The following is a 112,880-nucleotide window of genomic DNA, read 5'->3' as shown; positions in this document are numbered from 1 at the left end:
GGTCGGCCCAGCCCGAGCGCTCGGGAACGCAAGTCCAAGAGTCGCGCCTGAAGTCTGCGTCGAAGCAGTCCGTCCAAAGCCGCGCGTAGACCTCAGTCAACGCGTTCAGGCGAAGCGCACGCAGGACGACCTCACCGCTTAGCGCCGCGTCCACGTATGGAAGCCGTCCCACGGTGGTTGCAGAGATCGTGGACTTTGGCGCCACACGCACAGCGAAGTCATGCACAAGTGAGGCCGCGAAGCCAGCGATTACTGCCGTCTTTCCCTGTTGACTCGGTAGTGCGAGCGAGCTTACGCCATGAATATGCGCTGCTCCGGGAGGGATCAAGGCAGGTGTGAAGGTTCGCTCTCCCGAGTTTGCCGCCATATTGCGCCAGGCGATACGGTAGAAGTCACGTGCCGAAACTGTCTCTGCCTCTTGACGCAGACCTTCGGCGTCGGCTGGATCGTCCGTGTCGACGGACTGCTTCCAGTGCGTATATGCCGCGTCGTAGCGCGAACGGGCACCTCCTGGCTTGTACTGGGTAATCGGTATTGCTGTCGGCGCGAGTGCCTCAAAGTCTGTGACCGACCAGTCCAGGTTGTGCAACATGGTCTTGTTAGGCTGCTTGTAGAAGGGCGTTGCAACGTGAATGTGTGGGCCTTGAACAATCGCGTCCATCCACGAGTTTGGTGCGCCCCACTCGGTGGCGATGTACCCCGCCCGCCGGTCGCGGCTCTCGTGCCACCCCTCTGAGAAGAAGAAGTCACCGACTCGGCCAGCACGGGCTAGCTTCTCGACCACCATTGACGTCGACCGGTTGACTGCATACACCATCCGCGATTGCGATACGGGGATCGGTGCGGTCTCGAGAACGCTATGCCACACCGAGAGGACACCGATATCCACGTTCATGATACGTCTAGAGTGTGGGCGAACATCCCAGTTTCCAGCGGGATCCTTTAAGCCTGGTTCTTCGCCAGTGCCGTCGTGAACCAGCGACCGAACGGCTGTCTCCGGATGGTATAGCGATGTTGCCTGCAAGAAGGAGGGCTGCCGGGGCGACGCGTATATGTGGACGCCGTAGTTGTTGTGATGATCAACCTCGAAGAGCACCAGCTCATTCACGAAGTGCCAGTGACGACGCAACCGCTCGTACGCTGACGCCCGCAGGAGGCGCGCTCTCTCGTCGGTGAAATGCGACTCGGGGTGGATAAGACCGATGGCGCCGTGGCGCGAACGGTGGCGCCAAGTCGCTTCCATGAAGCAGCGGTACAGATCGGGCTGCAGGCCATCAAGGCGTGGGTAGTTTGGTCGAGCCCCGAGAAACGAGATCGTCGCAGACATCGAGGCTATTCCCTCAATTACGATTGCTGCGCCAGCCGGGCGGGCGAGTGCGCTTTCGAGTTTCGCGCGGACCTCTGACTGCGGCGGCCTGATTGTGAGTTGCCACCATGGGTCGTTCTCAGCGAGCAGTGCGTTGAGGTCAGTACGTGGACGCACCCAGGGCGGGTTACCCAATTGGAGATCGAATCCGCCGCGGCGCGCGAAGACAGGGGCGAAGTCGAGCTCCCAGTGGAAGAACCCTTGCTGCTCTGCGACCGTTGCGCACACATCGAGCCACGGATGCGTCTTGCGTACAGCCTCCGGGTTCAACGCTCCGGCGAACCCGAGGTCGGTCTCCTCGGCAACTCCGAGCTCGGCCCAGTCGGCACCAGATGCAAGAGTCTCGTCGCCGCCACGCCACTTCCTGCCGGACCCAGTCGAGGCGCCATCGCCCTGCCAGCCGAGCAATCCGCGGACGGCATCGATCCACTGCTCGAGGGTCGGCGGATCGATGCGCTCGACCTGCGACTCGCCGTCCTCGCAGACGGTCGTCTGCGTGGTCAGCTCACCGTTGAGCGGCCAGAACCACAGCGCATTCCACGCGTCCATCACGGTGCGAAGCCGCCGATATGCCCCACGCGCGTCGGCTAGAGACTCCTCGATCTCCTCACGGGTGACCGTGCCACCCACTGGCAGGTCTTCGGCGCCCCAGACTTCGATGGGTCGGCGGATCTGCTGCTCGGCAATCGTCAGGCGCCGGAGCGCGAAGTCCCAGAGGCGCTCGGCGCGGTTCGCAAGGCTGGCGAGCTGCTCGACTTGCTTCTTTGACGGCCTCTGCTGCACGTTCCTGCGCCACGTCTTGAGGGCAGCTCGGCTCTCAGGGTTGAGATCTGCGATCACTCTCGCCTCGTTGAGTTCTTCAGAGGACCCCCAGCCCCGGGCTGGCAGCAGGAAGTGGTGGATGCCGGAGAAGGACTCGCCGTCGAGCGGCTGGTCGGTCGGGATGGCCTTGAGCCAGGACTTGTCGGCGACCTGATCGCGCCGGAACGTCGTGCGGCGGCATCCGATGAGGGAGTTGCCGCGTTTGAGGTGCAGGCCGAACCAGGGTGCCTTCAGTCCTTCGCCCATGGTGTCGAGCCAAAGCGAGATCTCTGCCAGTTCCACCGCAGTCGCGTTGAGGTCGACGCCGTACACGTTGTGCAGGGCGAGGTAGGCCTTGACCTTCTGCAGTTCGCGTGGGTAGTCGTCGGGGTCGATCCGTTGACCTAGCTCCTCCTGCCGCCGCCGTAGGTATTGCTCCGCAAGCTGACGCACCGCTTCGATCGCGAACGCTCCGGACCCGAGTGCCGGCTCGCAGACGGTGAGGTCGAGGATGTCGCGGGCGGGGGTCGTGGTGTCGTCCTGGTCCAGCAGCTCCTCGAGCGCCTGTCCCACCGTGAACCGGGTCAGCACCTCCGGCGTGTAGTACGACGCCGACTGCTGCCGCTCCCGACCGGAGAGCCGGAACACGAACGTGCCGCGCCTGTGCAGCACACGCTTCGGCTCACCCGTCACGGGGTCCTCGGTGCGGACGAAGTCCTTCTCGTCGATCGAGTCCGCCCGGTGGGTGGGGACCACCCACGAACCTTTCTCCGAGTCGCCACCCTTGGCGACCTCGTACAGGTCGTCCTCCGCGAAGAAGCCGGTGTAGCTCATGAGGCCCTCGTACACCGCACCCAGCTGGTTGATGCCGAGCTCGGCGTAGGAGATGAAGCCCCGGTCCTTGCCGCGCGACGCCTTGCTCAGCAGCAGGTGCTGCAGCACCTGCTGGAGCGCTGCGTTGCCGAGGCCGACCTCGTCGATGTGAGCCGTAGCCCTGTGCTCGAACAGGTCGGCGCGCAGCGCGCGGAAGGTGAGCCCGTCCCCGATGGTGCCGTCATCGCCCTCGTGAGCGCCGCCGTCGTGCCCTTCATCGACCAGACGGAACAACGCGGCGAGCGAGGCGTACAGGTGAGTGCCGCTCTGCTTGCGCGGTGAGGCGAGCTCGACCTGGACCAGGTCACGCAGCCGGTCCAGGCTGTAGCCGGCCTCGTACGCCGGGACACCCGAGGGCAGCACCCCCAGCTCCGGGGACGCCTCCGCATACAGCAGGAACAGGATCCGGTACAGGAACCGCAGCGACTGCTTCGCCAGCGGCTGCGCCTCACTCTGCGGCAGCGGCGCCAGCCCCTGCGCCCTGCGACGCAGCACCACCTCGTTCGCGATGATCTCGATCGACAGCCGCACGCCCTCGCGCAGGTCCTTCGAGACCCCGACGGTGTGCTTGATCGACTCCTCGAGTGTGCCGGTCCACCAGATGGCGCCCTCGGCGTCGGGTGCGAGCGAGGCAGCATCCAGGCAGGTGAGCGCGGTGTCGGTCTCACCACCCCTGGTGTCGTCCGCGCGCTCGGCGACCAGCTGCATGTCGACGGCCAGGTAGCGGCCCTCGGGCCAGCGGGTTCGCTCCGCAACGAGCGCGACGCCGCCGGCGAGGACGAGCGCGAAGGCGGGTGCGTCGTCGTCGACGAACAGGTGCGAGAGCAGCCGTGCGACCGAGACGATCCGGGTCTTCTCATCGACGTCGTAGGGGGTCAGCAGCGTGGCTGCGTCCTTAGCCAGCAGGTCGTCCACCTCGGAGACCGCGACGGCCTCGACGATGACCAGCGGTGCGGCGCCGGTGAGCCCGGCGGTCGACAGAGCGACGACCGGGCCGTGGCGCTCTTGGCTCAATCCGATACGCGTGTAGCCGAGGACCTCTCGCAGTCTCTCGTAGAGGGCCGGGAGCTCGGCCTGTTCGCCGTCTTCGGTGAGGGTGCTCAGTGCGGACAGCAGATCGCGGCGGGCGTCGAGGTAGCGCTGGCGGGTGCTGTCGTGCCCCTCGGCGCGAGCCTCGTCCCACACCTTGCGACGCTCGAGCACCTTGGCGCGGAACGACTCCTTGCGGGAGTCGGTGGTCATGAAGTGCTCGCTGATCCAGCTCTCGCCGACGACGATCGCGTCGCTCGCCGCCATCAGGCTGCCCCTCCCGTGGTCCACCCGGGTTCGTCCGGCACCACCACGAGCAGCGGGCGCAGCAAGGTGCGCTCAGGCCGCATCGCCTGCGCGATCTCGGTCTCCTCGGAGACATCCCGCGTCCGCTGCTTGATCGCCTCCCGCTGGATCAGGGCTTCGGCCGCGCGCGTCCACTGCTCGGATCGGGCGATCCAGGCATCGACACGCCTTTTCGTCTCGTGTCCGATGGCTTCGATCTGGTCTCCCACCTGAACCGCGGCAGCGTCGACGGCGGGAGAAATGAACTCGTTCAGGTGGTCGAGGCGCGGGACCGACCCGGTGTTGGTGTCGAGGAGGTCTAGCGCCCCGACGGCGTCGCTCGCCGAGGCGAACGGGGTCACCAGAGGTCGGGCGGTCGGGTTACCCGAGAGGAAGGTGGCGTGCAGATAGGAGGCCGCAACCACCTGGCCGCGGGCGTTGGTGAGTGTGGCTTGCAGCAGCACTGTCGGGGCGTCGACGTCCCCGCGGACGGCGAACACGTGGCCGCGGCCTAACTCGGCCAGGGCACGGTCAGCGGCCCAGTCGAGGACCGGGTGGAGGGGTGCGAGGTAGTGGGCCTCTGGCCACGCGGAGGTGGACTCGGCGGCGACTGCTTGGGCGAGCACGGTCTTGCCCCGTTCGACCGTGGTGGCCAGACGCAGCCGGTCGGTCACTTGTCGGTCCCGCAGGTACGACTGCGGGAGCACCTGCAGCCGCTGCCGCAGATCGGGAGGCGGGGTGAGGGTCGCGATGGCGTGGGTGGGCTCGGTCTTCCACTCCACGCCGTTCTCCGGGGGGAGACCTGGTGTCTTGAAGGCCTGGTGCAGGGCCGAGTCCAGGAAGGCGACCTCGCCGTCGAACAGGCCCGACCCGGCCACGCTCTGCGGCGAGGGACTCGGGTGGGGAACTGCGTCGTCGTCGTCCATCCCGAGGCTGAGAAGGCGGGCGAGGAAGCCGTCGACGCCGTCGGCGTCGACGACCTCGTCGACGGTGCGGACGGTCTCCTCGAAGGAGCGGGCGCCGCGGATGACGTCGCGGATCGCATCCTCCTCGGCCTTGACGTCGTAGGTGCCCATGAGCGAGGCGGTGTCGCCGAGCGCGGTGTGCGCCTCGTGCTCGCGCTCGACGAGGCGGGTCAGCACGCGGATGTCGCCGCCAAAGCGTTCGGTGCTGGGCGAGAGCAGCAGCGTGGTGAGGCGGGGTTGCTTTCGTTGCCCGTACCGGTCGATACGACCGTTGCGCTGCTCGATGCGGATGAGGCTCCACGGGATGTCGAAGTGGATGAGGTGATGGCACTGGGTATGGAGGTTGACACCCTCGGATGCGACGTCGCCGGTCACGAGGACGCGCGCGCGAGAGGAGGCGAGCTTGAAGTCCTCGACGGTGTCCTGCTGCTCGACGTCGGAGAGGCCGCCGTGCATCAGCTTGACCTGACCGTCGGCGAGGCCGAGGTCGCGCTGGAGGTTTCCCTGGAGCCAGGTGAGGGTGGCGATGCGCTCGGCGAACACGACGGCGCGGGTGTCGCCGTTGTTGCCGACGCCGATCTCGCGGAGGTGCTTGAGGAGCTCCTGGTACTTGGCGGAGGGCTGCTCGAGGGCTTGCTGTGCGAGGTCCTTGAGGGTGTCGAGGGCGGCGCGCTCGCGAGCGGCGGCCTGGGTGTCGTTGGCGGATATGCGTGACTGTCGGTCGGTGACCGTGGCGAGGAGAGCCGCGGGTGAGGAGAGGAACGCCTTGGCGAGGGTCCAGGCGAAGAGGGTGCTGCCCGAGCCGGAGTACGGGCCGCTGCCGGTCGGCCACAGCCAGGTGTGCTCGAGCTCCTCGGCGATGGCGTCCTCGCCGGGGGACGGGTCGACGATGCGGAGGTCCGGGGGAAGGCGTTCGGCCCAGTCCGAACCAACGACGCTGGCGACATCCGGGGAGTGCCGGTGCCGGCGGATGACGAGCCGCTTGACCTCGCTCTCGATGAGGTCGCCCTGGGGCGTCACAGCGCTCGGCTCGAGCATGCGGATGAGCTCGGCGAAGGACTCGGCGCGGCCGTTGTGCGGGGTGGCGGAGGCGAGGATGAGGGCGTCGGTCTGCCGGGAGAGCAGGGTGGCGAGCCGGTTGTTGAGGGTGGCGCTGTTGGTGACGTTGTGGGACTCGTCGATGACGACGGCGTCCCAGCGGTGACGGCGCAGGTGGTTGATGTAGGTGTCCGACTTCAGGGTGTCGATGGAGATGATGACGCGCTTGAAGTAGGTGAACGGGTTGCGGGTCGCCGGGAGCAGCTGACGGATGCGCTGGATGCCGTTCGAGTCCAGGCGGACGAACGGGAGGGCGAACCGGGTCCAGAGCTCGAACTGCATCTGCTCCAAGACGTGCCGGGGCGTGACGACGAGGATGCGGTCACCGCGGCCACGACGAACCAGCTCCGCGAGGATCATGCCGATCTCGAGGGTCTTGCCGAGCCCGACGGCGTCCGCTAGGAGGATCCGCGGGCGCAGGTTGGCGGGGTCCAGGGCCTGGCGGACGGCCTTGAGCTGGTATTCGAGTGGGTCGGCGAGGGCGCGGTGGGCGACCGTGAGCTCTCGCTGGTCGATCGGGACCGGCGTCTTGCGGAGCATCGCCTCGAGCCAGATACGGCTTCGACGGAAACCGGGAGAGTCATCGGCTTGGACCTTGGTGAGGCGCGGGTCTGACTCGACGACCGTGTCGATCGCGGTGGAGAAAGTGGCGGTGGTGTCCTTCGTGATGCCGGTCAGGCCGTAGACGTGGACGAACCAGCCGTCGGTGGTTCGGTCGGCGCCTGTGACGAGCCACTCCTCGTCTCGGATCACGACCGTGGATCCGGGGGCGGCGTTGAAGGTGGTGCTCCTGCGTGCGGGCTCGGCCCTATCGCGGAGGTTGCCGTCGACTGTCAACTCTCACCCCTTGGTCCGTTGCCTCGATTGGAGCGTAGCGGCGGCCGCGGATTCTCTCGCAGCTGACGGACCTGCAAGCTCATACACGGAGATCCTCCGGCCAGCGCGCCGCGGAAAACGATCGAGACTTCGGATGAGGAACCGGCGAGTCTCGGAGGTCAAGGTTGCCGGGTGTCGGCGCAAGATTCGATGAGATCTCTGCCGCGCCGGACGCAGGCGTAGGAGCTTACGCCCCTCGCAAGCGACTAGGGTTGAGAGGTCCTGGAGTAGGTGCCAGGCCGAACTTCGGAGGGACGCATCATGGCACTGGACCAGATCACCAAGGCGCTTGTTGATGAGTATTTGAACGAAGCCAACATGCCTTCGCAGGGCGAACCTACCGATTACGAGCGATTCGCCGCCTTCGTTCTTCTCAGCCCCCACATCGACGCAGCGGTCGACTACACAAACGTGATGTGCGGATCGGGCGGTGACACAGGACTCGATGCGGTCGGAATAGTTGTGAACGGAGAGCTAGTCTCCGACATCGATGATGTAGAAGCTCTGTCGGCTTCCGGATCTACCCTTGATGTGACATACATATTCATTCAGACGGAGACAGCAACCTCGTTCTCCACAGCTAAGATCGGACAGATCGCTTTTGGCGTCAAGGACTTCTTCGCCGAAGTTCCAAGCCTCGCACAAAATGACATTGTTAAGAATGCTTCGGAAGTCTCTCGTCAGATCCTCTCGAATGCCCGCCTCTTCAGAAATGGGAACCCGACCTGTTCTGTCTACTATGTAACTTCGGGCAGATGGACCGACGATAATGATCTGTCGGTTCGCGTTGCGGCCGCGCGGAGTGATATCGATGAGCTCAACCTGTTTTCAGCCGTCCAGTTCACTCCTCTCGGAGCTAGGGAGATGCAGCGCCGGTACCAAAGTTTGCGAACCGGGGTTGAGAAGGAGTTCACATTCCAGAATAGAATTGCCTTACCTGACATACAGGGAGTAGCAGAAGCCCACCTCGGGTATATCCCCGCAGCCGACCTCTTGACCGTTCTTGGAGACGAGGACGGCAACCTGATGTCTACAGCGTTCTACGAAAACGTTCGCGATTTCCAGGGCGAGTCCAACGCAGTCAACGCCGAGATTGCTAAGACCCTTGGAAGCGATAGTCGCGGTCAGTTCCCATTATTGAACAATGGTGTCACGATCATTGCAAAATCGGTACGCCAAGTAGGCACTAGATTTGTAATTCAAGACTTTCAGGTGGTCAACGGCTGCCAGACGTGCAATGTGCTCTGGACGAACCGGGACGCCCTCGATCCGACGGTGCTCGTTCCGCTACGCCTTATCAGTACAGACGACGAGGATGTAATCGTTGCTATCATCCGCGCTACCAACCGGCAGACCGAAGTCAAGGAAGAGCAGTTCTTCGCGACCAGTGACTACCTGAAGCAGCTCGAGCTCTTCTTTGATAGCACACCCACGGACCGGCGACTGTTTCTCGAGCGGAGGTCAAAGCAACACGCAAACGCGCCGGTAGAGCGGACGCGTGTCGTTCCCTTCAACAACTTGGTGCGAGCGTTTGCTTCCGTCATCCTAGACGACCCGCATCGGGCAACGAGGAATTACCGTCAATTGCTCGAGCGCATTCCCCAAGACATCCTGAATCCGAACCATCGGCCCGCTGTGTACATGGCCGCTGCCTCAGCGCTCTACAGGTTGGAATTCTTGTTCCGCAACGGAGCGCTGGACCGCCGCTTCACTCCGGCCAAGTACCATCTACTGCTGGCTAGTCGCCTGATAGCTGAGCCTAAGGTCCCAAAAATGCTGAATGGGTCGGAAGCTGATCGGTGGGCCTCTCGGCTCATTGACCTGTACTGGAACGCGCCCAAGGCAGAAGGTGTCTTCCGGGCAGCAGCCCAGACTATCGACGTGCTCGCACAGGGAGACCTGTCGCGAGACCGCATCCGGACGCTCCCCTTTACGGAGCAAGTCCTGCGCCACTACGCAACGACATCGCCGTAGGGGTCGCGCCAGTGTAGTGATGTGGCAGCAGTAGCGAATCGGACGAGAAATGAACTCTTTGCTCTTGCTTCTCCTTTTACTTCGGAGCTCGTGATTCGGTTGTTCCGGCTCCTTGTCGGACGTCCCAAGCGACGCGGACCAGTCTGGCGGCGCGCCCGCCCTGCGGCAGGCTCTCTATCGCCGACTAAGCGTCCAAGAGACATAACGCTCCAGCTGAGCCATTAATTGGACACCCGACTTGTCCCTTTCCGTGATCGCCTAAATATCAGTTCGTGGTCCCGGAAGAGTGGGGACGCATCTGCGAAGTCGTGAGGTTGAAGTGCTACCGCGGCGTAGTTGCGATCACTTCGGCTCGGATGATCGCGCTGGTCACTTGAGCGCCAACCGTTGAGTTGAACTTCTGTCGATGAAGCTCGCGTTCAACTAGAGATGGAGCGTGATATGGATCGAACCGACGATGAACGCATCCTGAAAATGCACGCGAATACGGACGAGATCCGAGCGCTGTGGTGCCGCGCCAAGATCCTGCTTCTGCTGTCTTTCGCTCGGCCAGGGTGACGGTCGTGTTGAGTCGCCTAGGCGGCGGGCCTGCCCGCTGCCCGGCTACTGAGCAGTGAAAGGCGGCGGGCTCCGTTGATGGTCTGGGTCTGCGAAAGTCCGCCGGGCCGATTTAGAGTGAACCTTGCCCATTGGTTGCCTCGTGTGGGTAGCGTCCGACCATGTACGTGGCGTCGGCGGGTCGGCAGTTGCGAGCGGTCGCGATCGCCGTGTCAAAGGTGCGGCCGGTGTTCGACCCGGTGGCGGGTGATGTGCGGGTCTCTGGTCAGTGTCGCGTGGACCTCTTCGAGGGCGGGCTCACGTTCGGGAAGCTTGACCTCTCGGTGCTCCTGGCGATCCAGTTGTACGCGCAGGTGGGAATGCTGTCGGATGCCCTGCGAGGTGCGGCGCGGCTGCTCGAGGACGAGCAGGTGCGTTTGGCGTGGCTGGGGCCTGCTGAAGATCGTAGGGGCGGTGATGGAAGGGGTGGTTACGGCCGTCGAGTCGTTCGCCTCGTACGTCGGTTCGGATGCCGGACCGGCCCGCGCTGCGGCCGCTGTGCTGGTGCGGCAGCCGGCGACTTGAGGCGCATTGGGAAGCTCAGCCATCTGCCGTCGCCCGCGAGCGTCACAACAGTCGGCTGCCAGATCCTTGCCTTCGCCTGGACAAGTGACCAGGTCGGCAAAGCGCCGCCGGACGTTGTTGCTCAAATGGGAACTTGGGGGCGTGGGTAGCACGGCCCTTACCCCCCATCATTGTCCACCTCCTGCTCGGAGGGCCGAGGCCCCCTCTAACGCGAGGTGCTGAGTCCCCGACCGGCAGCGTCGATGACCCGGTCGACCAGTTCAACCGCTGCGCAGACGTGTCGCAACTGCCTTGACGTCGTCCTGATCGATCAGCGGTGACCATCCACCCGGGTGGTGGAAGCCGAGAGCTACCGTGACCTCATGCGTACGCGGCGCCGGGAAGTGCTGACGCGCTGGCTGCTGCCGCTGGCCGCCGCCGCGCTCCTGGCCGCCGTGGTCGCACTCGCCGGCGGGTTCCGAGAGGCCCGCGGTGACGCCGGGCCAGCCGCAGAGCCGGGCGAGCAGATCAGCCTCGCCCGGTGGCACGTCACCGTGCGCGAGGTCGAGCTGGTCAACACCACGGCTGCTGGCTCGCCCACCGACACCGCACTGCGCGTGCACCTGACCGTCACCCTCACCGGCGAGGAGTCCCAGTTCGCGCTCCCCACCGGGCTCGTGAGCGTCGTGGTCCCGGGCGGCCCGGCCCCCAGCGCGGGGTTCGAGGCTGGCGACGTGTGGGCCAACCAGCTCGACCCCGATGTCGCCCGCACCTACGTGCTCGACCACCCCTGGCCCGCGCCCGGCGAGGACGGCGAGCAGGAGGCCGTCGCCGCGGTTCCGGACACCGTTGCCGTGGTGGTCCGGGACGAGACCTACGACGAGGGTCCGCTGTTCGGGTGGGAGTGGGGACTGGGCGACGTCGCCGCCGTCGTCAGCGTCCCCGTCACCGACAACCGGGTCGAGCCGTGAGCCGCTGGCGCGGATGGTCGGCGCTCGTGTGCTGCCTCGCCGGGGTCGCGGCGCTCACGATCATCACCGCGGACCGCGAGGTGTCGGTGCCCGTCAGCTACGCCGACGTCGCGGTCGGTGAGGCCGGAAGCTCCACCGACTTCGACGCACATGTCCTCGACGTGCGGGTCACTCAGGCGGTGCTGCGCGACGAGTACTCCGAACCGCTCACCACGGCAGCCCGGTTCGTCGTCGTCGACCTCACTGCCGACGCCCGCACCGACGACGTCTCGTTCAGCGGTGACGTCTGGCTCCTCACCACGACCGGGCACCGCTACGGTCCGCGACCGGAGTTCAGCCGCGGCCATCCGCCGTCCATCGAACCCGGCTTCACCGCGACCGGCACCTACGTCTTCCAGGTGCCGGCCGACCGCCTCGACGGCGCACGGCTGCTGGTGGAGCCACCCACCCCGCTCTTCCTCACCTATGACGTCACGGTGCGGGTCGACCTGGGCCTCACCGACGACACCCCGTTGCTGCTCGAGCCAGTGATGCTGCCATCTCCCAGCACGGAGGCGACGCGATGACGGCGGTCCGGCGGTTCCGGCTCGCGCTCGCCGCCGCGGTGCTGTTCGCGCTCGCGGTGGCCGGATGGCAGGCCGCGCTGCACTGGTCCGCCCGCAACCCGGTACCCGACGCAACCATAGGCCTCGGCGAGACCGCCGAGGTGGACGGCTCCACGTTCCGGCTCGACAGCATCGACGCCGTCCCGCAGCTACCGGCGATGGAAGACGACCAAGCTCCGGTCGAGGCGCCCCCGGGTGCGCTGCTCGTCCAGGTCGTCATCACCACCGAGATCGTCGGCAGCGACGTCGATCCCGCCAGCCACTACTGCGACGCGACCGCGTACGACGAGGCCGGCCGATCCTGGCGCCCGGACAGCCTCGGCTACACCGTGGCCGGACCGGCGGCCCACTCCTGCCACGGCACCAGCGAGGAGCCGATCCGCCCGGGCGAGCCGCTCGCCGTCGGGTTCGTCTTCGTGATGCCGGCCGACGCCGTGGAGGACCTGTACGTGGACCTGCAGCTCGGCTACGAGGGCGGGATGGTGCGGTTGACGGGCTGAGGCGGCTCCGCCGTCGGGCCGTCGTCGAGCGCCCGGCCGGACCCTTGCCGCACGCCCGCGACCTTGACGACCGCGCGGTCGAAGGCCGCCGCGTACAGCGCCACCGACGCGGTGAGGAACACCGCGCCGAGCACGAGGGCGAAGAACGGCTCGAGCGCGAACGTGACGTCGTCGGGCTGCGGACCGGCCAGCCGCACCAGCCCCTCGGACGCCCACACCTCACCCGCCCACAGCACGGTGGCGAGCACCAGGTAGACGCCCACGAACCGCGGGCCGGCGCGCCAGACGAGGCGCAGTGCGTTGGCGACCGGCAGGTACTTGTGGCGGAGGTCGTCGGTCGCGAGCGCGATCAGCGTGGGCACGGCGCCCGCCTGCACGCCGGTGCGCCCCGTCACGGAGTCGAGACGACCGGCGGCAGCCTCCAGGCGGGTCCCGGCCAGAACGTCGCGGCCGCGGAGCTCTCGCCAGCCGAACACAGTGGCGGCCAGCGCGAGCCACATCAGCGGCAGCAGCACGCGCTCGGACGTCGCGGGCAGCAGCGTGGTCCAGAACCAGGTGACGGCGCCGCGCAGGGCATCGGGCAGGCTCTCGCCGAACCAGAGCTGCCAGTCGGGGAGCCGGTCGAGCACGCCACGCCACGCCTGCCCGATCCACACCGAGACCATCCGCCCCTGCCACCAGTCACGGACCTGGCCGGCGCCGATGCCGAGCGCGACGAACAGACCGAACACGGCGGTGCCGTCGGCGACGATCGAGACGATGCGCAGCCCGAGCTGGACGCCGTCGCGAGCGCGCACCCGGGCGCGGAGCAGGGTGATCAGCTTGCCGGTGAGCCAGGCGCCCACGGTGAGGGCGGCGTAGAAGCCGAGGCGTTCGGGGGCGAAGCTGATCGACCAGCTGTCGGGCTCGGTGAGACCCTCGCGGCTGATGTTGGCGAAGAAGAGGTCGGACACCTCGTCCTCCACCAGCCCCCACACGGAGTAGACGGCGAGGAACGGACCGAGCGCCAGGGCGAGGACGTCCATGCCGCGCTCGCGGGTGACGAGCGGGTGCGGCACGTGGTCGAGGGCCGCGCCGGGTTCGAGATGCTGCGGGGTCCACGGGGCCTGCTTGACCGAGTGGAGCATCATCACCAGGCAGGCCAGCCAGCCGAGGACGCCGAGCACGAACAGCATCGTGGCGAGGAGCTGGTGGGCACTGCCGACGACAGCGGACGCCTGCTGCCCGAGGTGATGCACGCCGAACCCGACGCAGAACCACAGCAGCAGGCGCGGATAGGTGCACCACCAGAGGGCGGCGGTGTCGCGGGCGAGGGTCCAGAGCTCGGTCAGGGTGCGCATGCCCGGCACCTGTTCGAGGTCCGACGGCGGAGCGGGGTCCGCACGATGCTCGCCCTGGGCATGTCGCTCAGTATGGCCGTGCAACCCCAGCCGATGCGCCCAGCGGGTGAGGCTGCGGATCACGGGAGGCGCCGACCGCCGGCTGACCTGGCTATCGGCAGCCGGTCGACCAGTAGCCAGCGGAATCGAGTGCGCTCCGGTCACGATCGACGGGGCGCTGAGACCACGCGCTCCTACCCACGCCTACGCTGACCCCGATGGGGAGGCGACGATGACGACGGCGGGGTCGGCGAGGCCGACGATGCACGATGTCGCGCGCCTCGCGGGGGTGTCGCAGAAGACCGTGTCGAACGTGCTCAACGACTACGCCTACGTCCGGAGCTCGACACGGGAGCGGGTGATGGCCGCCGTCGAGGAGCTCGGCTACCGGATGAACACGAGCGCCCGGACCCTGCGCACCGGTCGGCACGGCGTGATCGGGTGTGCTTTGCCCTATCTGCAGGCGGAGTACTTCGCTGAGCTCGCCGACGCCGTGATCGACGCGGCCAAGAAGCACGGATGGCGGGTGCTCATCGAGCAGACCGGCGGTCTGCGCGAGCGCGAGCTCGAGGTGCTCACCGGCTTCCGTAGCGGCCTGGACGGACTGATCATGGCGCCCACCACGCTCGCGGAGCCCGACGCCGCACTGCTCGCCGACGAGTTCCCCGTGGTGCTGCTGAACGAGAACAGCCTCGGCGACGCCGTCGACAGCGTCGCGATGGCTCACTACGAGGGCTCCTACGCAGCCACCCAGCACCTCATCGCCGGCGGGCGCACCGCGATCGCCGCCATCGGTGCGCACCCTCAGGAGCTGGAGGGGAGCGCCGTCGCCCGGCTGCAGGGCTACAGCGCGGCGCTGCTCGACGCCGGCCTCGAGCTCGACCGACGCCGGATCGCCCCGACCACCCTCTGGCACCGCCGAGAGGGGGCGGACGCAGCCGCACAGCTGCTCACGCTCGCCGACGGCGTCGACGCGATCTTCTGCTTCAACGACGCGCTCGCCCTCGGCGCCATGCGCACGGTGCTGGCCTCGGGCAGGCGCATCCCCGACGACGTCGCCCTCATCGGCTTCGACGACATCGAAGCGGCCTCCTACGCCACCCCGTCACTCAGCTCGGTCGCCCCGGGAAGCAAGGGCATGGCGGACGCCGCCGTCACGATGCTCGCCGACCGGCTCGCCGGACGCGTGCCTGCGCGAGCGACATCGGCCGGGTATCGGCTTGTGGTCCGCGAGTCCACCGGCTGGTAGCAGCAGGCCCTTGACAGCGGTGCGCAGGTCCGATCTACTACGTCGCACTACTACGTAGTAAATCGGAAGCGCGACTCGAAGGAGAGACCCATGCGCACCAGGAACAGCATCGTCGTCGGGGGACTCGCAGCGGCGCTGGCGCTGGCCGCCTGCGGATCGGACACCGACGCCGGCGGCGGCGACGGGCCGCTGACCATCACCTTCTGGAACTCCTACACCGCGTCCGACCGCCCGGCGGTCGAAGCGCTGGTCGAGCAGTTCAACGACTCGCAGGAGGACGTCGTCGTCGAGATGACGATCCAGCCGAACGACGTGCTCAGCGACACCCTGCTCCCCGCCTACCAGGCTGGGCAGGGCCCCACGATCGTCGCGCTCGACGCCTCTCTCGTGCCGTCCTACGTCGACATGGGTGTGTTCCAGCCGGTCGACGACTTCTACGAGGGTGACGTCGACGCCGCCCTGCTGCCGGAGGCCAGCCTGACAGCCACCACGTACGAGGACCAGCAGTGGGGCATCCCGTTCGGGGCCACGCCCACGATGCTCTACTGGAACAAGGAGCTGTTCGCGGCGGCCGGAGTCGAAGGCCCCCCGACCACGATGGACGAGATGGCCGACGCCGCCGTCGCGATCACCGACCCCGCGGCCGGCGTCTACGGCATCGCGATCCCCGACCGCGAGGCTCCCAGCGTCTGGGCCCAGCTCCTGTGGGCCGACGGCGGTGGTGTCGTCAGCGAGGACCGCACCCAGTCGGTCTTCGGCAGCGAGGAGTCGATCGCCGCCGTCACCCGATGGAGCGATCTCATGATCGACGGCGGGATCTCACCGGTGGGGTTGAACGGCGTCGACGCCGACACCCTGTTCGGTGCCGGCGACGCCGCGATGCTGATCAACGGCCCGTGGGTCTCGGCCGGCTTCACGGAGGCCGGGCTGGACTACGGCATCGCACCGGTGCCCGCCGGCTCCGCCACCCAGAGCGCTGTGGCGATCAGCACGAACGTGCACCTCAACGCGGACGCCGACGACGACGAGCGGGCGGGCGCCTACGCGTTCATGGCGTTCTGGAACTCGCCCGAGTCCCAGACCTACTGGGCGCTCAACACCGGCTACCCGCCGAACCGGTCCGACGTCGACCCGGCGACCCTCGCCGAGAACCCGACCGCCCAGGCGTTCGCGGCCGAGACCGGCTCGCGCTTCTACCTCGGCGGTCTGATGGCCGCGGCGCAGATCGACTCGGACGTGGTGGTCCCGACCATCCAGCGCATCACCGCGGGCGAGGGGACCGCCGCCGAGCTGATGCCGCCCGCGTCCGACCAGATCGACGAGCTGCTCGCGCCTTGACCGCGGCGACCAGCACCCGGGTGCGGCCCGGCGCCGTCGAACGGCGTCGGGCACGGACCGCCTGGATGTTCCTCGCACCGGCCGGCGTGGTGCTGCTGCTGTTCGTCATCTGGCCGATGCTGAACGCGGCTGCGACCTCGTTGACCGACGCCCGGCTGATCGGCGGCGGCGACTGGGTGGGGCTGCAGAACTACCGGGACCTGCTCGACGACGACCGCTTCCTCGGCGCCCTGCAGAACACGATCGTCTACGCGCTCGTCACCACCCCGGTCTCGGTGGCGCTCGCGCTGGCCCTCGCGGTGGCGCTGAACCGTGCCGTCCCGCTGCGCGGGGTGGTGCGCTCGGCCATGTTCCTGCCGTTCGTCGCGTCGCTGTCGATCACCGCGATCGCCTGGTCGTTCCTGCTGGACGCCCAGGTGGGCGCCGTCATCTCGTGGCTCGAGGCGCTCGGACTCGACACCGGGAACGGGCTCCGGGACCCGAGGTTCGCGTTGCCGGCCGTCATGTTCGTGGGGGTCTGGCGCAACGTCGGCTTCTTCATGGTGATGTTCATCGCGGGGCTCCAGTCGATCCCGAAGGAGATCCGCGAAGCAGCGGTCGTCGACGGCGCGGGGGCCTGGCGCCGCTTCCACACGATCACGCTGCCGCTGCTGTCGAACACCACGATGTTCGTCACCGTCATCGCCGCCATCTTCAGCTTCCAGGCCTTCGACCAGATGTACGTCATGACCGGCGGCGGGCCGTTCTTCCGGTCCGAGACCCTCGTCATGCTCATCTACAGCCGCGGCTTCGAGGACTACGACATGGGGTCGGCCACCGCGATCTCCTGGGTGCTCGTCGCGATCGTCATGCTGATCAGCCTCCTTCAGCTCGCCTACTTCCGACGCCGCGAGGTGAGGTACTGATGCACCGGTTGCGTGCGCTTTCGGGGCGCCGGCTCGTCGCCGCCGTGCTGCTGGCCGCTCTCCTCGCGGTTGCGGTGGCGGTCGCGCTGCTGCCGTTCGTCTGGATGCTCAGTGCCTCGCTGCGGCCGCGCGGCGACCTGATCGCGAACCCCACGTCGCTGGTCCCCGGCATCTGGACGTGGGACAACTACCGGGCGATCTGGGAGCAGATCCCGTTCGGCCGGCAGCTCGGCAACACGGCACTGTTCGCCGGCTCGGTCGCGGTGATCTCGGTGACGCTGGACTCGATGGCCGGCTACGCGCTGGCACGGTTCGCCTTCCGCGGCCGCACCGTGGTGCTGGTGGCCGTGATCGCGATGCTGATGCTGCCGCCACAGGTGACGCTCGTGCCGCTCTACGGGGTGCTGGTGGACCTGGGTTGGGTCAACACCTACCAAGGCCTGATCGTCCCGCGCGCCGCAGACGCGTTCGGCATCTTCTTCATGCGGCAGTTCTTCCTTGCGCTGCCGCGCGACCTGGAGGACGCCGGTCGTGTCGACGGCGCGTCAGAGCTGCGGATCTACGGCCGGGTGATGCTGCCGCTGGCATGGCCTGCGCTGCTCACGGTCGGGCTGTTCAACCTGCTCAACAACTGGAACGACCTGCTGTGGCCGCTCGTGGTCACCACCCAGACGGACATGCGGACGCTGCCGGCCGGGCTCGCCCTCTTCAAGGGTGAGCACGTCAGCGACTACGGGCTGCTGATGGCGGGGTCGGTGCTGGCCCTGCTGCCGATGCTCGCCCTGTTCTTCGTCGTGCAACGCAGGTTCATCGAAGGCATCGCCACGACCGGGCTCAAGTAGCCACACATCGAGAGGACCACCATGCCCTGGTACGACGACGACACGAGGCTGCGCTTCGCCGTCGGCATCGAGGACACGTTCATCCCCCAGACGCCGTTCGGCGAGCGGGGCCTGGACGAGTACGAGATGACCCAGCACTACCACTTCTGGCACTCCGACCTCGCCCTGGCGGTCGAGGCCGGGGCGAGCATGGTCCGGTGGGGCGTGCCCTGGTACCGGGTGAACCCGGCGCCTGGTCAGTGGGACTGGAGCTGGCTCGACCGGGTGGCCGCACGGTTCCAGGAGCTGGGCCTGACCTGCATCGTCGACCTCATGCACTACGGGACGCCCACCTGGCTGGAGAACGAGTTCGTCCACCAGGACTACCCGAACCGCGTGGCCGAGTACGCGGCTCAGGTCGCCGCGCGGTACCGCGGTGTGTTCGACGTCTTCACCCCCCTGAACGAGCCGATGCTCAACGCGATCTACTGCGGCGAGTCCGGGTACTGGCCGCCGTACCTGCGCGGGAATGACGGGCTCGTCCAGCTCGTGCGAGCTCTCGGCCAGGGCATCGTCAGGTCGCAGCACGCGATCGCGGCGGAGTCCAGCGAGGCGAGCTTCGTGCACGTCGAGGCGTCGTTCCGGTTCGCGCCGTCACCCGACGGCACCGACGAGGAGCGCCTGGGCTTCCTGCGTGAGCGGGCGTACCTGATCCAGGACCTGGTCACCGGCCGGGTCGGTGAGGGTCACCCGCTGCTCGGCTACCTGCAGCAGCACGGGTTCACCGACGCCGACGTCGAGTCCTTCCTCGCCCGGCCTGCCCATCCGGACGTGATGGGCGTGAACTACTACCCGGCGCTGTCGACCGAGCTCGTGGCGGCCGAGGACCCCCACGACGGCGGCCCTCGCGATCCGCGGCCCCGCACCAGCGCCTGGACGGAGGGCCTGGAGGATGTCCTCACGTCCTTCGCCCAGCGCTACGAGCGCCCCGTGTTCCTCACCGAGACGTGCTGGACCGGCACCCACGCCGAGCGCATCGCGTGGCTCGACGCCTCGGTGGCGTGCGTCGAGGAGCTTCGGGACCGCGGCGTCCCCGTGCTCGGGTACACGTGGTGGTCGCTGTTCGACATGTACGAGTGGCCCTACCGCGACGGCCGCGGCAGCCTCGACGACTACCAGCTGCCGATGGGCCTGTGGGACCTGCGCCGTGACGGTGCAGGGATCCTGCAGCGGATCAAGAATCCCGTCGCCGAGCGGTTCGCCGAGCACGCCCGTCGATGGTCGGACGGCGGGTCGCCGGGAGCGTGAAGGTCAGCGCTTGCTGAGATCGATCGAGTTCGCGTTGTTCTTCGCGTCGGACTTGGACTTCTTGTCCGCGCGCTTCTCCTTGAGGGACTTCGCGGCGACGGTCTTCTGACCAGTCTTGCGCGGGGACTTATCCGTCATGATGACCTCCCGGTGATGGGAGGCAGACGCCTCTCATCTCCGCAGCGTACGCGAGCCACCCTGCCCCCGCATGCGAGAGCGGCGCAGATTCCTCGCCCTGACCTGTCCGATCCGGGTACACCTGTTCGTGGAGGAGATGAGCAGCCCACCAGGGGCGGCCACGACCCCAGGAGATGAGCAGCGATGCAGTACCTCGTGTCTGTGATCCATGACAGCGACGCCCTCGCCGACTCCGACGAGATGGCGGCGATCGACGCCTTCAACGACAAGCTGCAGGCCCAGGGCAGCTGGGTCTTCGCCGGCGGGCTCGCCGCGCCGGAGGCCTCCACCGTGATCGACAACCGCGGCGAGTCGCCGGTGCTCACCGACGGCCCGTTCCTGGAGACCAAGGAGTTCGTGATCGGCTTCTGGATCATGGAAGCCCCCGACCTCGACGCGGTCCTTCAGCTCGCCGCCGAAGGCTCACGCGCGTGCAACCGCAAGCTCGAGGTGCGGCCCATCCGGTGACCAGCGCCGCCGAGGCGCTCACCCGGGCCCACCAGCAGGAGTGGGCCCGGGTGGTCGGATCGCTCACGCGCCGGTTCGGCGACCTCGACCTGGCCGAGGACGCCGCGGCCGAGGCGTTCGCGACCGCCGTCGAGACATGGCCCACCGACGGCGTCCCACCCAACCCGGGCGGCTGGCTCACCACCACCGCCTCCCGGAAGGCCATCGACCGGCTCCGGCGCGAGCGCAAGCGCGACGGCAAGCACCAGGAGGCGCTCGTGGTGCATGACGACTCCCCACCCGAACCCCTCGGGCCGGTCGACGACGACCGGTTGCGTCTGATCTTCGTCTGCGCCCACCCGGCGCTCGCGATGGAGGCGCGCGTCGCGCTCACCCTGCGCATGGTCGGCGGCCTCACGGTCGCCGAGATCGCCCGCGCCTTCCTCGTCCAGGAGGTCGCGATGGCGCGCCGCATCACGCGCGCCAAAGCCAAGATCGCGGCCGCTCACATCCCCTATCGGGTGCCGACGGCGCAGGACCTGCCTCAGCGGGTCGACGGCGTCCTGGCCGTTCTCTACCTCGTGCTCAACGAGGGTTACCTCGCCTCGGGCCCGGACGCCGACCCGCTCCGCCCGGACCTGACCGCCGAGGCGATCCGCCTCACCCGGCTGCTGCGCGAGCTGCTGCCCGACGACGGCGAGGTCGCCGGGTTGCTCGCGCTGATGCTGCTCACCGAGGCCAGGCGGCCGGCGCGTGTGTCGGCCGACGGCGAGCTGGTCAGCCTCGCCGAGCAGGACCGCGGCGCGTGGCACGCCGACCTGATCGCCGAAGGCCATCGGCTGGTCCGGGAGCGGCTCGCCTCCGGGCGGCCGCCGGGGCGGTACCAGCTCCTCGCCGCGATCAACGCCGTGCACACCGACGCCCGCGACGTGCGCGACGCCGACTGGTCGCAGGTCGTCGCGCTCTACGACCAGCTGGTGCGGCTGGACCCCTCACCGGTGGTGGCGCTCAACCGGGCGGTCGCGGTGGCGGAGGTCGACGGACCTGACGTGGCGCTCGCCGCCGTCGACCGCCTCGCCGACGCCCTGACCGGCTACCGCGCCTTCCACGCCACCCGCGCCGACCTGCTGCGCAGGCTCGGTCGCAGCGCCGAGTCCCGTGCCGCCTACGACGCCGCGATCGCCCTCGGCGGCAACGCCGCCGAGACCGCCTACCTCAGCCGCCGCCGGGACCGGTTGGCGCCACCCCGGTGAGCCGGACAGCTCGGAAACGCGGGCGCATGCCGATGACTCGCCCGCTCCCGATCACGGCGCAGCCGCAGGGCCTGCACGCGAATCTGGCCTGGCTCCGTCGAGCCGTCGACTGGCTCAACCGCGAGCCCGTCACCCTGCGCGTGGCGAGCAATCGAGTGCCTCCAGGACGTCGTCGGCCCGCCTGAGCGTCTCGCCCACGCCGATCTTGCGCCGTGGCTGCACGATGGCTCCTTCCTCCATCTGGCGCAACGGCAGGTAGACGTTGGGTTGACACTGACGCCGAGCTTCTCGGCCGCTGTCGCTGCCGTGACGACGGTCCGAAATACCACGCCGTCGAGCAAGCGCCACGCGTTGCTGGGCGGTCAATCGAGCGAACCAGCAGCTGGATCTCGTCGAGCTCCGATGCAAGCTCCCGTGCGCTGGTGACTGCCGAGAGGCCGCGTGCGCGAACGACGAGACGATCGGTTCGATGTCGCACGACCGGTACGTCATCAACGTCTGGTGGTAGTCGTCGACGTCGGCGAGGGGCCCGGCATAGGCGCGCGCAGCAACGGATCGGGTGATCCCGATGTGCCGGAGCATCGACTGCGCGAGCGCACGGCCGACTCGCCCGTCGCCGTCGGAGAACGTCTGGATCGTCTCGAACTGAGCGTGCGCAATCGCGACCTGGACGAACGGTGCGAGGGCAGATCGGGCGGCGAAGGTGATGAGATCGTCGATCAGATCTGGGATCGCGTCAACGGGAGGCGGCACGTACCCAGCCCCGATGAGCGAATCCGATCGCAGGGCGATCCAGATCGGCTCGCACGCACTCGCCCAGCGTGTGCTGACTGCCCCATTGGGACAGCGTGGATGCCCAGCACGTGCTCGATCGAGATCGCTCGGGCGAGGCCGATCGCTGCCGTTCGCTCAGGACCGACCGAGGGTTCAGATGATCGATCTGGAACGACGAGGAGGCCTCCAATCTCAGCTGCAGGGGCCCGAACGCCTGCACGTGATGACCGAGCTCGGCGTCGAAGCGCGTGAGCTAGGTCGTCACGTCCCGTGCGGGTGCTGAGATCTCCGGAGCGAGCGTGGATCGAGGTGCCGATCCGCGCCGATATCGACGCCTCATCTGGTTTGGCTCGCCTACCTCGCCGCAGGGCCGTTGCGCGCCAGATCTGCGCCACTGGCTGCACAGCTGGCCAGGTGGCGCGCGCCAGAGTTCCGGATCCGCTGCTGGTACAGAGGCCTTCCTTCGAGCGTTGGCACTCCAGTGCTCGAGTACTCAGAGCGATTGGGCGTCCCGTTCTGAGTTTCGAGACGCCACTACAGCTGACGCCGGGACCAGCCCCGCGCACGTGCGCCGCCAGCGGTGACGGGTCGTACACGGACCGCCATCCGAGGCCTACGTCGCGGTGATTGGCAGCCAGGCCGCCAACCTCGAGAGCGGCCGAGCGGCACGGGCACCGCGCGTGAAGTACTCGGACCGCTACCGCGTCACCGGTACCGCGGTAGGTGTCCGACTGCCCGGACCCTCGGTCAGAGTCGAACACCCGAGACGACATGGGGAAAGGGCGGAACGTTGTAGGTCCCGACCCCGCCACCTGGATAACACCGGCTTCAATGAGGCGAGTGCCGCTCGTTCCTGCAGGCGGCCGCGAGCGAGAAGCAAGCCGTGTCACCGCGAACCAATCCAGTACGCCTTGGCGCGCCCCGGCGTCCACGTCAGGCCAGGATGGTGCCTAGTTCAGAGGCGGAGGGTACAACTACTAGCCTAGATCAATCAGCGTAGTGTAGCCTTGGTAATCACCCGTTAAGCGTATGCTCACCATTTCCGCCCAGTGTCGAGTGTGAATTCTGAATACCGAGCTCATGCTGCTTCGCTGCCAGATCACGAGGATGGGAAGATGTACGACGTTGACTTTCTGGCGGTAGAGAACGAGACGCGCGACGGAACGAAAAGTGGCGACGCCATCATCGTGAATATACCTGATCGTGTCACGAGCGTGCAGCGCCGGGTCATCGTTGACGCAGGATTCGCGGCTACAGGGCAAACCGTTGTGAACAAGTTCCGCAACTGGTACGGCTCTGACGCTGTCGACCTAGTCATATCGACGCACCCGGACAGTGACCACCTCAACGGGCTCCAGACTGTCATTGAGACTCTCAACGTAGGTGAATTGATGCTACACCTGCCTTGGGAACATGATATAAGAGCGCACAAGATGGGAAACTACGAGCGTATCGTAGATCTTCAAAAAGCCGCTGCTCGGCGCGGAACAAGAATCACAGAACCGTTTGCAGGTATTGAGAGATTCTCAGGTGCGCTCACAGTTCTGGGCCCAACGAGGACCTTCTACGAGGCGCAACTGCGAGCGGCCATCGACGAAGTTGAAACTGGTGCTGCCTCCACCCGGGTGACGCAGTCCATGCTCAGCGCCCTACTTGCAGCCGGGAAACAACTCCTCGAAAAAAGTCTCAGCTACTTCCCGGTCGAGACTCTCGACGATGTCGATGACACGGGGCCCCGCAATCAAACGAGCGTTGTGACGCTCGTGACGACGCCTGACCGCCGGATGATGCTGACCGGGGACGCCGGTATCGCCGCGCTCGCTGCTGCCGCTGACGTTTACGAAGGGACTGTCGGGCCATTCGGCGCGTTTCCCCTCGCTTTCTTTCAGGCCCCGCACCACGGCAGCAAGCACAACCTTGGCCCGGCCATCCTGGATAGGATTCTGGGCCAGCGCGGCGCGGCCTACGCGGAAGTGTCAGCCTTTATCTCGAGCGCGAAAGCTTCAGACAAGCACCCGTCTCCAAAAGTGACCAACGCTTTAGGCCGGCGCGGCGCCACTGTGATCGCGACGGAAGGGAAAAATATTCATCACGGCGAAAGTAGCCGTCCCGGATATACCCCCTGCACGCCCGTTGGACCGCTTATGGAAGACGATGACGTGTGACTAAGGCGGCCCCTGTTTTCGACGAGTACAACCTAAAGGCGCGCGTTTTTCCGGCAATGCTGGTAGGAGCACCACTACTGACCCTAGCGCCTTTCGTCGCAGCAGAGCCAATTGTGGGGTCCGTGTCTAGTCTAATGTTTCTTGGCGTGTCAGCACTTTGTGCACAACTGCTGCTTTACAGCGGTCGCGCTACCGAGCTCCGCCTGTTGAAAGAGTGGGGTGGCTTCCCTACTACCCTCCTCCTTTTACACGACGGCACCGATTCTCCTGCCTTGCGGTCTCGGAGGCGCGCCAACGTTGAACGAGTCGCGGGCGTCTCATTGCCGAGCGCGCGACGGGAGCGTGCACACCCAGCCGACGCGCGCGAAGAATATGCGCACGCGGTAAGCCTGTGTATCGACCGCGTTCGTACTGGGGAGCAAGGATCGCGCCTTCTTCAGATAGAGAATATTGCATACGGGTTCCGGCGGAATTTGCGCGCTGGGCGGAAGTTGGGGATCCTAATCTCGCTTCTGTCGCTAATAGGTACAGTAGTACTAGCATCTTTGTTCGAGATGCCGGCCGTCGGAGCTGGGCTGGCCGTTGTCAACCTGGCAGCATTGTTGACATGGCTGTTCGCAATCAGCGATTCCTGGGTGAGCGATCAGGCCGAGAAGTATGCTCAACGCTTCTTCCGTACACTTGACGGCGTTGCTGATTGACCAGCATCGAGTGAACATGTCCAGTCGGACCGGACGTGGCGCTCGCCGCCGTCGATCGCCTCGCCGACGCCCTGACCGGCTACCGCGCCTTCCACGCCACCCACGCCGACCTGCTGCGCCGGCTCGGTCGCAGCGCCGAGTCCCGCGCCGCCTACGACGCCGCGATCGCGCTCGGTGGCAACGCCGCCGAGACCGCCTACCTCACCCGCCGCCGGGACCAGCTCACGCGGTCCCGGTGAGCTGAGCGGCACCGACCTGGCGGTGGCCCATCGCCTCTCATCGGCATGTCGGCCGACTCAGCCGCGAGCACGCCGCCCTGCTCGCGCGGCGAAGCGATCGAGTGCCTCGAGGACGTCGTCGGCTCGCCAGAGGAAGTCACCCAAGCCGTGCTCGCGCCGGGACTGGACGATGCCTGCTTCCTCCAGCTGTCGCAGCGAAGGATAGATGTTGGGTCGACTGACGCCGAGCTCCTCCGCCGCCGTCGCTGCCGTGACCACGGGGCGAGAGATGAGGAGATCGAGCAGTCGCCATGCATTGCTCGACCTGCGGGCCGTGAGCCGAGCGGACCAGTCCCGGTGGATGTCGTCGAGCTCGGTCACCAGCTGTCGAGAGTTTGCTACGGCGCGTGAGGCCGCGTGCGCGAACGAGGAGACGATCGGCTCGATGTCGCCCGACCGGTAGGCCGTCAAACCTCCGTGGTAGCCGTCGAGGTCGGCGAGCAACCCGGCAGAGACCGGCACGGCGACGGACCGGGTGATGCCGGCGTGCCGCAGCATCGATTGCGCGAGTGCACGGCCAACCCTGCCGTTGCCGTCGGGGAACGGGTGGATCGTCTCGAACTGAGCGTGCGCGATCGCGACCTGGACGAACGGGTCCAGGTCCGACCGGGCGGTGAACGCGACGAGGTCGTCGATCAGATCCGGGATCGCCTCGGCAGGCGCTGCCACGTACTCGGCTCCGATCGGCGAGTCCGATCGCGTGCCGATCCAGACCGGCTCCGCACGCCATTCACCCGGCGTGTGCTGCGGCTGGTCGTGCATCAGGACGGCGTGCATGCGCAGCATGTGCTCGGTCGCGATCGGGCCGGCGAGGTCGATCGCCGCCGTCAGCGCTCGGGTGTTGGCAACGATCTCGGCGGCGTTGCGACTGCCCTTGCCCCCAGCTTCGGCGGTCAGGATCGACCGAGCGCTGGCCGTCAGATCCTCGATCTGGGACGACGACGACGCCTCCGATCTGAGCAGCAGCGGTGCGAACGTCTCTACGCGATGACCGAGCTCGGCGTCGAATCGCGTCAGCTCAGCCGTCGCATCGCGCGCGAGTGCTGCGGTCTCCGGAGCCAGCCTCGGAGTGAGGGCGGCGATTCGCGCTGAGAGCGATGCCTCGTACGGCTTGCCCGCATCCCGCCCCAGCGTGGCAGTCGGGTGCCAGATCTGCGCGACCGGCTGGACCGCCGGCCACGTCGAGCCAGCGCCCCGGATCGCGTCACTCATACGGGAGGCCCTCTCGTTGTATGAGTAACTCTAGTACTCATAACGAAGCAACGTCTGGTTCTGAGTGCTAAGCATTGACAGGTGACCGTTTGGTCACCTAAAGTCCACGCGTGCCCGCACCCGACCTCGATCGCACGATCCGCGCGCTCGCGGACCCGCATCGGCGTGCGCTGCTGGACACCCTGCGCGCGCGCGACGGGCAGGCGGTCCGCGATCTCGAGGGGGTCCTGCCTGAGCTGGGCCGGCACGCGGTGCTCAAGCACCTGCGGGCCCTGGAGGCCGCCGAGCTCGTCATCACCCGCAAGGTGGGCCGCAGCAGGTTCGTCCATCTCAACCCCACCCCGATCGTCGATCTGGCGCGCCGCTGGCTCGACGACTACTCCGCGTTCGCCGGGCTCGCGCTCGCCCGGCTGCGCGATCACCTCGAACCCGGGCGCACGAGGCAAGGAGAACCCATGTCCACCACCCGAACCCTGGTCGCCACCGCCGTCATCGAGGCCACCGCTGAGAAGGTGTGGCAGGCGATCGTCGACCCCGAGCAGTCCCGCCGCTGGTTCTTCGGCGGGGTCGTCCGCAGCGACTGGCAGGTCGGCGGCCCGATCGAGTGGGTCGACGCCGAAGGCAGCTCGCTGATCGCCGGCGAGATCACCGCGATCGAGCCGGGGGTGCGGCTGGCCCACACCTTCAGCGCCACGTGGTCGCCGGAGACCGCAGCCGACCCGGTCTCCACCTACGAGTGGACGCTGGAGTCCATGGGCGAGAACCTCACCCGGGTGACGATCACGCACTCCGACGTGCCCGTCGGCAGCGCCACCGAGCAGCAGGTCGACGGCGGCAACTCCCTGGTGATCTCGGCGTTGAAGACCTACGTCGAGACCGGCCGGACGATGGCCGGCATGGGGTGAGGGCCGCCGTCGGGCGATGAGTCCGGCGTCCTCGCTCGTCTGTATCGGTGACAACACACCCTCACCGAGCAGGAGCGACATGAGTACCGACCAGGCCATCGCCGAGCAGGAGATCCGTGAGCTGTACCAGGCGTGGTTCGCCGCGAGCCGGCGCAAGGACCTCGACGCGTCGATGGCGCCGATCTCGCCGGAGATCGTGTCCTACGAGCACTCCGCACCGCTGCAGCACACGGACGTGGCGGGGCTGCGCGAGGAGTGCCGCCGCGGTTTCGACCACCAGCCCGAGGACTTCGAGTGGACGGTCCCGGACCTGCGGGTGATCATCCGGGACGACGTCGCCGTCACGTGGGGGCTGAACCGGATGGCGGGCCGTAACCCCGGCGGCACCGACGTCGTCATGTGGTCGCGCGGCACGCGCATCTTCCGCCGCGTCGACGGCGCGTGGAGGATGATCCATCAGCACGTCTCGTTCCCGGTCGACAACGCGACCGGCGCCGCGGCGACCGGCCTGGTGCCATGAGCGTGCTGGAGGAGGTGGAGGCGCCCGTGCCGAGCACCCACCTGCGCACCCCGGGCGGCGCCGCCGGCGAGGAGGACTTCACCGCGCTGGTCGGCTCCCACCGCCGCGAGCTGCTCGCCCACTGCTACCGGATGACCGGCTCGCTCGCCGACGCGGAGGAGCTCACGCAGGAGGCGTTCCTGCGGGCCTGGCGGAACCGAGACGGGTTCCGCGGTGCGGCGTCGGCGCGGACATGGCTCTACCGGATCGCGACCAACGCCTGCCTCGACTTCCTCAAGAACCACGCGCGGCGCGCGCAGCCCAGCGACTCGATCGTCGAGACGCTCGAGCACGAGAGCGGGATCGACCCGTTTCCCGACGACGATGACCCCGCCGCGATCGTGTCGCAGGCCGAGACCACCGATCTCTACCTGACAGCCGCGCTGCTGCACCTGCCCCCGCGACAGCGAGCGGCCGTGGTCACGCGGGACCTGCTCGACCTCGACGCGGTGACCAGCGCGGCGGTCCTCGAGACCACCGTGACCGCCGTCAACAGTCTGCTCCAGCGCGCCCACGCGCGCCTGCGCGAACTTGGCGCCCGCATCGAGGACGTGAGCGCGCCGGCGGCGACCGGGGACGAGGACGAGATCGTCCGCGCCTACGTCGACGCCCACCACCGCGGCGACGTCGCGGGCATCCTCGCGCTGCTCAGCGAGGACGTGCGGGTGAGCATGCCCCCAGAGGCGCCGAGCCGCGGGCTGGCGCAGGCCGAGGCGCTCTTCGCGCACCTGCTCGGGCCGACCGGGCCAGGCACCTGGACGCTGGTGTCGACCCGCGCGAACGGGTCGCCCGCCGTCGCGAACTACGTCCAGGGACCCGGCGACCCGGAGGCCCACGCGCTGTCGATCGACGTCCTGCGCGTGCGGGATGGACGGATCGCCGGCATCCACTGCTTCCTCGGTGCCGAGGCGTTCGCCGCGTTCGGGCTCGGCCTGGTGCCTTCTGCTCCCGAGATCGACGGCGGTGATCGCCGTCGTACGGACCAGGACTCGACCCGCTGGTGAGCCGACCGGCTCGGCCGGCTGCGTGTCAGTGAGCCGTCAGCGACTTCATCCTCGACGCGATCATCTCCACGGCCTTGCGTGGCGCCAGCCGGGACAGCCGGTCCACCATCGTGGCGTCGCGGCCGACCACGATGCGGAAGGCACCCTTCTCGATGCCGTCGACGATCTGCGAAGCGGCAGAGGCCGCCGTCGTCAGCGTCGAGGCCGTCTCACCGGCGCGCTCGGCCTGCCCGGGCCTCGAGGCGCCTGAGTTCTCGGCGATACCCGTGGCGACGCCACCCGGGAACACGGTCGTGACCGCGACGTTCGTGCCCTGCATCTCGGCGTAGAGGCCCTCGCTGAAGAGCTTGACGGCGGCCTTGCTGGCGCCGTACATCGTCTGGCCGGGCACCGGTGCCAGGCCGCCCATGCTGGAGACGTTGACAATGCTCGCGCGCGGCCGCTCCAGCAGCACCGGGAGGAACGCATGGCAGGTGTTGACCACGCCCCACAGGTTGACGGCAACCACCCGCTCCATCTCCGGGTAGCCGAGCTCGGAGAACGGGACGAACTTCTGGATCACGCCAGCGACGTTGAGCAGGCCATCGATCGTGCCGTGCGCCCGGGTCACCAGCTCGGGCAGCCGCTCGACGGCGTCCCGGTCGGTCACGTCCACCGCATGCGTGCTCAGCCGGTCGCCAGCCGCGGCCAGCGCCGCGGTCTCGGCCAGACCCTCCCCGCGGAGGTCCACGGCCGCAACCCGGGCGCCGCGGCGGAGCAGCTCGAGCACGACCGCCCGGCCGATCCCGTTGCCACCACCGGTGACGACGAACACCTTGCCCTTGACCTGCATCTCACTCACCCGCCTCCAGTCCAACGCTGTTCGGTCGAGCCGCACCGCATCAGTGCGAGCTCCGTGCGTCCATTGTCACGTCGGACCCTCGCCACTTCCTGGGACCAAGGTCGGGACCTCGCGGGTGGCCGTCAGAACCACCGGTTCTAACCAAGTGGACAATCCGCGCCAGTAGGGCTTGACTCCTGCGGTGCCGCGCCCCCGCAACCCGATGATCGCCACCCTGCTGAACCTGCGGGGCAACGGTCGCGCCTCCGTCTACACCGAGCCCATGTGGGGCTTGTCGATGATGCTGGTGCTGCCGTACGCGTCGGTGTTCATGCTGGCCCTGGGGGTCCGGGACACCCAGATCGGGCTGCTGGCGACCATCTCGATGCTCTCCCAGGTGGTCTTCGGTCTGCTCAGCGGGGTCATCACCGACAAGCTGGGCCGACGGCGGACCACCGCGATGTTCGACATCGTCGCCTGGGCGATCCCCTGCCTGGTGTGGGCGTTTGCGCAGAACTTCTGGTGGTTCCTGGTCGCGGCGGTGATCAACGGTGCCTGGCAGGTGACCCAGAACTCCTGGGACTGCCTGCTCGTGGAGGACGTGGACCGCGCCGAGATCCCCAAGGTCTACTCGCTCGTCAAGGTCGCCGGGGACTTCTCGGCGCTGTTCGCCCCGATCGCGGCGCTGCTGGTCTCCAACCTCGGCCTCGAGCTCGCGGTGCGGATCCTCTACATCAACGCCTTCGTCATCATGGCGCTGAAGATCTGGCTCCTGTACCGGTACACCACCGAGACCAGGACCGGGCTGGTCCGGATGGAGCAGACCCGCGGCGTCAGCATCTGGAAGTCGCTGTGGGAGTACCGCAGCGTGCTCGGGCTGATCATCCGCTCCAAGGGCACGATCTTCGCGCTGGTGGTCTCAGCCCTCGTGGGCGCCGTCACGCTGATCAACGCCACCTTCTGGCAGGTGGTGATCAACCAGCGCCTCGGCGTGCCCGACGCACTGCTGCCGTTCTTCCCGATGGTGCGGTCGCTGCTGTCGGTGCTGTTCTTCTTCACGCTGATCCCGCTGCTCACCCACGCCCGGCACCTCAAGGCCCCCACCGTGATCGGGTTCTCGGTGTACCTCGTGGGGCAGGTGCTGCTGGTGACGATCCCGGACCCTGGCGGTGCCGCGGTCACCTCGACCTACCTGCTCCTCGCCGTCTGCCTGGTGCTGGACGCCTTCGGTGCCGGGATGCTGTTCATGCTGTCCGAGTCGTTGGTCGCGCTCCACGTGGACCGGCACGAGCGCTCCCGGGTGATGGCGATCCAGCGCACCGCCGTCATGCTCGTCACGGCACCCTTCGGATGGATCAGCGGGTGGCTCTCCGGCATGGACCGTACCTGGCCGTTCATGCTGACCTCCGCCTTGCTCGCGATCGGCCTCCTTGTCGCCGCGCGGTTCTGGGTCACCACGCACGAGGAGACCCACGCCGTCGAGGCCTGACGGACCTCCATCAGCTCAGATGCCGGCGACCTCGACGAGTCGAGGAGCAGGTCCGCGATCGCCGTCGACCGCCACAGCACAGGAACCGAACACGGCAGCCCGCAGCGCACTAGCATTCTTATATGTCGCTCCTCGACCGCATCTCGATCGACCCGGCCGTGGTCCATGGCCGCCCGGCGATCCGGGACACTCGGATGCGAGTCAGTGATGTGCTCTCATTGCTGGCGGCCGGCGCAAGCGAGGCAGAGATCCTCGAGGACTATCCCTACCTGGAGGCCGACGACATCAGGGCGTCCCTGCAGTACGCCGCAGCCCAGGCAGATCACGCGATCCTGACCGCGTCCTGAGGATGCGGTTTCTGGTGGATGCCCAGCCGCCTCCGGCGCTGGCGCAATATCTCCGCGACCACGGCCACGAAGCGGAACATGTCCACGACATCGGTCCTCACAACGTCTCAGATCGAGAGCTTTGGCGGCTGGCGCTCGATAGAGACGCAGTCATCGTTACCAAGGACGAGGACTTCTCGCTGATGCTCGGTATGCGCGGCGAGGCACCCGCCATCGTCTGGGTCAGGATCGGCAATACGCGCAGTGCAGCGCTCCTGTCGTGGTTCGGTCCTTTGCTCGAGCACATCGTCGAACTGGTCGACAGCGGGCAGAAGCTCATCGAGCTGCGATAGCACCGGTCCGTGACACGGTCGAGTGGTGACTGGCGTCGGGCAGCCGCGGCGTCTGCGGTCGGACCTGGCGCACACCGACCTCGTCAGCACGCCGCTGTTCCGAACGCGTGCAGGTCGAGCTCGATGCTCAGCGCGTCGCAGGCGACCTTTCCGCGCACGCTGGTTCCGTGACCGTCCAGAGGGGGACTGACGACGGCGGCACCGAGTCGCCCCGGGGCGGAGAGCACGATCGCTCCTGACACGCTGGACTTCGCCGGGATGCCGATCGCCCGCATCCATCGTCCGGAGCCGTCGTACACACCGCAGGTCGCCATCACGGAGATGACGTCGCGAGCCACGGTCGGCGAGACGACGCGTTCCTCCGTCACCGGGTTCACCCCGCCGCAGGCGAGCGTCGCACCCATCACCGCGAGCGCCTCCGCGTCGACCAGGACGGCGCACGCGCGGGCGTAGACGGCGACGGCGTCGTCGGCACCGACGTGCAGGGTTCCCTCGGCCCGCATGAGGTGGGCGAGCGCGTGGTTGCGGTCGCCGAGGAGGTGCTCGTTGCGGGCGACGCTCTCATCGACCTCGAGCCGGCGCCCGGCGAAGGCCGAGAGGCCTCGGAGTATCCGCTCGTCGCGTTCGTCGACGTCGCTGCCGTCGATGAGCGACGCCGTGAGCAGCGCTCCGGCGTTGACCATCGGGTTCGGTGGGCGGCCGGTCCCGCTCTCGAGCTTGATCGCGTCGAACGCCTCGCCGGTCGGTTCGATCCCGATGCTGTCGAGGGCGTCGCCGTCGGTGTCACGCAGGGCCATCGCGAACAGGAACGGCTTGACCGCCGACTGCACGCTGAACGGCGCGTCCGCCTGCGCGGTGGCGCGGACCGTCCCGTCCGGAAGCGCCAGTGCCAGCGCGCACAGCTCGGGGTCCGCGTCCGCGAGCTCGGGGATGCTCTCGTCGACCGCCCCGCCCTGTGTCTGCATGACCCGCCGCCGCAGATCCTCGAGGTCGTAGGTTCCTGCATCGGGTCTCATGCGTTCACAGTGACATGGTTCGTGCTCGAGGAGGGGAACCTGGTGCGGGTGGCACACGGGGGTGTGGTGCTGCTCGGGGATACCGGTATGCCGACGGCGCGACTGTGACGGCGTCGGCTGCGCGTAGGTCCTTCGCTCTCAGATGCCGACGAGCTCGACGAGATCCTCGAGCCCGGCGAAGTCGTCCGGGTTGCGCGTGTAGAGCGGCAGCGAGCTCGCGTGCGCGGTGGCGGCGATGAGCAGGTCCGCGAACCGCCGTCGGGTGGTCCTCCCGGCAGCGACCGCGGCCGCCGCGACGAGCCCGTAGCTGACGGCGGCAGCCCCGTCGAAAGGGATCGGCTCGAAGCGCGCCTCGACCTCCTGGAGCCGTGCCTGGCGTTGCGACGCCTGGACGGGCCCACGCGCCAGGTGGGTACCGGCCGTCAGCTCGGCCACCGTGATGGCCGAGATCGCCAGCTCGTCCGGCAGCGCGGTCGCGACCGCCGGGTCGTGCCAGTCCACGACCACCGAGGTGTCGAGCAGGCCAGCCGTCACAGCCCTTCGGCCCGCCAGCCCAGGCTCAGATCGGCACTTTCTGTGGACAACGTCCACCTGTGGACAGACAGCTTCGGGTGGGCGAGCGAGACAAGCTCATCGAGCTACGCAGCACCGGTCCATGACACGATCGACCGGTGACATGGCTCCGAGTCCGCGTCGACCTCGAAGACGCGTCGCCCGCGATCTGGCGAGAGCTGCTCCTTCCGACCGAGTTGCCGCTGCCGGAGCTGCACCAGGTTCTCCAGGCCGCGATGGGCTGGCAGAACTCGCATCTGCACTCGTTCGCGCGCAGTGGGCAGACGCACTGGACGTCCCGGCCACGTTGGGTGATGGACATCCCGGATGAGGGCATCGACGAGTACCGCGGCGAGCTCCCCGAGACCGAGGCCACCCTCGGCACTCTCCTCGAGCATCCCGGCGACCAGGCCACCTACCTCTACGACTTCGGGGACGACTGGGAGCACCTGCTCACGGCGCTCGAGTCGCCCGACGGCGGCGCCTCGGCCGTCGCCGACCTGACCTCTCCCGTGCTCACCGACGGGGCGGGCGTATGCCCGCCCGAAGACGTCGGCGGCATTCCTGGTTACGACGAACTTCTGGAGCACGTCGCGGCGTTGGAGCGCGGCGAACCGCTCGAGGAGTGGCCCGAGCAGGTGGTGAGGTGGGCGTTCGGGACGCTGGATGTCCCAGAGATCCGTGCGGCCCTGACGTTCGATCTCGCGGAGTACCAGGCCCAGGTGGCAACGGTCGGGCAGCCGCAGCCGGCGGTGCACCCCGTGCTAGCCGAGATCCTCTCGGAGCTGCCGGGCGTCGGCCCAGGCTCGTTGCGCCGCATGGTGCAGGCCGCTGCGCTGGGTTCGGACGCACCTTTGACGGTTGAGGACGCGGATCGACTCACCGAGAACCTGCGGTGGTTCCTCGACCTCGTCGGTCATGAGGGTCTGGCCCTCACGAGTGCCGGCTACCTACGCCCCGCCGTCGTGCAGCAGGTGTCCCAGCAGCTGCGCCTTGACCGCGAGTGGATCGGCAGCATGAATCGAGAGGACCAGACCCCGGGAGTGGCGCACTTCCGAGGTCTCGCTGGCAGCCTGGGCCTCATCCGCAAGACCAAGGGCCGGCTCCTGATGACCAAGGTGGGCGCGACGCTGCGCGCGGACTCGGTGCGGTTGCTGGCGCACATCGCCGACCGGATGCCGATCGGCCGAGACGATTTCGGCCGCCAGGCGAGCCTGCTCGTCGTGCTCGACCTCCTCGGTGGTCAGTCCTCGCGCAGCGCCACGATGGCCCGGTGCGCAGCCATCCTGCATGCTCGTGGATGGCGCGCAGGTAGGGAGCCCGTGTCGGAGTGGCACGTGCTGGAGTCAACCCGGCAGACCATCGCGTTCCTCGAGCGCTGTGGCTGCCTCCGCGAAGGTCCGCGAGGGCACCGGTGGTCCCCCACCATCGCTGGGACCGGGTTCCTGAGGAGAGTGCTCCGAGGCGAGTCGATCCCTCTGTGAGTGACGGTCGCGCCGACCCCCCGCGTCAGTCCCACCAGAAGTGCAGCAGGAGCCTGCCGCCGAGACCAGGAACAGGGTCGATCTCGTCCGGTGGGGCGAGCGCGTCGTCGATGCCGTAGCGGTGCTGTACGGCGAACCACTGCTGGCGCCGCACGCTCTCCCGCACACAGCCGAGCAGGTGTCGGTAGTACTCCGTCTTCTGCTCGACGGTGCACTCGTCCAGGAAGGTGGGCATCGTCCCGAGCTCCACGTCGGGTGCGAGCGTCAGCAGCTCGGGGTCGTCGATCAGCACGCCGGAGATCCCGACCTCGGTGACCGGCCCGGCCGAGGCTGGTCGGTTGCCCCGCACCTGCGGGTGGGCGGCGATACTCCGCAGGAACGTCCCCACGGTGGGCGAGCTGTTCCACCGGTCGCGGAGCCGCGTCTTCGGGATCTCCTTGAGCAGCCGTGTGGCGTCCTCGGCGTCGATGCCGTCGGAGGAGTAGAAGGGCATCTGCGAGTCCGGTTCGAGCATCACCGCGGCCAGCTCGGGCGACGTCTCCCACCGCGCGCTCACCACTGGAACCTCACGCCGATCCGGGCACCGTCATCGTCGATGAGGAACCTGGCGCGCGGGAACATGCGCGCGTCGTCGATCCCGTACCGGTTCGACACCAGCATCCAGACCTGCCGCGTGATCCCGTGATCGACGCACTGCTGCCGACCTCCCACGTATCGACGACGCGCAGCGGCAGGCAGCTCCTCCAGCCAGTCCGGGAGCTCGCCCGCGACGAGATCGGGTTCGACGTCGAGAACGTCCGGCTCCCGCACAGTCAGGCTCAGCACCCGCATCCCGCCCGAGGGCAGCGCCGGCGTGATCAGGTCACCGCCGCACGTCACCGTGCCACCGCTCTCGACCACCGCCGTCAACATCCGTCGAGGAGCGGGCGCATACGAGCTGTACTCCTGCTCCAGCGCCACCTCCGGCAGCGCCTCCAGCAGCTCGGCGGCCGCGGCGCCGTCGACCCCGTCGAACGGCAGGATCCGGTCATCGAGGTCGGCGCCGCCGTCACCGAACGGCCTCACGAACGGCTCCACCACCTCCGCCATCCCGCTCGAGCACATGTACTCGTGCCGGCTCGGCCGGGAGACGCCCGCCAGGGCCTCCGCCTCGAGATGTCGGAACCACGCGCGGCCCAGCCAGCCGGGTTCGAGGGACGTGGGTGCCGTGCGGGTCGTCGTCATCGCTGCAGCGTGCCGAGACCGCGCCCATCCCCGCTGAGCCGACCCCTCGAATCGGCAGTTTCTGTGGACAACGTCCACCTGTGGACAGACAAGATCTCCACAGAGATCCCCCTCAGGAGGGGTAGTCAGCGCCGAAAACGCGACGTACCGTCGAGAACGACACCACCACCTTGGGGAGTGACTTCCATGGCACGCACCTTGACCCGCTGGCTACCCGCCGCTGCGGTCCCGCTCGTCATCGTCGGATCGGTCGCGCTGGCCTCCGCGGCCGGAGCCGACGACCTCCCCGAACGCACCCCCGAGGACATCCTCACGCTCCTCGCCGACCGGGACCACCAGCCCTACTCCGGCGAGTTCGAGCAGACCTCCGACCTCGGCCTCCCCTCGCTGCCCGGCGGGGTGGACCTGCCGGCGGGCGCGGGCGACGCCGCCGCCGTCACCGCCGCGCTCGAGGCGCTCACCAGCGACCACAACGGACGCGTCTTCGTGGGTGAGGAGGACCAGGCCCGCCTGCAGGTCTTCGACTCCTTCGGCGAGCGCGACCTCATCGTCAACGGCCCCGAGGTCTGGGCGTACGACTCCGGCGAGAACGCCGCCACCCACGTCACCCTCCCCGACGAGGCGACCAGCCGCACCGCCCCCGACCAGCAGCTCACCCCGGACGCCGTGGCCGACCGCATCGTCGAGGCCGCCGGACCCACCACCGAGCTGAGCGTCCGCGAGGACGTCGAGGTCGCCGGCCGCGCCGCCTACGACCTGGTCCTCACCCCGCGCACCGACGCCACCCTCGTGGGCGAGGTCGCGATCGCCGTCGACGGCGAGACCGGCCAACCCCTCCAGGTCACCGTGACTGCCCAGGGCGAGAGCACCCCCGCCTTCCAGATCGGCTACACCTCGCTCGACCTGAGCGCCCCCGACGCCGACCTGTTCGCCTTCACGCCGCCCGCCGGCGCCGAGGTCGAGGAGGTCGCCCCGCCGACCGCGCCCCAGGGCGTCGACACCGCCGACCACCCCAAGCCCACCGTGCTCGGGACCGGCTGGGAGTCCGTGGCCGTCATCGACGCCTCGGCGACCGACCTCACCAGCCAGCCGCTGCTCGCCCAGCTGACCACCGCCGTCGACGGCGGTCGTCTCCTCGGGACCGAGCTCGTCAACGTCCTGATCACCGACGACGGGCGCGTCCTCGTCGGCGCGGTGCCGCTGGAGCGGCTGCAGGCCGCCGCCGCTGAGTGACCGAGACCGCCACCCTGGCGGACGAGGCCGACGAGGCGGACATCGACCCCGCCGACCTCGCGATCGCCACCACCGGGCTCACCAAGAGGTTCGGGCACCAGACCGCCGTCAACGGCATCGACCTAGCGGTTCCGCGCGGCTCGGTGTTCGGCTTCCTCGGCCCCAACGGCTCCGGCAAGACCACCACGATCCGCGTGCTGCTCGGCCTGGCTGCGGCCACCGGCGGCTCCGCCCGGCTGCTCGGCCACGACGTGCCCACCGAGCTCGCGCAGGCCCTGCCACGGGTCGGCGCGCTGATCGAGGGCCCCGCGTTCTACCCGTTCCTCTCCGGCGCCGACAACCTCCGCCGTCTCGACTCCGCCGACCGCTACGCCGACCCCGCCACACGTGACCAGCGGGTGGCTCGCGCGCTCGAGCGGGTCGGCCTCACCCACGCCGCGAAGAAGAAGGCGCGCGCCTACTCCCTCGGCATGAAGCAGCGCCTCGGGATCGCCGCCGCGCTGCTCACGCCGCGCGACCTGCTCGTCCTCGACGAACCCACCAACGGCCTCGACCCGCAGGGCACCCGCGAGGTGCGCTCGCTCATCCGGGCGGTCGCCGCCGAGGGCACCACGGTGTTCGTCTCCAGCCACCTGCTCGCCGAGGTCGCGCAGATCTGCACGCACGCCGCCGTCATGCACGTCGGCTCGCTCGTGGCGCAGGGCAGCCTCGACGACCTCCGGGGCACCGGAGCGCGGGTGGTCCGGATCACCACGCCGGACGGCGACCTGTGCCGGGTCGAGCTCGCTCGCCTCGGTCTCGAGGCGACCGGGCCAGTGGGTGAGGTGACCGAGCCGACCACGGACGAGGTCGCCGTCGAGGCCCCGCTCGCCGACGACGGCCCCGCCGCCGAGGACATCGTGGCCGCGCTGGTGCGCGCGGGGGTGCGGGTGCGCTCCTTCGACGTGGACCGCCCCAGCCTCGAGGACCGCTTCGTCGCGCTCACCGGAGAGGGGTTCGACGTTGCCCGCTGACACACGCACGCACGGCGGCGCCCTGCTCGGCTCCGAGGTCCGGGTGCTGTTCCGCCGCTGGCGCACCTGGGCGATGCTGGCCGCGCTCGCCACGATCCCGATCCTCATGGCCGTGGTGGTCCGGCTCTCCTCCGAGCCGCCCGGCCCCGGCGAGGGGCCGCCGTTCCTGGACCAGGTGACCAACAACGGCATGTTCGTGGCGGTCACCGCGCTCGTGGTGACCACGCCGTTGTTCCTGCCGCTGACGATCGCGGTCGTCTCGGGCGACACCATCGCCGGCGAGGCGGGCCTGGGCACGCTGCGCTACCTGCTGGTGGCGCCGGCCGGGCGGTTGCGGCTGCTCGTGGTCAAGTACGTCTCGGCGTGCGTGTTCTGCGTGGCCGCGAGCGGCACGGTGCTGCTGGTCGGCTGGGGGATCGGCTCCGCGCTGTTCGGCACCGGTGAAGCGACGCTGCTCTCGGGCGACACGATCGGCGTGGGCGACGCCGTGGTCCGCTCGCTGCTGGTCGGCGCGCACGTGACGATCTGCATGCTGGGGCTGGCCGCCGTCGGGCTGTTCATCTCGACCCTGACCGACGCCGGGGTGGGTGCGATGGCCGCCGTCGCCGTGCTCACGATCGTGGCGCAGGTGCTCGGCCAGCTGGAGCAGCTCGCGTGGCTGCACCCGTGGCTGTTCACCCACCACTGGCTCTCGTTCGCCGACCTGCTCCGTGCACCGATCGTGTGGACCTCCTTCACGGAGAACGTGCTGCTCCAGGCCGCCTACGTCGCGTTCTTCGGGGCGCTCGCCTACGGCCGGTTCAGCACCAAGGACGTGCTGAGCTAGACGCCCTGCATTCGCTCCTGGGCGGCGTCGATACGGGATGCTCGAGTCGAGGTACCCATCGTCGACGTGCACAGCGGCCACATTCGTGCAGAAGCCAGCGGCGAGGCGAGAGACGCCACCATGTTGGGTCTCGTCCCAAGAGGTGGCGCGGTCGACGAGGTCGTAGACGAACGTCACGACGCCGCCCCTATGGGTCGCGCCCGCGATCACCGAGGCGTGTGCTACTTTGGTTACGTACCGATCGATACGTTACTGAGGAGGTGGCTCATGGCACCAGGAGGACGACCGCGCGCGTTCGAGCCAGAGGTGGCTCTGGACGCCGCCGTCGAGACGTTCTGGCGGCACGGGTACGAGGCTGCGGGGCTCGCCGAGCTCACGGAGGCGATGGGCATCAGCCGACCTGCGCTCTACCGCTTCTTCGGGGACAAGACCCAGCTGTTCCGCACAGCGCTGGAGCGCTACATCGAACGCAACATGGGGTACGTGGAGAACGCCTTGGCGATGCCCACCGCGCGCGAGGTGGCCGAGGCGTTCCTGACCGGCAACGCCGAGGCCGTGACAGCTCCGGGCCGGCCGCCCGGGTGCCTGTCCGTCCAGGCGATGGTCACCGATGAAGCCGACGTCTTCTCGCTGCTCGCGGAGAACCGTCGCGCCATCCAGGGCCGCCTCACCGACCGCTTTCGCCGTGCGATCGATGACCGCGACCTCCCACCCGACGAGGACGCCGAGGAGCTCGCCCGGTTCCTGATCACGCTCACCACCGGCTTCGCCATCCGTGCGGCCGACGGCGAACCCCGGCACGCACTGCTCGCCCTCGCTCATCGCGCCGTCGTTGTCTTCGCGCAACCCGGGTCCGCAGAGCATCGGAAGGCTGCCCTGCCCTCACCTCGGCGTGACTCATGACCGAGTCAGCCTCCCTCAGGTCGGCGCGGGACGAAGCACTCTATGTCCGTCGCCTCTACGAGATCCTCGAGCAGCGCTTCAACGGACGTCCGTGGTCCCTCCACGAGCTCATGCTCGGGTTCTCCAACGATGTGGGGTATATCGGACGCCTCCTTCTCGCCCATGACGGCACGTGGGCGATCGACGGTGACAGCGAGGCCGAGCTGAAGCACAAGCTCGCCGAGAGCCTGTGGTGGGTCTTCGTTCTCGCCGACAAGCTCGACATCGACATCGACACGGCCTTCACGGACACGATGACGAGGATCCGCGCCGGACTGAACGAGACGATCGCCCGCACTCAACCGACCGATCCTTCACGCTGAGACCGGCGAGGACTCCATGAATCACAGCGCCACGATCCATCACAGCCGCGAAAACCACGTCGCGGTCCGCCGTCATGCAGGAACGGTCGCCCTCGTGACGGGCGGTGCCCGTGGCATCGGCGCCGGCATCGTCACCCGTCTCGCAGCTGAAGGTGCACGCGTGACCTTCACCTACGTCTCGGCCACGCACGAGGCTGACGCGCTCGTGTCGGCCGTCACCGCATCCGGGGGTCAAGCCACCGCGGTTCGGTCGAACAGCGCCGATCGCGCACAGGTCCGTGAGGTGATCGCCGACGTCGTCGCCCGGGAGGGGCGCCTCGACGTCGTCGTGGCCAATGCCGGCGGTGGCACGAAGAAGCGCGTCGAGAAGCTCTCCGACGACGAGATCGACCGCATGATCGACGTCAACATCCGCGGCACGCTCGACACCGTTCGGTTCAGCGCTCCACACCTGCGCGAGGGCGGCCGGATCGTCGTGATCGGCAGCGTCAGCGCGCATCACTTCCCGGATGACGTCACGTCGATCTACGGCATGACCAAGGGTGCGGTGGCGAGCCTCGTGCGGGGCATGTCCCGTGAGCTGGGTCCACGCGGGATCACCATCAACAACGTGCAGCCCGGCCCTGTCAGCACGCCGGCCAACCCCGCCGACGGACCCGTCGGAGACACGCTGCGCGCAACCATCCCCGTCGGACGGTTCGGCCGCGTCGACGAGGTCGCCTCGCTCGTCTCCTACCTCGCCGGTGAGGAGGGCGCCTTCATCAACGGCGCGTCCCTCGACATCGACGGCGGATACGGCGCCTGATCCGCCGTCCTGGCTTCCGCTGATGACCGCTCCGACACCGCGACATTACCAACCTCTGGGCCCGCCTCGGTCCCAGACCTGAAAGGACAGACCTGTGACGACGACACCACATCTCGACGCCCCGGACGCCCCTGAGCTCGTCCGCGTTCCGGCCGTTACCTACGTCTCGGTCGCCGGCTCCGGAGCACCTGGAACCGACGAGTTCTACCGCAAGATGACCCTCATCGGAGACATCGCACGTGAGGTCACCGGGGACCCGAGCCCTGTCATCGAGATCCAGTACTGGTACCCCGACGGCTCGATCCCGGTCGAGATCGCGGACTTCTACACCGTCAACCCCGTGCCCTCGCTGCTTTACCGCGTGCTCGCCGTCGTCCCCGACAGCAGCACGAACGAGGACCTGGCTGCCGCGCGTGCCCGCGCATCAAGCGGTGCCGATCGGCGCGATGAGCTGATCGAGCTCCACACGACGCCCGAGCAGGACGTCGTCCAGATCATGCACCACGGGCCGTTCGCCGAGGAGTTCGCAACTCTCGAACGCCTCGGTGCATTCGCGCAGCAGCGGGGCGCGCACCGAAGCGGTCCCCACCACGAGGTCCACCTCGACGGGTTCACCCGCGACACCCCGCAGGACACCCTGCGCACCATCCTGCGCGATGCCGTGGCGTGATGCCACGGATCGATTGCCCCCTCACTTCGCATCCTCATCGAAAGGCAACACCATGACGGACCTTGCCCCGAAGCCCACCATCGTCATCGTCCACGGGGCGTGGACCGATGCGAGCTCTTTCACCGCGGTGCAGCAGACCCTCACCCAGCACGGATACGCCGTCCTCGAGTTCGCGAACCCGCTGCGATCGCTCTCCGGAGACACGGACTATCTCGCCGCCTTCCTCCACCAACGCACGAGCGGACCTGTCGTGCTCGTGGGCCACTCCTACGGTGGCGCGCTGATCGGAGCAGCCGCCGTCTCCGAGCCCCGCGTCCGCGCACTCGTCTACGTCAATGCGTTCGTCCCGGCCGAGGGCGAGAGCCTGCTGGACCTGCTCAACAGCGCCGGCCCGGTCGACCCGACCCAGCTCTTCGACATGGTCGCGTACCCGGGCGCACCTGAGGGAGACCTCGACCTCTACATCCAGCGCGGACCGTTCGAGCCGGCGTTCGCGACCGGCCTGTCCGCGGAGGAGCAGGACGCGTTCTACGCCAAGCAGCGCCCGATCACCTTCAGTGCCGTCGGAGCTCCGGCTGCGGCGGAGCAGGGGTGGCAGACGGTCCCGTCCTGGTACGTCGCAGGCTCCCGCGACGGCAGCATCCCGCTGCCGCTCCAGCTGCAGATGGCCGATCGTGCCGGCTCCGCGGTGACACAGCTGGAGACCGGACACCTCTCGATGGTGACTCATCCATACGAGGTCGCAGCCGTCATCATCACGGCAGCAACGAGCGGGAACCTCGCGTGACCTTGCCGACGCCGAACGACGTGCAGTCGTAGTTCGGGGGCTGGGCCCAGCTAGTCCCGGAGCACCTCCACCGCGAGCCGGGCCGCGCGCCCGATGGCGCGGTCGACCTCGGGCTGCACCTCGGCGGGCACGCTCGACTCGGTCAGCGCGGCGATCGCGATGCGGTCCCCTGTGGCGGTCTGGACCAGCCCGACCTCGTGCCGGGCGTGCAGGAACGTCCCGGTCTTCGAGCTCACCGTGACGCTGTCGGAGGCGAGCTCGGCGCCGAGCCGGTGCCGGGTGACCGGCGTGCTCATCAGCTCGCGGACCCGGGCGGTGGCGGCGGGCACGGACACCGTGTCGGTCCAGATGTCGCTCACCAGGGTGACCAGCGCGCGGGCCGTGCCCACGTTGCCCGAGGAGACGTCGAGCACGGGCAGCGTGTGCCCGCCACCGGAGGTGGTGGCAGCAGCGGCCATCCGCAGCGCCATCCGCATGTCGTTGTCCGACCACCGGGCGACGGCGTCGTACAGCGCCCGCATCGGGTGCCGGATGACGATGTCCTCATAGCCCCACGCGCGCAGCTGCGCGGTGACCTCGTCCTCGGGGACGAGCGCGAACAGTGCGTCCGCGGCGGCGTTGTCGCTCATCGACATCGTGAGGTAGATCAGGTCCTCGACGGCGATCCGTGCCGGGTGGCGGAACCGGGCCGCTCCGGTCGGGCCGGGCGTCGCCATGGCCGGCTCGAGGGAGACCAGGTGCGCGCCGTCGAGGCGGCCGTGCGCGATCCGGTCCTGGAGCACCAGCGCCTGCGGCAGCTTGACCACCGAGGCGAGCGGGAACTGCTCGTCGGCGGCGAACCCCAGCTGCTCACTGGTGTCGACGTTCCGGGCGAGCAGCGCTCCGCGCAGCCCGAGTCGCTGCCAGCGCTCGAGGATCTCGTGGGCGACCTGCATCGCCTCGACCGACTCGCCCAGCACCTCGGTCACGCCCCTGCCTCCACGACCTCGCCGCCGACCGCCTCGGCCAGCAGCTCCAGCAGGGTGGCGCGGTCCTGGAGCAGGATCGCCGCGCCCGGGTGGTCCGCCGCCAGCTTGAGCCGATACCCGCGCACGCCGGCCGGCGCCAACGGCCGGAACTCCAGCCCCTGCCGCCGTGCCTCCGGCTCGGCGCACACGAGCACGTCGCCGCGCTCGTGCACCGCGGTCCACGACTCCGAGAGCGGCAGCCCGGTAATTACTTGGTCGGCCGCCAGCCCGGCCGCGTGCGCAACCTGGGTGAGGTGGTCGCGCACGTGCGGGACGTCGTCCTCGGGCTGGATGAGCAGCCGCGGCGCTGCGCCAGGCACGTCGTCGGAGTCGCGCAGCTGCTCCAGGTGCAGCCGCCGGCCGCGGAGCCGACCCGGCACGCTCGCACCGCCGAGCGGCACCAGGAGGTCGGCGCGGTCGGGCGGGGCCGGCAGCAGCGCGAGCTGCACCACGCCCCGCGCCAGCGCCTCCTCCCGCGCCCCCGCCGCCAGCTCGGGCAGCGCCAGCGAGATCCCGAGCCCGCTGAGACGCTTGCGCAGCCGCGCCAGCACCTGGGGGTCGGCGTAGCCGGGGAGGGCGGCGCGCACGTCGCTGAGGACGTGCGACCGCGCGGCGTCGAGCAGATGGTCGGCGCGCACGACGACGTCACGGGCGTGCGGCAGCACCGCGCGGCCCAGCGATGTCAGCCGGACCCCACGCGAGACCCGGTCGAACAGCGGCCCGCCCAGCTCGCGCTCCAGCGCCGCGACCCGTCGGCTCAGCACCGGCTGGGCCACCGCGGTGGCCGCGGCACCGCCCGTGAAGCTGTGCTCCTCGGCGACCGCGAGGAAGGCACGGAGGTGCGTCAGCAGGTCCACGTCGTCAGGGTATACAGACTCTGCATACCTTCATGACGTAGTCGTCTTCGACATCGCTCGCCGAGCGACACAGACTTCCGGCATGACACGACTTCGCCGACGGGTTGTCGTCCCGTCACTCGTGATGATCGCCGCTCTCGGTCTGGGAGCCTGCACCGGGAACCAGCCAGGCACCGAGCCCGACCGCGCGGAGCACGAGCGCGCCGCGCACCGGCTCGCCGAGGTGCTGGCGAGCGGGGAGACCGAGTCCCTGTGGACCGACGTCGATCTGACCATCCCCTTGACCAACCTCGCCGACCTCCCGAGGCGGGTCATCGCCATCGAGATCGGCGAGCCCCGCACGCTGGCCGACGACGGCCCTCGGGCCGCCGACGTCGTCCTCGAGTGGGCCTGGGATCTCGACGAGGACGGCGCCGAGGACTGGACCTACACCACCCAGGCCCAGGTGACCGAGGACCAGGACGGGAACTGGCAGGCCGCCTACGACGAGGCCGCGCTCGCGGAAGGGCTGGGCATGGGCGGTGAGCTCCGGCTGACCCGCCCTGAGCCGGAGCGGGGCGACATCCGCGACGGGGGCGGCGTCCCCATCGTCACCGGCCGACCGGTCTACCGCGTCGGTATCGACAAGACCGCGCTGCCCGACGACGTCGAGGACGAGGAGATCCACGCGGCCGCCGTAGCCCTCGCCGAGGTCGTGGGGCTCGACGACCCTGTCGGGTACGCCGAGCGCGTCATGGCCGCCGGGCCGCGGGCGTTCGTCGAGATCATCACCGTCCGGCAGGAGTCCGACGAGGTGCCCCTCGCGGAGCTGGAGTCGATCCCCGGCGCGGTCGCCCTGCCCGACGAGCTGCCGCTCGCGCCGACCGCGAGCTGGGCGCGTCCGCTGCTGGGCCGGGCGGGCGAGGCCACGGCCGAGATCATCGAGGCGTCCGAGGGCGCCGTCGGACCGGGCGACGTCGTCGGTCTCTCCGGGCTGCAGCACACCTACGACGCGCACCTGCGGGGGACGCCCGGTCTCGTGGTCACGTTCAGCCACGGCGACGAGAGCGAGGTGCTCTACGAGGAGGAGACGACGGACGGCGGCGACCTCCAGCTCACGCTCGCCACGGCGATGCAGACCGCGGCCGAGCACGCCCTCGAGACCCAGGAGGCGCCCGCGGGGCTGGTGGCGATCCGGCCCTCCACCGGGGAGGTGCTGGCGGTGGCGAACGGGCCCGGCACCGAGGGGCAGAACCTCGCGATGCTGGCGACCCTCGCGCCGGGATCGACCTTCAAGATGGTGACCGCGCTCGCGCTGCTCCGGGCGGGCTTCGCGGCCGACGACGTCGTCTCGTGCACGCAGGTGGCGACCGTGTCCGGCCGGACCATCAGGAACTACCCGGGCTACCCGAGCGCCTACGTCGGCGACATCACGCTGACCGAGGCGCTCGCGCAGTCCTGCAACTCCGCGCTCATCAACGCGCGCGACCAGCTGACGCCGCAGCAGCTCGCCGATGCTGCGGCGAGCCTGGGACTCGGCCAGGCGCTGCGCGTCGACTGGCCCGCCTACACAGGCACGGTGCCGACCGAGATGACCGACACCGAGCTCGCGGCCTCGCTCATCGGACAGGGAGACATCCTCGCCTCACCGCTGGCGATGGCCGTCGTCGCGGCGACCATCCAGGCCGGCGAGGTCGTCACGCCCCGGCTCGTGCTCGAGCCCGACGACCTTGCCGACGGCGGCGCAGCCGCCGGCGACGCACCCGCCCAGCCGCTGAGCGCCGAGGAGGCGCAGACGCTCGCCGCGTTCATGCGGGCGGTCGTCGAGGAGGGCACCGCGACGCTGCTGGCCGACGTGCCCGGGGAGCCGGTCCACGCCAAGACCGGCTCGGCCGAGGCCGGGGAGGGCGAGGACTACCGGGTCGACTCCTGGATGATCGCCTACCAGGGGGATCTGGCGGTCGCGGCGCTCGTCCAGGGCGGCGGCCACGGAGCGGGTGCGGCGGGTTCCGTCGTCGAGAGCTTCCTGGAGGACGTCAACCGATGACGCCCGACGGCGGTGCGTCCCGCAGGCGCACGGGTCACCGCCTCGGGGTGTCGCGCACCGTGCTCGCCGGGATCCTCCTCGTCGCCTGGATCTCCTGGCCGGTGCTCGGCTACGGGGCGCTCATCACCGCCGCCCCGTTCTTCGGTGAGCTGCCCACGCGGCAGCAGCAGGAGGCGGCATCGCGGCTCGCGCTGGCGGCGGTCGGCGTGGGACTGCTCGGTCCGGTGGTCGGGTTCGCCCTCGCCGGGCGAGGCAGCCGGTTGCGCGTGCTCGCCCTCGTCGAGGCGGTGGTCACGCTGGTGGTGGCGGCTCTCGTGCTCGGGCTGGGGCTGCTGTGAGATCACACGTCGCTGCGCCGACCGGCGAACGGTGGTGCTGACGGAGCCCACTGGCTACCGTCACACCCACGACGAGAGGACCTTCGATGCCCACGACGACCACCCACACCCTCGAGGTGCCCGGCGCGGTGCTGACCTACGACGTCCACGAGCCGGACGGGCCGAGCGATCACCCGCCGCTGTTCGTGTTCGGCTCGCCCATGGGGGCCTCCGGCTTCGCGCAGCTGGTCGGGCACCTGGACGACCGGGTGGTGCTCACCTATGACCCGCGCATGGCGGAGCGCAGCCACCTCACCGCGGGTGGTGAGGTCACGGTCGAGATCCACGGCGACGACCTGCACCGCGTGGTCGAGGCCGCCGGGCTCGGACCGGTCGACGCGTTCGGCTCCAGCGGCGGCGCGCAGGCCGCGCTGCCCTGGGTGGTGGCGCACCCGCAGGACGTGCGCACACTGGTGGCGCACGAGCCACCGCTCACGCTGCTGCTGCCCGATGCCGAGGTGCTGCTCAAGGTCAACGAGGACATCGTCGAGACCTACCGGCAGCGTGGCTTCGGCCCCGCGATGGCGAAGTTCGTCCGGCTGGTCATGCACACCGGAGAGCTGACGCCGGACTACCTGGACCAGCCCGACCCCGACCCCGCGCAGCTCGGGATGCCCACCGAGGACGACGGCTCGCGCGAGGACCCGCTGCTCGCCTACAACATGGCGATGCCGCCGTACCTGCCCGACGCCGAGGCCCTCAAGGCGACCGGGGTGCGCATCGTGCCGGCGATCGGTGCCGAGGGGGCCGGAGCGATGGCCCGCCGCGGCGGCGAGGCGCTGGCCGCGCTGCTCGGGGTCGACCCGGTGGTCTTCCCCGGCGACCACGGCGGCTTCGTGGCCAACGAGTGGTCACCGGGCAACGACCCTGCCGCGTTCGCCGTGACGCTGCGTGAGGTGCTGGCGTAAAGCAGCCCGCCGTGACGTCACGTGTCTTGTAGACATGGGTGTCGAGGACACGGCAGCGGTCAATTCGAGTGCGGGCTCTTGCCCTCCGGAGACTGACGGTGCGACGAGACGGGCAACGGTGAATCCGCCGTCCATGGGCCTAGGTGCCGCCGTCTGAGAGCTGTTGCTGGCGCCCACGCATCCGGCTCACCGCACCAGCAAGCTCACCGAGGTCCTTGTCCACCGTTGCTTGGATGATTTCGGGATGCGTGGCGAAGTAGTGATGAGCGAGGACGTCACGCATGCCCGCGATCTGCCGCCACTTGATCCCGGACTCAGAAGCTTTGGCGGTGTCGCTGAGCGCCTTGACCGACTCGCCGATTTCGAGCAGCCGCATGGATACGGCGTCCATGACCAACGGCTCGGTCAGCGGCCCGTGCGTCAGGTGCGATCGAATCGCACCGATCGCGTTCTCGATGTCCTCGAGCAGGTCGGCGTCCGATCGGCTCACAGCGGCATCAGGTCAGACTCGGCGGAGCTGCGAACGCGCTCGGTCACACCGTTGGCGGGAATCAGGTCAACCGAGATGCCGAGAAGATCCTCGAGCTCGAGCTGGATACCGACCAGGTCGACGAGGCTCGTACCTGTGTCCAGGTCGACGAGGAGGTCGAGGTCGCTGCCCTCCCGGTCGTCACCCCGCGCAACGCTCCCGAAGATCCGGGCATTGCTCACGCCGTGCCGGCGTAGCACCTCGCGCAGCTCGTGTCGTCGTGCGGCGACGAGACGGCCTGTTGGACCTCCGAGGGGCCGTCCGAGGGGCGCTGCGGCGCTGGACATATGGTCAGCGTAACGAGCTGTCCACAGGCCGGGTAGCGGCCGAAAGGAACGGAAGTACTCTCGTGCGGCGGCGACCGTCACGCGTCGACCCCTTCTGGTGGATTGGCCTGGCCGAGTGTCGGGCCCCACGGCTAGCGTTGCGGCCATGACCGACCGCACCGTCGCTGAGACCGTCCCGCTCGACCCTCGATCCACCGAAGCTCTGGCCTCCCGGGGCCTGGAGTACCGCACCGTGGCCACGGCGGGGGAGGAGTTCGACCTCTACAACGCCACGGTCGGGCGAGGCTTCCTCGGCGAGCGCCCCACGCCGGAGCAGGTGCAGGGGTGGCGCGAGTCGTTCCACGGCAACCGGATGGTCGGCGTCTACGACCCGCGGGGAGCTGTGCCGGGCGCCCCGGTGGCCACGGTCAACTCCTGGGTCATGGACGTCACGGTCGATGCCGACTCGTTCCTGCCGATGTGGTCGATCAGCGCGGTGACCGTGTCCTCGACGCACCGCCGTCGGGGCATCGCCCGCGCCCTGCTCGAGGGTGAGCTGCGCGCAGCCGCCGATGCCGGCCTCCCGATCGCGGGCCTGACCGTCTCCGAGGCCACCCTCTACGGCCGCTACGGCTTCGGGATCGCTGCCCGCACCGGCACCTGGACGATCAACACCCGCCGCGCCGGCTGGGTGGGTCCGCGCCCCACCGAGGGCGAGAACCCGGGGCGGCTCGACCACATCGAGCGCGAGGACATCGAGCGCGACCTGGCCGCCCTCAACGAGGCCACCCGGGGCAGCCGCCCCGGTGAGATCGACGGCTGGCCGCGGTTGTGGACCGGGCTCGCCGGCCTCACCCCCGGAAAGCCCGACCCGAAGGTCCGCGGCGTCCGCTACACCGACGCCGAGGGCGTGGTGCGCGGCGTCCTGGTCTACACCGTGAAGGAGAACGAGGCAGACTTCCCCGCCTCCACCCTCGACGTCATCACCGCGCTCGCCGACGGTCGCGACGCCTACGCCGCCATCTGGCGCTACGCCGTCGAGCACGACCTCATCGGCACCGTGACCGCCGGCCTGCGCTCCCTCGACGACCCGCTGCGCTGGATGATCGCCAACGACCGCGCCCTGCAGGTCACCGAGCGGGACCACCACTGGCTGCGGATTCTCGACGTGGCGCGCTGCCTGCAGGCCCGGCACTTCCGGGTCCCGGGCGCGGTCACCTTCGTGGTCACCGACCCGCTCGGGATCGCCGACGGCGCCTGGCGCCTGGGGGTCGACGCGTCGGGCACCGGTGTGGTCGAGAAGGTCGACGGCGGAGCGAACGAGGGCGACCAGGGTCGCGTCGTGCTCGGGATCAGCGAGCTCAGCTCGCTGCTGCTCGGTGGCGTCACCGCCTCCACCTTCCTGGCTGCCGGCCGGATCGAGACCGACCTCGAGACCGCCCGTTGGCTCGACGTCGCCTTCACGCCGATCACCGCACCGGTGCTGGGCTACTGGTACTGAGCCGGCTGGAGGCGGTGGTGCACCGCCGCGGTCGCGTGTGAAGTCATGTGACGTAATGTTGGCGCCGAACGCGTCGACTACGAGGGGGTGGCCGGTGATCCCGGACCAACGTCGTGATGAGCTGCTCCGGATGCTCCGTGAGACCAACGTGCTGTCGGTGCGTGAGCTGACCGAGAGCCTCGGGGTCTCGCACATGACCGTCAGGCGCGACATCGAGGTGCTCGAACGCGCCGGTCGGGTGCACTCGGTGCCCGGGGGTGTGCGACTGGCCAGCCACCTGGGGCTCGAGCCGGCGCGCCTGGAGAAGGAGACCGTGGACGTCGCCCACAAGTCGACGATGGCCAGGGTCGCCGCCGAGATGGTCGCCGAGGACATGACGGTCTACCTCGACGCCGGCACCACGCTGCTCGCGATGGTGCCGCACCTGCTTCAGCGGAAGCGGCTCACCGTGGTCACCAACGACTTCGGCACTCTGCTGGAGCTGGTCGACGCCGAGCAGATCGACGTCATCCACACCGGTGGCCTGCTCGACCACCGCAACCGGTCGTCGGTCGGTCGCCTCGCGGCAGGCACCATGCGCCAGCTCAACGTCGACATCGCCTTCCTCAGCTCCAGCAGCTGGGACGCCGCCCGGGGCGTCACCACCCCGCACGAGGCCAAGGTCGACGTCAAGCGCGCGGCGCTCGACGTCGCGGAGCGCTCGGTGCTGGTCGCAGGCAGCATCAAGTACGGCCTGTTCGCCACGCACCGCGTGGCCGAGGTGAGCGAGCTCGACGTCATCCTCACCGATGATGCGCTCCCACCCTCGGCCGCGTCGGCCATCCGGGAGCGAGGCACCGAGCTGTTGCTCGCGGGCTCGGCGAACGAGCGCGTCGCCGCGTCCTAGCGACGCACCTCGGGGTGCGAGCCGGGGCTACCGGTCCCAGTGCGAGCCGTGTGCCGCGGCGACGGCGTGCGCCTGCTCCTCGCTCAGCGTGTGGTACCCGGCGGTGGGGAGCTTGAGCAGCACCTCGGCCGCTGCCTCGAGCTCGATCGCGGCCTCGCGTGCCGCCGCCACGGTGGTGCCGGCGCACACGGCCCCGTGGTTCTGCAGCAGCGCGGCGCGGAACGCGAAGGTCAGCCCCTCGATGCTGTCCCCGTGCTCGACCGAACCGGGCACGGCGTACGGCAGCAGCGGCGTCTGACCGACCCGCATCACGAAGTACGGCGTGATCGGCGGCAACGCGCTCCGCTCGGAGTAGGGCGGCAGGCACGAGGCCGCGACGGCCGCCGGGGAGTGCAGGTGGATCACGCACCGCAGCTCGGGGGAGCGCCGGTAGAAGGCGAGGTGGAGCGGTGCCTCCTTCGTGGGTCGCGGGCCGTCGACCAGGTTTCCGTGCAGGTCCAGCCGTGACAGACCCTCGGGCGCCAGGCTCCCCATCTGCGTGCCGGTCGCGGAGACCAGCACGTGGTCGCCGGTGCGCACGCTGACGTTCCCGGACGAGCCTGGGCTCAGCCCGAGCCCGGCAAGGTGGTGCGCCGCCTCCAGGAGCTCGGCGACGGCCTCGCGCTCCTCCTCGCGCAGGGCGATGGCATCCCGGTCGGTCATATCAGTGCCTCCCAGGCGTCGATGAAGAGCGAGTCGGCGCCGAAGTTCCCCGACTTCAGCGCGAGCGCGATCGGCACCTGACCGGCCGCCGTCGAGGCGTGCGCGAAGGTCCACGCCAGGCCGGGCCCGAGGGACCCACCGACCCGCAGGTCGTGCGCACCGAGCTCACCCACCACCGCCCCGGAGGTCTCGCCCCCGGCGATGACCATGCGGCGCACACCCAGCTCGAGCAGCGTCCGGCTGAGCGAGGCCAGCGCGGCCTCGAGGCGGGCAGCGAGCGCGAGCCGCTCGGCGGGGTCCTCGATCGGCTCCGGCGCGATGACGACCGGCGTCTCGGGGTGATCCCGCCACGCCGCGCGCGCCTGCTCGACCACACCACCGAGGGCGTCCTCGGCGTGCCGGGGGTCGATGGTCAGGCACGTCAGCCCGGCGGCCTGCGCCGCCTCGCGCTGGCGCGCGGTCGCGGCCGACGCGCTCCCCACGAGGACCAGCCGCGGGCCGCTCAGCGTCTCGGCCGGCGCCTGCGCACGGGCGTGGCCCGGGTGCGGGCCGCTCATCCCCAGCGCGAGGCCCGAACCGCCCGTGACCAGGACGTCCCGCTCGGTCGCCTCGGCGATGGTGCGCAGGTCCTCGTCGCTGACGGCGTCGACCACGAGGAACCGCTCACCGGCGCCGCCGCGCCGATCGAGCTCCGCCCGCAGCTGCTCGGGCCCCTGCTGCACGGTGGCGAGCTCGACCAGGCCGACCGGCGAGGTGGTCTGGGCGGCGAGCAGCCGCACCACGCTCGAGTCGCGCATCGGCGTCAGCGGGTGCTGCGCCATCGAGCTCTCCGCGAGCAGCGTGGACCCGACGAACAGGTGCCCCTGGTAGACGGTGCGGCCGTTGGCCGGAAAGCTGGGGACGACCACGCAGTGCCGGACGCCGAGCCTGTCGGCGACCATCTCGCAGACCGGCCCGATGTTGCCCTCTGGCGTCGAGTCGAAGGTCGAGCAGTACTTGACGTAGATCTGGTCGCAGCCCAGCCCCTGCAGGGCGTCCAGCGCCGCGGCGGAGTCGGCCAGCGCGTCGGCCACGGGTGCGGTGCGCGACTTCAGCGCGATCACCACCGCCTCGGCGTCGGTGGCCGTGAGCGTCTCGGGCGCGCCGACCACCAGCCGGGTGCGGAAGCCGCGCGCGACGAGGTTGGTGGCGAGGTCGACGGCGCCGGTGACGTCGTCGGCGATCGCGCCCAGGCGTGCCATGCGGCTCCCTCCGAGAGTGGTGTGACGGCATGTTACACAGGTGTTCCGAAATGTTACGCTGCACGGGCAGTCATCGTGGTCGGCCGAGCGGAGCGAGTGGTGGACGAGCAGTCAGGTATCAGGGTCGCCCTCGTCGGGGCCGGTGGCGGCTTCGGACGCACCGTGCTGCTCGCGCTGCGCCGGCACCCGGCCCAACGGCCCACCGTGCTGTGCGACCTGGACACCGAGGCGGTGCGGGCACTGCTCGAGGATCTCGGCTACGACGCGCCCGCCCGGGTCTGCAGCGAGGTGCGCGAGGTGCGCCACGCCGTCGAGAACGGCGCGATCGCGATCGTCGCCGACACCGCGCTCATCGACCCCCACGCCTACGACGTCCTCGTGGAGGCGACCGGCTCGGTGCCCGTCAGCGCCCGCACCACGCTCGCGGCGGTCGAGGCCGACCGACCGGTCGTGCTGGTGAGCAAGGAGACCGAGGCGACCATCGGTGTCGCGCTCGGACGGCGAGCGGCGGACCGGGGCGTCGTGATCCGCGCCGGTGCCGGGGACCAGCCCGCGAACCTGGCCGCGCTGGTGAGCTGCGCGCGGGACCTCGGGCTCGAGATCGTGGCCGCCGGCAAGTCCAGCGAGTACGACCTGGTCCTGGACCTGGACGACGCGACGGTCTCGCTGCAGGAGGCGACCGCTGCCGCGCCGGACCTGGTGGAGCACTGGCACCTCGGTGAGGACGTCGCGGCCGGCGTCGAGGCCCGCCGAGCGGCGACCTCGACCCTCAAGCTCCGCGCCGCCGCCGACTACTGCGAGCTGACCGTGGCCGCCAACCTCACCGGGCTCGGCATCGACACCCCCGAGCTGCACTACCCGATCCTGCGCACGACCGAGCTCGCGGACGTGCTGCGGCCGCGCCAGGAGGGTGGCCTGCTCGGCACCGCGGGCGTGGTCGAGGTGTTCACCTCGCTGCGCCGCCCGGACGAGGCCAGCTTCGCCGGGGGCGAGTTCGTCGTCGTCCGCGTCCACGACCGCGAGGTCGCCGAGCTGCTGGCCGCCAAGGGCCACGTCGTCAGCGGTCGCCGCGACCTGATCTGCATCGGGCTGCCGTTCCACCTCATGGGGCTGGAGATCCCGCGGACGATCGCCGAGGCGCACGCGCGCGTGCCGCGGCCGGCAACGACAGGACCGCTCGTGTCGATGCTCGCGCGCACCACCGAGCCGCTGCCGGCGGGCCACCGGTTCGTCGTGGCCGGGCACCACCACGAGATCGCCGGCACCCACCCCTGGCTGCGGACCGGCGCCACCGATGGCGCCGCCCCCTACTACGCGCTCGACGGCGCCCGACTCCGTCACGAGGTCCCCGCCGGTCACCTCGTCCAGCTGAGCGACGTCGACGGCGTCGACCCCCTCGTGCTCGAGCTCCTCGCCGAGCAGCAGCCCACCCCGTGACCGAAAGGCCTCTGATGAGCTCCCCCTCCCGCGTCCTCGTCGACCCCAGCATGGTGATCGGCGACATCGATCCCCGCGTCTACGGGTCCTTCGTGGAGCACATGGGCCGATGCGTCTACGACGGCATCTTCGACCCCGAGCACCCGACGGCGGACGAGGCGGGCTTCCGCCAGGACGTCGCGGAGCTGGTCCGCGAGCTGGGTCCGACGATCCTGCGCTACCCCGGAGGCAACTTCGTCTCGGGCTACCACTGGGAGGACGGCGTCGGACCGCGCGAGGCACGGCCCCGCCGTCGGGACCTCGCCTGGCGCAGCATCGAGACCAACCAGGTCGGCACCAACGAGTTCCTCGGCTACGCACGCTCCGTGGGCGCCGAGGCGATGATGGCCGTCAACCTCGGCACCCGCGGCATCGACGCCGCGACCGCGCTGCTGGAGTACACGACGCTCCGCGACGGCAGCTACTGGGCCGACCTGCGCCGCGAGCACGGTGTCGCCGAGCCCTACGACGTGCCGGTGTGGTGCCTGGGCAACGAGATGGACGGCCCCTGGCAGCTCGGTCACAAGACCGCCTACGAGTACGGCCGGCTGGCCGCCGAGACCGCGGTGGCGATGCGCCGCGTCAACCCCGCGATCGAGCTCGTCGCGTGCGGCACCTCGAAGCCGATCATGCCGACCTTCGCGACGTGGGAGGCCCAGGTGCTCGAGCAGTGCTACCAGCACGTCGACTACCTGTCGATGCACATGTATGTCGACCCCGAACGGACCCCGGACCTGCGCTCGCTGCTCGCCTCGGGGATCGACATCGACGCCTACATCGATGCCGTGATCGCGAGCGTCGACTACGCGCGCGCCGCCGGCAAGCACAGCAAGGCGATGCCGCTCGCGTTCGACGAGTGGAACGTCTGGTACAACTCCCGGCCCCGCGAGATCGGCGTCTGGCCGGTCGCGCCCGAGCTGATCGGCGACATCTACTCGCTGGCCGACGCGCTCGTGGTCGGCAGCTTCATCAACTCGATCCTGCGGCGCAGCGACCGGGTGCGGATCGCGTGCCTGGCGCAGCTGGTCAACGTCATCGCGCCGATCCGCACCGAGCGGGGCGGCGGCCCGGCGTGGCGGCAGTCGACGTTCTACCCGTTCGCCTACGCCAGCCGCTACGGCCGTGGTGACAGCCTGCACGTCGGGCTCACCACCGGTCGGCACAGCACCGAGTCGCACGACGACGTCGCCGACCTCGACGTGGCAGCCGTGCGGGAGCCCTCGGGTGCCGTGACCTTCTTCGTGGTCAACCGTGACCTCGAGCGCACCATCCCGCTGGAGCTGGACGTGCGTGGCTTCAGCTCGCTCGGGCCCGGCGCCACGCTGACCCACGCGGTGCTGTCCGGCCCGAGCGCGGAGGCGACCAACGCCGTCGACCAGCCGCGGATCGGGATCGAGGAGTCGGTGACCTCCTGGGACGGTCAGCCGGTCGGGATCCCGCCGCTGTCGTGGAGCATGGTCCGCCTGCAGCCGAACACGTGATCACACCGTGACGTTCTGATGTGTAACGTGGTGTGAACTTCTGATAATCTCCAGATCTCGGTCGCAATGGCACGACCCCGGATGCGCTGTCTTTCAAGGAGGATTCACATGGCTATCCACTCCGCACGACGTGGTCGGAGGCTGATGGCGGCTGCAGCAGCAACGGCCGCGCTCGCCCTCGGCGCCGCATGCTCGGGCCCGGGCGGGGGCGGTGGCGGCAGCGGTGACACAGGCGGCGGCGACGCCACCGACGCCGACGGTGTCGCGACCGTGACCGTCTGGGCCTGGTATCCCGAGTTCCAGGAGGTGGTCGACGTCTTCAACGCCAGCCACGAGGACGTCCAGGTCGAGCTGGTCAACGCAGGCGTCGGTGAGGACGCCTACGCCAAGCTGCGCACCGCGCTCGAGTCCGGCTCCGGCGCCCCGGACCTGATCCAGATGGAGCTCAGCGAGATGCCGAGCTTCATGGTGATGGACGGCCTGCTCGACATCGGCCCCTACGGCGCGACCGAGGTGGCGGACTCCTACCCCGAGTGGGTGTGGGACCAGGTGTCGCAGGGCGACGCCGTCTACGCGATCCCGGTCGACGCCGGACCGATCGGCATGTTCTACCGCGCCGACCTCTACGAGGAGTACGGCCTGGAGCCGGCGACCACGTGGGAGGAGTACCGCGCGACGGCCGAGGCCCTCAAGGCCGCCAACCCCGACCTCTACCTGTCGGACTTCCAGGTCGGCAACGCCTCCAACCTGGTCGGTCTGATCCAGCAGGCCGGCGGCGCCCCCTACGGCTACGACTTCTCCAACCCGGAGGAGGTGGTGATCAACTTCGACAACGAGATCACGCGCCAGGTCCTCAACTACTGGGGCGACATGATCGCCGAGGGGCTCATCGACGACGCGCCGTACCACTCGACCGACTGGGACGCCGGGATCGCCGCCGGCACCTACCTCACCACCATCGAGGCGGCGTGGCGCCCCGGCTACCTGGGCAACATCGCCGAGGCGACGTCAGGCAGCTGGCGGGTGGCGCCGATGCCGCAGTGGAACGAGGGCGACGACCTGCAGGGCAACCACGGCGGTTCCACGTTCGCGGTGACCAGCCAGACCGACTCCCCGGAGGCGGCCGCCCAGGTCGCGATCGAGATCTTCGGCTCCGAGGAGCCGTGGGAGGTCGGCATCGACAAGGCCTTCCTGTTCCCGGTCTTCAACCCGGTCGCCGAGTCGCCCGACTTCCTCGAGCGTCCCTATGAGTTCTTCGGTGACCAGCCCGTCAACGAGATCTTCGTGCCTGCTGCTCAGAGCGTGAGCCCGCTGAGCTTCACGCCCTTCGACTCGTTCGCGAAGTCGACGATCAACGAGCAGGTGGCCTCCGCCATCGCCGGCGAGCAGACGATGGACGAGGCTGCGGCCGCGATCCAGCAGATCCTCGTCGACTACGCCGAGTCCGTCGGGATGACCGTCTCCGAGGGCTGAGCCCCGAGCACGACGCCGGCACCCTCGGAGCCCGAGGGTGCCGGCGCCATGACCAGAAAGAACGCAGATGAGCCAGACCGTCGCGGAGCCCAGGGTGACGCGTCGCCGATCTCCGCAGCAGCGCTCGGGCGGCGGCCAGGAGGCGCGGCGCGGCCGCTTCGGGTGGCTGCTGCTCGCCCCGTTCGCCGTCAGCTTCGTCGCACTGCTCATCGTGCCGCTCGGCTACGCGCTCTGGCTCAGCCTGCACGCTCGGTCGATCACGGGCGCGCAGCGGTGGGCGGGCTTCGAGAACTACGTGCGGGTGTTCGGGGACGAGTCGTTCATCACCGGGCTCAAGCGCGTGCTGTGGTTCGGGGTGCTGCAGGCGCCGCTGATGCTGGTGCTGGCACTCATCCTGGCGCTGCTGCTCGACGCGGCCACCACGCGGCTCTCGCGTCTGGCGCGGCTGGTCGCCTTCATGCCCTACGCGGTGCCGGCGGTGATCGGCGTGCTGATGTGGGGCTTCCTCTACAGCCCGCAGCTGGGCCCGGCGGCGATCCTGACCCAGCTCCTGGGCGACGCCGCCCCGGACCTCCTCGGCAAGACCTGGGTGCTGTACTCGCTGGTCAACGTCCTGACGTGGCAGATGACCGGCTACAACATGATCATCATCTACTCGGCTCTGCAGGGTCTGCCGCGGGAGATCTATGAGGCGGCGCGGCTCGACGGTGCGGGCGGCTGGAAGCTCGCGATCCGCATCAAGCTGCCGCTGGTGGCGCCGGCCGTGGTGCTGTCCGCGGTGTTCACGATCATCGCCACGCTGCAGATCTTCTCCGAGCCCAAGGTGATGCAGTCGACCCGACCGGACGCCGTGCCCGCCGACTTCACGCCCAACATGTACGCCTACAACCAGGCCTTCTCCTACGGGCAGTTCAACTACTCGGCGACCATCTCGTTCGTGCTGGGGATCGTCATCATCATCGGCTCCTACATCTTCCTGTTCGCAACCCGCCGCCGGAGTGGTCTGAATGACTGATCTCGCGCGCCGCCCCCGCGCCCCCATGACCCCGGGGCGGGTCGCCGTCGCGGCCGCGCTGGTGGTCTCGATCGTGTACTTCTTCCTGCCCTTCTGGTGGATCGTGGTGGCGTCCACCAAGACCACCGGCCAGATGTTCTCGAGCCACTCGCTGTGGTTCGCGGACTCCTTCGCCTTCCTCGACAACCTCGCCCGCACCTTCAGCTATCAGGGCGGCATCTTCTTCACCTGGATCGGCAACACGGTGCTGTACTCGGTGACCTCGGCGGTCGGTGCCACGGCGCTCGCCACCGCCGGCGGCTACGCCTTCGCGAAGTACCGGTTCCGCGGCAAGAAGGTGGCCTTCGGCGTGCTGCTCGGTGCGGTGATGATCCCGAACACCGTGCTCGTGCTGCCCACCTACATGATCATGTCGAGCATCGGGCTGGTGAACACGGTCTGGGCGGTGATCATCCCGGGTCTGCTGAACCCGCTCGGCGTCTACCTGATCCGGATCTACGCACAGGACTCGGTGCCGGACGAGGTGCTGGAGTCCGCCCGGATCGACGGCGCCGGTGAGCTCCGCGTGTTCGCCGGCATCTCGCTGCCGATGCTGCGGCCCGCGATCGCGACCGTGCTGCTGTTCTCGCTGGTGGCCAGCTGGAACAACTTCTTCCTGCCACTGGTGATGATCTCCGACAACGCGCTGTACCCGCTCACCGTGGGGCTCAACAACTGGCGCGCGCTCGCCACCATCGACGGCAGCGCCGGCCAGGACCTCTACCCGATGCTCATCACCGGGTCGCTGCTCGCCGTGGTGCCGTTGATCGCCGCCTTCCTCGCCATGCAGCGCCAGTGGCAGAGCGGGCTCGCCCTCGGGGCGGTCAAGTAGCCGGAGGCTGACCGGCGGGACGCGCCGCGCGAGCGGCGCGTCACTCCTGCGCCTGCTGCACCAGCAGCGCGACGTGGGTCCGGCTCGTGAGGTCGAGCTTGTCGAGGACGCTGGAGGTGTAGGCCTTCACGGTGGGAACGCTCAGGTGCAGCTCGTGGCCGATGTCGGCGTTGCTGGCGCCGCGGCCGATGCACTCGGCGACCTCGCGCTCGCGGGGGGTGAGCCGCGCCAGCCGCGCGCGTGCCGACTCCCGGTCGGCGCTGCTGGCCGCGGCGGCGTCCATGAGCCGACGCGCCACCTGCGGCGCCAGCACCGGCTCCCCGGCCGCAGCCGCGCGGACGGCGGCGACGATCCGCGGCGGCGCTGCGTCCTTGAGCAGGTAGCCCGCGGCACCGGCGGCCAGCGCGCCCTCGACCTCGGCCTGGGTGTCGAACGTCGTGAGCACGACGACGGCCGGTGCGTCGCGCCGTCGTCTCACCTCCCGGGTGGCGGCGATGCCGTCGACACCGGGCATGCGGAGGTCCATGAGGACGACGTCGACCGCGTGCGCGGCGAGCACACCGGGCACCTCGGCGCCGTCCCCGGCCTCGGCGACGACCTCGATGCCGTCCGCGCCGTCGAGCATGAGCCGGAGGGCGGAGCGCACCAGGGCGTCGTCGTCGACTATGACGATCCGGACCGGTCCCATGGCTCCCACGGTAACGAGGCGACGACGGCGAAACCGCCGTCGGGCTGCGGTTCCGCGACGAGGGTGCCGCCCAGCAGCTCGGCCCGCTCGGACAGCCCGACGAGCCCGGTGCCCGAACCGGTCTCGCTCGGCAGGACCGGTGCGGGTACCGGCCCGTTGACGACGCGCAGCTCCACCCGCCCCGGCTCGCTGGTCAGCGTGACGTCCACGCTCGCCCCGGGCGCGTGCCGCCGCGCGTTGGTCAAGGCCTCCTGGAGCACCCGGTAGGTCGCGAGCCCGACGGCGGCCGGTGGGTCCGCCGCCCCGGTGCGCTGCCAGGTCACGTCGGTGCCGTCGGTACGGGCCTGCTCGACGAGCGCGGGCAGCTCGGCCATCCCTGGCGCGGGTCGCAGCTCGTCGCCCTCGGTCCGGAGCACCCGCAGGATGGCGCGCAGCTCCACCAGCGCGTCGCCGGCGGCGGCGCGCACGCGGCCGGCGGCCGCTCGGGCGGCGTCCGGTTCGACGTCGTGGCGGTACTCAAGGGCGCCGGAGGTCGCGGCGATGAGGGTGAGGTGGTGGGCCAGGCTGTCGTGCATCTCGCGCGCGATGCGTGCCCGCTCGTCGGCCTTGGCGTGCTGCATCCGTGTGGTCTGCTCCTGCTCGGCCCTGAGTGCACGGTCGTGCAGCGAGCGGAGCAGCTCGGTCCGGGTCCGAGCCCACGCGCCCCAGCCGGCGAGGGCGCCGTAGACGGCGGCCACGCCCAGCAGCCACCAGCCGAACGGGTGCGGCACGGGTCGCCACAGTCCCTGCACGGCGTGGCCGAGGACGCCGGCAGCCGCGACCGGGATCGCGATCCGGAGCGAGCGCAACCGGCCGGCGACGACCGCCATCGCCGTGGCGGCCGGTGTGGCAGCGGGCGAGAGCGCGGCCAGCGCCGCGAGCGCGATCGCCGTCGGCACCTGATACCGGGTCCAGAGCAGCGGTGCCGCGGCGGTCGCCAGGATCCCCACGGTGATGTCGAGGACCAGGTGCGCGTTCCCGGCCTTCCAGGTGCTCCACACCACGACGGCGCTGAGGAGGCCGAGCGGCACGATCGCCAGCCGGAGATAGCGGCGCTGCACCTCGGGGAGCCCGTCCCAGACCTCCTCCGCGGCGGTCGCGTGGCGCACCCATGGCGGCACCCAGGTCGTGGTCATGAACTCACCGTAGGCATCGGGGTCCCGGCAGCGGCACCGACCAAAGTCGGTGCCCCGCGAGACGAAGGTCGTCGGAACCGCCGACCCCCGGCGGTACCGCCGTCGCCTTGTTCGGCGGAGCGTTGACTCCCGACGCGGCAACCCTGCCGCACGAGAGAGGAGCCAGCCATGGCCAGCATGAACGACACGAACGCCGCCGTCCGGAACGCCGACCAGGCGAGCGCCACCGCTCGGGGCGCGTCAGCCCGCCGTCGGCTGCCCCGATGGATGGTGCCCTTGCTCGCGGTGGCCGGCGCGCTCCTGGTGTGGGCGCTCGGCCAGCTGGCCGGGGTGGGCACGGTGGCCGTCGACACCGGCGCCGCGCTGCAGACGGTCACGATCACCTCGGTGGTGGCGGCGAGCCTCCTTGCGGCCCTGGCCGGGTGGGGCGCCCGAGCCGTGATCGGCAGGATCGGCAAGAACCCGACGCGGGCCCAGCGGATCTGGCTGGTGCTGAGCGGCGTCGCGCTGCTCGCCTCGCTGCTGGGCGTGGCCGGCGCGGTCACCACCGGCGCGCTGGTGGTGCTGGCCACCGAGCACGTGGTCGTGGGCCTGATCGTGATGCTCGGGCTGCGCCGCTGACGCGCCCGGAGATCCACATGCCGCCGAGGTTTGTCCACAACCACTGTTGTGCCTGGGGAGAGAGCCAAGTATTTTCTCGGGCACGGACATGACAGGGGAGGGCCGTGACTCGCAGGGCGGGAGGTGCAGCGTTGGCGCTCGCGATGAGCGCCGGCCTGCTTCTCTCGGCCTGCGACGGCGGCGAGGGGCCAACCGAGCCACCCACCACCGGCACCGTCACGTCGGAGAGCACCACCCCGACCGAGGTCACGACGGAACCGTCCGACATCCCCACCCCGCCTGAGGTCGAGGCGCCGACGCCGGCGCCGGAAGCGGCGGTCGACGATCACATCGGAGCGATCTGGGCCGCTCGGTACTTCATGGATCTGTACACCTACATGCGGCAGACCGGCGACACCACACAGTTCGAGGCGATGAGTGCGCCAGAGTGTGAGTTCTGCGCCAGTTCGATCGAAAACGTTGTGGAGATTCACGAGGAAGGTGGCTGGGTCGAGGGTGGCGAGCTCGTCTTCGACATCGACGAGGCGACTGCGAACTACCCCACGGCGGACGAGCCGAACTACGTGGTTCAGTTCACGGTGACTGAGCAGCCCTCGACGATTCATGCCGGCGATGGGACCTCAGACGCGCGACCGGGTGCGTCCGGTGATGTTCAGGTAGGTCTCCAGTACGTCGACGAGCGCTACGTCGTGTTTGGAGTGAACTTCGGATGATGAGATTGTTCAAGCTTCGCACTGGCGCATACATGGGTCTCATCGCGCTGGCAACTATCTTGCCTGCGGCTCCCTCGGCGGCTGAAACTGACGATGAAACCAGTTCGTTCTTCTCTGAGTCGGAGGACGGTTCGTTCAATATCGGCGGCCACCTAAGCGTCCGCGTTGACGACACCCCGATGACGACGTCGGATTCGTCGCTGCAGCTGGTGGAAGACAGCTATGAGGAAGCGCTCGTGGTGTGCGCCCTACGCCAGGCAGCGGACGAGGAGGGGACGCTCCTCAACGAGGAGACGGACCTGTGCGAGGAGGACGAGGACTCGCTGACCACGGCGGAGATCGTGGCGTTGGTGGCCTCGGAGTTCAAGACGCTGCCGTTGGCAACGCCGTCGATCACGGCGCAGCCGGATGGTGACTGGGCGTTGGTGAATGTCGACTTCGTCGTCTACACCGAGGCGGATCAGCAGCTGCTGAGCACGACGATCCTGGGCGTCCCGGTGACGATCCGCGCGACTCCGGTCCACTACTCGTGGGACTTCGGGGACGGCAGCCCGGCGCTGTCGACCACGGACCCGGGCCGGGCGTACCCGAACCAGACCGTGGCGCACGTCTACACGAACGCGGCGGACGCCGTCGCGGTCTCGCTGACGACCTCCTGGCAGGGCGAGCTCCAGATCAACGGCAGCGGCCCGTGGCTCCCGATCGCCGGCTTCGCCACCACCACCAGCAGCACCGACCCGGTCGAGATCGTCGCCATGGACGTCCACCTCGTCCCCTGAGCCGTGATTCCGCCGTCATGGATCGGCACAGACGGCCCCGACAACCGCGCACATCTCTCCCGGACCCGCCGTAGGCAACCCGGCGCCCGAGGGGCGAAAGTGCGTTGAAAGCGACGAGCGGGCGAAAGTGCGTTGAAAGCGAGGAGCGGGCGAAAGTGCGTTGAAAGCGAACGGCCCGGCACCGCGCGGGGCGGGCCGGGCCGTTCGGTGGAGGTCAGGCGTCAGGCCTCGAGGTTCTGCGAGGCGATCATCCAGGACTGCTGCTCGAGCTGGTTGACGATGTTGTTGATGAGGTCCGCGGTGGGCGGGTCCTCGGCCTCGATGTCGGAGTGGACCTCGCGGAGCACGGTCACGGTCTGCGAGATGCGGTCGACGATGGCGTCGACCGTGTCGGTGACCGACACCAGGTCGCCGGCGTAGGCGGTGAGGTCGGTGGTGGCGGAGACGGTCTCGGTGCGGCCGTCGGGCACGACCTGGAGGGCGCGCATGCGCTCGGCGATGACGTCGCTCTCCTCGCGGGCGATGGCGACGAGCTCGTCGAGCTGCAGGTGGAGGCTGCGGAAGCCGCGGCCGGTGACGTTCCAGTGGGCCTGCTTGCCCTGCAGCTGCAGGTCGATCAGGTCGACGAGGACGCGCTGGAGGTAGCCGCGGAGCTTCTCGGAGGCGGTGGTACGGGTCATCAGATCCTGCCTTTCCGGCCGCCGCGCGGGCGACCCGGGTCCTGCTGTCGTGAACGACTCCAGTTTAGGACGGTTGCCGATCTCGTGCCAGCAAGGCAAGGCGAACCTTGCCCGAGACGCCCGGCAACCGGGCGCAGCGCTTCACCGGGCAGCGATCACGCGCAGTCGGTGCAGACGCCCCAGAAGATGACCTCGGCCGTGGCGACGGCGAACCCGGGAGGTGTGGGTCCGTGCAGGCACGGGGCCGCGCCGGTGGTGCAGTCGACGTCGACCACCTTCCCGCACGAGGAGCACACCGCGTGGTGGTGGTTGTCGGCGACCCGGCGCTCGTACCGCGCGGCCGAGCGCGCGGGCTCGAACCGGCGCACGATCCCCGCGGCGTGCAGGTCGGCGAGGATGTTGTGCACGGCCTGCAGGCTCGGTGCCGCGTCCCCGAGCCGGCCGCGCAGCGTCTCGGCGTCGGCGTGCGGGGTCTCGTCCAGCGCCGCGAGGATCGCGAGGCGCCCGGACGTCGCGCGCAGCCCGCTGGCGCGCAGCAGGTCGACGTCCGAGGTCGCGGTCGCAGTCACCACACCACGGTAAGTCGTGATCGTGAACGACTCAACTCTGAGCGACGTCTGTTGTGTCGCCTGCACGTACCAGGCACGTGTGAACGACACGGCAGGGGCGCTATCGAGCACGGGCGGCGCCATCCAGACACAGCGCGGCCGCATCCACAGGTGTCCCCCGATGCCGCGGTATGCACAGCACCCCTCGTCGAGGCGAGCGGGCAGGCACCGCCACCTGCCACCGTGCATCGATGGGTCAGCGGTTCGAGCTCGGCGAGCCCGCACTCGTCGACCTCCTACGCCACCAGGACGGCGTGATCGCGCTGCGGCAGCTTCGCCAGCTGGGGGCGCAGCAGCACGATGTCGAACGCATGGTCAGGCGGCGGGAACTGCGCCGTGTCCATCCTGGTGTCTGTCTCGACCACACCGGCCCGCTGACCCGGCGGCAGCGCGAGTGGGTCGCCGTGCTGGCCGCATGGCCGGCCGCGCTCGCGGACGAATCGGTCCTCCCTGGAACAGCACCCGGGCTCGTGCACATCGTGGTGGCACCCGGCAGGAAGGTTCAGCTTCCGGTGGGGGTGCGGATGCGGCGCATCACCCAGCTGGACGAGTGGGTTCTGTGGCATCGCTCGCCACCGAGGGTCAGGATCGAGCACGCGGTTCTGAGCGTGATGTCCCAGCAGATCCGGGGCGGTGATGTCGCGGCCGCGTTCGCCACGTTGGCCAGGACCGCGCAGTCGCGCGAGACTACCCTCGAACGGATCGCCGCAGCGCTCTCCGCTCGGCACCGCCTCAGCGGGCGAGCACTGATCGAGGCGATGCTCTCCGATCTCCGTGACGGCGTGTGGTCCGTCCTCGAACGGGGATACCGCCATCGCGTAGAACGTCCGCACGGGCTACCGCGAGCACGCCGCCAGCACCCGAGCGAGGCGACCGGTACTCCCACTCGTCAGGACATCAGGTACCCGGAGTTCTCGCTCGTCGTCGAGCTGGACGGCTATTCGTTCCACGGTACCGCCGCCGCGCGCGACCGAGACGCGACCCGTGACCTGGCGGAGCTAGCGAGCTCAGCCGCCGCGACCGCGCGCGTCACGTACGGCCTGGTGTTCACCGATCCGTGCCGCACGGCGCACTGGATCGCGGAGATCCTGCGCCGGCGGGGGTGGACAGGCGGCCCCCGACGGTGCCCACGCTGCCCCGCATCGGTGCCGCCTGCCGTGTCGTCTGCACGTGCCAGGTACGTGTGAACGACACGCCAAGCGGATCTTGAGCAGATCTTGAGGGAGCGCTGCCGATGCCCTGAGGGGCCGTTGAGGAGCGGCTCATAGCGTCCTTCTCATCACCGCGACACGACCTTGTGGATGCGGGGGGACATCAGGAACCGGGCCGTACCCGGCCGATCTCGAGAGGCAATCATGAAGCTCCGCAAGAAGAACGTCGTCGCCGTCCTCGCCGGTGTGGCCGTCGCCACCGCCGTCGCCGCATCCGCCGCCTCGCTGGGTGGGCTCACCACGCAGTGGCTGGGCGCCAACAGCAACGTCGTGCAGTCGCCGGTCACCGGCGGCCTCGACGTCGACTGGGACACCGCGTACGACGCCGCGCTCGGCTACTACGTCGTCAGCGGCTTCACGCTCGACACCACCGACGCCAAGGAGACCCTCCCCGAGGGTGCCGACGTCCAGCTCACGCTCGAGCTCGCCGAGGGCACGACCGAGTTCGAGGGCACCATCGACGCCGAGGGCACCGTCGACTTCGGCGCCGCGGCTCTCCCGAGCATCGCCGCCCACGACGTCGAGGGTGTCTCCGTGGTCCTCGTCGGCGGCGGTTCCGCCACCGGGACCGACCTTCCCTGATCCCTCGCCAGACCTGACCACGCACCACGTCGACGAACGGGACACTCATGATCACGCAGGCACCGGACCGGGCAGGGACCGGTGCCTGCGTCACCCCGTCGAAGGCGGAGTCACCCACCCGCAGCAGGGCGGCCACGATCCTCGGCTGGCTCCTCGTGGCCGTGGCGGCCGCGCTCCTCTGGCCCGCTCAGTGGGGCGGGCTGACCGGCCTGACGATCGTCAGCGGTCACTCGATGGAGCCCACGTACTACACCGGTGACCTCGTCGTCACGTGGCGGCAGGCGGGCTACGAGCCCGGCGACGTGGTCTCCTACACGGTGCCCGACGACCAGCCCGGTGCGGGCGGCCACGTCATCCACCGCGTCGCCACCGCCGACCGGCTCGACTCCGGCGAGATGGTCTACACGACCGTCGGCGACAACAACCCCGCGGCCGATCAGTGGACGCTCACCGCCGACGACATCGCCGGCGCCGCCGTGCTGCACGTACCCGGCCTCGGCCGCTTCCTCGGCCCGGCTGTGCTGCCGATCCTCGTGGCGGGCGCACTGGGCGGCATCGTCACCGTCATGCTGTGGTCGTCCCGTCCCGAGGACGAGGAGACCGACGAGGCCGACGACGGCGCCCCGACCCTGGAGGAGACCGCACCATGAGTGTGTTCCGCAGGGCCGCCGCGACAGCTGCCGCGCTCGTCGCCACCATCGCGATCGCGCCGGCTGCGACCGCCGCCACCCAGCCGCCAGAGCCCTCGTGCTCCACCGCGTCGACCGCGGTCACCTGGACCACCCGCTACGACGCGGGTCGCTACGAGTTGTCCACCCTGGTGCTCAGCGGCCTGGAGGCCTGCGCCGGGGTCGACCTCGTGGTCGCCGTCGGGTCCGAGCAGCACCTCTACGCCGAGGTCCCGGTCACCGTGACCTCGGGTCCGCTGACCGTCGACGTCAGCGAGCACCGGATCCCCGCCGCCCAGGTCGAGCGGCTGGCGCTCACGCTCCGCTCCGCCGTGCCGACGACGCCGAACCCGGCCTCCCCGACCAGCCCGACCGCGCCCGTGGCACCCGCCGAGCCCGGCAGCACCGGCGCCGTGAGCGGGAGCCACCAGGTCGGCGGCAGCATCGACACCGCGGGACCGGCGGGCACCGCGCTGCCGATCACCGGGACCAACGCGGCCTGGTTCGCCGCGCTCGCTGCCGCTCTCGTCGTGCTGGGCGCCGCCCTGCGACACCGCACCCGCCAGGAGACCCACCGTGCGTGAGGCCCGCCGTCGCCGCCTTCCCCGTTACCTGATCGCGCTGATCGCCGCGATCGCGCTGAGCTCCGTCGTCCTCTCCTCGGCGACGGGGCTCGGCGGCCTTCGCACCCAGGACCTGGGTGGCGCCGCCGCGTCGACCCAGCTGCTGGACGGTGTCTCGTTGAGCTGGAAGCCGACGTGGCAGAACGGCGGCTGGCGGGTGGGGGAGGTCGGCGTCACCGCCGACCCCGCGCGCGGCTTCCGCGCCGAGGACGAGGTGCGTCTCACGATCGCGGGTGCGCAGCCGTGCGAGATCGTCACGGACGTCACCGCGGCCACGGGCTCGCTCACGCTCGACGCCGCCCGGCTGACCGCCGCCTGCGCGGCCCTTCCGGCCCTGACCGCCACGACCGCCGTCGCCCTGGCCGTGACGGGAGCCGACGGCGCGAGCAGCCTGGGCAACCTCGGTGGCCTCACCGGCTCGCTCGCCGGTTTCGCGGGCCGGGCGGCGACGACCGCCACCGCCACTGCGACCGCCAACGCGGGTGTCGTCAGCAGCGTCGTCGTCGACGTGGCCGGCGCGGTTCCCGCGCAGCTCGGCGGCGCCCGGGTGCTGATCGCTCGCACCACGGCCAGCGGCGTCGAGACCTTCACCACCGCCGTCGGCACCGCCACGCCCGTCAGCGGCGGCGCGCGGATCTCGATCGACCTCAGCGGCCAGCGCTGGTCGACGCTGTCCGCCGTGCAGCTCGACGTCGCCATCAGCCTGCCGCAGGTGCTGGGAGGCGGCGTCAGCGCAGCGGCCGGCACCGCCCTCGCCCGCGTCACCGTCCCCGCCGGCGCGACCCCCGCTCCCGACCCGGGTGGCGGAACCGACGACGGCGGCGGCGGCAGCACCCCACCGCCACCGGCCACCACCGGCAACGCGCTCGTGCCGGTGACGGTCAGCCCGGGGATGTCCTACCGCTACCACACGCCGTGGACCGGGGTGCAGACCAACGTGCTCACCTTCTGCCACGAGTTCACGGTCACCAACACCACCAGCCGAGCGCTGGGGGACTGGACGGTCACGTTCAACACGAAGCTGGCGCCGATGTGGGGCATGAACCCCACCGCGGCCGGAACCGTGACGCTGGACAACATCGCAACCCGCAGCTTCGACGCCAAGACCGGGTACTGGACGGTGGGCGGCTCGAACGACTGGGCCCGCAAGGTCGAGGCGGGCGGCTCCCGCACGGTGCGGTTCTGCGCGACCAGTGTGCCGACCCCACCGGTGAACCCGGCGCTGTACGACGTCAAGGTGAGCGTCGTCCCCCAGGGCGACTGGTACGTCACCTTCCGGGTCAAGGTCACCTCGACCAGCGAGTTCTACGTGCCGTGGCGTGCCGAGGTGGACCTGGCGCAGCTCGTGTGCGGCACCAGCCTCGCCGGCCGGCCGATCACCTTCAGCCAGGTGGTCGCGACGCCCGTGCCGGGCAGCACCACGCGCTACGTCCTGCAGGGCACGCCCGGTGACACCCAGCTGGTCTCGGCCAGCCACTCGCGCGAGATCACGTTCGCCGCGTACGGTCCGGGTCCGGGCTGGCGACTGCCCTGCGCGCAGGGCTGATCGTGACGGCGTTCGAGAGCCGGCATGCCACCGAGAGGGCCGCGCTCGGCCCCGGCGACGCGTTCCGGCGGATGTTCTCCGATATCGTCACAGACGCCGTGAAGACGGCGCCGCTCGGGCGCCCAGAGGCGGGGGAGGTCGGCATGGACGCGTCGACCGTCGCCGTGGTCATCGAGGACGACGAGGACATCCGCGGCCTGGTCAGCACCGTGCTGGAGCAGGCCGGGTTCACCGTGCACGCGGCAGCGACCGGGCTCGAGGGGATCGAGCTGGTGCGTGCGCACGCACCGATCGTCACCACCCTCGACGTCAGCATGCCCGGTATCGACGGCTTCGAGACTGCGAAGCGGATCCGGGCCTTCAGCGACACCTACATCGTGATGCTCACGGCCCGCAACGACGAGATCGACACCTTGCAGGGTCTGCAGTCCGGCGCCGACGACTACCTCGTCAAGCCCTTCCGGCCGCGAGAGCTGCGGGCGCGGGTGGAGGCGATGCTGCGCCGACCGCGCGCGATCGTCGGCACACCGCCGCCTGCCGCCGCGCCGGCGGAGCCGCTGGTCCCGCCCGCGGAGTCCGTCGAGCAGAGCTGGCTCAGCCACCACGGTCTGCGCGTCAACCCGGAGATGCGGGTGGCGGAGCTGGACGGCGCCGAGATCGAGCTCACCCGCACCGAGTTCGACCTGCTCACCGAGCTGATGACGGCGGGTCGGCGCGTGTGCCGCAAGCCGGAGCTGGTGCTCGCGCTGCGCGGCGAGACGCACATGAGCGAGGCCTACGTCTCCGAGCACGACCTGCGCGCGATCGAGGTCCATGTGGGGAACCTGCGACGCAAGCTCGGCGAGTCGGCGACAGCACCCCGGTGGATCGAGACGATCCGCGGCGTCGGCTACCGGCTCACCGCGCGCTGAGGTCGGCCAGCACCACCGACGCGTCGGCCTGGGCGGCCGAGGTGGCCGCCGCCTCCCGGGCTGCCGCCAGCAGCGACGCGGATCCGTGCGTGCTCCCGACCTCCGCGCTCGCCACACCGATCCCCAGCACCGGGACCACCGGGCCGTCCATGGAGAGCAGGCCGTCCAGCGTCACCTGAGCGATCCGTCGCGCCGTGCGCAGCGCCTCCTGCTCGGAGGTGCCCGGCAGGCACAGCAGCGCACGCTCCTCGTCCCAGCCGAGCGCCGACGTCACCGGGCTGTGCTCGCTCACGCGGGCGCGCAGCTCGGCCGAGATCCGCGCCGACTCCCGCGGCCCGAACGCCGCAGCGACCCGAGCCAGGTCCTCCAGCTCGAGCACCACGACCGCCGTCGGGACCTGGAGCCAGCGTCCGCGCGCCAGCATCGCGTCGAGCAACCGCAGGAACGACGCGCGATCGAGGAAGCCCTCGCGGTCGAGCGTGAGCGTGGCCGCTGTCTGGGCGCCCGCGGCCGCCCGCGCCTGGATGCGCAGCACCACCATGGTGGGCACGGCGACGATCGTGAGGACGATCGTCACCAGCGACGTGCTGGGGGTGCCGAACCAGTCCGAGAACAGCACGGACTCCGGGCCGGCGATCGCGAACACCAGCGTGCGGGCGAGGTAGTAGCCGGAGGTGGCGGCCAGCACGACCGTCATCGCGACGGCGGAGCGGAGCCGGAGCAGCGCGCCGCGCCGCGTCTCGACGGCCCCGAGCGCCGCGAGCACCGCGATCGCGCCGATCATGACGCCGGCACCGGCCCAGTCGCCGCCGTCCGGGCCGGCGACCGCGGCCGCGAGGAAGGTCGCTCCCACGGCGACCGTCAGGATCCCGACCGCCCAGCGCCGGGGCGGCCCGTTGAAGCGCAGGCAACCCAGCCAGAGGAACCCGATGCTGGCCACGAACGAGGCGTTGCCGGTGGCGACCGCCATCCAGGCACCCGGCAGGTACGCCCACACCATGTACGCGAACGCCGTCAGCACACCGGCGCTGAACGCCACCCCCCACAGCTGGGCGGCGACGGTCTGGGCGTAGCTCAAGGTGTCGACCAGGTACACGACACAGCCGATCGTCACCACCAGTGCCGTGATGACGCTCGTCGTCGTCGGGTCCAGCCAGGTCATCTCGTCGATCCTTCGTCGGTCGGTAGCGGCAGCCGGACGACGAACGTCGGGCCGCCGCTGGGTTCGCTGCGCACGGTGATCTCCCCGCCGTGCGCACGCACGATGTCCCGGCTGATCGCCAGACCCAGCCCGCTGCCGTGCGTCGAGGACTTGCGCACCCCGTCGGAACGGAAGAAGCGGTCGAACACGTGGGGGAGATCGACCGCCGCGATGCCGGGACCGTCGTCACGCACCACGACCCAGGCGTGGTCGCCGTCGGCGGTGCACCCGACCTCGATACGGCCGCCCTCGCGCCCGTACTTGATCGCGTTGCCGATGAGGTTGTCGGCGACCTGCTGGATGCGGGGTGCATCGATGACCGCGACCGTCGGCTCCACCCCGCTGGCGTCGATCGAGACGTGCCGCGCGTGCGCGCGCACCTGTGCGGCCTCGACGGCGGCGAGCACCGGCTCCGACAGCTCGGCCACCGCCGGCTCGATCCGCAGGTCCAGGCCCATCCGGGAGGTGGCCGAGGCGGCCAGCACGTCGGTGACCAGCGCCAGCAGCCGCTCGGCGTTGCGCTCGGCGACCGCCAGGCTGCGCCGTGTCGACTCGGGGAGGTCGTCGTCGGCGGCCAGCTCGAGGTAGCCGAGGATCGAGGTCAGCGGCGTGCGCAGCTCGTGCGAGACCGAGTCGACGAGGTCCTCACGGGAACGCAGCGCGAGCAGCTCGTCGGTGACGTCTCGGGTGACCATGATCCGGCCACCGGCGGCGCTGCCACCGACGTCGGCGCGTGCGGTGGCGAGCACCGCCGTGCGGTCCGGCGAGCCCGGGTCGCCGTACCAGACCAGCGCACCCTCGAAGGTCTCGCCGTCGAGCGCACGAGCCGTCGGCTCCTCGTGCGGTGCCAGCCGGGTGTAGCCGTCCGCGGCGTAGACGGCGTCGCCGGCCGCGTCCCGGACCTCCTGGAGCCGATGATGGGCGTCGTTGGAGATCGCCATGGCGCCGGTGTCGTCGAACCCGACGACGCCGAAGTCGACGGCATCCAGCACGTCCGTGACCAGCGCCTCCTGCCGCTGCGCGCGTCGCGTCGCACGGCGCAGCGCCACCGCCTGGTGCTGCAGCAGGTCGCTCTGCGCGTGCGTGCGACGTCTGATCACGTACGTGACGCCCGCGAGCACCGCGATCGTCGCCGGGAAGATCAGCGCCAGGTCGGCGTCGAGCGCCGAGGTGCCGACGAACCCGAGCGTCCAGTACGCGGCCGAGACGGCGACCACGGAGACGATCGCTCCCGGCAGCCCGAACGCCCACACCGCCCAGATCGTCGGGAACGACCACAGCAGCCCCAGCCCGGCGCTCGGGCTCGCCTCGCGCAGCAGCCCGACGGCGATCGCGTCCATCGCCGGGATGATCGCGGCCACCCAGTGCGGCAGCTGGCGCCACGGCACCAGCAGCGCGACCGCGGTGGCTACGACCGTGGTCGTCAGTCCCAGCGCGAGCAACGTCGGTTCGACGACCTGGCTGGCCACCGTGACGACGGCGACGCCGAACAGCAGGACCCCCGCCAGCAGCAGCTGGATGGTCCTGATGGTGCCCGGTGTCATGTCGTTCGTACGAGCGCCCGGCGCCGCGCTCGCGGAGGCGACCGTCATGGCGCGACGGTACCCGAAGCCCGGCAAAGCCCGGCAACCGCTGCCCCTGCGGAGGTGCCGGGGGTGAGGTTGAGGACGGCGCGCCGCACCGTGGCACCACGCGCACCCGGCTCCGCGGAGCCAGGGTCCGATCCCCGACGCTGAGGATGAACGTCATGACGATCTCCCGACGAGCGCTCCTCGGCTCCGCCCTCGCGGCGCCGTTCGCGCTCAGCGCGTGCGGCCAGTCGGCCGGCAGCAGACCCGGCGTGATCCGGGTCATCACGCCCGACTTCGCCGGTACCGACCGGCGGCTGGTCCTCGAGGACGAGATCCTCGCGACCTTCCAGGGTGATGCGAGCACGATCGTGGACTACACCGGGTGGGACCGCCTCAACGAGAAGCTGACCACCGGCATCGCGAGCGGCATCATCCCGGACGCCATCATGATCGGCGTGGGCTGGATCCCGCCCTTCGCCTCCAAGGGCGTCTTCGACGAGCTGCCGGACGACCTCTTCAGCCAGTTCGGCATCAACGACGCGCTCCGCCCGGTGGTGGAGTTCGAGGGCAAGCTGCACGGGCTGCCGTACATCACCGAGTGCCGCATGTTCATGTACAACCGGCGGATCTTCGACGAGCGCGGCATCACCGAGGTGCCGCAGTCGCTGACCGAGCTGCGCGACCTGTGCCGCGAGCTGCAGGACGGCGAGCTGCTCCCGATCGACATCTTCTCCAACAACCCGCGCCAGTCCTGGCTGCACTTCATGGCGGCGCTCGGCGGCACCCTCTTCAGCGAGGACGGCCGCGAGACCGCCTTCACCGACGGCTCCGGCGCCGAGGCCTTGCAGTTCATGCTCGACCTCGTCGCCGACGGGTCCGCCGACTTCAACCGCCGCGTCTCACCGGGTCAGCCGCGCCCGTGGCAGCGGGAGGAGGCGATCATCGACCTGACCTCCACGGGTGAGTGGCCGAACCTCGTCGAGCAGTCGCCCGCCCTCATCACCGAGGAGGCGTCCGACTTCTTCCTCATGCCGGGTGCCGACGGCAACGACCCGGTGCTCTACCTCGGCGGCACCATGCTCGCGCTCGCCAAGGACTCGCCCAACCGCGAGGTCGCCGAGGAGCTGCTGCACCACATGTTCGAGCCCGAGCTGCTGCTCGCCGCCGGCAACGCGAACGGCAAGCTGCCACCGGTGCAGGACCTGCCGCCCGACCCGGACTTCGAGTCCAACCGCATGGGCGTGTTCTCCAACGCGAACTACGACTACGCCGGTGCGTTCGAGGGCGGCTCGGCCGCCTGGATGGAGATCCGCGAGCAGGTCGGCCCGCAGATCGAGGGGGCGCTCACCGGCCAGCAAGGCGTCACCGAGACGATCGACAACCTTGCCCGGATCTCCAACACCGCCCTGGACCGGCTGACATGACCACGACGACGACACCCAGCGCTCCGCCGTCGACCCCGCCCGCGGAGCGGGCCACGGGCAAGGCCCGCGGCCCCGGCAAGCGCGAGGCCCGGTGGGGCATGATCCTCGCGGCGCCGGCGTTCCTGCACTCGCTGATCTGGATCGGCATCCCGGTCATCGTCGCGCTCGGGCTGTCCTTCACCAGCTACGACATGGTGACGTCGCCGGTCTTCGTCGGGTTCGACAACTACGCCAACATCTTCTCCGACGCGCTGTTCTGGCGTGCGATGCGCAACAACCTGGTGCTGGCGGTCGTGGGCATCCCGGTCTCGATGCTGATCGCGCTCGTGCTGGCGGTGCTGCTCAACCGCGGCGTCCGGGGCCAGAGCCTGTTCCGCACCCTGATCTTCCTGCCGCACGTGACGGCGACCGTGGCGGTGGCGCTGATCTGGCTGTGGATCTTCGCCGCCACCGACAACGGCCTGGCGAACGTCGCGCTGTCGTTCTTCGGCATCGACGCCCAGCCGTGGCTCAACGACCCGGACACGGCGCTGCCCGCGGTGCTGGTCGTGACCATCTGGCAGGGCATCGGGCTGAAGATGCTCATCTACCTGGCGTCGCTGCAGGGCCTGTCGCCCGAGCTCTACGAGGCGGCCGACATCGACGGCGCCGGCCCGGTGCGCAAGTTCGTCTCCATCACCGTGCCGATGCTGCGGCCGGCGACGTTCTTCGTGCTGGTCACCTCGATCGTGGCGAACTTCCAGACGTTCGACCTCATCTACGTGCTGACCCTCGGTGGCCCCGCCAACTCGACGACGGTCATCACCTACCAGATCTACCAGACGGCGTTCCAGCAGCTCCGGATGGGACTGGCCACCGCGCAGTCGGTGATCCTGCTCCTCATCCTCGTGGCTCTGACCATCCTGTCCCGCAAGGTCGTGGGAGGCACCCGTGGCGACTGAGACCCCGACCCTGCCCGCCGGCGCCGAGCCGATCAGCGCGCGAGGCCGCAAGGACGAGCTCGGCTCGAGCAGCGCCCGCGGCCGGCGCCGCCGGACCAACGTGCTCATCTGGGGGGTGCTCGCCGTCGTCTCCCTGGTGATGGCGGCACCGTTCATCTGGATGTTCCTCACCTCGTTCCGCACGCAGGAGGAGCTCGGCATGGCGGACATGCCGCTGCTGCCGAGCTCGTGGCGCTGGGACAACTACCTGGAGGCGCTCGACGCCGCTCCGTTCGCCACGTACGCGCGCAACAGCCTGCTGCTGGCGATGGGGCAGGCGACCACCGCCGTGGTCATCGGCTCGATGTGCGGGTACGCGCTGGCGAAGCTGCGCTGGAAGGCCTCCGGCCCGATCTTCGGCTGGTTCCTGCTGTCGCTGATGGTGCCCTTCTACGCCACGGTCATCCCGGCGTTCTTCATCGTGCGGTACATGCCGTTGTTCGGTGGCAACAACATCCTCGGTCAGGGCGGGACCGGCTGGATCGACACCTGGTGGGCCCTGATCGTGCCCGCCGCGATCTCCCCGTTCCTGGTGTTCCTGTTCCGGCAGTTCTACGTGGGCACGCCCACCGAGCTCATCGAGGCGGCGCGCATCGACGGCGTCGGCGAGTTCGGCATCTTCGCGCGGATCATCACGCCGCTGATCAAGCCGGGGCTGCTGACCGTGGCGCTGCTGGCGTTCGAGGCCGGGTGGAACAACTTCCTGTGGCCGCTGCTGGTGACCAGCTCGCAGGACCTGCGCGTGATCCAGGTCGGCATCTCGGTGTTCCGGCAGGAGAGCGCCACCCAGTTCCACCTGCTGATGGCCGGGACCACGATGGCCGCCGTCCCGATGATCGTGCTGTTCGTCGTGTTCCAGCGCTACTTCGTCAACGGGTTCGTCAGCTCGGGGATCAAGTGACCGCCGCCCGGGTGCCGACGACGGGCGGCCTGGACCACCGGGTCAGCATCGGGCTGATCCGGTTCCTGCGGCGGCCTGCCGTGTTCTTCGCCGCCAACTGGGCCGTGCTGGTCGGGGTGGTCTCGGTCGTGGGTCTGGTGCCCGCGCTCGCGGGCGCCACGCGGGCCACGACGCACCCGCAGGCCGACGACGACGTGACCTTCACCGAGACGGTCCGGCACCTGCGCCGCACCTGGCGCCGCGACCTGCCGGTCACCGCCGGGACCTGGGTGTTCCTGCTGCTGCTCGTGGCCGACGCGATCGTCATCGCCAATGTCGACCCCGGCACCCGGGTGTTCCTGACCGGTGCTGTGGTCCCGGTCGCGTGGGCGGTGATCGCCTGGTTGAGCGCCTACGTGGTCAGCGCCGTCGAGGACGACGTGGACCTGCGCACCGTGGCCCGCGCCGCCACGCTCCTGGTGGTGCGGCGGCCGCTGCGTGCGCTGCTCGCACCCGCGCTCGTGCTCGTGCTCGCGCCGGTCTGGCTGCTCGCGCCGCTGACGCTCGCGATCGGGTTCTCGCTGCCGCCGTGGGTGCTCGCCAAGTCGTGGGGTCCCGAGCCGCCTCGCCCGTAGCTCGCGACGGGCTGGCGCCCCGACCGCTACGGGTCGCGCTTGGGGCGGGGTCGTGCAGGCCGGCGGAGCGCGTCGGCGAAGAAGCCCTGGACGCCGGGCTTGCCGGCACCGAGCCGCAGCATCTCGCCCTTGTCGGGTCCGCCCGGCACGCGCCGCGGCAGCGAGTCCGAGGACACGATCCAGGTCGGCAGCCCCAGCACGCGCAGCACGCTGGTCAGGCGCTCGGACTCGTTGGTGTCCTCGCCGAGGTCCTCGTCGAGCAGCTCGCCGAGCGTGCCGTCAGGGTCCTCGGCGCCGAACGTCGAGAGCAACGAGACGGCGACCATCTCGTTGTCGACGAAGCCGCCGCCGCCGCTCATGATCGGGTTCCCGAAGTCGTCGAGCGCCATCCCGCCGGCCTCGTCCTCCTCGGGTGGGTGGGAGTCATAGCTCGGCAGCGCGTCCTCGCCGTCGAACGCCCAGACCCGCAGCCGGGAGTCCTGCGAGACCTCGGCGGCGAGCGTGACGACGTCGAGCGTGGCTGCCAGGTCGCGGGCGACGTCGTGGATCCGACGCTTCTGGCCCGCGACCTTCCCGAGCGGGTTGCCCGCGATCGAGAGCACCCATGTGCCCTCCTGCGGGCCGATGTACCCGGTGAAGCGCAGCTCGCCCAGCGCCGCGATCACCCGGTCGCGCTCAGCCGCGGCGTAGACCCCGCTGTAGCTGAGGCCCGCGACGCCCTCGCCCACGCTGATCGGTCCTGGGGGATACATCCACCCAGTCTCGCGCTCGACGCGCCGGTGCGCCACCCCGTTCAGGTCGACGGCGGTGGGTCGGCCCTGGTTGGATCAGGACTATGACTGTTGTGCTCGACCGCGTTCTCGGCTACGACGACATCGAGGCGGGTGGCCGCTTCCTGTCGGTGCCGTTCGACGTGCCGGCGGGGACGTCCTCCTTCGAGGTGCGGCTGTCCTTCGACGAGTCGGTGGCGATCATCGACCTCGGGTGCAGCGGACCGGACGGGTGGCGGGGGTGGTCGGGCGGCGCTCGCAGGCGATTCGTCGTCGGCACCGAACGCTCCACGTGGGGCTATCTCGCCGGTCCGATCGAGCCCGGCACGTGGCACGTGGTCCTGGGCCTGCACGCCATCCCGGCCGAGGGTGTCCACGCCGTGGTGCGCGTCGAGACTCCCGGTCCGGCGATCGGGCCCGAGCCGCCCGCGCCGGCGCCGGTGGGCCCGATGCGGCGCCGGCGGGACCTCTCGCACCTCGGCGGGACCTGGCTCGCCGGCGAGATGCACGCCCACACCCTGCACTCCGACGGTCGGCTCACGCCCGCCCAGCTCGTCGGCATGGCCGCGCGCAACGGCCTGGACTTCATCGCCGTGACCGACCACAACACCATCAGCCACCACGCCGACCTCCCCGAGCTGGGCGAGCGCTACGGCATCCTGACCGTCCCCGGCCAAGAGGTCACCACCCGCCTCGGGCACGCGAACGCCTACGGCGACGTGGGCTGGGTCGACTTCCGCGAGCACCCCGACACCTGGATGGATCAGGTCGACGCCGCCGGTGGCGCGCTCGCGGTCAACCACCCCGTGGCGGGTGACTGCTCCTGGCAGTGGAACCTGCGGCGGCCGCCGCACGCGGTCGAGATCGGGCACTCGAGCCTGGGCGGGGACCGCATGGACCAGAGCCCGTGGGCGTGGCTGCGCGCGACCGGGTGGTCGCCGGGTCACATCGGCGGCGGCGACTACCACGGGCGTGGCGGCGCCGAGCCGGGAACCTGCGTGACGTGGGTCGATGCCGAGGAGCCGACCACCGCGGGGGTTCTCGGGGCCGTCCGTGCCGGCCGTACCGCGTTCGGGGTCGGCGTGGAGGGGCCGGTGGTGCTGCGCATCGGGGAGGAGATCGTCACCGACGGTGCCGCCGGACTGGTGCTCACCGAGCCCGACGGGAGTTCCCGGATGATCCGTTCCGACTCGGCACGCTTCCCCGCGGGCGAGGGCCCCTACCGGCTCGAGACCGACGGCCGGCTGATCGTGGCGGGGTGCGGCTGACCCGCCTCAGCCGATGACCGGGTGGGGGCGCCCAGGGGAGAGGCGGGAGTACGCCGTCGTGCCCGCCAACAGGCACCAGATCGAGACGACCAACCAGACCACGCCGACGGCGATCGTCAGGAGTCGGCTCCAGTCCAGCTCGCCGATGCCACCCGGAGCCCCTGACACCAGCCCGAGGAACATCAGGCAGGACAGCCCAGCGGCCACGATCAACCAGACCGCGCCGCTGCGCCGTGAGCGGCGGAGGAGAGCGATCGCGATGCTCGGCAGGACGGTGCCCGGGATGAGCAGCAGGAACGAGGCGAAGAACGCGAAGATCTGCCCGTACCCGTGCGGGTCGCCCGCGATCGGGATGTCCACGGCGAGCCCGAGGAACAGCATCCCCACGAACAGGAAGGGGCTCGCGAGCTGCACGTAGGCGGCCGCGACCGCCCGTCGCCGCGGCTCTCGCTCCTGCGGGTCGCTCGCCACCGGCTGCCCGCCGGTCGTACCGGAGGGCTGCTGCACGTTCGGCTCCATGGCCAAGCAACCTAGGCCATGTCGCCACGGGGGTGGGGGTGGTTGCCGCCGCCTCCGCAGCGGCTCGACCCGTGAGCAGCGGACGGCTGCGCGCGTGCTGCTCAGGTCGCACCCCACTTCGCGCCGAGTGTGCGTGGCGGTTGCCGCCGCCGCGGCTCAGGGCGTTCCGGAACCTGCGCCGCCGCTACGGCTGGTTCGCGATGCCGGGCGCGAGGGCGAGGGTCAGGTAGACGCTGTTCGGGTCGTCGGTGTAGTCGGCGAACGGCGTGGTCGGCTGGAAGCCGTGGTGGGCGTACAGGCGGCGGGCGGGCGCGAAGTAGTCCTCGGCGCCGGTCTCGAGACTGACCCGCGCGAGGCCGCGGACGCGAGCACGCTCCAGAAGGTGCCGGAGGATCGCCGACGCCACCCCCTGGCCGCGAGCCGCACCGACTGTGCGCATCGACTTGAGCTCACCGAGTGCCTGGTCGTGGACCTTGAGCGCACCGCAGCCCAGCAGCGCGCCGGTCTGCTCGCGCGCCGTCACGAACTCGATGTCGGCCGCCTGCAGGGCGGCGTGGCCGAGCGCGTGCACGGAATCCGCGGGCGAGGTCGCCGCCATCTCCGCCAGGTGCTCGTGGAGGAGCACGGCCACGTCGGGTGCGCTGGGGGAGTCGCGTGCGACACGGAAGGGACCACTCACGGCGCCACCGTACGAGCCCGGTGTTTCCTCTCGGTGACGGCCTCTCCCGGCATGCCGCCTCCTCGAGGTCGCACCGTTGGCTCGAGGTCGCACCGCAGACGGTGCGACCTCGAACCGAAGGTGCGACCTCGCCGCCACTGCCGCGGCTGGCGACGCGGTCGGGTGGGACGTGCGGCTCGTGAGCGCGGCACCGCCGTCGCACCCCACGAGATTGCACCTCCGGCTCGAGATCGCACAGCACACGGTGCGATCTCGAGCCCAAAGTGCGATCTCGAGCCCGTGCGGCCACGGCTGGCGGGGACGCACCTCCGCAGAGCCGCCGCCGGAGGTGTCCCCCGCATCTGCCGCCCCGTCGAGCGGGAGGCGAGCCGACCAGCACCCGTGGGAGCAGGCCCAGCCGGCGGTGTACGCAGGACGGCCCGGCGCCGCTCGTGATCGAGCGAGACCGGGCCGTGCTGGCCGTACCGCGCAGCGTCAGCCGTGGTCGGGGCCGGAGCCCTCCAGCGGCGCGGGCGCGAACTCACCCGAGGGTGCACCGCCTGCCATGGCAGCGGCGCCTTCGGGTTCCTCGCGACCGCCCAGGAACTGCGTCATGTAGAGGTCGTGGTAGGCGCCCTTGGCCTCGAGCAGCTCGTCGTGGCTCCCGCGCTCGACGATCCGGCCGTTCTCCATCATGAGGATGGTGTCGGCGTCACGGATCGTGGAGAGCCGGTGCGCGATGACGAAGCTGGTGCGGTCGGTTCGCAGCGCGTTCATCGCGTGCTGCACCAGCAGCTCGGTGCGGGTGTCCACGCTCGAGGTGGCCTCGTCGAGGATCAGCAGCGAGGGGTTGGCCAGGAACGCCCGGGCGATCGTGATCAGCTGCCGCTCGCCGGCCGAGATCGACCCGCCCTCGGCGCTCACCGGGGTGTCGTAGCCCTCCGGCAGCTGCCGCACGAAGCGGTCCACCATCGTGGCCTCGGCCGCAGCGAGCACCTCCTCGTCGGTCGCGTCGAGGCGCCCGTACCGGATGTTCTCCATGATCGAGCCGTCGAACAACCAGGTGTCCTGCAGCACCATCCCGACCTGGCCGCGGAGCTCGGCCCGGCTGAGCCTCTTGATGTCCACGCCATCGAGAAGAATCCGGCCGCCGTCGAGCTCGTAGAACCGCATCACCAGGTTGACCAGGGTGGTCTTGCCGGCGCCCGTCGGACCCACGATCGCGACCGTGTGCCCCGGCTCCACCGAGAACGAGAGGTTCTCGATCAGCGGGACGTCGGCGCTGTAGGAGAACGACACGTCGTCGAACTCGACGTGACCGTCGGTCCGCGCAGGCAGGTGCGAGTCCGCGGTGTCGGGCTCCTGCTCGTCGGCGTCGAGCAGCTCGAAGGTCCGCTCGGCCGAGGCCACACCGGAGATCAGCATGTTCGCCATGCCGGCGATCTGGCCCAGCGGCTGCGCGAACTCACGCGAGTACTGGATGAACGCGGTGGCGTCACCGATCGTCAGCGTGCCCGAGGCGACCCGCAGCCCACCCGCGACCGCGATCAGCACGTACTGCAGGTAGTTCACGAACTGCATCAGCGGCATGATCATGCCGCTGACGAACTGGGCGCCGAACGAGCTGGTGAACAGCGAGGCGTTCCGCTTGTCGAACTCCTCCAGCATCTCCTTGTCGCGGCCGAAGACCCGCACGAGCTCCAGGCCCGAGTAGGACTCCTCGATGTGTCCGTTGAGCTCGCCGGTGCTCTTCCACTGCTCGGTGAACAGCTTCTGCGACCGGGCCCCGATCACGCCCGCGATGATCGCCGAGAGCGGCAGCGCGATCAGTGCCAGCAGCGCCAGCTGCCAGGACACGATGAACATCATCACGGCGATGCCGATGACCTGCAGCACCGACTGCACCAGCTGGCTGAACGCCTGCTGGAGCGCCTGCTGCATGTTGTCGACGTCGTTGGTCACGCGCGACATCAGGTCACCGCGCTGACGGGTGTCGAAGTAGGACAGCGGCAACCGGTGCAGCTTCTCCTCGATGTCCTTGCGCAGGTTGTAGATGACGTCCATGACGATGCGGTTGAGGATGTATCCCTGCGCCCACATCAGCACCGATGCCACGATGTACATCGCGAGCACCACGCCGATCAGCTGCGCCAGCCGCTCGAAGTCGATGCCGACGCCCGGGATGATCCCGGCGGCACCCTCCAGCATGTCGGCGAAGTCGTCCTGACCCTGGCTGCGCAGGATCTGGGCGACCTCCGCCAGGCTCATGCCCTCGAACTGCCCGAGCGAGCGCCCGATCGCGCCGTCGAAGATCACGTCCATCGCCTGGCCGAGGATCTTCGGTGCGATGACGGTGAGCACCACCGAGGCGGCCACCAGGGCCACCACGATCCCGAACTTGACCCGGTGCGGCGCGAGCAGCCCGAACAGACGCTTGGCCGAGGGCCAGAAGGCCTTCGGCTTGCGCGCGGGCGCACCCTCGCCGAACATCCCCATGTCGTCCTCGCCGGGGACGAACTCGCTCTCCTCCTCGGTGACGTCCTCGTCGGCCACGGCGACGGCGGAGCTCGCCACGGGTGTGGTGCGCTCGCCTCCCTGGGGCTGACCGGGCTCGCTGGGTCGACCGCTGGTCACGTTCTCGTCCTTGTCGTTCGTGTTCTCGGGGGCGGTCATCGACCCGCTCCTTCGATGCTCATCTGGGACTCGACGATCTCGCGGTAGGTCTCGTTGCTCTCCAGCAGCTCGTCATGCGTGCCCTGGCCGACGACCACGCCGTGGTCGAGGACGACGATGTTGTCGGCCTCGCGGATCGTGGAGATGCGCTGGGCGACGATGATCACCGTGGCGCCGCCGGTCGCCTCCGACAGCGCGCTGCGCAGCCGGGCGTCGGTGGCGACGTCCAGGGCCGAGAACGAGTCGTCGAACACGTACACGCGCGGCCTCGCCACGAGCGCCCGCGCGATGCACAGGCGCTGGCGCTGGCCGCCGGAGACGTTGTTGCCGCCCTGCGCCACCCGCGCCTCGAGCTCGCCCTTCTTCTCCCGCACGAAGTCGGCTCCCTGAGCGACCTCGAGCGCGTGCCACAGCTCCTCGTCGGTGGCCTCGGAGTTGCCGAACCGCAGGTTCGAGGCGACCGTCCCGGAGAACAGGTACGGGCGCTGCGGCACCAGACCGACCAGACCGGCGAGCTGGTGACGCGTCAGGGAGTCGACGGCGACGTCGTCGATCGTCACGGATCCGGACCGCGGGTCGAAGAGCCGGGGGATCAGCTTGACCAGGGTGGTCTTGCCGGCGCCGGTGGACCCGACGATCGCCGTCGTGGTGCCCGGCTCGGCGACGAACGAGACGTCGTCGAGGACGGGGCGCTCGGCGCCCGGGTACCCGAAGGTGACGTGGTCGAAGACCACGCGCCCGGTGGGGAGGTCGACCGGGCGGGCCTCGCGCGCCTCGGCCTCCCGGACCGGCATCGAGGACTCGGTGGTGAGCAGCTCGTCGATGCGCTCGGCGCACACGACCGCGCGGGGGATCATCATCACCATGAACGTGCCCATCATCACGGCGACGAGGATCTGCAGCACGTACTGCAGGAAGGCGCTCAGCTGACCGACGTTCATCTCGCCGGCGTCCACCCGGTACCCGCCGAACCAGAGCACGGCGGCGGTGACGATGTGGAGCACCATCATGATCGCGGGGAACATCAGCACGAACACGTTGCCGACCCGGATCGAGGTGTCGGTGATCGCCTCGTTCGCCTGGCGGTAGCGGTCCTGCTCGAAGGGCTCGCGGACGAACGCACGGATGACGCGCAGGCCGACGACCTGCTCGCGGGTGACCTCGTTGATCTTGTCGATCCGCTCCTGCATGAGGCGGAACAGCGGCAGCAGCACCCGCACCAGCAGCCCCACGATGAGGAACAGCACCGGCACCGAGACCCACACCAGCCACGACAGCCCGGCGTCCTCGCGGAGCGCCATGATGATGCCGCCGACGCACATGATCGGCGTCGACACCATGAAGTTGAGCGTCATCAGCACGAGCATCTGCACCTGCTGGACGTCGTTGGTGTTGCGCGTGATCAGCGAGCCGGTGCCGATCGAGGAGATGTCGAGGGCGCCGAGGCTGTCGACCTTGCTGTAGATCGACCGGCGGATGTCGCGACCCACCGCCATGGCGGTGCGGGCACCGAAGTAGATGGCGGCGATCGCGGTGGCGGCCTGGACGCCGCACCAGATCAGCATCTCGCGGCCGAGCTCCCAGATCAGGTCCGTGTTGCCGGTGCTGACGCCCTCATCGATGATGCGGCCGTTGAGGCTGGGGAGGTAGAGAGCGGCGATCGTGGAGATGAGCTGGAGCACGATGACGGCCCCGACCCAGGTCTTGTAGGGCGCCGCGAAGCGGAGGGAGAGTCGGAGCAGAGTCATATGAGGTCCGTGCGATCCGTGCGTGAGCGAGCGTGGGCGAGCAGGTTCCAGCGATGGGCGACGTGCGTCGTTGAGGCTAGACCCGCCCCCCGACATGACGCATCGTCAAATAGGGGGATATCTGGAGACTTCGCGCTCGGCGTACTCCGCCGTCCGGCTGAGGTGCGCGCTCAGGCGATCTGCGCGATGGAGGAGATCTCGTCGAAGCACTCGGCGAGGACGGTCGCGAGGTCACAGCGCTGGTCCCCCGCCAGCCACAGCTGCATCGCGGTGCGCCGGGCCACGCTGCTGACGCCGGCGAGCAGTAGCGGCCGGGGGTCGGTGCGCGCGTCGACGCCCATCCGCGCCGCCAGCACCTGCGCGATCTGGTGGTCGGCGGCGACGGACGCCCCGAGCACACGCGCGAAGAGGTCGGGATAGGCCTGGGCTACGACGGCGCGGTAGCGCCAGAACTCGGAGTCGATCACGGTCTGCTCGGCGCGCCCGACGAAGACCGCCCGGAGCGCCGCCAGCGGCGCCTCCCCTGCCGGTCGGGCGGCCAGGGCCTCGCAGCTCTCGGCGACGGCCTCGCGGTCGACGGCGGAGAGCGCGTCCTCCTTCGTGGCGAAGTAGTTGAAGAACGTGCGTGGCGAGACGTCGGCCTCGGCGGCGATCTCCTCGACGGTCACCTGCTCCAGGCCGCTCTCGGCCACCAGGTGCAGCGCGGCCCGCTGCAGCGCGAGGCGGGTGGCCCGCTTCTTGCGCTCGCGGAGCCCGGGCTCCGGCGGCGCGGCCAGCTGTGTCATACGTCCTACCATAGTGCATCGACTGCAATCTTGCAGAGACTGCAAGTTTATGGCAGGCTAGCCCGGTTACCGAGAGGACAGCCCGTCACATGAGTTCCACCAGCTCCACCATCCGCGCTTCGCGCCAGGCCCAGGCGAGCGACGAGACACCTGAGGCGGCCGGCGCCGGGGCGCCTGCGGCCTTCCACCTCACCCCCGCCGCGCGCGCCGTCTTCATCGGCCTGCTGATCGGCATGTTCGTCGCGGCGATCAGCCAGACGATCGTCTCGCCGGCGCTGCCGATCATCGTGGCCGAGCTCGGCGGCATGGAGCACTACTCCTGGCTGGCGACCTCGGCGATGCTGGCGAGCGCCGTCGTCGTCCCCGTGGTCGGTAAGCTCTCCGACCTGTACGGGCGCCGACCGTTCTACGTCGCCGGCCTCGTCGTGTTCATGGTGGGCGCGGTGCTGAGCGGGCTCGCCACGAACTTCTGGTGGCTGGTCGGCGCGCGTGTGATCCAGGGCCTGGGCATGGGCACGCTGATGCCGCTGTCCCAGGTGATCATCGGCGACCTGATCCCGCCGCGTCACCGCGGCAAGTACCAGGGCATCATGGGCGCCGTCTTCGGGATCTGCTCGATCGCCGGGCCGCTCGCGGGTGGCTTCATCACCGACCACTTCGGCTGGCGCTGGCTGTTCTTCGTGGGCGTCCCGTTCGGCCTCGTGGGCCTGGTCTTCATCGCCAAGAACCTCCACCTACCGCACTCGCCGCGCAAGGCGATCGTCGACGTGTGGGGCATCATCACGCTGACGGTCGCGCTGGTCGCGATCCTGCTCGCCACCTCGTGGGGCGGTACCACCTACCCGTGGTCCGACTGGCACGTGCTCGGCCTCTTCGGCGTGGGTGCCGTGGCGCTTGTCGCGTTCGTGCTCATCGAGCGGCGCGCCGCCGAGCCGGTGATCCCGTTGCGCCTGTTCCGCAACCCGACATTCACGTTCTCCAACATCGCGAGCCTCGCCGTCGCGATGGGGATGTTCGGTGCGATCTTCTACATCCCGGTCTACGCGCAGGGCGTGCTCAAGGCCAACGCCACCAGCTCCGGCGCGATCGTGATGCCGATGAGCGTCGCGATGATCGCGCTCAGCATCGTGATCGGCATGCTGATCACCCGGACCGGCAAGTACAAGGCGTTCATGGTCGCCGGCACCGTGCTGATGATCGCCGGGTTCGTGCTGCTCACACAGCTGCACTACGGCAGCTCCTACCTGCAGCTGATCGTCGCGATGGTCGTGCTCGGGCTGGGCCTGGGCGCCACCATGCAGACGTACACGCTCGTGGTGCAGAACACCTCCGAGCACCGCGACCTCGGTGTGGCCACCTCGGCCACGCAGTTCTTCCGGTCCGCGGGCGGCACGGTGGGGATCGCGGTGCTCGGCACCGTGATGGCCGGCCGGCTCCAGACGGCGATCGGCGACCACCTCGACCCGGCCGCGGCGGCACAGCTGCCCGAGGGCACCTCGATCGGCATCGACGCGGTCCTCGACCCCGAGGTGCTCGCCCAGCTGCCCGACCCGATCGAGGAAGCGATCCGCCTTGGTCTCGCCGACGCGCTGCACCAGGTGTTCCTGGTCGCGATCCCGCTCGTGGTCGTGGCCTTCCTCGCGACGCTGTTCATCAAGGCCGTCCCGTTGCGCGACACGCTCCACGAGGCGCCGAAGGCCGAGGAGCCCGGCGAGTCCGCCGTGACCGCCGAGGTCGCTGCGGGCGCCGCCCACCTCGTCGACGACGAGGTGATCGAGGACGAGGTGATCGAGGACGAAGTCGCCGAGGGCTCCCGGACAACAGGCAAGGCGTGACCGCGCCTCCCCGTTCTGAGTGCCGCGACCCCGCCACGACGGCAACGAGATCGGACACTGGGCTCGAGATCGGACCACCGGAGGTCCGATCTGGCGACAGAGGTCCGATCTCGTCGCCGTGCGAGGTGGGCGCCTCGAGGCTCCCGCGGGCGGCACGGGCCGGCGCCCGAGTGGTCGAGAGCCGGCTCTGTGGAGGTTCTGGGCCAAGGGTGTGGCGGGCGGCAGGAGATTCCAACTGCGTCCGTAGTCTGGCTCCCATGCCGACCGTGCGCCGCCGCCTCGCCGCAGCCGTCCTGCTCAGCCTGACCGCCGCGATCGGGCTCGCCGCTTGCAGCGACGACACCCCGCCCGACCCGAACGAGGCGGCGCAGGCGTTCGCGGCGGACCTGACCGACGGGACGTTCGACTCCGCCCCAATCGGGGACCCGGCGGCGGCCGCCGAGCAGCTGGTGGGGCTGCTGGGTGAGCTCGCCGAGGTCCCGCGAACGGTGACCGCCGGCGACGTCGCCGAGGTCACCGCGACCACGGACGCCGACGACGCCGAGCGGCTCCGCGACGCCCCGCTGACCTGGACCTTCGACATGGGCGAGGGAGCCGAGCCGCTCGTGCTGACCTCGGCAGCGCGCCTGGAGCTCGTCGAGGACGCCGATGCCAACGAGAGCTGGACCGCCCTCTGGAGCCCCGCCGTCCTCCACCCGGCCGCCACCGCGGACTCCACGATCGAGATCAGCCGTGTCGCGGCCGAGCGCGGGGTGGTGACCGGCTTCGGTGGTGAGGTGCTCGTCGAGGAGCGCCCGGTGATGAGGATCGGCATCGACAAGCAGAACCTCGACGCGGCCGAGGTCGAGGCGGCTGCTCAGGGCCTCGGCACCGCGCTGGCGCTCGACGACGTGCAGGGGTACGTGGACCGCGTGCTCGCCGCCGGTGAGAAGGCCTTCGTGGTGGCGATCACGATCCGGTCGAGCGAGGCCCGCACGTACGGCGTCGACGAGCTGCGGGCGTTGCCGGGCGTGCTGATCGTGGACGACCTCATGCTGCTTGCTCCCACACCGACCTTCGCGCGCCCCATCCTGGGCAGCGTGGGCGAGGCCACGGCCGAGATCATCGAGGAGTCCGAGGGACAGATCGGGACGGGTGACGTCGTCGGGCTCTCGGGGCTGCAGCGGCTCTACGACGACCAGCTGCGCGGGACCCCCGGCATGGAGGTGACGCTCACCGCCGCGGCGGGTGACAGCGAGGTCGTGGAGCTCTACACCTCCGACCCGGTGGACGGCACGCCGCTCGAGACCACGCTCCAGACCACGCTGCAGTCCTACGCGGATGACCGGCTGGCCGGTGTCGAGTCGCCGAGCGCGATCGTGGCCATGCAGGTCTCGACCGGTGCGGTGCTGGCCGCGGCGTCCGGGCCGGGTGGCGAGGGCTTCAACACGGCCATGGTCAGCCAGTACCCGGCCGGATCGACCTTCAAGATCGCGACGGCGCTGGCGCTGCTGCGGTCCGGGATGACGCCGGACTCCGAGGTTCCCTGCACCCCCACGCTCACCGTGGACGGCTACGAGTTCGAGAACTACCCCGGCTACCCGGCGGGCTCGGTCGGCACCATCCCGTTGAGCGAGGCGATCGCGCAGTCCTGCAACACCGCGCTGATCGCCCAGCACGAGCGCGTGAGCGCAGCAGACCTCAGCGCCGCTGCCGCCAGCCTGGGGATCGGGGCCGCACCTGCGGAGGGCTCGAGCTGGCCGTTCCCGTACTTCTCGGGGACCGTGCCTGCCGATGCCACCGGCACCACCCACGCCGCCGACTTCATCGGCCAGGGCGGTGTGCTCGCCTCGCCGCTGGCGATGGCCGGGGTGGCCGCATCCGTGGCGGCCGGGCAGACGGTCACGCCCACCCTGGTGGTCACCGAGGATGCCGCGGCGCCGGAGCCGCCGGCCGTCCCGCTGACCTCCGCCGAGGCCACCCAGCTGCAGCAGCTGATGTACGGGGTGGTGCAGAACGGCAGCTCGACGTTCCTGCAGGACGTCCCCGGCGACCAGGTCGGCGCCAAGTCCGGCACGGCGCAGTACGGCACCGACGACCCGCCCGCCACGCACGCGTGGATGATCGCCTTCCAGGGCGACCTCGCGGTGGCCGTGTTCGTGGAGGTCGGTGACTACGGCACCGCGACCGCCGGGCCGATCCTCGAGGACTTCCTCACGCTCGCCGCCGACGTCGACTGGGCCGGCTGAGGCAGCGGGTCGGGTTAGCGTGGCGGGGTGTCGCAGCCGGTGCGTGTCCTGTGGTTCCGCCGCGACCTGCGCCTGCGCGACCATCCTGCGCTGATCGAGGCCGGCGACGGCGGCGCCGTTCTCGCCCTCTTCGTCCTCGACCCTCGACTGCTCGACGGCGGAGCGCCGCGCGTGGCGTACCTGACGCGCGCCGTGCGCGCGCTCGCCGAGGACCTCGCCGAGCACGGCGGCACGCTGGTGCTGCGCGCCGGCCTGCCCGAGGAGGTGCTGCCCGAGGTCGTGGCCGAGGTGGAAGCGGAGTCGGTGCACATCAGCGCGGACTTCACGCCCTACGGGGCGCGGCGTGACCAGCGGGTGGAGGAGGCGCTCCCGGTGCCGCTCGTGCGCACCGGCTCGCCCTACGCCGTCGCGCCCGGTCGGGTGGTCAAGGCCGACGGCTCGCCGTACCAGGTGTTCACGCCGTTCTACTCGGCGTGGCGCGACCACGGCTGGCGGGCGCCGGCGTCGTCGGACCCTGCGGCGATCGTGTGGCGGGCCGCACCCTCGGTGGAGCTGCCGGAGGAGCCGGCGCACGAGGCCGACCTGCCCGAGGCGGGTGAGGCTGCCGCGCTGCGGCGATGGCAGCAGTTCCTCGACGAGGACCTGGCCGGCTACGAGAAGGACCGGGACCGGCCCGACCTCGACGCGACCTCGCGGATGTCGCCGCACCTCAAGCTGGGCACCATCCATCCGCGCACGATGCTGGCGGACCTGGCGGGGCGGCGCGGCCCCGGCGCGGAGGCCTACCGGCGCCAGCTCGCCTGGCGCGAGTTCTACGGCGCGGTGCTCTACTTCTGGCCGGGCTCGGCGCACGGCTACCTGCGCGAGGAGCTGGCGGCGATGGCCTACGACACCGGGGCGGACGCCGACGCCGCCTTCCGCGCCTGGCAGCGCGGTGAGACCGGCTTCCCGATCGTCGATGCCGGGATGCGGCAGCTGCGGCGCGAGGGCTGGATGCACAACCGGGTGCGGATGCTCGCCGCCTCGTTCCTGGTCAAGGACCTGCACCAGGAGTGGACTCGTGGCGCCGCGCACTTCATGGACCACCTCATCGACGGCGACCTCGCCAACAACCAGCACGGCTGGCAGTGGGTCGCCGGCACCGGCACCGACGCCGCCCCCTACTTCCGGGTCTTCAACCCGGTGCTGCAGGGCGAGAAGTTCGATCCCGACGGCACGTACGTCAAACGATGGGTGCCCGAGCTGACCGACCTGCCGGCCGCCGTCGTCCATCATCCGTGGGACGCCCCCGTCGGCCCGCCGGCGGGCTATCCGAGCCCGATCGTCGACCACGCCGAGGAGCGCCGGGAGGCGCTGAGGCGGTATCAGGCGACGCGGGGGGAGCGCCCGAGGTGAGCCGGGTCTGAGTCGTCAGACCTCGAGCAGGCGCAGCAGTCCGTGCCGTCCGACGGCCGCGAGCTCGGGATGGTCGTCGGAGCTGTCGAGCATCACCATGGTCAGGTGCAGCGCCCACGCCTGCGCCCGCAGCCACAGCGGGGTGAGGTCGAGGTGGTGGGTGGCGGCGTCGTCGTAGGTGCTGCGCAGCGCGGCGGCGGCCTCGGCGTCGAAGCCGAGCCAGGCGATCGCCAGGTCACAGGCCGGGTCCCCGGCGGTGATGTCGCCCCAGTCGATGACGGCGGCCAGCGCGTCACCGTCGAGGAGGACGTTGAGCGGGTGCAGGTCACCGTGCACCCACAGCCGCGGGCCCGGTGGGTCCGGCTGGTCGACGATGGTCCGGAACCATGCCAGCAGCGAGTCGGCGTGGTCGGGGGCGTGCCTGCCGACCCGCTCGGCGACGACCTCGAGCCGGTCGCGCAGGGAGACGCCTCGGTAGGGGCTCTGCCAGACGTCGTCAGGCGCCGGGACGTGGAGGGCGGCGAGGAACTCGCCGATCTCGACGGCGGAGCGCGCGCGCTCGGGCAGCGGCACGGTCCCGAGGGCGCGCCCGGGGTGCCACGGCAGCACCGACCACGACCACGGGTAGCCCAGCGCCGGGCGACCTACGCGCACGGGTGCCGGCACCGCCGTCGGGAGCCGTGGCGCGAGGACTGGCAGCCAGGCCTGCTCGTGCTCCACGAGCTCGGCGGCGAGCGCCCGCCGCGGCGCGCGCACCAGCAGGTCGTCCCCGAGCCGGAGCATCGCGTTGTCCCAGCCGTTCGCGAACACGGTGATCGGCAGGTGCGCGAGGTCGGGGTGCTGGTCCCCCAGGAGTGCCCGGACCAGATCGGGGGTCACGTCGACCTCAGCGGCAGGAATGCGTGCCATCGCAGCACCGTACCGGCGGTGGGCCGCTGTTGCTCCACGCGATTTCTCCGCGGTGGCGGTGGGTTAGCGCCCACGTGCAGGAGGTGGCGGTGGGTTAGCGCCCACCTTCGGGAGGTAGCGGTGACATAGCGCCCACGGTGGGGCGGTCTGTGGGCGCCAAGTCACCGCTACTGCGGTGGAGTGGGCGCTCAGTCACCGCCACCACGGGGGCCGGGGAACGCCTGCCCCCGGCGGCCCGTCAGGCTGCGGCGCGTGCGGCGAGGCTGGCGGCCTGCAGCACTGCCTGCACCATGCTGGCCGGCTTCACGACGCCCCGGCCGGCGATGTCGAAGGCGGTGCCGTGGTCGACCGAGGTGCGGATCACGGGCAGCCCGACCGTCACGTTGACGCCCTCCTCGATGCCGAGGACCTTCACGGGCCCGTGACCCTGGTCGTGGTACATCGCCACGATCAGGTCGAACTCGCCACGGCTGGAGAGGTAGAAGGCGGTGTCGGCGGGCAGCGGCCCGGCCACGTCGAGCCCCTCAGCCTGCAGCCGATCGATGGCCGGTTGGATCTTGGTGGCTTCCTCGCCCCGTCCGAAGAGCCCGTTCTCGCCCGCGTGCGGGTTGATGGCGCACACCCCCACGCGCGGGTTCTCGATACCGGCGCGCTGCAGCGCCTCGACGCCGCGGCGGACGGTGCGTTCCACCAGCGGCGGGTCGATGCGCTCGATCGCGTCGATCAGGCCGATGTGGGTGGTGACGTGGATGACCCGCAGCCTCGGCGTGGTCAGCATCATCGAGACCTCGTCGGTGCCGGTGAGGTGCGCCAGCAGCTCGGTGTGCCCGGGGAACAGGTGCCCGGCGGCGTGCAGGGCCGCCTTGTTGATGGGAGCCGTCGCGATCGCGGACACCGTGCCCGCCACCGCGAGCCTCGCGGCCTCCTCGATGTAGCTGTACGCGGCGTGCCCGGCGGCTGCGCTGACCTCCCCCCAGGCCAGGTCGACCGGAAGCTCACCCACCTGAAGGACGTCGATGTGGTGCAGCCCGGCCCGCACCTCAGCAGGGGAGGAGACCTCACGGATCTCCGCCTGCACCCCCATCAGCTCGACGGCCCGGCGCATCCGACCGACGTCGCCGATCAGCACGGTCGTGCACTCCGCCAGGACCGCAGGGTCGAGCAGGGCCGCCGCACAGATCTCGGGGCCCACGCCCGCCGGGTCGCCCATCGTGACGGCGATCGGTGCGGCCTCGGTGCGGTGGTTCATCGGTACTCCTCGTCGGGGGCGGGTCGGCGGGTGTCGAGCAGGGCCAGGACGGCGTCGGGCCCGCCGTAGCTGCCGGGCTTGGTGAAGACGGTGAGACCGGAGGGCGCGCGCAGTCGCACCATCGCGCCGGCCTGGTCAGGGACGGCCTCGAGGGATCGGACGCCGAGTCGGTCGAGCACCAGCCGCGCGGTGTGACCGCCCGTGAGCACGACCATGGTCTGCTCGGGGTCGCAGCCCCCGATCACGGCCGCGGCGGCCTCGGCCAACGCACCCAGCCCGGCCGGGCCGGGGCCGCGGGCGAGGACCACGTCGCGACCCTGGCGTCGTGCCTCATTCGCGGTGGTGACGGCGTTCCGGACGTCATCGGGCGCGACGGCGACCACCGACACCGTCCGGTGGCTGGCGGCGGCCGCGACCTGGGCGTGCGCCGCCGGCTCGGTGCTGCCGACGACGGCGACCAGCCGCCCACCAGCCCGGGGCGCAGGGCTCGGAACGCTGTCGGTCGACCCGAGCAGCGCGGCCATCAGCGCGGCCGCCCCCGCGAGGTCGAGTCCGTGCTCGACGGCGGCGCTCGCCAGGGCGTCGAGGTCGCTCTGGTCCGTGGCGTCCGCCGCGAGGATCTCAGGCGCGTCACCCGCGGTGGTGAGGGAGCGCCCGTCGACCACGCGGTGCGGTACACCGGCGAGCAGGTCGGCCAGCCGCGTGGCGGTGACGCCGTCGGGGCCGACCACGCGGTGGATGCCCTCGTTCGTGACCCGGCCCATGGCGGGATTGGCGGCGCTGAGCAGGGTGGCGCGACCGCCGTCGAGCATGGCGGCGAGGCACCCCGCGACGGGACCGTGCAGCTGGGAGTCGAGCTTGAGGAAGACCCGGTCGGCGGCCGCGGTCCGCGCGAGCTCCTGGGCGAGGACAGAGCGCGCCACGGCGTCGGAGCTGTGCCGCAGGTCGAAGTCGCGGACCACGATCTGGCCGGTCGCCGTCGTCGCCGTCGCCTCCGGTCCGAGCGCCAGCGTCACCGGCCGCCCCGTGCGCGCAGCCAGCAGGTCCGCGACCTCGGCGGCGCCGGTGAGGTCGTCCGCCCACACGTGAGCCGGGATCATGAGGGTGCTGGGTACGCGACGGTCGCTCTGTCCAGCCTCACGAGGCCCAGTCAAGGGCGGTTGCCGACTCATGGCAAGCGGGCCGTGCGCTTTCGGGCTCTCAGAGGATCGCCTGAACGATCGTCGTCAGGGCGCCGGCGGTCGCGAGGACGATCACGACGCGCATCATCGTCGCCTCGGCGAACCGACCCGCGAGGCGTTGGCCGACGAACGTGCCGACGAGGATCGCCGCGATCGTGACCAGCCAGCCGGCGGTGTCGATCGACGGCAGCGCCCGCCGCGCGAGGAGCGAGGTGAGGCTGATGACGGCGAAGTGCACCTGCGCGGAGGCGGCGAAGTGCCGGTGCTGCCACTGCGTCGCGACGGCGTAGACGGCCATCGCCGGACCGCCGACTCCCGCGGTGACGTTCATGAAGCCCGACGCGGCGCCGAAGCCGGCACTGATCGGCAGCGAGTCGTGCAGTCGCCGCGTCGGCATCAGCACGGTCACGCCGATGGCGACGAGCACCGTGACACCGATCGTGACCGCCAGCGGATCGGCGGGCAGCGCCGCCACGACGAGCGCGCCGAGCCCGATCCCGATCAGCGCGAACGGCGTGAAGCGCAGGACCCGCCGCCACTGCACGTCTCGTCGCATCAGCGTCAGGTTCATCAGCGACGAGATGACGCCGCAGACGTTGGTGATGAGCACCGCCTCGAACGGCCCGACCGTCAGCACGAGGAACGGCGAGGCCACGAGTGCGAAGCCCATGCCGCTGAGCCGCTGCAGACCGGCGCCGAGAGCGATGATGACCCCGAGGAGCACCAGCGCGAGGAGGGACATCACCACGATGCTAGAGGTCCGGGGCGCCGTGGCCCCTGACCGCCCCAGCTCGCCACCCAGCCCCGAGGCCCTCGATCGCCCGGTGGGAACTTCAGCGGCTCGCGGTCGCGCGTGCCTTGTCGAGGCGGCGCTGCGCCCTCTCGACGGCGGCCTTGGCGGCGATGTCCATCGCCTCGGCCTCGGCGTAGGTCTCCTGGGCGGACTCCAGGTCCTCGACGACCGGATCGAGCTTCTGCTCGAGGGCCTCGACCTGGCGGAGCAGCTCGTCCAGCTCGGCGCGCAGCTGCAGGACCTGTGCCTGCAGCGTGCGCACCTTGTCCTTGCGGGCGCGCATCGTCTTGCCGGTCTTCGTGGCCGCCGCCTCGGCGACCGCGAGCTCGGACTTGGCCTCGGTGACCTCCTTGGCGGCCTTGGCCTTGGCGGAGCTGCGTCGGGCCGAGAGGTCGGTGGGGCCCTTCTCGCGGGGCCCCGGAGTGCTCGTGGGCTCGCCGATCGCGGCCAGCGGGATCGCGAGGGTCTCGGTGAGGTCGACCTCGTCGAGCCCGGTCGCCTCGAGCGGCCCGAGCAGCACACCGCTGCGTACCGCGGTCGCGGCGAGCTCGTCGGTCATCGCGGCATGCAGCGTGGCCTGCACCTGCTCGGTCACCACGGCGCTCACCTTCTGACCCATCTCCGCGGCGAGGTCGGCGCCCTCCTTCGCGACCGTGGCGGTCAGCGCGCGCCGCTGGCGCGTGAGCGCCCGCAGGGTCGCGGCGTCCATGTCGTCCTGCGCCGAGCGCAGCTCGTCGCCGAGCGAGACCAGGTCGCCGATCCGCTCCGGCAGCTGCCGCACCATCAGGTTGACGACCCACGCCGCCACGTTCGGCTTGCGCAGCCCGCCGACCGCCTTCGCCAGGTCCGGGTCGCCCTCGGCCTTGGCACGCTTCGCGCGGGCGTTCCGTGCCGCGGTGAACTCGCCCGGCGGGACCCCGTAGAGATCGTGCGCGATCTCAGCCAACGCGCTCTCCGCCGTCGTCATGCCCCTACTCTCTCCCAACCGGGGGCGGGGCTCAGGAACTGGAGCTGTTGATCACGCCGTCGTCGGCGAAGTCCTCCACGACCTTGCGGACCAGGAACGCGTTCACCACGAGGGCGATGCCGAAGACGGCCGTGGTGATCCCGATCAGCCAGACCAGTGCGGCGGCGCCGTAGCCGGGGCTGACCACGAGAGCGAGACCGAACAGCACCGCGGCGGCGCCCGCCACGAGCGCCCAGATCCAGCCCTGCGCGCCGAGGCTCCGCAGCTCGAACGCACCCCAGATCCGGATCGCACCGATGACCAGCGCCCAGAACGCGACCAGCAGCGTCAGCGCGATCACGGTCGTGCTGGGGTAGCGCAGCGCCAGCATGCCCACCGCGACGCCGGCGATCCCCTGGAACACCAGCCAGCCCCAGCCCTCCTGGCGGTTGCGGACCCCGCCCCACAGGGCGAGGACGCCGTCGAGGATCGAGTACACGCCGAAGAACACCATGATCGTCAGCAGCGTCGCGCCGGTGAAGAACATCGCGACCGCGCCGAACGCGATCGCCAGGATGCCCTGCACGAGCACGAGCCACCAGACCGTGGTCGCGAGTGTGCGTGCCTCAACAGGTGCGGGGGTGGTGGTCATGGTTGCTCCCGTCGGAACCGGACCGATGCTCGGGAACCTACACCCACCCCGATGTCAGCACCCTCCCGACGGGGCCTGCATCACCCGCGTGATGCCGGGAGGAGCGGCGCGGTCACTGGTTGCTGAAGGCGGCGTCGAAGGACGCCGTCGGGAGCTCCCAGAGCAGCGAGCGGATGTACCCGACGGCCTCGGCCGCGCCGTGGAGGCGGTCCATCCCGGCGTCTTCCCACTCGACCGAGATCGGACCGTCGTAGCCGATCGAGGCGAGTGCGCGGAAGGCGTCCTCCCACGGGATGTCGCCGTGCCCGGTGGACACGAAGTCCCAGCCGCGGCGGGGGTCGCCCCAGGGCAGGTGGGAGCCGAGGATGCCCGAGCGGCCCGAGGCCGGGCGGATCCGGGTGTCCTTGCAGTCGACGTGGTAGATCCGGTCCGCGAAGTCGGTGATGAACGCGACCGAGTCGACGCCCTGCCACGCCATGTGCGAGGGGTCCCAGTTGAAGCCGAACGCCTCGCGGTGACCGATCGCCTCGAGCGTGCGGACGCTGGTCCAGTGGTCGTAGGCGATCTCGCTCGGGTGCACCTCGTGCGCGAACCTCACTCCCTCGGAGTCGAAGACGTCGAGGATCGGGTTCCAGCGGTTGGCGAAGTCCTCGTAGCCCTCGTCGATGACCGAGGCCGGGACCGGCGGGAACATCGCGACATAGGGCCAGATCTTCGAGCCGGTGAAGCCCACGACCGTGTCGATGCCGAGCTTGCGCGCCACCCGCGCCGCCCGCTTCATGTCCTCTGCGGCACGCTGGCGCACACCCTCGGGGTCGCCGTCGCCCCACACGTAGTCGCGCAGGATCGCCTGGTGCCGGAAGTCGATCGGGTCGTCGCACACGGCCTGGCCGCCGAGGTGGTGGCTGATCGCCCAGGCCTTGAGGTTGTACCGGTCGAGGATCTCGAGGCGCTCGGCGACGTAGGAGTCGTCCTCGTCGGCACGCTTGAGGTCGAGGTGGTCGCCGGACGCGGCGATCTCGAGGCCGTCGTAGCCCCATTCCGACGCGCGTCGCGCGAGCTCGTCGAACGGCATGTCGGCCCACTGGCCGGTGAACAGGGTGACGGGGAGGCGGGATGAGTCAGCCACGAACGTTCTCCTTCGGACGGTGTTCAGAATCGTGTTGAAACCGGGGTGTGTCCGGAATCGTGTTGAAACCGGGGTTTAGACGTCCACCCAACCATCGGCCTGCGCGGCGCGCAGCACCGCGTCGGTGACGATGGCGGCGCGCAGGCCGTCGGCGAACCGGGGCAGACCGTCGATCTGGTCGCCGCGGGCGGCGAGGTAGGAGTCGGCGACGAAGGCGGCAAACGCCTCGGGGTAGCCCTGCGGGTGGCCGGCGGGCGCGACCGAGTACCGGTTCGCGGACTCGCTGTTCTGGTCCGCGTCCCGCGGCAGCAGCACGCTGCCCGCGCGGCGCCCGATCCACAGCGTCTCGGGGTGCTCCTGGTCGAACGCGAGCGAGCTGGCCGATCCGGCGATCTCCAGGTGCAGCCGGTTCTTGCGACCGGGTGCGACCTGGGAGACCAGCAGGGTCCCGACGGCGCCGCCCGCCGTCTCGACGACGAGCGCCGCCGCGTCCTCGTTCGTCACCTGGGCGTGCTGGGCCCGCTCGGTGAAGAAGGTGCGCGTGCGGCCGGCGATGCGGGTGATCCGGTCACCGGTGACGAACTCGACCAGGTCGACCAGGTGCGAGCCGATGTCGGCGAACGCCCGGGAGGCGCCGCCGAGCTCGGCGTCCACGCGCCAGTTGTCGTCCTCGGAGGTGAGCAGCCAGTCCTGCAGATAGCTGGCCGCCACGGTGAGCACCCGCCCGGTCTCGCCGCTCGCGACCCGTTCCCGCGCCTCCCGCACCAGCGGGTGGAAGCGGTAGACGAACGGCACGGTGGCGGTGACGTTCGCGGCGGCGGCCGCCTCGGTCAGCGCGGTCGCGTCCGCCACCGTGGTGGCCAGCGGCTTCTCGCACACGACGTCCCGCCCCGAGGCGATCACGGCCGCGGCGTGCTCGGCGTGCAGCGCGTTCGGGGTGCACACGTGCACCACGTCGATCGTCCGGTCCGCCAGCAGCTCCTCGACGCTGCCGTACCCGCGCTCGAACCCGAGCGCCTGCGCCGCCCGGGCGGCGCTCTCCGGCGACGACGAGCTCAGCCCGGCCAGCCGCGCCCCGGCCAGCAGCGCCGACCGGGCGTGCATCCGGGCCATGAACCCGCCGCCGATGATCCCCACGCCCAGCCCGGCGCCCGGCAGCCCGACCGCGGTCATCGTGCGGTCCCGTTCACGCCGAGCTCGACGGCGGTGCTGGACGCCCTCACGTGAGCGTCGCCGCCGTCGGGTCCCAGTCGACGTCGAGCGGTGGCGGCACCTCGACCGTGCTCGTCACGTCCACGGGCTCGCGGGCCTCGCCCGCCTCGATGATCGACTGCATCACGTCGAGGACGTGGAACGCCAGCTCGCCGGAGGCCCGCTCGGGCACGCCGGCGCGGATCGCGCGGACCATCTCCACGACGCCCGTGCCGCGCCCGGCAGCCGATCCCTCGGAGGGCCGGGTCTCGACGGCGTCGCGCCCGGTCGTGATCAGGAGGTCGCCGGAGAAGGTGTTCGGGTCGGGCACCGTGAGGGTCGCGTCGTCCCCGGTGATCTCGAACTGGGTCCTGCCCAGGCGGGAGTCGAACGAGAAGATGCTCTGCGCCGTCTGGCTGCTCTCGAACTCCACCAGCGTGGAGACGTGCGTGGGCACGTTGACCGGGAAGCTCTGGCCGGCCAGCGGGCCGGACCCGATCACGCGCTCGGCGCGCGCCTTCGAGGTCACCGCGTGCACCCGGGCGACGGGCCCGAAGAACTGCACCAACGCCGTCAGGTAGTACGGGCCGATGTCGAACAGCGGACCGGCGCCGACGTCGAAGAGGAACGCCGGGTTCGGGTGCCAGGACTCCGGGCCGGGTGACTGCATGAGCGTGAGGGCGCCGTGCGCCGGGCCGATACCGCCGGCGGCGACCAGCCGCAGCGAGGACTGGATCCCGGCACCCAGGAACGTGTCGGGCGCGGTCGCGACCCGGAGGCCGGCGGACTGGGCGGCCGCCAGCAGCTCGCGGCCGCTCTCGCGCTCCAGCGCGAACGGCTTCTCGCTCCAGGTGTGCTTGCCGGCCGCGAGGATCTCCTGGGCGACCGCCACGTGCACGGCCGGCACGGTGAGGTTGACGACGACCTCGATCTCCTCGTCGGCCAGCAGCTCGGCGACCGTGCCGGAAGCCGGCACACCGTAGGCCTCGGCCTGAGCCGCGGCGCGGTCGGTGTCGAGGTCCGCGACGAACCGCACCTCGACGTCGGGCATGGTGGTGAGGTTCGTCAGGTACTGGGTGCTGATGTTGCCGGCGCCGATGATGCCGACGCCCGCGCGGCCGGACCCGGTCATGCGCGGGCCTCGGAGAGGTAGGTGAAGCTGTCGGCGACGGCCTGGAACCGGTCGCCGCGGCTGTCGTCGAGCTCGATGACGTGCAGGGCGTTCGCGGTGGCCGCGAGGATCTCGGCGATCGGCTGGTCGCCCGCGCCCACCGCCACCTGGTCCTTGTTCTCCTTGGTGCCGGGGCCGTCCTTGACGTGCACCGCGACGACCTGGTCGCCGAGCCGCTGCAGCAGCGCGACCGGCTCCTCGCCGCCGACAGCTGCCCAGTAGGCGTCGACCTCGAGGCCGACCTCGGGGACCAGCTGCTCGGCGAGCAGCTCCAGACCGGAGCGGCCGCCCTCGCCCTCGGGACGGCTCTCGAGCTCGAACGCGTGGTTGTGGTAGCCGACGGTGAGGCCGTGCGTGGCGGCGATCTCGGCGGCGGCGTTGAGCCGGGCCGCGGTGTCGGCGATCTGCGCGGCGCTCGCCCAGTTCTCCGCGGGGTAGTGGGGGTCGATGACCCGCTCCATCCCGAGCGCGGCGGCCGCGGCGAAGATCCGGTCCTGCTCGGCGGCGTCCGCCGTGAGGAAGCCCTGGTGGGTGGTGGGGGCGCGCAGCCCGCTCGCCTGCAGCGCCTCGCCCAGCGCCGGGCCGAAGGTGGTGAACGCGTAGGGCTCGACCAGCTCGAAGCCGATGTCGGCGAGTCGCTGGAGAGTTCCGGTCAGGTCCTCGGCGGCCGCCTCGCGGACCGTGTAGAGCTGGACCGACAGGGGGGATGTGGGCACGCGTGCTCCTTCGTCAGTGGGCACTCGAGAGGCGCCCGCGGGTGTCAACGGATACGCAACCACACTTATGCGGAGCAATCAATCAGAAGTCCGTGCATTGATCGCCAGTAGTGGGCTGTGCTGTACTCAGAACCATGAGGCCGCCCACCGACCGAGGCCGCGCCGCCGGCCCCGGGCCCGGTGGCCTGCTGGCGTTGATGCTCGACGGCGTACCCCGCACCCGCGCCGAGATCGCCCACCTCACCGGGCTGTCGCGATCGACCGTGTCCAGCCGGGTCGACGACCTCCTGCGCACCGGCGTGCTCGCACCGGCGGGTGCGGCCGCCTCCTCCGGTGGCCGGCCACCCGCCCGGGTGGCGTTCAACCCGGTGGCGAGGGTTGTCGTCGGGATCGACCTCGGTGCCACGCACGGCACGGTCGCCGTCGGCGACCTCGCCGGCGGTGTGCTCAGCGCCGCGACGGTCGAGCTCGAGATCGCCGACGGCCCCGACGCGGTGCTCGGTGCCGTGCTCGGCACCGCGACCTCCCTGCTCGACGGCGTCGCTCGCCCCTGGGCCGAGGTCGCCGCCCTCGGCATGGGTCTGCCCGGGCCGGTCGAGCACGCCTCCGGTCGCCCCGTGAACCCGCCGATCATGCCGGGGTGGGACCGTGTCGACGTGCCCGCGCTCGTGCGCGCGCAGCTGCAGCAGCCCGAGCTCGCGGTGCTCGTGGACAACGACGTCAACGTGCTCGCGCTCGGCGAGCACGCGACGTGGTGGCCCGAGGCCGACGACCTCCTCTACGTGAAGGTCTCCACCGGCATCGGCGCCGGGATCGTGATGGGCGGCACCCTGCAGCGCGGTGCGCGAGGGTCGGCCGGCGACCTCGGGCACGTCCGGGTGCCGTGGACGGCCGACAGCGGCCGCCCCGCCGAGGACGAGCGGGAGCTGGAGGACATCGCCTCCGGTCCGGCGATCGCGGCGCAGCTGCGGGAGCGCGACATCGAGGCGCGGACGAGCGCCGACGTCGTCGCCTTGGTCCGCGCCGGTGACCGCACCGCGATCGAGCTGGTCCGGCAGGCGGGTCGCGAGGTGGGAGCGGTGGTCGCGACGGTCGTCAACGTCCTCGGCCCCTCGGTCATCGTGATCGGCGGCAGCATCGGCCGCGGCGGCGAGGACCTGATCGCGGGTGTGCGGGAGGTCGTCTACCGGCACTCGCTGCCGCTCGCGACCGAGCACCTGCAGATCGTCCCGGCCCGTGGCGACAGCAACGCCGGTGCCCTGGGGGCGGCGATCCTGGCGGCTCGTCATGCCCTCACCCCCTCGGCGATCGCGACCTGGTTCGCCTCGCCCTCACCCTGACCTGAGCACGGCTTCATCACTGACCTGAGCACGGCTTCATCACTGACCTGAGCACGTCGAACCGAAGGAGCATCAGCGTGACGACCAACTCTCCCGACACCCCGCTGCGGGTGGGGGTCATCGGACTCGGCTGGGCCGGCCAGCAGCATCTCGCGAGCTATGCCGCACGTCCCGACGTGCAGGTCGTCGGGATCGCGGGGCTCGAGGACCAGCTGCGCACGGACCTGGCCGCGAAGTACGAGGTGCCGAACGCGGTGCCGCGGTGGGAGGACCTGCTGACGCAGGTCGAGCTCGACGCCGTCAGCATCGCGGTGCCGACCTTCCTGCACGCGCCGATCGCGATCGCCGCGCTCGACGCCGGGATCCACGTGCTCTCCGAGAAGCCGATGGCGCGGACCGCGGCCGAGGCGGACGCCATGGTCGCGGCCGCACGGCGCAGCAACCGTGTGCTCGAGGTGGCCTTCAACCACCGCTACCGCGGCGACATCTCCTCGATGCGCGACCAGGTGGAGGCCGGCGCGCTCGGACGGGTCTACCACGCGAAGGCCGAGTGGTGGCGGCGCGCGGGCATCCCCTCGCTCGGGAGCTGGTTCACCAACAAGGCGATGGGCGGCGGCGGTCCCCTGATCGATCTCGGCGTGCACATGCTGGACGCGACCCTGCACATGCTGGGGGAGCCGCGGGTGCTCGCGGTCTCGGCCGTCACGCACGCCGAGCTCGGCCCCCGCGGGCTCGGTGGATCGGGCAGCGGCAAGCAGGCCGTGGGATCGGCGTTCGAGGTCGAGGACCTCGGGGTGGTGATGCTGCGGCTGGAGGGTGGCGTCTCGTTCACGCTGGAGGCGAGCTGGGCCACGCACCGGCCCTCCGGTGACGACATGGCGATCACGCTGTACGGCACCGACGGCGGCGTCGAGCTGCGCACGATCGACTACGCACCGGCGACCGTGACCGTGTTCGGCGCTGCCGCCGACGGCAGCGACGACGTGGTGCTGCCCGAGCGCGAGAGCCTCGGGCACAGGGCCGTCGTCGACAGGTTCCTGGTCGCCGTCGCCGACCCGAGCAGGTGGAACGTCTACGACGGCACGATCGGGGCGACCCGAACACGGATCCTCGAGGCGGCGTACCTCTCGGCGGAACGAGGGGCAGAGGTCAGGATGGACGAGCTGATGGCGGAGGTCGCACGATGATCCGGGTACTGGTGTGGAACGAGGGCGTGCACGAGCAGCGGGACGCGTCGGTGCAGGCGCTGTACCCGACCGGCATGCACGGCGCGATCGCCGAAGGGTTGCGCGAGCTGCTGGGCGAGGAGGTCGAGGTGAGCACGGCGACCCTCGCCGATCCCGAGCACGGGCTCACCGAGGAGGTCCTCGCGGCGACCGACGTGCTGCTGTGGTGGGGGCACATCGCCCACGGCGAGGTCGCCGACGACGTCGTGGAGCGCGTGCACCGGCACGTGCTGGGCGGCATGGGCCTGCTGGCGCTGCACTCGGCTCACTTCTCGAAGATCTTCATCCGCCTCATGGGGACGACCTGCTCGTTGGCGTGGCGCAACGATCAGGACCGCGAGATCGTCTGGACGGTCGACCCCACCCACCCGATCGCCGAGGGTGTGGAGCAGCCGTTCGTGATCGAGGCGCAGGAGATGTACGGCGAGTTCTTCGACGTGCCGCCGCCGGACGAGCTCGTGTTCGCGTCGTGGTTCTCCGGCGGCGAGATCTTCCGTTCCGGCCTCACCTACCGTCGCGGCCAGGGGAAGGTCTTCTACTTCTCGCCCGGCGACCAGGAGTACCCGGTCTACCACCACCCGCAGGTGCGGCGAGTGCTCGCCAACGCGGTGCAGTGGGCCGCCCGTGACCGTGCCCGGCAGCAGCCTGAGGTGCGGAACCAGCCGCGTACGCACGCCTGAGCTAGGGCGCCGATGGCACTCTCTGCGGCTGTCTAGCGAATCTTCGAGACAGTGGTAGAGCGTCGAAGAGCCGCAGTGCTGCAGGTGCCTGGGCGGCGGTGCGAACGCGCGGTCCGAGCGGCGCGAGCCTGTGCACAGGGTGACTCGTGGGGTGATCGGTGCTCCTCGCCCTGGTGGGGGTGGGGTGAGCGGGACAGGTGTGCGTGATGGTCACGCCACCGGCGGCGGGTGAGTGGGAGGGCACCACGGTGCCCTGACGGCAGCCGGCACGGGTGAGCGCGGGATGGTCGCGACGTTGCGACCGGGTGCGAGCGTTCATCCGACGCACGATCAGTGGAACGAGATGTCGAGTTCTGACGGCGGCGAGCGTCACCCTGATGCCAGCACAACGCTGATCAACAGACTGGAGAACCCGATGTCCAAGTACCTGCTCCTCATCACCACCGACACCAGCGTCCCCGCGAGCGAGGAGGACCGCGCGCAGGCGCCCGACGTCGAGGCGTGGTGGCAGTCCGTCGTCGACTCCGGCCGCTACGTGACCGGTGATCCGCTGCAGCCCGCGTCCCAGGCGGTGACCGTGCGCGTGCGCGGAGGCAAGGTCCGGCGTACCGAGGGCCCGTTCACCGAGGCCGGTGAGGTGATCGCCGGCCTCGACGTCATCGAGGCCGACTCGATGGCCGAGGCGATCCAGGTCGCGGCGGGCCACCCGATGGCCTGGACCCACGCCGTCGAGGTCCGCGAGTTCGTGTCGATGGGCTGATCCAGACGCGGCCCGCCTGACGCCGGCCTCAGAACGCCGAGGTCGGCCCGTGCTCGCGCTCAGCCCGGGCGAGCACGCGGACCACGTCCATCGGGTGCCGTCGACGCAACGCCAGCGCGCCGAGCAGCTGCACGACGGGCCCGGTCACGGCGGCGCTGAAGTCGGGCGTGAGCAGGCCGACGCTGCTCGCGAGGTCGTCGGCGTGCACCACGATCTCCAGCAGCCGCACCGCGAGGAAGTCCTCGGTCGCCAGCGCGCAGCCCTGCCACGGCACGAACGTCGTGGGCCCGGCTGCCGCGATGGCCGGTCCGAGCGCCGCGCTCGCTGCCTCGAGGACCGCGATCGACTCCGCCACCCCGGCGGCCGCCATCGCGTTGAAGTCGGTGCTGATCGAGGTGTTCTCGGGGGCGTCGAGCGGTGCGTCGAGCCAGTCGAGCTGGTCGGCGTAGGCGAGCAACGACAGCGGCTGCACCCGGTCGGCCGGGAACTCGATGCCGAGGAACTCCACCGCGCACTCGGGCTGGCTGACGAGGTGCCGGGTCAGGCCGCCGACCGTCATGCCCGGGAGCACGGACTCCCGATCCCACGCGTCCGCCACCTCGGGCGCACGCACGAGGGCGCCGACAGCGCCGACAGCGCCGAGCACCGCCTCGGCGTCGAGGACTCCGGCGAACGTCAGCGTCATGTGCTCACCGTAGGGCGCATCGACCGCTCCGGTGTGGGGTGATCTCGGGTCATCCGGTGGACCGTGGCGACCCCAGAGCGCTTTCCGCGGGGTGGGGGGCTTCTACGCTGCAGCTCATGGGTCCGCTCCGGGTTGCCGTGGTCGGGTGCGGGACAGCAGGTCCGGTCGCCGCGATCATGCTCGCGCGCGCCGGGCACGAGGTCACCGTCCTGGAGGCCGCCGAGGACCCCGGTCCGGTCGGTGCCGGCATCTGGTTGCAGGCGCTCGGGCAGCAGGTCCTCGACGCGATCGGGCTGCTCGAGCCGCTGCGCGCGGTGTCCCGTCCGGTCGCGCGCGTCGACGCGGTCACGGTCGGCGGCCGGCAGGTCATGGACTTCGGCTACGCCGACGTCCCGGGCGCGGTCCCCGCGATCGGCGTGCACCGCGGCGTGCTGTTCACCTTGCTGTGGGAGGCCCTGGCCGGGTCGACGGCGAGGATCGCCACCGGCGTCGACGTCACCGGGGTACGCCCCACCCCGGGCGGCGCCTCGGTCGAGACCACGAGCGGCGCCGTCGGGCCCTTCGACCTGGTCATCGGGGCCGACGGCTCCCGATCGGTGGTGCGCGAGAGCATGCGCGTCGCCGTGCGCGACCACGGTTACTCCTACGGCGCGCTGTGGGCGCTCGTCGACGATCCGGAGGGCCTTGCCGCCGACGTGCTGTACCAGTGCCTGGACGGCACGTCCCGATATCTGGGCGTGCTGCCCACCGGCGAGCAGCAGGCGTCGATCTTCTGGTCGGTCAGGGGTGCGGACATGAGGGCCGTCCGCGGGCGCGGCATGGACGCGTGGCGGCAGGAGGCGGCCCCGTTCGTGGGCGAGAGGTACGCGCCGCTGCTCGACGAGGTCGACCAGCTGCTGGAGGCGCACTACCGCGACGTCGTGGTCCGCACCCCCTACCGGGTCCGGGACGGCGCCGGCGCCGTGCTGATCGGTGACGCCGCGCACGCGATGAGCCCGCAGCTCGGCGCCGGGACCTCGCTCGCGCTCGCGGACGCGGCCAGCCTGTGCCACTTCCTGGCGTCGGCACCCGATCTGGAGACCGCACTCGCGCAGCACACCGCGAGCCGCCGGGCGCACGTGCGCTGGTACTCGTGGTGGACGCGGTTGATGATGCCGGTGTTCCAGAGCGACCTGCACCCGATCGCCCTCCCGCGCGACCTGCTGGCCGGCCCTGTCGGTTCGCACCCGTGGGTGCGGACCCAGATGGTCAAGCAGCTCGGTGGCGGGCAGACCGGCCTGGTCCGGCGGTGGCAGCTGCCGGGCTAGCACGCGAGGATGGGCGGGTGGATCCCGTCGTCGCGCTCCGTCGCATCGCCTTCCTGCTGGAACGTCAGCTCGCCGAGACGCACCGCATCAAGGCCTACCGCAAGGCTGCGGACCGGCTGGAGCAGGTCGGGGCGGGCGAGGTCGGCAGGCTCGCGGAGGCCGGCAGCCTGGCGACGCTGGCCGACGTCGGCCCCAAGACCGCGCTGATCGCGGGGCAGGCGCTCGCGGGCGGGGTGCCGGACTACCTGGCGGAGCTGGAGGCGGCAGCGGGGGCACTGGCCCCCGGTGCCGCGGAGGTGCGGTCCTGGATCCGCGGCGACCTCCACACCCACTCGATCGAGTCCGACGGCGGGTCGCCGATCGAGCACATGGCCGCCGCGGCGATCGGCACCGGGCTCGAGTACATGGTGCTCACCGACCACTCGCCCCGGCTCACGGTCGCCAACGGCCTGTCCGCGGACCGGCTGCGTGACCAGCTGCGACGGGTGGCGGCGCTGAACGCCGAGCTGGCCCCGTTCCGGATCCTCACCGGGATCGAGGTCGACATCCTCGACGGCGGTTCCCTCGACCAGGAGCCGGAGCTGCTGGCCGAGCTGGACGTCGTCGTCGCCTCGGTCCACTCCAAGCTCCGGATGCCGGCCGAGCAGATGACCCGGCGGATGGTGAACGCGATCGCGAACCCGCACGTCGACGTGCTCGGCCACTGCACCGGCAGGCTGATCACCGGTGGTCGCGGCACCCGCCCGGAGTCCTCCTTCGACGCCGAGCTCGTGTTCGAGGCCTGCCGCCGGTTCGGCGTCGCCGTCGAGATCAACTCCCGACCCGAGCGCCGTGACCCTCCGACACGACTGCTCGAGCTCGCCCACGAGACCGGCTGCGTGTTCGCCGTCGACACCGACGCCCACGCACCCGGGCAGCTGGACTTCCTCGACTACGGCTGCGCGCGCGTCGCCGAGCTCGGGATCGAGAAGGACCGGATCGTCAACACCATGACGGCGGAGGACCTGCTGGCCTGGACCCGCACCTGAGCGTCCTCCTGCGGCGCGGCCGCTCGGCTGGGATCGCAGCGCAGCGATCCAGGGCAGCCGCGCGTGGGCCGGACCGCGGTCGCAGATCACTAGGCTGAATCCATGGCTGCGTGGTTCCGTCGTCGAGATCGAGCCGAGCAACAACCACCGTCGGAGCGCGCCCCCCAGCAACCCAGCTCGGTAGCGGTGCCCGATGCGCCGCCGGAGACGTTCGACGAGGCCAAGCCGCTGCTGCGGGTGCGGCCCGTGGGACTGGTCCCGCTCGCCGACCGACGCCGGATGGGCGAGGTCCACGGGGACCCGGGTGCTGCCGACGCGGTGTCCGCGGCCGTGGCCGACTACCACGTGGGTGCGGTGCTCGACCTGCCCTCGGCCGATGTCCCGGTCTCGGAGTCCGTGGCCGCGCGCTGGGGAGTGCCGATCGGAGAGATCCTGCTCGCCGCCAGCGACAACGTCCGCAACGAGGCCGTGCGTCTCTTCGAGCATGACGGCGCGATCGTCAACGAGGGGCGTGCGGCCGCCGCCCTGACCCTGCTGGGTGGGCCCCGCTACCTGCCGCCCGGCGACATGCCTGAGATGCAGCGCGGACGTGGGCTCACCCCCGTGATCGTGATCCCCGACGACACCAACTGCCTGATCGGGTTCGCGGAGGACCCCAGCTCGATCGTCGCCATCGCTCGGGTCGCGGAGGAGGTGCTCTCGAGCACGCGGCGGCCGGTCTCGATCACACCGCTGGTGGCCGACGACGATCGATGGGTCCCCTACACCTGGCCGGCGGAGGCCGCACCCGCTGTGGGTCAGCTGAGCCGCCGCTGGGACCTGATTCGATACGAGCGCACCCGCGACGTCCTCACGGAGTGGCTCGAGCACCGCGGCGAACAGCTGCTCGTCGCCAAGGTGATGGTGGGCGCCAGACCCGAGGACGGCCGTTACCGCAGCATGGCGTCGTGGGTGGACGGCATGGTCAATCTCATCCCGTATGTCGACGAGGTCGTGCTCGTGAGGGCGGACGGAGCCACCACTGCGCTGCCGCTGACCGCACTGCTCGAGCGCCGGCTGCTCGAGCCGTACGAGGGCGTCTACCCGGAGTACATGATCGGCACCCGGTTCCCCACCGAGCTCATCCAGGCGAGTTGAGCTACGGCCCCAGCCAGGCGAGGAACTCCTCGGCGGAGTAGACCGGCTTGCCGAGCTCGAAGGCCTTGCGGGCCTTGCCCGACTGGGTGCCCAGCTCGGCGACCACGAGCACGTCGCAGCGGGTCTTGCTCACGTTCGCGACCGGCGTCAGGCCGGCCCTCAGCGCGAGGCCGTGCGCCTCGTCGCGCTCGAGCAGCCGGCCGTCGGGCAGCTGGATGGTGCCGGTGAAGCACACCCGCACGCCCGCGACCAGGGTCGCCGCGATGTCCGCCCGGGCGCTGCCTGCGAGGGTCTGCGCGTCGAGGACCGGCAGTCCCAGCGCAGCCTCGACCGCCTGCAACCGGCGCACCACCCCCGGCGTGAGCGGGGCCGCCGCGGCGGCCTCGCGCAGCTGCGCGGCGATCACCTCACGGGCCGGGCCCGCGTCGGTGCCCTCCAGCAGCCACTCGTGACCGGTGCTGCCGAGCAGCATCGGCCCCAGCTGCCTGCTCAGCTCCAGGTAGGCGCTGAGCATCGGCAGCTCGGTCGTGCTCGGCGCGTGGACGTCGGCGTCCCGGCTCACGAGGAACCCGCCCTCGGGCAGCTCCTCGGCGACCTCGAAGGCGCTCGCGGCCCGGCCGTCGACCCGCTGCGCCAGCGCCAGCGCGGAGCGTGCCCGCTCCAGCGCGGTGCTGCCGGACACGCGTCCGGGCGCCGGTATCCCCAGCGGCAGCACCACGACGTGCCCGAGCCGCTTGAGCTCGAAGTCCAGCAGCCCCAGCGTCTCGTCGACCCCCGGTCCCACCGGCGTGCACCCCGCCAGCATCGGTGCGATCACGGCCCAGACCTGGGCGAGCGTCGGCGCCAGCAGGATGTCGTCGACGCCGATTCCGTAGGCGGATCGCGCGTCCGCGAGGTCGCGCTGCGGGTTCACGAGCGTGCTGAGTGCGGTGCCGTCGTCGAACGCGACGGCGATCTCGACCGGGCGCGGGCGCGATCGCACCCCCTCGTCACCGACCGTGAGCATCCCGATCGCGCACCGCCGGTGCTGCGTGCCCGGCGCCGTGCTCGACTGCAGGAACCGCACCACCCGCCTGTCGGTCTTCATGTCCTTGGGCAGCACGGGCCGCCGCAGCACCAGCCCAGCGAGCGACGTGCACCGGCTCAGCGCCACGTACAGCTGCCCGTAGTCGAAGGTGCCGCCGCGCAGGTCGACCACCAACCGGTCGATCGTCTGCCCCTGGCTCTTGTGGATCGTGATCGCCCACGCGAGCGTGAAGGGCAGCTGCGTGTACGTCCCGACGACCTCGCGGCGCAGCGACCCGCCCACCACCACGGGGCGCGTCACGTCCCAGGTGTGGTGCCCGACGGCGACCACGCGGCCGTTCTGGAGCCGCACCGTGGCGGTGACGTCGTGCGGGTCGTACCCGACCACGGTCCCGAGGGTCCCGTTCGCCCACCGGTCGCCCGGGTCGTTGTTGACGAGCATGACCTGGGCGCCGACCTTGAACCGGAGCACGTCCGGCACCGGCGGGTCGAACCCCTCGAGGTCGCCGCTGGCCCAGGCGTGATGGACCAGCTCGGGCTCGTCGATCGCGTCCAGCTGCGCGCGGTTGCGTGCGGTCACGACCCGGTTGGTCGGCGCGACGGTCAGCCACATCTGGTCGGCGGGCGGCTCGAAGTCGACGTCGACCCGGGCATCGAGGTCCCGGCGTGCCGAGCTGAGCAGCGTGCCCTCACGGATCGCGTTGAGGATGGACGTCAACCGATTGTCGCCCTGCTGCCGGAACACCGTGGTCAACGACACCGTGGGGAACGGTGCGTCCCGGTAGGCGTCGGCGGAGAAGAAGTACGGGGTCGGGTAGGACTCCAGGAGATGTCCGGCCTCCGCCGTCGACATCACGGGTGGGAGCTGGAACAGGTCGCCGACGAGCACCACCTGCACGCCACCGAACGGCTCGCCGCGCCGCGGGCCGAAGCGTCGGAGCGCGGACTCGACCTTGTCCAGCAGGTCCGCGCGGACCATCGACGCCTCGTCGATGACCAGCGTCTCGAGGCTGCCGATGCTCTCCGCGAACCGGCCCGGGTAGTAGCGGCCGTCGCGGACGTCGTCGAGGGAGGTCTCGGGTCGGAACCCGAACAGCCGGTGCAGCGTGTAGCCGCCCACGTTGAGCGCGGCGATGCCCGTGGGTGCGGCCACGACCACCCGCCGCCCGGTCTGCGCGACGAACTGCCGGATCAGCGTCGACTTACCGGTGCCGGCGCGTCCGGTGAGGAACAGGTTGCTGCCGCTGCGGAGAAGATCCAGCGCGCGGTCGAGCTCCTCGGTGTGCTCCGGCTCAGCCACCCGGTGCCTCGAGAGCCTTGTCTGCGAGGTAGGCATCCCCCCACTGCGCCACCGGGTCGAGCAGGTCGTTGAGCTCCTCGCCCAGCGGCGTCAGCGCATAGTCGACACGGAGCGGGAAGCCCTCGTAGGCGGTGCGTGAGACCAGCGCGTCGCGCTCGAGCTCGCGCAGCTGCTCGGCGAGCACCTTCTCGCTGATGCCGCTGACCCCGCGGCGCAGCTCGGCGAAGCGGTGGTCGCCCTCGGCCAACCGCCACAGGATCGACGGCTTCCACTTGGAGCCGATCAAGCCGATGACGACGTTCACGCCGCACTCCTGCGCGTCCCTGCTCACGTGCTCACCTCCAGGTCAGTACCCACATGATTGTGCGTACTGGTGCGACATCGCGTCCACGCCCAGCATGGAGGCATGACCTCCACACCAGTGACCACCACGTCGATCGCGGTGCTCGGGCTTGGCCCGATGGGCGCCGCGCTCACCCGCGCGCTCGCCTCGGGCGGGCACCGCCTGACCGCCTGGAACCGCACCGCCCGGACACTGACGGAGCACGGGCTCGACGGCGGCGGCGACGTCGCGCTCGTGGGGAATCCCGAGGCTGCGGTCGCCGGTGCGGAGGTGGTCGTCGTCTGCGTGCGCGACCACACCGCGAGCCGGGAGCTGGTCGCCGCGGTCGCACCGCTGCTGGGTGACGCCGTGCTCGTCAACGTCTCGACCGGCTCGCCGGAGGAGGCGGCCGAGTCGGCGCGGCAGGCGGCGGCGTTGGGGGTGCGGTACGTCACCGGTGCCGTCATGGTCCCGACCCCGATGGTCGGCACGGACGAGTGCCTCGTGCTCTACGCCGGCGCGCCCAACGACGTCGCCACCGCCACGGCCGCGCTCGCGCCGCTGGGCGGGGTGGCCGACGACGTCGGGACCGACCACGCGGTGCCCCCCGTGCTGGACCTGGCGATGCTCGACATCTACTTCGCCGGCATGTACGCGTTCCTGCACGCGACCGCGCTGGCCGGCCGCTACGGCGTCGACCCTGCACGATTCCTGCCGTACGCCGAGGGCGTGACCGACACCCTGCGCGGCTCGTTGCCGGGGCTCTCGGCCTCGATGACCGACCGGACCTACCGCACGGGAGAGGCACGCCTCGACATGTGCCTGGCCTTCCTGGAGCACATCGTGACCGCCAGCGCCGAGTCCGGGGTGCCCTCGGCGTTGCCTGCGCTGATCCGGGACGCCTCCGCCCGCGCGTTGCGGCAGCACCCCGCCGACACCGACTGGGACGTCGTCGCCGAGGAGCTGCTCAGCTCCTGACCAGGGTTCTTCGGTGAGGGGATGCCGGGACGTGGGGGTGCATCCGTCGACGGCGGAGGATCCGGCGGTGCTCGAGCGCTCCGCCGGTGGATCCGGGCCCACATCCCTGCGAGGCCGGTGACTTAGCTGTTCTGGCTCATGACGTTGGTGACGCCGGTGCGTAGTCGTGAGGCTGGGGGTTGGTCGCCGGCGGCGGTGTGGGCTCGATGGTAGTTGTAGTGGATGTTCCAGGTGCCGATCGCGGCGGCTCGTTTGGCTTCTGACTCCCAGGCGCGGGAGTAGAGCAGCTCTTCGGCCAGGATCCGGTTGTAGCGCTCGACCTTGCCGTTGTGGCGGGGTGTGTAGGGCCGGGTGCGCTGGTGCCGGGAGGCGCTGGCCAGG

Annotated in this window: 108 protein-coding genes (1 of these 108 running past the window's edge); 64 read left to right on the top strand and 44 right to left on the bottom strand. The window is 70.4% G+C overall.

The features are described 5' to 3' along the window. Both GPA04_RS13825 and GPA04_RS13820 read right to left on the bottom strand, forming a co-directional pair. On the bottom strand, positions 1-4,336 hold the 5' portion of the coding sequence (locus tag GPA04_RS13825) for a class I SAM-dependent DNA methyltransferase (RefSeq protein WP_156224771.1). Its footprint begins 389 nt before the window's first position; only the first 4,336 of its 4,725 coding nucleotides appear in the window; it begins with the start codon at positions 4,334-4,336; its stop codon lies beyond the left edge, outside the window. Next, positions 4,336-7,254 (bottom strand): helicase-related protein, encoded by a 2,919-nt coding sequence (locus tag GPA04_RS13820; protein WP_156224770.1) that lies wholly within the window; start codon positions 7,252-7,254, stop codon positions 4,336-4,338. The genes GPA04_RS13825 and GPA04_RS13820 overlap by 1 nt, the downstream gene beginning before the upstream one ends. Before the next feature lie 300 nt (positions 7,255-7,554). On the opposite strand from GPA04_RS13820, the gene GPA04_RS13815 reads away from it, so the two are divergent. Further along, the gene (locus GPA04_RS13815; RefSeq protein ID WP_156224769.1) at positions 7,555-9,267 is read left to right on the top strand and encodes an AIPR family protein; all 1,713 of its coding nucleotides are present in this window, start codon (positions 7,555-7,557) and stop codon (positions 9,265-9,267) included. Positions 9,268-10,037: 770 nt separating this feature from the next. Here GPA04_RS13815 and GPA04_RS21230 read toward each other — a convergent pair. Then, positions 10,038-10,412, bottom strand: coding sequence for a hypothetical protein (locus GPA04_RS21230; RefSeq protein WP_156224768.1), 375 nt, complete (start codon positions 10,410-10,412; stop codon positions 10,038-10,040). Positions 10,413-10,751: 339 nt separating this feature from the next. Between GPA04_RS21230 and GPA04_RS13805 the strand changes: the two genes are divergently transcribed. From GPA04_RS13805 to GPA04_RS13795, 3 genes are read left to right on the top strand one after another with little or no spacing between them, the layout of a single operon-like run. Next, entirely contained in the window at positions 10,752-11,339 is a 588-nt protein-coding gene (locus GPA04_RS13805) for a hypothetical protein (protein WP_156224767.1), read from the top strand. Continuing rightward, complete coding sequence (locus tag GPA04_RS13800; protein WP_156224766.1) at positions 11,336-11,905, top strand: hypothetical protein; 570 nt, start codon at positions 11,336-11,338, stop codon at positions 11,903-11,905. The genes GPA04_RS13805 and GPA04_RS13800 overlap by 4 nt, the downstream gene beginning before the upstream one ends. After that, complete coding sequence (locus GPA04_RS13795; protein WP_156224765.1) at positions 11,902-12,444, top strand: hypothetical protein; 543 nt, start codon at positions 11,902-11,904, stop codon at positions 12,442-12,444. The genes GPA04_RS13800 and GPA04_RS13795 overlap by 4 nt, the downstream gene beginning before the upstream one ends. Here GPA04_RS13795 and GPA04_RS13790 read toward each other — a convergent pair. Beyond that, positions 12,411-13,784: a hypothetical protein gene (locus GPA04_RS13790; protein WP_156224764.1), complete on the bottom strand. Its 1,374-nt coding sequence runs from the start codon at positions 13,782-13,784 to the stop codon at positions 12,411-12,413. The two genes, GPA04_RS13795 and GPA04_RS13790, sit on opposite strands and share 34 nt — an antisense overlap. Positions 13,785-14,055: 271 nt before the next feature. Here GPA04_RS13790 and GPA04_RS13785 point away from each other — a divergent pair, with 271 nt between their 5' ends. From GPA04_RS13785 to GPA04_RS13765, 5 genes are all read left to right on the top strand, one after another. Then, a complete protein-coding gene (locus tag GPA04_RS13785) occupies positions 14,056-15,072 on the top strand; it encodes a LacI family DNA-binding transcriptional regulator (protein WP_241680799.1) in 1,017 nt (338 codons plus the stop codon). A gap of 90 nt (positions 15,073-15,162) precedes the next feature. After that, positions 15,163-16,410 (top strand): ABC transporter substrate-binding protein, encoded by a 1,248-nt coding sequence (locus GPA04_RS13780; protein WP_156224763.1) that lies wholly within the window; start codon positions 15,163-15,165, stop codon positions 16,408-16,410. Beyond that, on the top strand, positions 16,407-17,315 hold the full coding sequence (locus GPA04_RS13775; RefSeq protein WP_241680798.1) for a carbohydrate ABC transporter permease: 909 nt from the start codon (positions 16,407-16,409) through the stop codon (positions 17,313-17,315). Before GPA04_RS13780 ends, GPA04_RS13775 begins: the two co-directional genes overlap by 4 nt. After that, positions 17,315-18,157, top strand: coding sequence for a carbohydrate ABC transporter permease (locus GPA04_RS13770; RefSeq protein ID WP_156224762.1), 843 nt, complete (start codon positions 17,315-17,317; stop codon positions 18,155-18,157). Before GPA04_RS13775 ends, GPA04_RS13770 begins: the two co-directional genes overlap by 1 nt. Before the next feature lie 21 nt (positions 18,158-18,178). After that, positions 18,179-19,444 carry a family 1 glycosylhydrolase gene (locus GPA04_RS13765; RefSeq protein ID WP_156224761.1) on the top strand — a complete coding sequence of 422 codons (1,266 nt, stop codon included), beginning with the start codon at positions 18,179-18,181 and terminating at the stop codon, positions 19,442-19,444. A gap of 3 nt (positions 19,445-19,447) precedes the next feature. Here the strand turns inward: GPA04_RS13765 and GPA04_RS21440 are convergent, their stop codons facing one another. Continuing rightward, positions 19,448-19,582 (bottom strand): hypothetical protein, encoded by a 135-nt coding sequence (locus GPA04_RS21440; protein WP_277754308.1) that lies wholly within the window; start codon positions 19,580-19,582, stop codon positions 19,448-19,450. 195 nt (positions 19,583-19,777) lie between these two features. Between GPA04_RS21440 and GPA04_RS13760 the strand changes: the two genes are divergently transcribed. Next, the gene (locus tag GPA04_RS13760; protein ID WP_436277914.1) at positions 19,778-20,089 is read left to right on the top strand and encodes a YciI family protein; all 312 of its coding nucleotides are present in this window, start codon (positions 19,778-19,780) and stop codon (positions 20,087-20,089) included. Beyond that, positions 20,086-21,321: an RNA polymerase sigma factor gene (locus GPA04_RS13755; RefSeq protein WP_156224759.1), complete on the top strand. Its 1,236-nt coding sequence runs from the start codon at positions 20,086-20,088 to the stop codon at positions 21,319-21,321. Before GPA04_RS13760 ends, GPA04_RS13755 begins: the two co-directional genes overlap by 4 nt. Before the next feature lie 129 nt (positions 21,322-21,450). On the opposite strand, the gene GPA04_RS13750 is transcribed toward GPA04_RS13755, so the two are convergent. Continuing rightward, positions 21,451-22,089: a Fic family protein gene (locus GPA04_RS13750; protein ID WP_277754317.1), complete on the bottom strand. Its 639-nt coding sequence runs from the start codon at positions 22,087-22,089 to the stop codon at positions 21,451-21,453. Positions 22,090-23,210: 1,121 nt separating this feature from the next. On the opposite strand from GPA04_RS13750, the gene GPA04_RS13745 reads away from it, so the two are divergent. From GPA04_RS13745 to GPA04_RS13740, 3 genes are all read left to right on the top strand, one after another. Then, a complete protein-coding gene (locus GPA04_RS13745; protein WP_156224757.1) occupies positions 23,211-24,260 on the top strand; it encodes a ComEC/Rec2 family competence protein in 1,050 nt (349 codons plus the stop codon). Between the two features lie 554 nt (positions 24,261-24,814). Beyond that, positions 24,815-24,961: a hypothetical protein gene (locus tag GPA04_RS21015; RefSeq protein WP_162458610.1), complete on the top strand. Its 147-nt coding sequence runs from the start codon at positions 24,815-24,817 to the stop codon at positions 24,959-24,961. 35 nt (positions 24,962-24,996) lie between these two features. Continuing rightward, positions 24,997-25,200: a hypothetical protein gene (locus tag GPA04_RS13740; protein ID WP_241680797.1), complete on the top strand. Its 204-nt coding sequence runs from the start codon at positions 24,997-24,999 to the stop codon at positions 25,198-25,200. A gap of 57 nt (positions 25,201-25,257) precedes the next feature. Here the strand turns inward: GPA04_RS13740 and GPA04_RS13735 are convergent, their stop codons facing one another. After that, positions 25,258-26,451, bottom strand: a complete 1,194-nt coding sequence (locus GPA04_RS13735) for a Fic family protein (protein ID WP_156224756.1) — start codon at positions 26,449-26,451, stop codon at positions 25,258-25,260. Between the two features lie 110 nt (positions 26,452-26,561). On the opposite strand from GPA04_RS13735, the gene GPA04_RS13730 reads away from it, so the two are divergent. The 3 genes from GPA04_RS13730 (at position 26,562) to GPA04_RS13720 (ending at position 28,919) form a co-directional block, all read left to right on the top strand. After that, positions 26,562-27,356 (top strand): ArsR/SmtB family transcription factor, encoded by a 795-nt coding sequence (locus tag GPA04_RS13730; RefSeq protein WP_156224755.1) that lies wholly within the window; start codon positions 26,562-26,564, stop codon positions 27,354-27,356. A 79-nt stretch (positions 27,357-27,435) separates the two neighbouring features. Then, on the top strand, positions 27,436-27,876 hold the full coding sequence (locus GPA04_RS13725; protein ID WP_156224754.1) for a YybH family protein: 441 nt from the start codon (positions 27,436-27,438) through the stop codon (positions 27,874-27,876). Further along, positions 27,873-28,919, top strand: a complete 1,047-nt coding sequence (locus GPA04_RS13720; RefSeq protein ID WP_156224753.1) for an RNA polymerase subunit sigma-70 — start codon at positions 27,873-27,875, stop codon at positions 28,917-28,919. The genes GPA04_RS13725 and GPA04_RS13720 overlap by 4 nt, the downstream gene beginning before the upstream one ends. Positions 28,920-28,944: 25 nt before the next feature. Here GPA04_RS13720 and GPA04_RS13715 read toward each other — a convergent pair whose 3' ends face one another. Beyond that, positions 28,945-29,751, bottom strand: coding sequence for an SDR family NAD(P)-dependent oxidoreductase (locus tag GPA04_RS13715; RefSeq protein ID WP_156224965.1), 807 nt, complete (start codon positions 29,749-29,751; stop codon positions 28,945-28,947). A 190-nt stretch (positions 29,752-29,941) separates the two neighbouring features. Between GPA04_RS13715 and GPA04_RS13710 the strand changes: the two genes are divergently transcribed. From GPA04_RS13710 to GPA04_RS13700, 3 genes are all read left to right on the top strand, one after another. Next, complete coding sequence (locus GPA04_RS13710) at positions 29,942-31,228, top strand: MFS transporter (RefSeq protein WP_156224752.1); 1,287 nt, start codon at positions 29,942-29,944, stop codon at positions 31,226-31,228. A 122-nt stretch (positions 31,229-31,350) separates the two neighbouring features. Beyond that, on the top strand, positions 31,351-31,575 hold the full coding sequence (locus tag GPA04_RS13705) for a DUF433 domain-containing protein (protein WP_156224751.1): 225 nt from the start codon (positions 31,351-31,353) through the stop codon (positions 31,573-31,575). A 14-nt stretch (positions 31,576-31,589) separates the two neighbouring features. Continuing rightward, the gene (locus tag GPA04_RS13700) at positions 31,590-31,907 is read left to right on the top strand and encodes a DUF5615 family PIN-like protein (RefSeq protein ID WP_206674230.1); all 318 of its coding nucleotides are present in this window, start codon (positions 31,590-31,592) and stop codon (positions 31,905-31,907) included. A gap of 83 nt (positions 31,908-31,990) precedes the next feature. Here GPA04_RS13700 and glsA read toward each other — a convergent pair whose 3' ends face one another. Both glsA and GPA04_RS13690 read right to left on the bottom strand, forming a co-directional pair. Then, complete coding sequence (glsA, locus tag GPA04_RS13695) at positions 31,991-32,923, bottom strand: glutaminase A (RefSeq protein ID WP_156224749.1); 933 nt, start codon at positions 32,921-32,923, stop codon at positions 31,991-31,993. Between the two features lie 138 nt (positions 32,924-33,061). Next, positions 33,062-33,457, bottom strand: coding sequence for a type II toxin-antitoxin system VapC family toxin (locus tag GPA04_RS13690; RefSeq protein WP_156224748.1), 396 nt, complete (start codon positions 33,455-33,457; stop codon positions 33,062-33,064). Positions 33,458-33,594: 137 nt separating this feature from the next. On the opposite strand from GPA04_RS13690, the gene GPA04_RS13685 reads away from it, so the two are divergent. Further along, on the top strand, positions 33,595-34,959 hold the full coding sequence (locus GPA04_RS13685) for a plasmid pRiA4b ORF-3 family protein (protein ID WP_156224747.1): 1,365 nt from the start codon (positions 33,595-33,597) through the stop codon (positions 34,957-34,959). A 25-nt stretch (positions 34,960-34,984) separates the two neighbouring features. Here the strand turns inward: GPA04_RS13685 and GPA04_RS13680 are convergent, their stop codons facing one another. Then, complete coding sequence (locus GPA04_RS13680; protein ID WP_156224746.1) at positions 34,985-35,515, bottom strand: hypothetical protein; 531 nt, start codon at positions 35,513-35,515, stop codon at positions 34,985-34,987. Further along, positions 35,512-36,183: a hypothetical protein gene (locus GPA04_RS13675; protein ID WP_156224745.1), complete on the bottom strand. Its 672-nt coding sequence runs from the start codon at positions 36,181-36,183 to the stop codon at positions 35,512-35,514. The genes GPA04_RS13680 and GPA04_RS13675 overlap by 4 nt, the downstream gene beginning before the upstream one ends. A gap of 186 nt (positions 36,184-36,369) precedes the next feature. On the opposite strand from GPA04_RS13675, the gene GPA04_RS13670 reads away from it, so the two are divergent. From GPA04_RS13670 to GPA04_RS13635, 8 genes are all read left to right on the top strand, one after another. Continuing rightward, positions 36,370-37,416, top strand: coding sequence for a LolA family protein (locus GPA04_RS13670; RefSeq protein ID WP_156224744.1), 1,047 nt, complete (start codon positions 36,370-36,372; stop codon positions 37,414-37,416). Next, positions 37,413-38,429, top strand: coding sequence for an ABC transporter ATP-binding protein (locus tag GPA04_RS13665; protein WP_241680796.1), 1,017 nt, complete (start codon positions 37,413-37,415; stop codon positions 38,427-38,429). The genes GPA04_RS13670 and GPA04_RS13665 overlap by 4 nt, the downstream gene beginning before the upstream one ends. Continuing rightward, positions 38,419-39,255: an ABC transporter permease gene (locus GPA04_RS13660; protein ID WP_156224743.1), complete on the top strand. Its 837-nt coding sequence runs from the start codon at positions 38,419-38,421 to the stop codon at positions 39,253-39,255. The genes GPA04_RS13665 and GPA04_RS13660 overlap by 11 nt, the downstream gene beginning before the upstream one ends. 267 nt (positions 39,256-39,522) lie before the next feature. Continuing rightward, positions 39,523-40,158: a TetR/AcrR family transcriptional regulator gene (locus GPA04_RS13655; RefSeq protein ID WP_156224742.1), complete on the top strand. Its 636-nt coding sequence runs from the start codon at positions 39,523-39,525 to the stop codon at positions 40,156-40,158. Beyond that, entirely contained in the window at positions 40,155-40,520 is a 366-nt protein-coding gene (locus GPA04_RS13650) for a nucleoside triphosphate pyrophosphohydrolase family protein (RefSeq protein WP_156224741.1), read from the top strand. Before GPA04_RS13655 ends, GPA04_RS13650 begins: the two co-directional genes overlap by 4 nt. Before the next feature lie 16 nt (positions 40,521-40,536). After that, positions 40,537-41,325, top strand: a complete 789-nt coding sequence (locus GPA04_RS13645) for an SDR family NAD(P)-dependent oxidoreductase (protein ID WP_156224740.1) — start codon at positions 40,537-40,539, stop codon at positions 41,323-41,325. 94 nt (positions 41,326-41,419) lie between these two features. After that, a complete protein-coding gene (locus GPA04_RS13640; protein ID WP_156224739.1) occupies positions 41,420-41,995 on the top strand; it encodes a GyrI-like domain-containing protein in 576 nt (191 codons plus the stop codon). 52 nt (positions 41,996-42,047) lie between these two features. After that, positions 42,048-42,782, top strand: a complete 735-nt coding sequence (locus tag GPA04_RS13635; protein WP_156224738.1) for an alpha/beta fold hydrolase — start codon at positions 42,048-42,050, stop codon at positions 42,780-42,782. A gap of 50 nt (positions 42,783-42,832) precedes the next feature. Here GPA04_RS13635 and GPA04_RS13630 read toward each other — a convergent pair whose 3' ends face one another. Both GPA04_RS13630 and GPA04_RS13625 read right to left on the bottom strand, forming a co-directional pair. Next, positions 42,833-43,750: a serine hydrolase gene (locus tag GPA04_RS13630; protein ID WP_206674227.1), complete on the bottom strand. Its 918-nt coding sequence runs from the start codon at positions 43,748-43,750 to the stop codon at positions 42,833-42,835. Continuing rightward, on the bottom strand, positions 43,747-44,646 hold the full coding sequence (locus tag GPA04_RS13625; RefSeq protein ID WP_156224737.1) for a LysR family transcriptional regulator: 900 nt from the start codon (positions 44,644-44,646) through the stop codon (positions 43,747-43,749). Before GPA04_RS13625 ends, GPA04_RS13630 begins: the two co-directional genes overlap by 4 nt. Before the next feature lie 82 nt (positions 44,647-44,728). On the opposite strand from GPA04_RS13625, the gene GPA04_RS13620 reads away from it, so the two are divergent. The 3 genes from GPA04_RS13620 (at position 44,729) to GPA04_RS13610 (ending at position 47,957) form a co-directional block, all read left to right on the top strand. After that, positions 44,729-46,672, top strand: a complete 1,944-nt coding sequence (locus GPA04_RS13620) for a penicillin-binding transpeptidase domain-containing protein (RefSeq protein WP_156224736.1) — start codon at positions 44,729-44,731, stop codon at positions 46,670-46,672. Continuing rightward, positions 46,669-47,010 carry a hypothetical protein gene (locus tag GPA04_RS13615; protein ID WP_156224735.1) on the top strand — a complete coding sequence of 114 codons (342 nt, stop codon included), beginning with the start codon at positions 46,669-46,671 and terminating at the stop codon, positions 47,008-47,010. Before GPA04_RS13620 ends, GPA04_RS13615 begins: the two co-directional genes overlap by 4 nt. Positions 47,011-47,096: 86 nt before the next feature. Next, positions 47,097-47,957, top strand: a complete 861-nt coding sequence (locus tag GPA04_RS13610) for an alpha/beta fold hydrolase (RefSeq protein WP_156224734.1) — start codon at positions 47,097-47,099, stop codon at positions 47,955-47,957. A 139-nt stretch (positions 47,958-48,096) separates the two neighbouring features. On the opposite strand, the gene GPA04_RS13605 is transcribed toward GPA04_RS13610, so the two are convergent. Both GPA04_RS13605 and GPA04_RS13600 read right to left on the bottom strand, forming a co-directional pair. After that, complete coding sequence (locus GPA04_RS13605; RefSeq protein ID WP_156224733.1) at positions 48,097-48,447, bottom strand: HepT-like ribonuclease domain-containing protein; 351 nt, start codon at positions 48,445-48,447, stop codon at positions 48,097-48,099. After that, on the bottom strand, positions 48,444-48,854 hold the full coding sequence (locus GPA04_RS13600; RefSeq protein ID WP_241680795.1) for a nucleotidyltransferase family protein: 411 nt from the start codon (positions 48,852-48,854) through the stop codon (positions 48,444-48,446). Before GPA04_RS13600 ends, GPA04_RS13605 begins: the two co-directional genes overlap by 4 nt. A gap of 64 nt (positions 48,855-48,918) precedes the next feature. On the opposite strand from GPA04_RS13600, the gene GPA04_RS13595 reads away from it, so the two are divergent. Both GPA04_RS13595 and GPA04_RS13590 read left to right on the top strand, forming a co-directional pair. Then, complete coding sequence (locus GPA04_RS13595; protein WP_156224732.1) at positions 48,919-50,253, top strand: GNAT family N-acetyltransferase; 1,335 nt, start codon at positions 48,919-48,921, stop codon at positions 50,251-50,253. 55 nt (positions 50,254-50,308) lie between these two features. Next, positions 50,309-51,139 carry a DeoR/GlpR family DNA-binding transcription regulator gene (locus tag GPA04_RS13590; RefSeq protein ID WP_156224731.1) on the top strand — a complete coding sequence of 277 codons (831 nt, stop codon included), beginning with the start codon at positions 50,309-50,311 and terminating at the stop codon, positions 51,137-51,139. A gap of 27 nt (positions 51,140-51,166) precedes the next feature. Here GPA04_RS13590 and GPA04_RS13585 read toward each other — a convergent pair whose 3' ends face one another. Then, complete coding sequence (locus GPA04_RS13585) at positions 51,167-51,841, bottom strand: class II aldolase/adducin family protein (protein ID WP_156224730.1); 675 nt, start codon at positions 51,839-51,841, stop codon at positions 51,167-51,169. Next, positions 51,838-53,082, bottom strand: coding sequence for a 3-oxo-tetronate kinase (otnK, locus tag GPA04_RS13580; RefSeq protein WP_156224729.1), 1,245 nt, complete (start codon positions 53,080-53,082; stop codon positions 51,838-51,840). Before otnK ends, GPA04_RS13585 begins: the two co-directional genes overlap by 4 nt. Positions 53,083-53,181: 99 nt before the next feature. On the opposite strand from otnK, the gene GPA04_RS13575 reads away from it, so the two are divergent. From GPA04_RS13575 to GPA04_RS13555, 5 genes are all read left to right on the top strand, one after another. Beyond that, positions 53,182-54,519, top strand: coding sequence for a homoserine dehydrogenase (locus GPA04_RS13575; RefSeq protein WP_156224728.1), 1,338 nt, complete (start codon positions 53,182-53,184; stop codon positions 54,517-54,519). Between the two features lie 14 nt (positions 54,520-54,533). After that, positions 54,534-56,039, top strand: a complete 1,506-nt coding sequence (gene arfA, locus GPA04_RS13570) for an arabinosylfuranosidase ArfA (RefSeq protein ID WP_156224727.1) — start codon at positions 54,534-54,536, stop codon at positions 56,037-56,039. A gap of 108 nt (positions 56,040-56,147) precedes the next feature. Continuing rightward, positions 56,148-57,512 (top strand): ABC transporter substrate-binding protein, encoded by a 1,365-nt coding sequence (locus tag GPA04_RS13565; protein WP_162458609.1) that lies wholly within the window; start codon positions 56,148-56,150, stop codon positions 57,510-57,512. 67 nt (positions 57,513-57,579) lie between these two features. After that, on the top strand, positions 57,580-58,527 hold the full coding sequence (locus GPA04_RS13560) for a carbohydrate ABC transporter permease (RefSeq protein WP_156224725.1): 948 nt from the start codon (positions 57,580-57,582) through the stop codon (positions 58,525-58,527). Beyond that, positions 58,520-59,398, top strand: coding sequence for a carbohydrate ABC transporter permease (locus tag GPA04_RS13555; RefSeq protein ID WP_156224724.1), 879 nt, complete (start codon positions 58,520-58,522; stop codon positions 59,396-59,398). Before GPA04_RS13560 ends, GPA04_RS13555 begins: the two co-directional genes overlap by 8 nt. A 40-nt stretch (positions 59,399-59,438) precedes the next feature. On the opposite strand, the gene GPA04_RS13550 is transcribed toward GPA04_RS13555, so the two are convergent. Further along, on the bottom strand, positions 59,439-60,086 hold the full coding sequence (locus GPA04_RS13550; protein ID WP_156224723.1) for a response regulator transcription factor: 648 nt from the start codon (positions 60,084-60,086) through the stop codon (positions 59,439-59,441). Further along, positions 60,062-61,261, bottom strand: a complete 1,200-nt coding sequence (locus tag GPA04_RS13545) for a sensor histidine kinase (RefSeq protein ID WP_206674226.1) — start codon at positions 61,259-61,261, stop codon at positions 60,062-60,064. Before GPA04_RS13545 ends, GPA04_RS13550 begins: the two co-directional genes overlap by 25 nt. A 168-nt stretch (positions 61,262-61,429) precedes the next feature. On the opposite strand from GPA04_RS13545, the gene GPA04_RS13540 reads away from it, so the two are divergent. The 3 genes from GPA04_RS13540 to GPA04_RS13530 all read left to right on the top strand — a co-directional run bounded on the left by GPA04_RS13540 (position 61,430) and on the right by GPA04_RS13530 (position 63,374). Beyond that, a complete protein-coding gene (locus GPA04_RS13540; protein ID WP_241680793.1) occupies positions 61,430-61,882 on the top strand; it encodes a DUF6069 family protein in 453 nt (150 codons plus the stop codon). Between the two features lie 131 nt (positions 61,883-62,013). Further along, positions 62,014-62,595: a DUF6318 family protein gene (locus GPA04_RS13535; protein WP_156224722.1), complete on the top strand. Its 582-nt coding sequence runs from the start codon at positions 62,014-62,016 to the stop codon at positions 62,593-62,595. Positions 62,596-62,774: 179 nt separating this feature from the next. Continuing rightward, positions 62,775-63,374: a hypothetical protein gene (locus tag GPA04_RS13530; RefSeq protein ID WP_206674225.1), complete on the top strand. Its 600-nt coding sequence runs from the start codon at positions 62,775-62,777 to the stop codon at positions 63,372-63,374. Positions 63,375-63,595: 221 nt separating this feature from the next. Here GPA04_RS13530 and GPA04_RS13525 read toward each other — a convergent pair whose 3' ends face one another. Together GPA04_RS13525 and GPA04_RS13520 are read right to left on the bottom strand one after the other, a co-directional pair. Next, positions 63,596-64,054 carry a Dps family protein gene (locus GPA04_RS13525; protein WP_156224721.1) on the bottom strand — a complete coding sequence of 153 codons (459 nt, stop codon included), beginning with the start codon at positions 64,052-64,054 and terminating at the stop codon, positions 63,596-63,598. A 155-nt stretch (positions 64,055-64,209) separates the two neighbouring features. Next, a complete protein-coding gene (locus tag GPA04_RS13520) occupies positions 64,210-64,623 on the bottom strand; it encodes a Fur family transcriptional regulator (protein ID WP_241680792.1) in 414 nt (137 codons plus the stop codon). 230 nt (positions 64,624-64,853) lie between these two features. Between GPA04_RS13520 and GPA04_RS13515 the strand changes: the two genes are divergently transcribed. The 6 genes from GPA04_RS13515 to GPA04_RS13490 all read left to right on the top strand — a co-directional run bounded on the left by GPA04_RS13515 (position 64,854) and on the right by GPA04_RS13490 (position 70,203). Next, positions 64,854-65,849 (top strand): putative endonuclease domain-containing protein, encoded by a 996-nt coding sequence (locus GPA04_RS13515; protein ID WP_206674224.1) that lies wholly within the window; start codon positions 64,854-64,856, stop codon positions 65,847-65,849. A 168-nt stretch (positions 65,850-66,017) separates the two neighbouring features. After that, positions 66,018-66,455, top strand: a complete 438-nt coding sequence (locus tag GPA04_RS13510; protein ID WP_156224719.1) for a hypothetical protein — start codon at positions 66,018-66,020, stop codon at positions 66,453-66,455. A gap of 47 nt (positions 66,456-66,502) precedes the next feature. Then, positions 66,503-67,105 carry a signal peptidase I gene (locus tag GPA04_RS13505; protein WP_156224718.1) on the top strand — a complete coding sequence of 201 codons (603 nt, stop codon included), beginning with the start codon at positions 66,503-66,505 and terminating at the stop codon, positions 67,103-67,105. Continuing rightward, positions 67,102-67,707 (top strand): hypothetical protein, encoded by a 606-nt coding sequence (locus GPA04_RS13500; RefSeq protein ID WP_156224717.1) that lies wholly within the window; start codon positions 67,102-67,104, stop codon positions 67,705-67,707. The genes GPA04_RS13505 and GPA04_RS13500 overlap by 4 nt, the downstream gene beginning before the upstream one ends. Then, positions 67,700-69,292, top strand: a complete 1,593-nt coding sequence (locus GPA04_RS13495; protein WP_156224716.1) for a hypothetical protein — start codon at positions 67,700-67,702, stop codon at positions 69,290-69,292. The genes GPA04_RS13500 and GPA04_RS13495 overlap by 8 nt, the downstream gene beginning before the upstream one ends. A 143-nt stretch (positions 69,293-69,435) precedes the next feature. Beyond that, positions 69,436-70,203 carry a response regulator transcription factor gene (locus GPA04_RS13490; RefSeq protein ID WP_156224715.1) on the top strand — a complete coding sequence of 256 codons (768 nt, stop codon included), beginning with the start codon at positions 69,436-69,438 and terminating at the stop codon, positions 70,201-70,203. Here the strand turns inward: GPA04_RS13490 and GPA04_RS13485 are convergent. Together GPA04_RS13485 and GPA04_RS13480 are read right to left on the bottom strand one after the other, a co-directional pair. After that, positions 70,190-71,365 carry a nucleotidyl cyclase domain-containing protein gene (locus GPA04_RS13485; protein ID WP_156224714.1) on the bottom strand — a complete coding sequence of 392 codons (1,176 nt, stop codon included), beginning with the start codon at positions 71,363-71,365 and terminating at the stop codon, positions 70,190-70,192. The genes GPA04_RS13490 and GPA04_RS13485 overlap by 14 nt on opposite strands. Continuing rightward, positions 71,362-72,996 carry a sensor histidine kinase gene (locus tag GPA04_RS13480; protein WP_156224713.1) on the bottom strand — a complete coding sequence of 545 codons (1,635 nt, stop codon included), beginning with the start codon at positions 72,994-72,996 and terminating at the stop codon, positions 71,362-71,364. The genes GPA04_RS13485 and GPA04_RS13480 overlap by 4 nt, the downstream gene beginning before the upstream one ends. Positions 72,997-73,151: 155 nt before the next feature. Between GPA04_RS13480 and GPA04_RS13475 the strand changes: the two genes are divergently transcribed. From GPA04_RS13475 to GPA04_RS13460, 4 genes are read left to right on the top strand one after another with little or no spacing between them, the layout of a single operon-like run. Then, positions 73,152-74,399, top strand: coding sequence for an ABC transporter substrate-binding protein (locus tag GPA04_RS13475; RefSeq protein WP_162458608.1), 1,248 nt, complete (start codon positions 73,152-73,154; stop codon positions 74,397-74,399). Beyond that, positions 74,396-75,340, top strand: a complete 945-nt coding sequence (locus GPA04_RS13470; protein WP_156224711.1) for a carbohydrate ABC transporter permease — start codon at positions 74,396-74,398, stop codon at positions 75,338-75,340. Before GPA04_RS13475 ends, GPA04_RS13470 begins: the two co-directional genes overlap by 4 nt. Continuing rightward, a complete protein-coding gene (locus GPA04_RS13465) occupies positions 75,330-76,280 on the top strand; it encodes a carbohydrate ABC transporter permease (RefSeq protein ID WP_241680791.1) in 951 nt (316 codons plus the stop codon). Before GPA04_RS13470 ends, GPA04_RS13465 begins: the two co-directional genes overlap by 11 nt. Beyond that, positions 76,277-76,894, top strand: a complete 618-nt coding sequence (locus GPA04_RS13460; protein WP_156224710.1) for a hypothetical protein — start codon at positions 76,277-76,279, stop codon at positions 76,892-76,894. Before GPA04_RS13465 ends, GPA04_RS13460 begins: the two co-directional genes overlap by 4 nt. A 26-nt stretch (positions 76,895-76,920) precedes the next feature. On the opposite strand, the gene GPA04_RS13455 is transcribed toward GPA04_RS13460, so the two are convergent. Further along, positions 76,921-77,646, bottom strand: a complete 726-nt coding sequence (locus GPA04_RS13455) for a hypothetical protein (RefSeq protein ID WP_156224709.1) — start codon at positions 77,644-77,646, stop codon at positions 76,921-76,923. 83 nt (positions 77,647-77,729) lie between these two features. Here GPA04_RS13455 and GPA04_RS13450 point away from each other — a divergent pair, with 83 nt between their 5' ends. Beyond that, complete coding sequence (locus GPA04_RS13450; RefSeq protein WP_156224708.1) at positions 77,730-78,932, top strand: CehA/McbA family metallohydrolase; 1,203 nt, start codon at positions 77,730-77,732, stop codon at positions 78,930-78,932. Positions 78,933-78,938: 6 nt separating this feature from the next. Here the strand turns inward: GPA04_RS13450 and GPA04_RS13445 are convergent, their stop codons facing one another. The 5 genes from GPA04_RS13445 to GPA04_RS21010 form a co-directional block, all read right to left on the bottom strand. Further along, the gene (locus GPA04_RS13445) at positions 78,939-79,451 is read right to left on the bottom strand and encodes a hypothetical protein (RefSeq protein WP_156224707.1); all 513 of its coding nucleotides are present in this window, start codon (positions 79,449-79,451) and stop codon (positions 78,939-78,941) included. Between the two features lie 184 nt (positions 79,452-79,635). After that, a complete protein-coding gene (locus GPA04_RS13440) occupies positions 79,636-80,130 on the bottom strand; it encodes a GNAT family N-acetyltransferase (protein WP_241680790.1) in 495 nt (164 codons plus the stop codon). Between the two features lie 474 nt (positions 80,131-80,604). Further along, on the bottom strand, positions 80,605-82,782 hold the full coding sequence (locus GPA04_RS13435) for an ABC transporter ATP-binding protein (protein WP_436277913.1): 2,178 nt from the start codon (positions 82,780-82,782) through the stop codon (positions 80,605-80,607). Continuing rightward, positions 82,779-84,530, bottom strand: coding sequence for an ABC transporter ATP-binding protein (locus tag GPA04_RS13430; protein WP_156224706.1), 1,752 nt, complete (start codon positions 84,528-84,530; stop codon positions 82,779-82,781). Before GPA04_RS13430 ends, GPA04_RS13435 begins: the two co-directional genes overlap by 4 nt. Before the next feature lie 170 nt (positions 84,531-84,700). Further along, complete coding sequence (locus tag GPA04_RS21010; protein ID WP_206674223.1) at positions 84,701-85,315, bottom strand: TetR/AcrR family transcriptional regulator; 615 nt, start codon at positions 85,313-85,315, stop codon at positions 84,701-84,703. A gap of 89 nt (positions 85,316-85,404) precedes the next feature. Here GPA04_RS21010 and GPA04_RS13420 point away from each other — a divergent pair, with 89 nt between their 5' ends. From GPA04_RS13420 to GPA04_RS13410, 3 genes are all read left to right on the top strand, one after another. Further along, positions 85,405-87,150, top strand: coding sequence for an MDR family MFS transporter (locus tag GPA04_RS13420; protein ID WP_156224705.1), 1,746 nt, complete (start codon positions 85,405-85,407; stop codon positions 87,148-87,150). Between the two features lie 257 nt (positions 87,151-87,407). After that, positions 87,408-89,378 (top strand): penicillin-binding transpeptidase domain-containing protein, encoded by a 1,971-nt coding sequence (locus tag GPA04_RS13415; protein WP_156224704.1) that lies wholly within the window; start codon positions 87,408-87,410, stop codon positions 89,376-89,378. A gap of 27 nt (positions 89,379-89,405) precedes the next feature. Further along, positions 89,406-90,773 carry a cryptochrome/photolyase family protein gene (locus GPA04_RS13410; RefSeq protein ID WP_156224703.1) on the top strand — a complete coding sequence of 456 codons (1,368 nt, stop codon included), beginning with the start codon at positions 89,406-89,408 and terminating at the stop codon, positions 90,771-90,773. A 15-nt stretch (positions 90,774-90,788) separates the two neighbouring features. Here the strand turns inward: GPA04_RS13410 and GPA04_RS13405 are convergent, their stop codons facing one another. The 10 genes from GPA04_RS13405 to GPA04_RS13360 form a co-directional block, all read right to left on the bottom strand. Then, positions 90,789-91,682 (bottom strand): aminoglycoside phosphotransferase family protein, encoded by an 894-nt coding sequence (locus GPA04_RS13405; RefSeq protein WP_156224702.1) that lies wholly within the window; start codon positions 91,680-91,682, stop codon positions 90,789-90,791. 238 nt (positions 91,683-91,920) lie between these two features. Beyond that, positions 91,921-92,931 carry a 4-hydroxythreonine-4-phosphate dehydrogenase PdxA gene (gene pdxA, locus GPA04_RS13400; RefSeq protein WP_156224701.1) on the bottom strand — a complete coding sequence of 337 codons (1,011 nt, stop codon included), beginning with the start codon at positions 92,929-92,931 and terminating at the stop codon, positions 91,921-91,923. Next, a complete protein-coding gene (locus GPA04_RS13395; RefSeq protein WP_162458606.1) occupies positions 92,928-94,031 on the bottom strand; it encodes a four-carbon acid sugar kinase family protein in 1,104 nt (367 codons plus the stop codon). The genes pdxA and GPA04_RS13395 overlap by 4 nt, the downstream gene beginning before the upstream one ends. Positions 94,032-94,131: 100 nt before the next feature. After that, positions 94,132-94,854, bottom strand: coding sequence for a sulfite exporter TauE/SafE family protein (locus GPA04_RS13390; RefSeq protein WP_156224699.1), 723 nt, complete (start codon positions 94,852-94,854; stop codon positions 94,132-94,134). A gap of 91 nt (positions 94,855-94,945) precedes the next feature. Further along, positions 94,946-95,872: a hypothetical protein gene (locus GPA04_RS13385; protein ID WP_156224698.1), complete on the bottom strand. Its 927-nt coding sequence runs from the start codon at positions 95,870-95,872 to the stop codon at positions 94,946-94,948. Between the two features lie 31 nt (positions 95,873-95,903). Next, positions 95,904-96,503, bottom strand: a complete 600-nt coding sequence (locus GPA04_RS13380; protein ID WP_156224697.1) for an HdeD family acid-resistance protein — start codon at positions 96,501-96,503, stop codon at positions 95,904-95,906. Positions 96,504-96,615: 112 nt separating this feature from the next. Further along, entirely contained in the window at positions 96,616-97,578 is a 963-nt protein-coding gene (locus GPA04_RS13375; RefSeq protein WP_156224954.1) for a sugar phosphate isomerase/epimerase family protein, read from the bottom strand. A 129-nt stretch (positions 97,579-97,707) separates the two neighbouring features. After that, positions 97,708-98,805, bottom strand: a complete 1,098-nt coding sequence (locus GPA04_RS13370) for a Gfo/Idh/MocA family protein (protein ID WP_156224696.1) — start codon at positions 98,803-98,805, stop codon at positions 97,708-97,710. A gap of 46 nt (positions 98,806-98,851) precedes the next feature. Continuing rightward, a complete protein-coding gene (locus GPA04_RS13365) occupies positions 98,852-99,955 on the bottom strand; it encodes a Gfo/Idh/MocA family protein (RefSeq protein WP_156224695.1) in 1,104 nt (367 codons plus the stop codon). Continuing rightward, positions 99,952-100,710 carry a sugar phosphate isomerase/epimerase family protein gene (locus tag GPA04_RS13360; RefSeq protein ID WP_156224694.1) on the bottom strand — a complete coding sequence of 253 codons (759 nt, stop codon included), beginning with the start codon at positions 100,708-100,710 and terminating at the stop codon, positions 99,952-99,954. Before GPA04_RS13360 ends, GPA04_RS13365 begins: the two co-directional genes overlap by 4 nt. Before the next feature lie 134 nt (positions 100,711-100,844). Between GPA04_RS13360 and GPA04_RS13355 the strand changes: the two genes are divergently transcribed. The 4 genes from GPA04_RS13355 (at position 100,845) to GPA04_RS13340 (ending at position 104,716) form a co-directional block, all read left to right on the top strand. Then, the gene (locus GPA04_RS13355; protein WP_156224693.1) at positions 100,845-102,050 is read left to right on the top strand and encodes an ROK family transcriptional regulator; all 1,206 of its coding nucleotides are present in this window, start codon (positions 100,845-100,847) and stop codon (positions 102,048-102,050) included. A gap of 77 nt (positions 102,051-102,127) precedes the next feature. Next, positions 102,128-103,237 (top strand): Gfo/Idh/MocA family protein, encoded by a 1,110-nt coding sequence (locus GPA04_RS13350; RefSeq protein WP_366464721.1) that lies wholly within the window; start codon positions 102,128-102,130, stop codon positions 103,235-103,237. Beyond that, a complete protein-coding gene (locus GPA04_RS13345) occupies positions 103,234-103,956 on the top strand; it encodes a ThuA domain-containing protein (protein WP_156224691.1) in 723 nt (240 codons plus the stop codon). The genes GPA04_RS13350 and GPA04_RS13345 overlap by 4 nt, the downstream gene beginning before the upstream one ends. 415 nt (positions 103,957-104,371) lie before the next feature. Continuing rightward, entirely contained in the window at positions 104,372-104,716 is a 345-nt protein-coding gene (locus GPA04_RS13340; protein ID WP_156224690.1) for a YciI family protein, read from the top strand. A gap of 28 nt (positions 104,717-104,744) precedes the next feature. Here the strand turns inward: GPA04_RS13340 and GPA04_RS13335 are convergent, their stop codons facing one another. After that, on the bottom strand, positions 104,745-105,401 hold the full coding sequence (locus GPA04_RS13335) for a maleylpyruvate isomerase N-terminal domain-containing protein (protein WP_156224689.1): 657 nt from the start codon (positions 105,399-105,401) through the stop codon (positions 104,745-104,747). Positions 105,402-105,517: 116 nt separating this feature from the next. Here GPA04_RS13335 and GPA04_RS13330 point away from each other — a divergent pair, with 116 nt between their 5' ends. From GPA04_RS13330 to GPA04_RS13320, 3 genes are all read left to right on the top strand, one after another. Next, the gene (locus GPA04_RS13330; protein WP_156224688.1) at positions 105,518-106,708 is read left to right on the top strand and encodes an FAD-dependent oxidoreductase; all 1,191 of its coding nucleotides are present in this window, start codon (positions 105,518-105,520) and stop codon (positions 106,706-106,708) included. 17 nt (positions 106,709-106,725) lie between these two features. Then, complete coding sequence (locus tag GPA04_RS13325) at positions 106,726-107,736, top strand: PHP domain-containing protein (protein WP_156224687.1); 1,011 nt, start codon at positions 106,726-106,728, stop codon at positions 107,734-107,736. Between the two features lie 102 nt (positions 107,737-107,838). Further along, complete coding sequence (locus tag GPA04_RS13320) at positions 107,839-108,873, top strand: DUF1444 domain-containing protein (RefSeq protein WP_156224686.1); 1,035 nt, start codon at positions 107,839-107,841, stop codon at positions 108,871-108,873. Between the two features lies 1 nt (position 108,874). On the opposite strand, the gene GPA04_RS13315 is transcribed toward GPA04_RS13320, so the two are convergent. Then, the gene (locus GPA04_RS13315) at positions 108,875-111,199 is read right to left on the bottom strand and encodes an AAA family ATPase (RefSeq protein WP_241680789.1); all 2,325 of its coding nucleotides are present in this window, start codon (positions 111,197-111,199) and stop codon (positions 108,875-108,877) included. Beyond that, positions 111,192-111,530: a winged helix-turn-helix transcriptional regulator gene (locus tag GPA04_RS13310; RefSeq protein WP_206674222.1), complete on the bottom strand. Its 339-nt coding sequence runs from the start codon at positions 111,528-111,530 to the stop codon at positions 111,192-111,194. The genes GPA04_RS13315 and GPA04_RS13310 overlap by 8 nt, the downstream gene beginning before the upstream one ends. Positions 111,531-111,605: 75 nt before the next feature. Here GPA04_RS13310 and GPA04_RS13305 point away from each other — a divergent pair, with 75 nt between their 5' ends. Next, a complete protein-coding gene (locus tag GPA04_RS13305) occupies positions 111,606-112,499 on the top strand; it encodes an imine reductase family protein (protein ID WP_156224684.1) in 894 nt (297 codons plus the stop codon). A 122-nt stretch (positions 112,500-112,621) separates the two neighbouring features. Here GPA04_RS13305 and GPA04_RS13300 read toward each other — a convergent pair. After that, positions 112,622-112,880: integrase core domain-containing protein (locus GPA04_RS13300; protein ID WP_156224683.1), on the bottom strand; the 259-nt coding region annotated here is incomplete at its 5' end.

Origin of the sequence: Pseudactinotalea suaedae (assembly GCF_009733815.1) — a bacterium.
GTDB classification, from domain to species: domain Bacteria; phylum Actinomycetota; class Actinomycetes; order Actinomycetales; family Beutenbergiaceae; genus Pseudactinotalea; species Pseudactinotalea suaedae.
This window is presented reverse-complemented; position numbering and strand designations above follow the sequence as displayed.

Excerpts from the sequence above, each read along its gene's own strand:
- GPA04_RS13815 (WP_156224769.1), top strand. The coding sequence starts at position 7,555 with ATGGCACTGGACCAGATCACCAAGGCGCTTGTTGATGAGTATTTGAAC.
- GPA04_RS21230 (WP_156224768.1), bottom strand. The coding sequence starts at position 10,412 with ATGGCTGAGCTTCCCAATGCGCCTCAAGTCGCCGGCTGCCGCACCAGC.
- GPA04_RS13805 (WP_156224767.1), top strand. The coding sequence starts at position 10,752 with ATGCGTACGCGGCGCCGGGAAGTGCTGACGCGCTGGCTGCTGCCGCTG.
- GPA04_RS13795 (WP_156224765.1), top strand. The coding sequence starts at position 11,902 with ATGACGGCGGTCCGGCGGTTCCGGCTCGCGCTCGCCGCCGCGGTGCTG.
- GPA04_RS13790 (WP_156224764.1), bottom strand. The coding sequence starts at position 13,784 with ATGCGCACCCTGACCGAGCTCTGGACCCTCGCCCGCGACACCGCCGCC.
- GPA04_RS13785 (WP_241680799.1), top strand. The coding sequence starts at position 14,056 with ATGACGACGGCGGGGTCGGCGAGGCCGACGATGCACGATGTCGCGCGC.
- GPA04_RS13780 (WP_156224763.1), top strand. The coding sequence starts at position 15,163 with ATGCGCACCAGGAACAGCATCGTCGTCGGGGGACTCGCAGCGGCGCTG.
- GPA04_RS13770 (WP_156224762.1), top strand. The coding sequence starts at position 17,315 with ATGCACCGGTTGCGTGCGCTTTCGGGGCGCCGGCTCGTCGCCGCCGTG.
- GPA04_RS13765 (WP_156224761.1), top strand. The coding sequence starts at position 18,179 with ATGCCCTGGTACGACGACGACACGAGGCTGCGCTTCGCCGTCGGCATC.
- GPA04_RS21440 (WP_277754308.1), bottom strand. The coding sequence starts at position 19,582 with ATGACGGATAAGTCCCCGCGCAAGACTGGTCAGAAGACCGTCGCCGCG.
- GPA04_RS13745 (WP_156224757.1), top strand. The coding sequence starts at position 23,211 with ATGTACGACGTTGACTTTCTGGCGGTAGAGAACGAGACGCGCGACGGA.
- GPA04_RS21015 (WP_162458610.1), top strand. The coding sequence starts at position 24,815 with ATGCCGGCCGTCGGAGCTGGGCTGGCCGTTGTCAACCTGGCAGCATTG.
- GPA04_RS13735 (WP_156224756.1), bottom strand. The coding sequence starts at position 26,451 with ATGAGTGACGCGATCCGGGGCGCTGGCTCGACGTGGCCGGCGGTCCAG.
- GPA04_RS13725 (WP_156224754.1), top strand. The coding sequence starts at position 27,436 with ATGAGTACCGACCAGGCCATCGCCGAGCAGGAGATCCGTGAGCTGTAC.
- GPA04_RS13720 (WP_156224753.1), top strand. The coding sequence starts at position 27,873 with ATGAGCGTGCTGGAGGAGGTGGAGGCGCCCGTGCCGAGCACCCACCTG.
- GPA04_RS13715 (WP_156224965.1), bottom strand. The coding sequence starts at position 29,751 with ATGCAGGTCAAGGGCAAGGTGTTCGTCGTCACCGGTGGTGGCAACGGG.
- GPA04_RS13705 (WP_156224751.1), top strand. The coding sequence starts at position 31,351 with ATGTCGCTCCTCGACCGCATCTCGATCGACCCGGCCGTGGTCCATGGC.
- glsA (WP_156224749.1), bottom strand. The coding sequence starts at position 32,923 with ATGAGACCCGATGCAGGAACCTACGACCTCGAGGATCTGCGGCGGCGG.
- GPA04_RS13675 (WP_156224745.1), bottom strand. The coding sequence starts at position 36,183 with ATGACGACGACCCGCACGGCACCCACGTCCCTCGAACCCGGCTGGCTG.
- GPA04_RS13670 (WP_156224744.1), top strand. The coding sequence starts at position 36,370 with ATGGCACGCACCTTGACCCGCTGGCTACCCGCCGCTGCGGTCCCGCTC.
- GPA04_RS13655 (WP_156224742.1), top strand. The coding sequence starts at position 39,523 with ATGGCACCAGGAGGACGACCGCGCGCGTTCGAGCCAGAGGTGGCTCTG.
- GPA04_RS13650 (WP_156224741.1), top strand. The coding sequence starts at position 40,155 with ATGACCGAGTCAGCCTCCCTCAGGTCGGCGCGGGACGAAGCACTCTAT.
- GPA04_RS13645 (WP_156224740.1), top strand. The coding sequence starts at position 40,537 with ATGAATCACAGCGCCACGATCCATCACAGCCGCGAAAACCACGTCGCG.
- GPA04_RS13635 (WP_156224738.1), top strand. The coding sequence starts at position 42,048 with ATGACGGACCTTGCCCCGAAGCCCACCATCGTCATCGTCCACGGGGCG.
- GPA04_RS13620 (WP_156224736.1), top strand. The coding sequence starts at position 44,729 with ATGACACGACTTCGCCGACGGGTTGTCGTCCCGTCACTCGTGATGATC.
- GPA04_RS13615 (WP_156224735.1), top strand. The coding sequence starts at position 46,669 with ATGACGCCCGACGGCGGTGCGTCCCGCAGGCGCACGGGTCACCGCCTC.
- GPA04_RS13610 (WP_156224734.1), top strand. The coding sequence starts at position 47,097 with ATGCCCACGACGACCACCCACACCCTCGAGGTGCCCGGCGCGGTGCTG.
- GPA04_RS13595 (WP_156224732.1), top strand. The coding sequence starts at position 48,919 with ATGACCGACCGCACCGTCGCTGAGACCGTCCCGCTCGACCCTCGATCC.
- GPA04_RS13590 (WP_156224731.1), top strand. The coding sequence starts at position 50,309 with ATGTTGGCGCCGAACGCGTCGACTACGAGGGGGTGGCCGGTGATCCCG.
- GPA04_RS13585 (WP_156224730.1), bottom strand. The coding sequence starts at position 51,841 with ATGACCGACCGGGATGCCATCGCCCTGCGCGAGGAGGAGCGCGAGGCC.
- otnK (WP_156224729.1), bottom strand. The coding sequence starts at position 53,082 with ATGGCACGCCTGGGCGCGATCGCCGACGACGTCACCGGCGCCGTCGAC.
- arfA (WP_156224727.1), top strand. The coding sequence starts at position 54,534 with ATGAGCTCCCCCTCCCGCGTCCTCGTCGACCCCAGCATGGTGATCGGC.
- GPA04_RS13565 (WP_162458609.1), top strand. The coding sequence starts at position 56,148 with ATGGCTATCCACTCCGCACGACGTGGTCGGAGGCTGATGGCGGCTGCA.
- GPA04_RS13560 (WP_156224725.1), top strand. The coding sequence starts at position 57,580 with ATGAGCCAGACCGTCGCGGAGCCCAGGGTGACGCGTCGCCGATCTCCG.
- GPA04_RS13555 (WP_156224724.1), top strand. The coding sequence starts at position 58,520 with ATGACTGATCTCGCGCGCCGCCCCCGCGCCCCCATGACCCCGGGGCGG.
- GPA04_RS13550 (WP_156224723.1), bottom strand. The coding sequence starts at position 60,086 with ATGGGACCGGTCCGGATCGTCATAGTCGACGACGACGCCCTGGTGCGC.
- GPA04_RS13545 (WP_206674226.1), bottom strand. The coding sequence starts at position 61,261 with ATGACCACGACCTGGGTGCCGCCATGGGTGCGCCACGCGACCGCCGCG.
- GPA04_RS13540 (WP_241680793.1), top strand. The coding sequence starts at position 61,430 with ATGGCCAGCATGAACGACACGAACGCCGCCGTCCGGAACGCCGACCAG.
- GPA04_RS13530 (WP_206674225.1), top strand. The coding sequence starts at position 62,775 with ATGACGACGTCGGATTCGTCGCTGCAGCTGGTGGAAGACAGCTATGAG.
- GPA04_RS13525 (WP_156224721.1), bottom strand. The coding sequence starts at position 64,054 with ATGACCCGTACCACCGCCTCCGAGAAGCTCCGCGGCTACCTCCAGCGC.
- GPA04_RS13515 (WP_206674224.1), top strand. The coding sequence starts at position 64,854 with ATGGGTCAGCGGTTCGAGCTCGGCGAGCCCGCACTCGTCGACCTCCTA.
- GPA04_RS13510 (WP_156224719.1), top strand. The coding sequence starts at position 66,018 with ATGAAGCTCCGCAAGAAGAACGTCGTCGCCGTCCTCGCCGGTGTGGCC.
- GPA04_RS13505 (WP_156224718.1), top strand. The coding sequence starts at position 66,503 with ATGATCACGCAGGCACCGGACCGGGCAGGGACCGGTGCCTGCGTCACC.
- GPA04_RS13500 (WP_156224717.1), top strand. The coding sequence starts at position 67,102 with ATGAGTGTGTTCCGCAGGGCCGCCGCGACAGCTGCCGCGCTCGTCGCC.
- GPA04_RS13490 (WP_156224715.1), top strand. The coding sequence starts at position 69,436 with ATGGACGCGTCGACCGTCGCCGTGGTCATCGAGGACGACGAGGACATC.
- GPA04_RS13485 (WP_156224714.1), bottom strand. The coding sequence starts at position 71,365 with ATGACCTGGCTGGACCCGACGACGACGAGCGTCATCACGGCACTGGTG.
- GPA04_RS13480 (WP_156224713.1), bottom strand. The coding sequence starts at position 72,996 with ATGACGGTCGCCTCCGCGAGCGCGGCGCCGGGCGCTCGTACGAACGAC.
- GPA04_RS13475 (WP_162458608.1), top strand. The coding sequence starts at position 73,152 with ATGACGATCTCCCGACGAGCGCTCCTCGGCTCCGCCCTCGCGGCGCCG.
- GPA04_RS13470 (WP_156224711.1), top strand. The coding sequence starts at position 74,396 with ATGACCACGACGACGACACCCAGCGCTCCGCCGTCGACCCCGCCCGCG.
- GPA04_RS13455 (WP_156224709.1), bottom strand. The coding sequence starts at position 77,646 with ATGTATCCCCCAGGACCGATCAGCGTGGGCGAGGGCGTCGCGGGCCTC.
- GPA04_RS13450 (WP_156224708.1), top strand. The coding sequence starts at position 77,730 with ATGACTGTTGTGCTCGACCGCGTTCTCGGCTACGACGACATCGAGGCG.
- GPA04_RS13445 (WP_156224707.1), bottom strand. The coding sequence starts at position 79,451 with ATGGAGCCGAACGTGCAGCAGCCCTCCGGTACGACCGGCGGGCAGCCG.
- GPA04_RS13435 (WP_436277913.1), bottom strand. The coding sequence starts at position 82,782 with ATGACCGCCCCCGAGAACACGAACGACAAGGACGAGAACGTGACCAGC.
- GPA04_RS13430 (WP_156224706.1), bottom strand. The coding sequence starts at position 84,530 with ATGACTCTGCTCCGACTCTCCCTCCGCTTCGCGGCGCCCTACAAGACC.
- GPA04_RS21010 (WP_206674223.1), bottom strand. The coding sequence starts at position 85,315 with ATGACACAGCTGGCCGCGCCGCCGGAGCCCGGGCTCCGCGAGCGCAAG.
- GPA04_RS13420 (WP_156224705.1), top strand. The coding sequence starts at position 85,405 with ATGAGTTCCACCAGCTCCACCATCCGCGCTTCGCGCCAGGCCCAGGCG.
- GPA04_RS13415 (WP_156224704.1), top strand. The coding sequence starts at position 87,408 with ATGCCGACCGTGCGCCGCCGCCTCGCCGCAGCCGTCCTGCTCAGCCTG.
- GPA04_RS13405 (WP_156224702.1), bottom strand. The coding sequence starts at position 91,682 with ATGGCACGCATTCCTGCCGCTGAGGTCGACGTGACCCCCGATCTGGTC.
- pdxA (WP_156224701.1), bottom strand. The coding sequence starts at position 92,931 with ATGAACCACCGCACCGAGGCCGCACCGATCGCCGTCACGATGGGCGAC.
- GPA04_RS13395 (WP_162458606.1), bottom strand. The coding sequence starts at position 94,031 with ATGATCCCGGCTCACGTGTGGGCGGACGACCTCACCGGCGCCGCCGAG.
- GPA04_RS13390 (WP_156224699.1), bottom strand. The coding sequence starts at position 94,854 with ATGTCCCTCCTCGCGCTGGTGCTCCTCGGGGTCATCATCGCTCTCGGC.
- GPA04_RS13385 (WP_156224698.1), bottom strand. The coding sequence starts at position 95,872 with ATGACGACGGCGGAGAGCGCGTTGGCTGAGATCGCGCACGATCTCTAC.
- GPA04_RS13380 (WP_156224697.1), bottom strand. The coding sequence starts at position 96,503 with ATGACCACCACCCCCGCACCTGTTGAGGCACGCACACTCGCGACCACG.
- GPA04_RS13375 (WP_156224954.1), bottom strand. The coding sequence starts at position 97,578 with ATGCCGTTCGACGAGCTCGCGCGACGCGCGTCGGAATGGGGCTACGAC.
- GPA04_RS13370 (WP_156224696.1), bottom strand. The coding sequence starts at position 98,805 with ATGACCGCGGTCGGGCTGCCGGGCGCCGGGCTGGGCGTGGGGATCATC.
- GPA04_RS13365 (WP_156224695.1), bottom strand. The coding sequence starts at position 99,955 with ATGACCGGGTCCGGCCGCGCGGGCGTCGGCATCATCGGCGCCGGCAAC.
- GPA04_RS13355 (WP_156224693.1), top strand. The coding sequence starts at position 100,845 with ATGAGGCCGCCCACCGACCGAGGCCGCGCCGCCGGCCCCGGGCCCGGT.
- GPA04_RS13345 (WP_156224691.1), top strand. The coding sequence starts at position 103,234 with ATGATCCGGGTACTGGTGTGGAACGAGGGCGTGCACGAGCAGCGGGAC.
- GPA04_RS13340 (WP_156224690.1), top strand. The coding sequence starts at position 104,372 with ATGTCCAAGTACCTGCTCCTCATCACCACCGACACCAGCGTCCCCGCG.
- GPA04_RS13335 (WP_156224689.1), bottom strand. The coding sequence starts at position 105,401 with ATGACGCTGACGTTCGCCGGAGTCCTCGACGCCGAGGCGGTGCTCGGC.
- GPA04_RS13330 (WP_156224688.1), top strand. The coding sequence starts at position 105,518 with ATGGGTCCGCTCCGGGTTGCCGTGGTCGGGTGCGGGACAGCAGGTCCG.
- GPA04_RS13320 (WP_156224686.1), top strand. The coding sequence starts at position 107,839 with ATGGCTGCGTGGTTCCGTCGTCGAGATCGAGCCGAGCAACAACCACCG.
- GPA04_RS13305 (WP_156224684.1), top strand. The coding sequence starts at position 111,606 with ATGACCTCCACACCAGTGACCACCACGTCGATCGCGGTGCTCGGGCTT.